At 45.6% G+C, this 115,343-nt stretch carries 92 protein-coding genes (2 of these 92 cut by a window edge); 52 read left to right on the forward strand and 40 right to left on the reverse strand.

The genetic code is table 11. The features are described from left to right. Positions 1–1,055, reverse strand: the 5' portion of a protein-coding gene (gene lldD / locus VEA_RS21100; protein WP_005383962.1) for an FMN-dependent L-lactate dehydrogenase LldD. It extends 85 nt beyond the left edge of the window; only the first 1,055 of its 1,140 coding nucleotides appear in the window; its start codon is at positions 1,053–1,055; its stop codon lies off the left edge, out of view. 315 nt (positions 1,056–1,370) lie between these two features. After that, a complete protein-coding gene (locus VEA_RS21105) occupies positions 1,371–3,062 on the reverse strand; it encodes an L-lactate permease (RefSeq protein WP_006741952.1) in 1,692 nt (563 codons plus the stop codon). Positions 3,063–3,224: 162 nt separating this feature from the next. Here VEA_RS21105 and VEA_RS21110 point away from each other — a divergent pair, with 162 nt between their 5' ends. Further along, on the forward strand, positions 3,225–4,124 hold the full coding sequence (locus VEA_RS21110; protein ID WP_005375112.1) for a LysR family transcriptional regulator: 900 nt from the start codon (positions 3,225–3,227) through the stop codon (positions 4,122–4,124). Between the two features lie 121 nt (positions 4,125–4,245). Beyond that, on the forward strand, positions 4,246–6,279 hold the full coding sequence (locus VEA_RS21115) for a prolyl oligopeptidase family serine peptidase (RefSeq protein WP_006741950.1): 2,034 nt from the start codon (positions 4,246–4,248) through the stop codon (positions 6,277–6,279). Between the two features lie 241 nt (positions 6,280–6,520). Here the strand turns inward: VEA_RS21115 and VEA_RS21120 are convergent, their stop codons facing one another. Together VEA_RS21120 and VEA_RS21125 are read right to left on the reverse strand one after the other, a co-directional pair. Further along, positions 6,521–8,152 carry an ABC transporter ATP-binding protein gene (locus VEA_RS21120; RefSeq protein ID WP_006741948.1) on the reverse strand — a complete coding sequence of 544 codons (1,632 nt, stop codon included), beginning with the start codon at positions 8,150–8,152 and terminating at the stop codon, positions 6,521–6,523. A gap of 85 nt (positions 8,153–8,237) precedes the next feature. Next, a complete protein-coding gene (locus tag VEA_RS21125; RefSeq protein WP_006741947.1) occupies positions 8,238–8,735 on the reverse strand; it encodes a hypothetical protein in 498 nt (165 codons plus the stop codon). 187 nt (positions 8,736–8,922) lie between these two features. Between VEA_RS21125 and VEA_RS21130 the strand changes: the two genes are divergently transcribed. From VEA_RS21130 to VEA_RS21140, 3 genes are all read left to right on the forward strand, one after another. Then, a complete protein-coding gene (locus tag VEA_RS21130) occupies positions 8,923–11,283 on the forward strand; it encodes a Lon protease family protein (protein WP_005394880.1) in 2,361 nt (786 codons plus the stop codon). A 294-nt stretch (positions 11,284–11,577) separates the two neighbouring features. After that, on the forward strand, positions 11,578–13,206 hold the full coding sequence (locus tag VEA_RS21135) for a methyl-accepting chemotaxis protein (RefSeq protein WP_005394881.1): 1,629 nt from the start codon (positions 11,578–11,580) through the stop codon (positions 13,204–13,206). A gap of 398 nt (positions 13,207–13,604) precedes the next feature. Continuing rightward, positions 13,605–14,564, forward strand: coding sequence for a porin (locus VEA_RS21140; protein ID WP_005394882.1), 960 nt, complete (start codon positions 13,605–13,607; stop codon positions 14,562–14,564). 122 nt (positions 14,565–14,686) lie between these two features. Here the strand turns inward: VEA_RS21140 and VEA_RS21145 are convergent, their stop codons facing one another. Further along, positions 14,687–15,433 (reverse strand): flagellar brake protein, encoded by a 747-nt coding sequence (locus VEA_RS21145; RefSeq protein ID WP_043884593.1) that lies wholly within the window; start codon positions 15,431–15,433, stop codon positions 14,687–14,689. Positions 15,434–15,560: 127 nt separating this feature from the next. On the opposite strand from VEA_RS21145, the gene VEA_RS21150 reads away from it, so the two are divergent. Together VEA_RS21150 and VEA_RS21155 are read left to right on the forward strand one after the other, a co-directional pair. Further along, positions 15,561–15,836 (forward strand): GNAT family N-acetyltransferase, encoded by a 276-nt coding sequence (locus tag VEA_RS21150; RefSeq protein ID WP_006741945.1) that lies wholly within the window; start codon positions 15,561–15,563, stop codon positions 15,834–15,836. Between the two features lie 2 nt (positions 15,837–15,838). Next, positions 15,839–16,813: a phosphotransferase gene (locus VEA_RS21155; protein WP_374041542.1), complete on the forward strand. Its 975-nt coding sequence runs from the start codon at positions 15,839–15,841 to the stop codon at positions 16,811–16,813. 43 nt (positions 16,814–16,856) lie between these two features. Here VEA_RS21155 and VEA_RS21160 read toward each other — a convergent pair whose 3' ends face one another. Next, positions 16,857–17,357: a GNAT family N-acetyltransferase gene (locus VEA_RS21160; protein WP_006741943.1), complete on the reverse strand. Its 501-nt coding sequence runs from the start codon at positions 17,355–17,357 to the stop codon at positions 16,857–16,859. Between the two features lie 395 nt (positions 17,358–17,752). Between VEA_RS21160 and napG the strand changes: the two genes are divergently transcribed. The 4 genes from napG to VEA_RS21180 all read left to right on the forward strand — a co-directional run bounded on the left by napG (position 17,753) and on the right by VEA_RS21180 (position 21,246). Next, complete coding sequence (gene napG / locus VEA_RS21165; RefSeq protein WP_006741942.1) at positions 17,753–18,523, forward strand: ferredoxin-type protein NapG; 771 nt, start codon at positions 17,753–17,755, stop codon at positions 18,521–18,523. Beyond that, positions 18,523–19,377, forward strand: coding sequence for a quinol dehydrogenase ferredoxin subunit NapH (gene napH, locus VEA_RS21170; RefSeq protein ID WP_006741941.1), 855 nt, complete (start codon positions 18,523–18,525; stop codon positions 19,375–19,377). The genes napG and napH overlap by 1 nt, the downstream gene beginning before the upstream one ends. A gap of 204 nt (positions 19,378–19,581) precedes the next feature. Next, positions 19,582–20,763: an MFS transporter gene (locus VEA_RS21175; RefSeq protein ID WP_005394895.1), complete on the forward strand. Its 1,182-nt coding sequence runs from the start codon at positions 19,582–19,584 to the stop codon at positions 20,761–20,763. Positions 20,764–20,934: 171 nt separating this feature from the next. Beyond that, entirely contained in the window at positions 20,935–21,246 is a 312-nt protein-coding gene (locus VEA_RS21180; protein ID WP_043884592.1) for a YrhK family protein, read from the forward strand. A gap of 124 nt (positions 21,247–21,370) precedes the next feature. Here the strand turns inward: VEA_RS21180 and VEA_RS21185 are convergent, their stop codons facing one another. From VEA_RS21185 to deoD, 9 genes are all read right to left on the reverse strand, one after another. Next, positions 21,371–22,210, reverse strand: coding sequence for an energy-coupling factor transporter transmembrane component T family protein (locus tag VEA_RS21185; RefSeq protein WP_005394899.1), 840 nt, complete (start codon positions 22,208–22,210; stop codon positions 21,371–21,373). Then, entirely contained in the window at positions 22,207–23,946 is a 1,740-nt protein-coding gene (locus VEA_RS21190; protein WP_006741940.1) for an ABC transporter ATP-binding protein, read from the reverse strand. The genes VEA_RS21185 and VEA_RS21190 overlap by 4 nt, the downstream gene beginning before the upstream one ends. Positions 23,947–23,952: 6 nt before the next feature. Then, on the reverse strand, positions 23,953–24,501 hold the full coding sequence (locus VEA_RS21195) for an ECF-type riboflavin transporter substrate-binding protein (RefSeq protein WP_006741939.1): 549 nt from the start codon (positions 24,499–24,501) through the stop codon (positions 23,953–23,955). Between the two features lie 337 nt (positions 24,502–24,838). Beyond that, entirely contained in the window at positions 24,839–25,969 is a 1,131-nt protein-coding gene (locus VEA_RS21200) for an HlyD family secretion protein (protein ID WP_006741937.1), read from the reverse strand. After that, entirely contained in the window at positions 25,969–26,349 is a 381-nt protein-coding gene (locus tag VEA_RS21205; RefSeq protein ID WP_006741936.1) for a DUF3302 domain-containing protein, read from the reverse strand. Before VEA_RS21205 ends, VEA_RS21200 begins: the two co-directional genes overlap by 1 nt. A gap of 243 nt (positions 26,350–26,592) precedes the next feature. After that, positions 26,593–28,176, reverse strand: coding sequence for a diguanylate cyclase (locus tag VEA_RS21210; RefSeq protein ID WP_006741935.1), 1,584 nt, complete (start codon positions 28,174–28,176; stop codon positions 26,593–26,595). Further along, entirely contained in the window at positions 28,160–29,644 is a 1,485-nt protein-coding gene (locus VEA_RS21215; protein WP_006741934.1) for a hypothetical protein, read from the reverse strand. The genes VEA_RS21210 and VEA_RS21215 overlap by 17 nt, the downstream gene beginning before the upstream one ends. A 160-nt stretch (positions 29,645–29,804) precedes the next feature. Continuing rightward, positions 29,805–31,274, reverse strand: a complete 1,470-nt coding sequence (locus tag VEA_RS21220) for a hypothetical protein (RefSeq protein WP_005394913.1) — start codon at positions 31,272–31,274, stop codon at positions 29,805–29,807. Between the two features lie 71 nt (positions 31,275–31,345). Then, positions 31,346–32,056: a purine-nucleoside phosphorylase gene (gene deoD, locus VEA_RS21225; protein WP_005394915.1), complete on the reverse strand. Its 711-nt coding sequence runs from the start codon at positions 32,054–32,056 to the stop codon at positions 31,346–31,348. Positions 32,057–32,453: 397 nt separating this feature from the next. Here deoD and VEA_RS21230 point away from each other — a divergent pair, with 397 nt between their 5' ends. From VEA_RS21230 to VEA_RS21245, 4 genes are read left to right on the forward strand one after another with little or no spacing between them, the layout of a single operon-like run. Beyond that, positions 32,454–33,404, forward strand: a complete 951-nt coding sequence (locus VEA_RS21230) for a YbgA family protein (protein WP_006741932.1) — start codon at positions 32,454–32,456, stop codon at positions 33,402–33,404. After that, entirely contained in the window at positions 33,394–34,197 is an 804-nt protein-coding gene (locus tag VEA_RS21235) for a MerR family transcriptional regulator (RefSeq protein ID WP_006741931.1), read from the forward strand. The genes VEA_RS21230 and VEA_RS21235 overlap by 11 nt, the downstream gene beginning before the upstream one ends. Before the next feature lie 19 nt (positions 34,198–34,216). Next, the gene (phrB, locus tag VEA_RS21240; protein WP_006741930.1) at positions 34,217–35,632 is read left to right on the forward strand and encodes a deoxyribodipyrimidine photo-lyase; all 1,416 of its coding nucleotides are present in this window, start codon (positions 34,217–34,219) and stop codon (positions 35,630–35,632) included. 6 nt (positions 35,633–35,638) lie between these two features. Next, a complete protein-coding gene (locus VEA_RS21245) occupies positions 35,639–36,565 on the forward strand; it encodes a L,D-transpeptidase family protein (protein ID WP_005394922.1) in 927 nt (308 codons plus the stop codon). A 26-nt stretch (positions 36,566–36,591) separates the two neighbouring features. Here the strand turns inward: VEA_RS21245 and VEA_RS21250 are convergent, their stop codons facing one another. Next, positions 36,592–36,846 carry an Lpp/OprI family alanine-zipper lipoprotein gene (locus VEA_RS21250; RefSeq protein WP_005375145.1) on the reverse strand — a complete coding sequence of 85 codons (255 nt, stop codon included), beginning with the start codon at positions 36,844–36,846 and terminating at the stop codon, positions 36,592–36,594. 552 nt (positions 36,847–37,398) lie between these two features. Here VEA_RS21250 and VEA_RS21255 point away from each other — a divergent pair. From VEA_RS21255 to VEA_RS21280, 6 genes are all read left to right on the forward strand, one after another. Then, positions 37,399–38,742, forward strand: coding sequence for a DEAD/DEAH box helicase (locus tag VEA_RS21255; protein WP_081441255.1), 1,344 nt, complete (start codon positions 37,399–37,401; stop codon positions 38,740–38,742). A 326-nt stretch (positions 38,743–39,068) separates the two neighbouring features. Next, positions 39,069–41,066, forward strand: a complete 1,998-nt coding sequence (locus tag VEA_RS21260) for a prolyl oligopeptidase family serine peptidase (protein WP_006741928.1) — start codon at positions 39,069–39,071, stop codon at positions 41,064–41,066. After that, positions 41,067–43,205: a TonB-dependent hemoglobin/transferrin/lactoferrin family receptor gene (locus VEA_RS21265; protein ID WP_006741927.1), complete on the forward strand. Its 2,139-nt coding sequence runs from the start codon at positions 41,067–41,069 to the stop codon at positions 43,203–43,205. Between the two features lie 12 nt (positions 43,206–43,217). After that, complete coding sequence (locus VEA_RS21270) at positions 43,218–45,467, forward strand: proprotein convertase P-domain-containing protein (protein ID WP_006741926.1); 2,250 nt, start codon at positions 43,218–43,220, stop codon at positions 45,465–45,467. 25 nt (positions 45,468–45,492) lie between these two features. Then, positions 45,493–46,926: an Lcl domain-containing protein gene (locus VEA_RS21275; RefSeq protein ID WP_006741925.1), complete on the forward strand. Its 1,434-nt coding sequence runs from the start codon at positions 45,493–45,495 to the stop codon at positions 46,924–46,926. Between the two features lies 1 nt (position 46,927). Beyond that, the gene (locus VEA_RS21280) at positions 46,928–47,500 is read left to right on the forward strand and encodes an Lcl C-terminal domain-containing protein (protein ID WP_006741924.1); all 573 of its coding nucleotides are present in this window, start codon (positions 46,928–46,930) and stop codon (positions 47,498–47,500) included. Between the two features lie 102 nt (positions 47,501–47,602). On the opposite strand, the gene VEA_RS21285 is transcribed toward VEA_RS21280, so the two are convergent. Further along, positions 47,603–49,246, reverse strand: coding sequence for a methyl-accepting chemotaxis protein (locus VEA_RS21285; protein ID WP_006741923.1), 1,644 nt, complete (start codon positions 49,244–49,246; stop codon positions 47,603–47,605). A 328-nt stretch (positions 49,247–49,574) separates the two neighbouring features. Between VEA_RS21285 and VEA_RS21290 the strand changes: the two genes are divergently transcribed. From VEA_RS21290 to VEA_RS21310, 5 genes are all read left to right on the forward strand, one after another. After that, positions 49,575–50,396 (forward strand): phosphate ABC transporter substrate-binding protein, encoded by an 822-nt coding sequence (locus VEA_RS21290; protein WP_006741922.1) that lies wholly within the window; start codon positions 49,575–49,577, stop codon positions 50,394–50,396. A 103-nt stretch (positions 50,397–50,499) separates the two neighbouring features. Then, a complete protein-coding gene (gene pstC / locus VEA_RS21295; protein WP_006741921.1) occupies positions 50,500–51,432 on the forward strand; it encodes a phosphate ABC transporter permease subunit PstC in 933 nt (310 codons plus the stop codon). 22 nt (positions 51,433–51,454) lie between these two features. Further along, the gene (gene pstA / locus VEA_RS21300; RefSeq protein ID WP_005397882.1) at positions 51,455–52,318 is read left to right on the forward strand and encodes a phosphate ABC transporter permease PstA; all 864 of its coding nucleotides are present in this window, start codon (positions 51,455–51,457) and stop codon (positions 52,316–52,318) included. Positions 52,319–52,378: 60 nt separating this feature from the next. After that, positions 52,379–53,128, forward strand: a complete 750-nt coding sequence (pstB, locus tag VEA_RS21305; protein ID WP_005397884.1) for a phosphate ABC transporter ATP-binding protein PstB — start codon at positions 52,379–52,381, stop codon at positions 53,126–53,128. Positions 53,129–53,456: 328 nt separating this feature from the next. Then, a complete protein-coding gene (locus tag VEA_RS21310) occupies positions 53,457–55,580 on the forward strand; it encodes a sensor domain-containing diguanylate cyclase (RefSeq protein ID WP_006741920.1) in 2,124 nt (707 codons plus the stop codon). A gap of 116 nt (positions 55,581–55,696) precedes the next feature. On the opposite strand, the gene VEA_RS21315 is transcribed toward VEA_RS21310, so the two are convergent. Genes VEA_RS21315 through VEA_RS21340 form a run of 6 tightly spaced genes read right to left on the reverse strand, consistent with a single transcriptional unit; the run spans position 55,697 to position 62,549 of the window. Continuing rightward, positions 55,697–57,343, reverse strand: a complete 1,647-nt coding sequence (locus tag VEA_RS21315) for a BatD family protein (protein ID WP_006741919.1) — start codon at positions 57,341–57,343, stop codon at positions 55,697–55,699. Between the two features lie 4 nt (positions 57,344–57,347). Further along, positions 57,348–59,147: a VWA domain-containing protein gene (locus VEA_RS21320; protein ID WP_006741918.1), complete on the reverse strand. Its 1,800-nt coding sequence runs from the start codon at positions 59,145–59,147 to the stop codon at positions 57,348–57,350. Beyond that, on the reverse strand, positions 59,140–60,144 hold the full coding sequence (locus VEA_RS21325) for a vWA domain-containing protein (RefSeq protein WP_006741917.1): 1,005 nt from the start codon (positions 60,142–60,144) through the stop codon (positions 59,140–59,142). The genes VEA_RS21320 and VEA_RS21325 overlap by 8 nt, the downstream gene beginning before the upstream one ends. Next, positions 60,137–60,613: a DUF4381 domain-containing protein gene (locus VEA_RS21330; protein WP_006741916.1), complete on the reverse strand. Its 477-nt coding sequence runs from the start codon at positions 60,611–60,613 to the stop codon at positions 60,137–60,139. The genes VEA_RS21325 and VEA_RS21330 overlap by 8 nt, the downstream gene beginning before the upstream one ends. A gap of 38 nt (positions 60,614–60,651) precedes the next feature. After that, on the reverse strand, positions 60,652–61,578 hold the full coding sequence (locus VEA_RS21335; RefSeq protein ID WP_006741915.1) for a DUF58 domain-containing protein: 927 nt from the start codon (positions 61,576–61,578) through the stop codon (positions 60,652–60,654). A 14-nt stretch (positions 61,579–61,592) separates the two neighbouring features. Next, positions 61,593–62,549, reverse strand: a complete 957-nt coding sequence (locus tag VEA_RS21340; protein ID WP_006741914.1) for an AAA family ATPase — start codon at positions 62,547–62,549, stop codon at positions 61,593–61,595. Positions 62,550–62,859: 310 nt separating this feature from the next. Between VEA_RS21340 and VEA_RS21345 the strand changes: the two genes are divergently transcribed. The 8 genes from VEA_RS21345 (at position 62,860) to VEA_RS21380 (ending at position 71,765) form a co-directional block, all read left to right on the forward strand. Next, on the forward strand, positions 62,860–64,776 hold the full coding sequence (locus VEA_RS21345) for a methyl-accepting chemotaxis protein (RefSeq protein ID WP_006741913.1): 1,917 nt from the start codon (positions 62,860–62,862) through the stop codon (positions 64,774–64,776). A 56-nt stretch (positions 64,777–64,832) separates the two neighbouring features. Then, positions 64,833–65,033: a restriction endonuclease subunit S domain-containing protein gene (locus tag VEA_RS21350; protein ID WP_005392406.1), complete on the forward strand. Its 201-nt coding sequence runs from the start codon at positions 64,833–64,835 to the stop codon at positions 65,031–65,033. Positions 65,034–65,281: 248 nt separating this feature from the next. Continuing rightward, complete coding sequence (locus tag VEA_RS21355; protein ID WP_006741912.1) at positions 65,282–65,950, forward strand: LuxR C-terminal-related transcriptional regulator; 669 nt, start codon at positions 65,282–65,284, stop codon at positions 65,948–65,950. Positions 65,951–66,178: 228 nt separating this feature from the next. Then, positions 66,179–66,835 (forward strand): LuxR C-terminal-related transcriptional regulator, encoded by a 657-nt coding sequence (locus VEA_RS21360; protein ID WP_080619247.1) that lies wholly within the window; start codon positions 66,179–66,181, stop codon positions 66,833–66,835. A 207-nt stretch (positions 66,836–67,042) separates the two neighbouring features. Next, on the forward strand, positions 67,043–67,633 hold the full coding sequence (locus tag VEA_RS21365; protein ID WP_005392412.1) for a calcium-binding protein: 591 nt from the start codon (positions 67,043–67,045) through the stop codon (positions 67,631–67,633). 153 nt (positions 67,634–67,786) lie between these two features. After that, on the forward strand, positions 67,787–69,505 hold the full coding sequence (locus VEA_RS21370) for a type I secretion system permease/ATPase (protein WP_006741911.1): 1,719 nt from the start codon (positions 67,787–67,789) through the stop codon (positions 69,503–69,505). Beyond that, positions 69,480–70,820 (forward strand): HlyD family type I secretion periplasmic adaptor subunit, encoded by a 1,341-nt coding sequence (locus tag VEA_RS21375; protein WP_005392416.1) that lies wholly within the window; start codon positions 69,480–69,482, stop codon positions 70,818–70,820. Before VEA_RS21370 ends, VEA_RS21375 begins: the two co-directional genes overlap by 26 nt. 96 nt (positions 70,821–70,916) lie before the next feature. Then, a complete protein-coding gene (locus VEA_RS21380; protein WP_006741910.1) occupies positions 70,917–71,765 on the forward strand; it encodes a mechanosensitive ion channel family protein in 849 nt (282 codons plus the stop codon). Positions 71,766–71,864: 99 nt separating this feature from the next. Here the strand turns inward: VEA_RS21380 and fhuB are convergent, their stop codons facing one another. From fhuB to VEA_RS21400, 4 genes are read right to left on the reverse strand one after another with little or no spacing between them, the layout of a single operon-like run. Then, a complete protein-coding gene (fhuB, locus tag VEA_RS21385; RefSeq protein WP_006741909.1) occupies positions 71,865–73,832 on the reverse strand; it encodes a Fe(3+)-hydroxamate ABC transporter permease FhuB in 1,968 nt (655 codons plus the stop codon). After that, positions 73,829–74,758 carry an iron-siderophore ABC transporter substrate-binding protein gene (locus VEA_RS21390; RefSeq protein ID WP_006741908.1) on the reverse strand — a complete coding sequence of 310 codons (930 nt, stop codon included), beginning with the start codon at positions 74,756–74,758 and terminating at the stop codon, positions 73,829–73,831. Before VEA_RS21390 ends, fhuB begins: the two co-directional genes overlap by 4 nt. Beyond that, positions 74,749–75,534: an ABC transporter ATP-binding protein gene (locus VEA_RS21395; protein WP_006741907.1), complete on the reverse strand. Its 786-nt coding sequence runs from the start codon at positions 75,532–75,534 to the stop codon at positions 74,749–74,751. Before VEA_RS21395 ends, VEA_RS21390 begins: the two co-directional genes overlap by 10 nt. Positions 75,535–75,586: 52 nt before the next feature. After that, positions 75,587–77,692 carry a TonB-dependent siderophore receptor gene (locus tag VEA_RS21400; protein ID WP_012842430.1) on the reverse strand — a complete coding sequence of 702 codons (2,106 nt, stop codon included), beginning with the start codon at positions 77,690–77,692 and terminating at the stop codon, positions 75,587–75,589. A gap of 145 nt (positions 77,693–77,837) precedes the next feature. Here VEA_RS21400 and VEA_RS21405 point away from each other — a divergent pair, with 145 nt between their 5' ends. The 6 genes from VEA_RS21405 (at position 77,838) to VEA_RS21430 (ending at position 85,002) form a co-directional block, all read left to right on the forward strand. Further along, the gene (locus tag VEA_RS21405; RefSeq protein ID WP_041853163.1) at positions 77,838–79,691 is read left to right on the forward strand and encodes an ABC transporter ATP-binding protein; all 1,854 of its coding nucleotides are present in this window, start codon (positions 77,838–77,840) and stop codon (positions 79,689–79,691) included. Between the two features lie 236 nt (positions 79,692–79,927). Further along, on the forward strand, positions 79,928–80,962 hold the full coding sequence (locus VEA_RS21410) for a sensor histidine kinase (RefSeq protein ID WP_006742245.1): 1,035 nt from the start codon (positions 79,928–79,930) through the stop codon (positions 80,960–80,962). Next, a complete protein-coding gene (locus VEA_RS21415) occupies positions 80,959–81,657 on the forward strand; it encodes a response regulator transcription factor (RefSeq protein ID WP_006742244.1) in 699 nt (232 codons plus the stop codon). The genes VEA_RS21410 and VEA_RS21415 overlap by 4 nt, the downstream gene beginning before the upstream one ends. Before the next feature lie 151 nt (positions 81,658–81,808). Further along, the gene (locus VEA_RS21420) at positions 81,809–82,462 is read left to right on the forward strand and encodes a potassium channel family protein (RefSeq protein WP_006742243.1); all 654 of its coding nucleotides are present in this window, start codon (positions 81,809–81,811) and stop codon (positions 82,460–82,462) included. Between the two features lies 1 nt (position 82,463). Continuing rightward, on the forward strand, positions 82,464–83,828 hold the full coding sequence (locus VEA_RS21425) for a TrkH family potassium uptake protein (RefSeq protein ID WP_006742242.1): 1,365 nt from the start codon (positions 82,464–82,466) through the stop codon (positions 83,826–83,828). Between the two features lie 247 nt (positions 83,829–84,075). Then, entirely contained in the window at positions 84,076–85,002 is a 927-nt protein-coding gene (locus VEA_RS21430) for a LysR substrate-binding domain-containing protein (RefSeq protein WP_006742241.1), read from the forward strand. 92 nt (positions 85,003–85,094) lie between these two features. Here VEA_RS21430 and VEA_RS21435 read toward each other — a convergent pair whose 3' ends face one another. Further along, the gene (locus VEA_RS21435; RefSeq protein ID WP_006742240.1) at positions 85,095–86,831 is read right to left on the reverse strand and encodes a BCCT family transporter; all 1,737 of its coding nucleotides are present in this window, start codon (positions 86,829–86,831) and stop codon (positions 85,095–85,097) included. A 319-nt stretch (positions 86,832–87,150) separates the two neighbouring features. Here VEA_RS21435 and VEA_RS21440 point away from each other — a divergent pair, with 319 nt between their 5' ends. From VEA_RS21440 to VEA_RS21465, 6 genes are all read left to right on the forward strand, one after another. Next, entirely contained in the window at positions 87,151–88,338 is a 1,188-nt protein-coding gene (locus VEA_RS21440) for an aromatic ring-hydroxylating oxygenase subunit alpha (protein ID WP_005392447.1), read from the forward strand. 1 nt (position 88,339) lies between these two features. Beyond that, a complete protein-coding gene (locus tag VEA_RS21445) occupies positions 88,340–89,776 on the forward strand; it encodes an aldehyde dehydrogenase family protein (protein ID WP_006742239.1) in 1,437 nt (478 codons plus the stop codon). 142 nt (positions 89,777–89,918) lie between these two features. Beyond that, on the forward strand, positions 89,919–91,352 hold the full coding sequence (locus VEA_RS21450; protein ID WP_006742238.1) for an FAD-dependent oxidoreductase: 1,434 nt from the start codon (positions 89,919–89,921) through the stop codon (positions 91,350–91,352). A 12-nt stretch (positions 91,353–91,364) separates the two neighbouring features. Further along, on the forward strand, positions 91,365–92,681 hold the full coding sequence (locus VEA_RS21455) for an NAD(P)/FAD-dependent oxidoreductase (RefSeq protein ID WP_006742237.1): 1,317 nt from the start codon (positions 91,365–91,367) through the stop codon (positions 92,679–92,681). Next, positions 92,678–93,028, forward strand: coding sequence for an ethanolamine utilization protein EutQ (locus VEA_RS21460; RefSeq protein WP_006742236.1), 351 nt, complete (start codon positions 92,678–92,680; stop codon positions 93,026–93,028). The genes VEA_RS21455 and VEA_RS21460 overlap by 4 nt, the downstream gene beginning before the upstream one ends. A gap of 402 nt (positions 93,029–93,430) precedes the next feature. Further along, on the forward strand, positions 93,431–95,476 hold the full coding sequence (locus VEA_RS21465; protein WP_006742235.1) for an EAL domain-containing protein: 2,046 nt from the start codon (positions 93,431–93,433) through the stop codon (positions 95,474–95,476). 67 nt (positions 95,477–95,543) lie between these two features. Here the strand turns inward: VEA_RS21465 and azu are convergent, their stop codons facing one another. The 3 genes from azu to norR form a co-directional block, all read right to left on the reverse strand. Further along, complete coding sequence (gene azu, locus VEA_RS21470) at positions 95,544–95,996, reverse strand: azurin (protein WP_005392455.1); 453 nt, start codon at positions 95,994–95,996, stop codon at positions 95,544–95,546. A 361-nt stretch (positions 95,997–96,357) separates the two neighbouring features. After that, positions 96,358–97,008, reverse strand: a complete 651-nt coding sequence (locus tag VEA_RS21475) for an HAD family hydrolase (protein ID WP_005392456.1) — start codon at positions 97,006–97,008, stop codon at positions 96,358–96,360. Positions 97,009–97,096: 88 nt separating this feature from the next. Next, positions 97,097–98,629, reverse strand: coding sequence for a nitric oxide reductase transcriptional regulator NorR (norR, locus tag VEA_RS21480; protein ID WP_006742234.1), 1,533 nt, complete (start codon positions 98,627–98,629; stop codon positions 97,097–97,099). Between the two features lie 190 nt (positions 98,630–98,819). On the opposite strand from norR, the gene norV reads away from it, so the two are divergent. From norV to VEA_RS21495, 3 genes are read left to right on the forward strand one after another with little or no spacing between them, the layout of a single operon-like run. Continuing rightward, positions 98,820–100,322 carry an anaerobic nitric oxide reductase flavorubredoxin gene (gene norV, locus VEA_RS21485; RefSeq protein ID WP_006742233.1) on the forward strand — a complete coding sequence of 501 codons (1,503 nt, stop codon included), beginning with the start codon at positions 98,820–98,822 and terminating at the stop codon, positions 100,320–100,322. Between the two features lie 9 nt (positions 100,323–100,331). Next, positions 100,332–101,480, forward strand: a complete 1,149-nt coding sequence (gene norW / locus VEA_RS21490; RefSeq protein ID WP_006742232.1) for an NADH:flavorubredoxin reductase NorW — start codon at positions 100,332–100,334, stop codon at positions 101,478–101,480. Between the two features lie 44 nt (positions 101,481–101,524). Then, positions 101,525–101,863 (forward strand): TehB family protein, encoded by a 339-nt coding sequence (locus tag VEA_RS21495; RefSeq protein WP_006742231.1) that lies wholly within the window; start codon positions 101,525–101,527, stop codon positions 101,861–101,863. Positions 101,864–101,992: 129 nt separating this feature from the next. On the opposite strand, the gene manA is transcribed toward VEA_RS21495, so the two are convergent. Together manA and VEA_RS21505 are read right to left on the reverse strand one after the other, a co-directional pair. Further along, positions 101,993–103,225: a mannose-6-phosphate isomerase, class I gene (gene manA / locus VEA_RS21500; protein WP_006742230.1), complete on the reverse strand. Its 1,233-nt coding sequence runs from the start codon at positions 103,223–103,225 to the stop codon at positions 101,993–101,995. Positions 103,226–103,301: 76 nt separating this feature from the next. Then, positions 103,302–105,209 (reverse strand): PTS fructose transporter subunit IIABC, encoded by a 1,908-nt coding sequence (locus VEA_RS21505; RefSeq protein WP_006742229.1) that lies wholly within the window; start codon positions 105,207–105,209, stop codon positions 103,302–103,304. Between the two features lie 385 nt (positions 105,210–105,594). On the opposite strand from VEA_RS21505, the gene VEA_RS21510 reads away from it, so the two are divergent. Continuing rightward, the gene (locus VEA_RS21510; protein ID WP_006742228.1) at positions 105,595–106,437 is read left to right on the forward strand and encodes a helix-turn-helix transcriptional regulator; all 843 of its coding nucleotides are present in this window, start codon (positions 105,595–105,597) and stop codon (positions 106,435–106,437) included. A 34-nt stretch (positions 106,438–106,471) separates the two neighbouring features. Here VEA_RS21510 and VEA_RS21515 read toward each other — a convergent pair whose 3' ends face one another. After that, positions 106,472–107,248, reverse strand: coding sequence for a PTS sugar transporter subunit IIA (locus tag VEA_RS21515; protein WP_005392466.1), 777 nt, complete (start codon positions 107,246–107,248; stop codon positions 106,472–106,474). 8 nt (positions 107,249–107,256) lie between these two features. Next, entirely contained in the window at positions 107,257–107,559 is a 303-nt protein-coding gene (locus tag VEA_RS21520) for a PTS fructose transporter subunit IIB (protein ID WP_006742227.1), read from the reverse strand. Positions 107,560–107,826: 267 nt separating this feature from the next. Between VEA_RS21520 and VEA_RS21525 the strand changes: the two genes are divergently transcribed. Then, positions 107,827–109,698, forward strand: a complete 1,872-nt coding sequence (locus VEA_RS21525; protein ID WP_006742226.1) for a fructose-specific PTS transporter subunit EIIC — start codon at positions 107,827–107,829, stop codon at positions 109,696–109,698. A 180-nt stretch (positions 109,699–109,878) separates the two neighbouring features. Beyond that, entirely contained in the window at positions 109,879–110,757 is an 879-nt protein-coding gene (locus tag VEA_RS21530) for an NAD(P)-dependent oxidoreductase (protein WP_006742225.1), read from the forward strand. A gap of 168 nt (positions 110,758–110,925) precedes the next feature. On the opposite strand, the gene katE2 is transcribed toward VEA_RS21530, so the two are convergent. The 5 genes from katE2 to yqfB all read right to left on the reverse strand — a co-directional run. After that, positions 110,926–112,365 (reverse strand): catalase KatE2, encoded by a 1,440-nt coding sequence (gene katE2, locus VEA_RS21535; protein ID WP_006742224.1) that lies wholly within the window; start codon positions 112,363–112,365, stop codon positions 110,926–110,928. Between the two features lie 289 nt (positions 112,366–112,654). Then, entirely contained in the window at positions 112,655–113,272 is a 618-nt protein-coding gene (locus VEA_RS21540) for a glutathione S-transferase family protein (RefSeq protein ID WP_006742223.1), read from the reverse strand. Positions 113,273–113,287: 15 nt separating this feature from the next. Then, positions 113,288–114,322 carry an NADP-dependent oxidoreductase gene (locus VEA_RS21545; RefSeq protein ID WP_006742222.1) on the reverse strand — a complete coding sequence of 345 codons (1,035 nt, stop codon included), beginning with the start codon at positions 114,320–114,322 and terminating at the stop codon, positions 113,288–113,290. A gap of 149 nt (positions 114,323–114,471) precedes the next feature. Beyond that, on the reverse strand, positions 114,472–115,071 hold the full coding sequence (locus VEA_RS21550; protein WP_006742221.1) for a TetR/AcrR family transcriptional regulator: 600 nt from the start codon (positions 115,069–115,071) through the stop codon (positions 114,472–114,474). 50 nt (positions 115,072–115,121) lie between these two features. Beyond that, on the reverse strand, positions 115,122–115,343 hold the 3' portion of the coding sequence (gene yqfB, locus VEA_RS21555; protein WP_005392475.1) for a N(4)-acetylcytidine aminohydrolase. It continues 99 nt past the right edge of the window; 222 of the gene's 321 nt are visible here — the last part of the coding sequence; the start codon falls outside the window, past its right edge; the stop codon is at positions 115,122–115,124.

Genomic DNA, 115,343 nt, shown 5'->3' on the forward strand with positions numbered 1-115,343 from the left:
TCGTACAGATCCAGTAGGTTTTCAACGCCTGCGCCGCCTTGTGCAGCCAATGCGTACACAAATGAACGACCAAGCAGTGTGCAGTCTGCGCCCAGCGCGAGCATACGAACCACATCAAGACCAGTACGGATACCTGAGTCAACAAAGATCTTAAGATCGCCTTTTACCGCATCTGCAATGCTTGGTAGTGCTTTAGCACTTGAAAGTACGCCATCTAACTGACGACCACCATGGTTAGATACCACAATGCCATCCGCGCCGAAACGTACCGCATCTTTCGCGTCTTCTTCGTCGAGGATGCCTTTGATGACCATAGGGCCATCCCAAAAGTCACGAATCCACTCAAGATCTTTCCAGGAGATAGACGGGTCGAAGTTTGCGCCTAACCAGCCGATGTAATCTTCTAGCTTTGTTGGTTCGCCACGATACGTTGAGATGTTACCTAAGTCGTGCGGCTTACCAAGTAGGCCCACATCCAGTGCCCAGCTTGGGTGGCGCATCGCCTGGAATACACGACGCATGGCTGCGTTAGGGCCGCTCATGCCTGAGTGCATGTCACGGTAACGCGCGCCAGGAACTGGCATATCAACGGTAAACACCAGCGTTGTTACGCCCGCAGCTTTTGCACGCTCAAGCACGTTCTTCATAAAGCCACGGTCTTTAAGCACGTAAAGCTGGAACCACATTGGACGTTCAATTGCAGGTGCGACTTCTTCAATCGGACAAACCGAAACAGTCGACATAGTAAACGGGATGCCCTTTTTCTCGGCTGCTTTTGCTGCTTGCACTTCGCCTCGGCGCGCGTACATACCAGTTAGACCAACAGGAGCTAGCGCGATTGGCATTGCCAGTTTCTCACCGAAGATCTCGGTTTCTAGGCTCAAATCTGTCATATCGCGTAGGACGCGTTGGCGAAGAGCGACATCACCTAAATCGTCAGTATTACGCTTCAGCGTGCGTTCGTCGTAAGAGCCGCCATCAATATAATGGAATAGAAACGGGGGAAGCTTGGCTTTCGCGGCAGCGCGGTAGTCAGTAGAAGCTGAGATAATCATAATGGTGTCCTAGCGGTTATTCTAAGCAAAGTTGTGGAGCAATTTGCTCTTTCGTTGAGCCTTCATCGCAAAGCAGTGAAGGCATCAAAATGAGTATAGTTACCTATGGTTCACTTACGTTTGAACTGGTGATGTTGGTAACTCATTTACATAATTGATTGAAAAATTTTGTTAAATAACTCAATCAGTTATACAAATTGGAAAGGATGACACAGCTGCCGGGGGGATTGATGTAGCAAGCTAAATCAACATGTCGGGGTAGTAGTGCTGACAGCTGTGTCAAATTAGGCAGGGCTACAAACCCTGCGTTTCGCGTTACTTCATCAAGACATCCGTCATTTGGAGGCCGTAAATCAACACCAAACCAATAATGCCCGTCATTACAATGTAGTAGAACGTAGGGATAATAGTCTTACGTAATGTTGCGCCTTCACGGCCAAGTAAGCCTACGGTGGCTGATGCGGCAACAACGTTGTGAATCGCAATCATGTTACCTGCGGCAGCACCAACGGCTTGAAGCGACACTACAATCACACTCGAAATAGACAGTGTTTGTGCGACTTCGAATTGGAACTGGCTGAACATCATGTTTGAAACCGTATTTGAGCCAGCGATGAAAGCACCCAGCGCACCAACAGTGGCACTCAGTGCTGGGAACGCAGAACCGACAAGGTCAGAGGCAAAGTTCGCTGTTGTGACCGGCATACTTGCTAGGTCAGCGCCGTTAATACCAGAGTTGATAAAGATACGAACCATCGGGATGGTAAATACCAAGACAAACCCCGCGCCAATCAGTGTTTTGCTTGACTCGCCAAACGCTTCACGCAATGGCTTTGCGCTGCCGCTTTGTAACATTGCGGCAAGCAGTGCGACAAACACCAGAATGCCACCAGGAAGGTACAACGGCTGAATTGCAGCGCTAACGCCAGTCTCACCAAGAATGTTGCTGAACGACAAACTTACGCTTTGTACAAAGCCTTTCAGTTCTGGGCTTACGCGGCTTGCGACGAGAATTACCGCCAGCATTACATATGGAACCCAAGCTTTTACGATGCTCATTGGCTTGCCTGGATTGTCGTTTAGATCGACTTTTAGCGAGCCCAGCCATTCAGCAGGCCATTTGTCTTCGCTTTCGAAATCCCACTTAGTCTTTGGTACTAAGAAGCCTTTTTTCGCTGCGGTAACAACAATAGAAAGACCAACCAAACCACCGATTAGTGAAGGGAATTCTGCACCCAAGAACACACCAGTTAACGCGTATGGCACAGTGAAAGAGACGCCTGCGAATAAAGCAAATGGTAGAATATCCAGACCTTCACTCCAGCTTCTGTTCTTGCCGAAGAAACGTGTTAACATCATCGCCATTAATACAGGGATCATCGTACCTACAACAGCGTGAATCACAGCAACGTGCGCGGTGATATCTTGCAGGTACATTTCCCATGTTGCGCCTTGTGCAGCCAAAGACTCACTGATGTTATGCGTGTCTAAACCTTTGTTTACACCCACGATGATTGGTGTACCCACCGCACCGAATGAAACAGGCGTTGACTGAATCATCATGCCCATTAGGACAGCGGCTAGCGCAGGGAAGCCGATTGCAACCAGTAGTGGTGCAGCAATTGCTGCCGGGGTACCAAACCCTGATGCGCCTTCAATGAATGAGCCAAAACACCAAGCAATGATGATGGCTTGCACACGGCGGTCAGCTGAAATATCGGTAAATCCATTACGGATAGTGGTGATCGCTCCAGTGTGTTTTAAAGTGTTGAGCAAGAAGATGGCACCAAACACGATCCATAGAACAGAGACAGTAATGCCTAGCCCTTGGAATACAGAAGCCAGTACGCGATTGGCTGACATATCCCAAAACATTAGGGCAATAGCGACGGTTAAACCGAACGCAACAGGCATGGCTTTTTTAGCAGGCCAGTTGAGACCAACCAATAAGATGGCGGCAACAACAATTGGCGAAAATGCCACTAGGGCAAGTAGGGTTTCACTCATTTGTACATCCTTCGTACGCTGACTTCTCGAACGGTGTCAATCCGCTGTAGAGGTGACTTTTTGTTGTAATGGTTTTGTTAATTTGGCGTGAATTTACTCCTTTATTTTTTGTTGATATAGGGAAATAATGAAAATAATTAATTCCAAAAGTGACATAATCGTATGAGAGCAGACGACCTAATCCTATTTTCTCAAGTAATCGAACTGGGCAGTTTTAGTAAGGTTGCAGAAGCAAATAACCTTACAAATTCGGTAGTTAGCAAAAGAATGGCAAGGTTGGAGGAAGAGATAGGGGCGCAGCTATTATATCGAACAACGCGTAAATTGACCTTAACCGAAGCAGGTAAGGTGTTACTCCACAGTGCTAAAAATGTGAAGCAGGCCACTCAGGAGGCTATGGACGCTGTTGCAGGCTTTGGAGAGAATGTGAGCGGTCACATAAAAATGTCCGTGCCTTGTATCTCTGGAGATTTGATACTTGCTGATGCCGTTGCGGAATTTTGTAACCTTCATCCGGGTCTGACCGTGGACATGTCATTGGATAACCGCTTTGTCGATTTGGTGGCTGATGGTTACGATTTAGTCATTCGAACTGGCTACCTAGCCGATTCCAGTTTGATCGCACGACATATTCTCGATTCCCAATGGGTGGTATGCGCGTCCCCTTCATATATCGCTAAAAATGGGAAGCCGATCGAGCCGATTGATCTCACCACGCACAATTGTCTGCAATACGCTTACCAAACCACAGGTGCAACAGACTGGGAGTTTAAAGGCGAAGATGGTAATTACATCGTCAAAGTATCGGGCTGCTTTTCTACTGATAACGCGACCGCATTACGTAAAGCCGCTCTGGGCGGCCATGGTATAGCTTACGTCCCGCGATGCTTGGTGTATCACGATATTCGCAATGGCCAACTGGTGGATATTTTTCCTGAACTAGTGGGTAAAAAGTTGGGTATCTATGCGGTGTACCCGTTTACTCGTCAACCACCGAATAAAGTGAAACTGCTTATTGAGCACATTCGTGATCGTTACTTAACGATATCTCATTATTTCTAGTTCCTTCATAGATTTAAAACAATGTCGTTGAAATCAATATTGGGTGCTCTAAGGTAATCACCGCAATAAAACGATATGAAAATAAACAACTTAATAAAAACAACGGAGTAACACGGACGTTATGCATTACCCAAAAACACGTAAAGATTCTGTCGTGGACACTTACTTTGGTCACGACATTGCCGACCCTTATCGCTGGTTAGAAAATGATCGCAGCGAAGAAACCGCACAATGGGTTTCGGGTCAAAACTCGGTAACATTCGATTTTCTTGGTCAGATCCCGTATCGCCAACAGATTCGTGACTTGGTCGCAAACAGTCAAAATTACGAGAAATACTCTCAGCCATTTTTGCGCGGTGATTATACTTACTTTTACAAAAACGACGGTTTGCAAAACCAAAGCGTGCTGTATCGCCGTAAAGGGGAGGGAGAAGCCGAAGTCTTCCTTGACCCAAATACGTTCTCTGAAGAGGGCACGACCTCTCTTGGCGAAGTCAGCTTCTCGAAAGATTATCGTTTGGTCGCGTATTCCATCTCGGAAGGGGGCAGTGACTGGCGCAAGATCTTTGTTATTGATGCGGAAACCAAAGAACAGTTAGAGTCTGAGATTGTGGATGCAAAGTTTACGTCGATTTCTTGGCTGGGCAGCAAAGGCTTCTATTACTCAAGTTACGATAAGCCGCAAGGCAGTGAGTTATCTGCGCGAACTGAACATCACAAGCTTTATTATCATGAACTTGGTACACCTCAGTCTGAAGATAAAGTGATTTTCGGTGAGTTGGATACGCAGGTTCATCGTTATGTGTCTGGTACCACGACGACGGACGATCGCTTCCTCATTATTTCTGGCGCAGAATCCACATCGGGTAATCGTCTGTTTTATATCGATTTACAGTCTGAGTCCCAAGCGATTGTGACGCTTCGTGATACAACGCAAGGCGACACCTACTTGATTGATAGTCAAGACGAAACCTTGCTGCTTTACACCAACCTAGATGCGCCGAATGGCAAAGTTGTCAGCTACAACACCCGAACAGCGCAATGGATGGATGTGATTGCTGAACAAGAACAGCCGTTAGAAATCAGCAAAGGTGGCGGTTATCTGTTTGCGACTTATATGGTGGATGTACTTTCTAAAGTGCAGCAGTTTAACTACCAAGGTGAATGGATTCGAGATGTTGAACTGCCGGGAGAGGGTACGGCTTATGGTCTAGCGGGTAAAAAAGAAGAAACCACGCTGTATTACACCTTTACTAACTACGTGACGCCACCGACGATCTTCTCATTTGATGTTGAGTCTGGTGAATCGACGTTGTTTCAAGAATCAAAAGCGCCATTCGATCGCAGTGAGTATGAGTCAAAACAGGTGTTCTACACCTCAAAAGATGGCACGCAAGTTCCGATGATCATCTCATACAAGAAGGGCATCGCACTTGATGGTAGTGCGCCAACCATGCTGTATGGTTATGGCGGTTTTAACATCAGCCTCACTCCGATGTTTTCTGGCAATGTAGCCAACTGGCTAGAGTTGGGTGGTATTTACGCTGTCGCCAACATGCGAGGCGGCGGTGAATACGGTAAAGCCTGGCACAACGCAGGCACTCAGCAGCAAAAGCAAAACGTGTTTGATGACTTTATTGCGGCGGCGGAATACCTGATTGAAAACGACTACACGAGCTCGGATCGCCTAGCGATTCGCGGTGGTTCAAATGGCGGCTTGTTGGTTGGTGCGTGTATGACGCAACGTCCTGAGTTATTTAAGGTGGCGCTGCCAGCTGTAGGTGTGCTTGATATGCTCCGTTACCACACGTTTACGTCTGGAGAAGGCTGGAAGTATGACTATGGCACGTCTGAACAAAGCGAAGCGATGTTCCAATACTTGCTTGGCTACTCTCCTGTTCACAATGTAAAAGAAAACGTGCAGTATCCTGCGACATTGGTGACAACTGCCGATCACGACGATCGTGTGGTTCCAGCACATTCGTACAAGTTTATTGCGGAGCTGCAAGACAAGCAGCAAGGCGCTAATCCAGTATTAATACGCATTGATGTCAATGCAGGTCATGGTGCAGGGATGCCGCTGAGTAAGCAAATTGACCTCACCACAGACGTGTATGCATTTACGTTATACAATATGGGTATTGAGTCGATTTAATGCCTTAGTTGCTCGAAGCTTCTGAGAATAAAAAATGCCGCGACACTGTCGCGGCATTTTTCATGGTTGGGGGAACTCAATTCATACTGTTTACCAGTATTTGAGCCAGGTTGACTAAGTCTGACTCTTGAACCAACCAGTCTCGGCGGCCAAACCGAAAGGCAGCTACGCCATTCTTAAGACAAGATGAAATCATCACCTTTTCTTAATCCTAGTTTATGAATATGAAACTGTGATGAACCTAAGCCGCATTGTGCTGATTTTCACTGTTTTCAAGATCAAATGAGGCATCTATCAGTTTTTTCGTGTAGTCATTTTTAGGGTTTTGGAAAATATTTTCGGCTGTACCTTGTTCCATGACCTCGCCTTTTTGCATGACAAGAACACGATCAGAAAGGGCTTTGACGACTGATAGATCGTGGCTAATAAACAAGTAGCCAATGTTATGCTTTTTCTGTAAATCTTTCAGGAGATCAATCACAGTCAGTTGAACCGAGCGGTCCAATGCAGAGGTCGGCTCATCAAGCAAAATAAACGAAGGTTCAAGGATCAGTGCTCGCGCGATAGCAATACGCTGACGCTGGCCTCCCGAAAACTCGTGCGGATAACGGTTGATGGACGCGGGATCTAAGCGAACCTCTCGAAGCACGTCGCGTGCTTTCTGCATACGTTCTTTTTTACTCAACATTGGCTGGTGGACAGTTAATCCTTCAGTGATGATCTCGCCGACAGTCATACGAGGAGAAAGCGAACCATAAGGGTCTTGGAACACCATCTGAACGTCTTTTTTCAGCTCAAAACGTTCTTTGTTTGTTAGCAAAGCCATGTCTTGGCCTTTGTATTCGATTTTACCTGTGGATGGCAGGAGGCCTATCAATGCGCGGCCGAGGGTAGACTTGCCTGAACCGGATTCCCCAACAATCCCGAGTGTTTCCCCTTGTTTGAGCTCAAGAGAAATGCCTTTTACCGCTTCGAAGTACTCATTTTTACTGGCAATAAAATGCGACTTTATCAAGAATTTGACTCGTATATCGTCAGCTTTTAATAGTTGTGTAGCATTCTCGCTAATAGGGTCCTTACTGCCTTTTGGAATAGAGTTGATCAGCATACGTGTGTATTCGTGCTTTGGGTCCTCGAAGAGCATTTGCGTTTCGCCTTCTTCGACGACTTCTCCTTTACACATCACAATGACACGGTCGGCAAAGTGTTTTACGACGCCTAAGTCATGAGTAATAAATAGGATTGCCATGCCCATCTGAGCCTGAATTTCTTTAATCAGGTGCAACACTTCTGCTTGAACCGTGACATCCAACGCCGTTGTTGGTTCGTCGGCGATCAAAATATCGGGCTCGTTAATCAGTGCCATCGCAATCATGATGCGTTGCAATTGACCGCCAGAAAACTCGTGCGGATATTTGCTGTACGCTTTCTCTGGCTCTGGCATGTGAACCAGTTCAAACAGCTCTAACACTCTCGCTTTGGCTTTCCGTCTATCCACTGGACGATGGCACATGATGGCCTCAGCGACTTGGATCCCCACCCGCATGTATGGATTCAATGAGGTCATCGGCTCCTGAAAAATCATACCGATACGATCACCGCGAATGTTTTGCATTTCACGCTCCGTTTTATCCAAGATGGAACTACCCTCAAACATGATGGATGAGTTCGTATGCAAAATAGCGTTGTCTGGCAATAGTTTCATCAGTGCATTGGTTGATACTGACTTGCCAGACCCAGACTCGCCAACGATGGAAAGCGTCTCGCCTGCTTTTAAATCGAAGCTAACATTCTTTACTGCATCGACGATCCCATCGTTTGTCGTAAAGCTGACCGATAGGTTATTCACCGAAAGAATGGTTTTAGAAGACATCACAGATCCTTGTGGTTGGTAAAGCAAATGATACTCAAGCAATGGACAGCACAAACCTAGCTGGCCTCAATGCTTGGGCTTTAGATTAATTATAAAGGTGAGAAGGCGAAGGCTTTGCCGAACTCATCGCTTGCAAATGCAAAAACTGCTCATGTGCGCGCGTCACATGGTCTAGCTCAATCATCCATTGAGCATTGCGTTGAGCAGAGCAAAATGCCGCCATATGAGCTAACAAGTCTTCACTTTGTTGACCAAGTAAATGACCCACACGCTCAATAAGTTCATGATTCTCTAGTTGCAAGAATTGGAACAGTGCGTACGTTTGATTGAGTGTTGAAAAAGCGTCGTGCTGCAATCCGAGTTTGTTGAGAATCTCCGATTGTGCGACGCACGCATCTCTAAGCCCAGTGATGAGACAGACAAACTGACAAGGTTTGGTTTGAGCATTTTCGAGCGCCGAATGAATGTGGTTGGGTAGATTGCTGAGTACATCGTCGTATAAACGATGCGCCTCGGGCCAGTGGCCTTGTTCCATCAATTGCTCTGCTTTCAAGTAGCGCATCCAGCATTGCTCAATATTCATGTCCATCTCCACAAGAGTTGATTTGTTTTGATATTAAATGAAATTGATTATCAATTGCAAGTGCGTATTGATATCACTTTTATGCTCATAAAATGTCCAATCAAACTAGGGTGGAAGGTAAATCACTTAAAATTAAGCAAATAATCTCTACACTCAAATGACGAAAATAAGAAAAAAGGAAGTGGATATGGCAATACTAAGATTGGAAGCTAAGCAGCTATATTCTGTAGCAGATCTAGAGAATATGCCATGTAAGTCGACCAAGGAGTTACCTCCAATTGATGAGATTGTGGGCCAAGAGCGCGCGCAAAAAGCGGTCGAGTTTGCGATGTCCATCAAAGAGAAAGGGTATAACATCTACGCCATTGGTCAGAATGGGCTAGGTAAACGCACCATGATCCTGCGCTATCTGAATCGTCACCAGCACGATGCAGCAGCCTTGTTTGATTGGTGTTACGTTGCGAACTTTGAAGATACCCGCACACCCAAGGTGTTGAAGTTGCCTTGTGGTATCGGGAATAAGTTACGTGTTGATATTGAAGCCTTAATGGGCAAACTACTGAATGCTTTACCCCTAGCGTTCGACAATGAGATGTACTTTAGCCGAGCTGAGCGATTAAAAAACCAATTAGCGGCGAAGCAACAAAACGAACTGGACCGCATTAGCCGAGAGGCAAAAGAGAAAGGCATTAGCTTGACGCTTACCACACAGGGCGATTATCAGTTTGTCGCCATGAATGGTGACGAGCTTCATACGGAAGAGTCTTTTGATGCACTAAGTAAGAAAGAGCAAGAGCAGTTCAGCGATGCCATTGATGAACTCGAAGTACGATTACGTTCGATGGTCCGTGAACTCACAGAGTGGGAAGAAACTTACAGCGACAAAATCAAAAAGCTTAATGATGAAGTGACGCTCGATGTGATTACTCACTTCATCAAAAAACTCAAAGTGGATTACGCGGAATATTCTGAAATCAAAACGTACTTAACTGAGTTGCAAAAAGATATTGTTGAAAACGCAGATATCTTCCTTGATCAAAGTGGTGAGCAAGGCGAAATTGCGACGGCGTCGTTGGATAAAAAATTACCACGTCGTTATAAAGTGAACGTCTTGGTAAGCCGCAACAGCAGTGACTTTCCTATCGTGGTTGAAGAAAACCCCAATTACCATTCGCTCTTCGGTTCGATTGAGACAGCCACTTTCAAGGGAACCGTGTTTACCGACTTTTCGCTGATTCGTGCGGGGAGTTTGCATAAGGCGAATGGCGGCGTTCTGTTAATGGATGCACAGAAAGTGCTTGAACAGCCTTACGTTTGGGATGGTTTGAAGCGCGCACTGCGTGCTCGTCAATTGAGCTTTACCTCCCTAGAAAAAGAAGTGACATTGACAGGGGCGGTATCACTCGATCCCGAGCCTATCCCGCTCGACATTAAAATCATTCTGTTTGGTGACTACCGAACTTATCAATTGCTGCAGCATTACGATCCAGAGTTCAGTGAGTTGTTCCGAGTGACAGCAGATTTTGAAGATGAGATGAAGCGAACGCCAGAGTCGGAACTGCACTATGCGCGCTTTATTTCTAGCGTCGTGAACGATAACAACATGCTGCACTGTGATAGAAAGTCCATGGGACGGATTATCGAATACAGTTCACGCTTGTCTGGTGATCAAACCAAGCTATCACTCCACTCTGCCAATATTGCGAATTTATTACGTGAGTCAAACTACGTTGCTCGTCAAGCCAACTCCAACATGATCCGTATCGGTCATGTGGAAGAGGCGCTCAAGAACCAAGAAATGCGAGTGAGCCGATTACGCGACAACGTGATGGAAACGTTTGTTAACGGTACAACCTTGATTCGCACTGAAGGGAAGGCTATCGGTCAAGTGAATGCCCTCTCGGTATTAAGTACCAGCGACTACATGTTTGGTGCGCCGAATCGCATCACCGCGACGACGTGTTACGGCGATGGGGATGTTATCGATATCGAACGCAGTGTGGATTTGGGCGGCAGTATTCACTCTAAAGGCGTGATGATTCTATCGGCCTACTTGTCTTCCGTGTTTGGTAAAACGGCGCGAGTACCATTAACCACAACGATTACGTTTGAGCAATCTTATGGTGGTGTCGACGGTGATAGTGCCAGCATGGCAGAGCTATGTGCTGTGGTGTCTGCTTTTTCAAAGCAACCAAACCGACAAGACATTGCGATTACAGGCTCAATGAATCAGTTTGGTGAAGCTCAGCCAATTGGTGGTGTGAACGAAAAAATTGAAGGCTTTTACGATGTGTGTGTGATTAAAGGTCGTCATGAAGGGCAGGGGGTCATTATCCCGCAATCAAATGTTCATAACTTGATGCTCCGTTCCGACATCGTGAAAGCAGTAGAAAAAGGTGAGTTTAATATTTGGGCGATTGATCATGTCACTGAAGCCATCGAGCTGTTCACGGGGAAAGTCGCCGGTGAGCCAACCGATGAAGGTTCTTATCCAATAGATACGATTTTTGGCCTTGCTCAAGCTAAGCTCAATTCGTTGAGAAAATAGCCTAAAACCGTCCTAAATGTGAATGTATCTCATCATAAGTGATCACAATTTATCATAACGACAATATCCCGACACTACTGTCGGGATATTGTCAATAACAGATTGAAAATGGGGACTTTTTGTACTAGACAAAAGTGTGATCGACCTCTAATATTCGCCACTTGTTTATTCGTCTGGGAACTTTCCCGTCGCAAGGAAGCATAGATATTCAAATAACCGAAATGCAGCTTCAGTATTGAGAGTTGCTTGAGTTCGTTTGGATATAGGCATCACGCATACAACTGAGGTCCAGTCATGCAGTTATCACTGAAAAATTTGTCAGTACGAACGCAAATTTTGGTTCCGGTATTATTTACCGCGATTGTTTTGTTTATTGCTTTGTGGATTACTAAAAACAATCTTCAAGCTGAGCAAGATGTTATTGCTTCCAACCAAGAGTCTTTGGTTTTCCATAAAGACACTTTGGCGCGTATTGACGATGAAATTTATCCACTTCGTATTACAGCGGTTTACGCTATCTACGACGCTTCCCGTCGTGAAAATTTTCTTAATGAATTGAAAGAAGGCTTAAAGCAGGTTGAAGCAGATTTAAGTGCGATTGAAGCTCGTAATCTGTTTCGTGAAGATGCGATTAAAGTTCGCCAAGCGATTGAAGCCTATGTTCGATATTCAGAGCGCTCAGTGGCTTTCTTTAACCAGTACGATCAAGGCTTGAAGTCGGACAGTGAGTACCGTGCATTCATTAAAGAGTACCGTAATGTTGGCCGAGAAATGGTTCAACAAATCAATACTCTGTCGAAGCATGTGAATGACCAAGCAGAGCAGTCGACCATAAGAAGCCATCAACAGAATGAGCGTGTACAAAACAACGCTATGTTGACAGTTCTTGCGGTATTTGCGTTCTCATTGGTCGGGGCGTGGATCTTATCAGGCATGATTGTTACGCCTATTCAAAAACTTCAAGAAGTGATGCGTCAGTTAGCAATGGGCAACTTGTCAGTTCGCGCAGATGTAGACGGTGATAACGAAATTGCGAAGCTGAGCAAAGATGTTAACCAAACAGCAGAACAGCTTTACAACACGGTCGACCAGCTAACTCGCATCAGTGAAGAGGTGGCATCGGCATCGACTGAGCTTGCCGCAGTAATGACGCAAGCAGAAGCGAATGCTCAGCTAGAGCTCGCTGAGATCGAACAAGTGGCATCGGCTGTTAATGAACTTGCCAGCACCGCAAACAACGTGAGCGATAACGCAACGTCTGCGGATTCGACAGCTCGCGAAGCTGATGGTCTTGCGCAATCAGGTCTGGCTATCTTCCAAGAGAGCGCAGAAGCAAGCGCACAGATGTCTCAGGCATTGAACGATGCAGCGCAAGTCGTACTGCGTTTAAAAGAGCAGTCGGTTCAGATCAACGACGTTATTGAAGTGATTCGCGGTGTCTCTGAGCAGACCAACTTACTCGCATTGAACGCTGCGATTGAAGCTGCGCGTGCTGGTGAGTCTGGTCGTGGTTTTGCGGTTGTTGCGGATGAAGTACGTATGCTCGCGGCACGGACTCAAGACTCGACTCAAGAGATCCAAACGATTATTGAAGAACTTCAAGCGCAGTCTGGGCTTGCGAATGACAGCATGCAAGTCAGCCTTGACATGCTCAGTCGTAACAACGAACTGACGCAACAAGCGAATGAGGCATTGGTTGGTATTACCGAGTCGGTAGCCAACATTAACGATTCAAACACGCAAGTGGCAACCGCAGCCGAAGAGCAGTCTCAAGTCACTCAAGACATCAACCGCAACGTGGTTAACATGTCTGAACTCGTTAACCAGAATGTGGCGGGTATTAGTCAAAGCGCAAGCGCGAGTACTGAGCTTTCATTACTTGCAGAGAAGCAGAAAGAGCAATTGAGCTTCTTTAAGCTTTAATTCGCTATTCGCCTAACAAAATGTATAAATCCCTGAGCTATTGCTTGGGGATTTTTTTGTTTGTGAGAAACTGATTTAAAATCAGGAAGTCTATCTAAAACAGTCATTTAGTGAAAATATTTTGCGAGCAAAATCACATATAATGAGATTGTTTTTACATTTTTTGCGTCAATTTTTTTTTGACGCGAACGATTTTTTTACCTCAACCGATAACTTGATGGTTGAGAGGTATTCATATCGTCATTTTACTTGGTGTTTTCTTCTATAAGTGCTGTTTATTCAACGCGTTGCGTGAAAAATAACAGCTGCTACTATGCCGCCAGTTTTCTCGTTGGTACAGAAAAGTCCTGTTTTTCTGGTGAGAAAATACATATAAAACAATGATATGGAAAATAACAATGAAATTAAAAACTTTAGCTGTAGCAGTGGCGCTAATGGCATCAGGATCTCAAGTTGTCGCTTCAGAACTATACAACCAAGATGGCACTTCTCTTGAGATGGGCGGCCGCGCTGAAGCGCGTCTTTCTATGATGGATGGTAAGGCAAAAGACCGTACTCGCATCCGTCTTAACTTCCTAGGCAAACAGGAAATCAATGAAAACCTATACGGTGTTGGTTTTTGGGAAGGTGAGTTCGAAACAAAAGAAGAAGGTGCCGTAGATAACAACAGTGATCTTGAAACTCGTTACGCTTACGCAGGCCTAGGCGGTAAATACGGTGAAGTAACTTACGGTAAAAACGACGGTGCATTATTCGTTCTTACTGACTTTACCGATATTATGGCTTACCACGGTAACACTGCAGCACTTAAGCTGCCTGTATCTGACCGTACAGATAACATGCTTTCTTACAAAGGCCAATTCGAGCAACTAGCTGTACGTGCTAGCTACCGCTTTGCTGATCGCACAACAGATGCAAAAGGTTTTACAGACAACGAGGAAGATGGCTTCTCTCTATCTGGTATCTACGCATTTGCTAATACTGGTATTGAACTAGGTGCTGGTTATGCAGACCAAAACGATAGTGATGAGTTCATGCTTGCTGCTGCATACTCTGTAGGTGATTTCTACTTCGCTGGTAACTACACAGGCGCAGACGTGGATGTTGCAGGTGAGTCTGCGGATTACAAAGGCTACGAACTAGCTGCATCATACACTATGGGTCAAACTGTATTTACTTCTACGTTCAACAAAGGTGAGCTAGAAGATGCTGATACTGTAGAAAACCTAGCTGTTGATGTTACTTACTACTTCAAGCCTAACTTCCGTGGCTACGCATCATACAACTTCGATCTAATGGATAACGAAGGCGCTGATGAAAAAGATGAGCTAGCGCTAGGTCTACGTTACGACTTCTAAGTCGAAACTGTTATCTAAGATACTGCCTTATTCTTAGTAAACAAAACCCCTTACTTTACAGTAAGGGGTTTCTTGTTTTCCGGGTATCAAAACTGGCCGCTACTTGGTGCTCATTATCAAAGCTACCTTTTTAGTGTGAGTTTAGTCCCATCAAATTTTAGGTGACTCAGGAGACTTTTAGCGTTGGTTTTACCAACCTCATCAAACTCCATTCCATAGCGAGCATGGTGTGTCGATTTTTGTAAGTTACAAATACGACCTCGCAATGGCGCGAGCATGTGGCTTTCACCGGGCATGGTTAGGTCCAATGAAACGCGATCACCAACCTGAAGTGGTCGGCTCATTGGTGATGTCACAAAGCGGCAGCCACTACGAGATAAATCTCTTATCTCGCATTCAGTTCGATAGGCTTCTAAACAAACGCGCGCTCTCAAATTCACTTCGTAACGTACTTCTTTACGAAGCTGAAAGACCTGCATGGTGTTAGGTAGACTTAGCACTAAAATTGGATACGGGTCGCCGAGTCGGTGCTGCAATTGCGCCCGAAATGGAATGACAGCACCTTCCCCTCGATGAGAGTACGCTTTTACATTGATCCAAAAGCCTTCTTGAAAATAGAATTTCAAGTCCTCATCGGAGATGTTCGGAACCTCTATCAATGCGGTATTATTTGAGTGACAGCCGACAAATGTGCTGGTTGTAATAAACTTGGTACCAACAGGTGTCGTGACGTTTAAACTTACTTCACTGCCATGTTCGACCATTGCCATTGCATCGGTGCTATTTAGTGTACTTGCCTGACGTTCGGGTGCCTTCTTGCTTTGCAGAGGTAGTTTGCCGTCTCTGGCAATAGGGCTCATATTTCTCATTATTATTGTCGTACCTGATTTGAGAAGGTAATGGCGTGAAGTGACAGAGCACTTCCGCATGGTGTTGATTCTATTCAGTGATATAGTTTGATTCAATCAATCCGTAACAAAAATTAGAGAGCAAGATATGCATAAAGTAACTCATGAAGTTGAAAACAACACATTTTGGGTTGATTTAGAACAAGGTTATAAAGCCAAGGTGGTTTATCAGCTTGAGAATAATGTCATGCACATCACATCAACCGTAGTTCCTGAAGCATTACGAGGTAAAGGGTACGGAAAAGTGATGATGGAAGCGGTATTGCCAGAAATTGAGGCACTCGGTTATCAAATCAAACCAGTCTGTCCATATGTCATTCATTATATGGAGAAAAACCAAGCGTGGTCACATCTGCTTGCATGATGATGAACGACAACCACCAACGTTACCAAAGCATTGGCCAGGAGCTAAAGCTCGGGAATTATCAAGCGGTAGAAGTCATACAGTCGCTATGGGGAGGCTATGGTGAGTTAGTCCGAGTTAATTATTCAACTTGTTCGGTGATCATTAAGCATGTAAAACTCCCTAAGCCTTCAGAGCATCCAAGAGGTTGGAATACTGACCGATCTCACCAAAGAAAGCTGCACTCTTATCAGGTGGAAGTGAATTGGTATACGGATTTTTCCAGAGAGGTGAGCACTCGCTGCCGAGTACCACAAGGTCTAAAAACGTTCCAATCGGAGAATGAATGGCTCATCGTGATGGAAGATCTCGCCGAGGCAGGCTTTCCAAAAGTCATCACCGATGCAAAGCTAGAACATCTACGAGCCTGCCTTGCTTGGTTGGCGAACTTTCATGCGCGCTACATCGGTGTTCGCTCGGATAAGCTGTGGCATAGCGGCACGTATTGGCACTTGGCAACCAGACCCGATGAGCTTGAGGTGCTGCAAGACACCGAGCTAAAAAATTATGCTCAATTGATAGATCAAACGCTTTCGCAAGCCAAGTTCAAGACTTTTGTACACGGTGATGCCAAATTGGCGAACTTCTGTTTTGATCGAGAAGAATCAAGCGTTGCTGCGGTCGACTTTCAATACGTCGGACAGGGCTGTGCGATGAAAGATGTAGCACTGTTCATGAGCAGCGCCGTCAAGCCAGAACGTTGTGCAGAGATGGAAGTTTGGGTCTTGGATACGTATTTTGCTCAGTTGCAACAGGCGTTAATGGTTTATCAGCCGAATCTTGACCCCAATGAAGTCGAGCGTGAATGGCGTCCTTTGTTTGCGGTTGCTTGGGCTGACTTTCAGCGCTTTGTGAAAGGCTGGAGTCCTGATCACTGGAAGATCAATCCCTACACAGAAGCATTGACTCGCAGAGCGCTGGCTCACTTACGAAAGTGAGTAGAAGTTTAAAAAGAAAAGCCTCCAACTAGGAGGCTTTAATTTACTTTTTACTTGGTCTGATACGTGCCATGTAATAGGTATTGATGAACTCGCCATCTCGGAAGGAGCCATCAATCGCTTCGCCCTCAATTTGAAATCCATGTTTTTTGTACAGCCCAATGGCGGCGTCATTATCGGCGTTGACTTCTATTTGAATTCTTCTCACGTTTAGCCAGTTATCCGCCAGTTCAGTGACCGTTTCAATCAACTTGCTACCAATACCGAGCCCGTGGAAACTATCATGCACTCCGATGCCAAATGATGCTGTGTGCATTGTTCTCGGACGCTGCGAGTGGTGAAAGCCAATGTTACCCACTACTTTACCATCGATTTCAGCGACGTAGCTGTAAACGCCAGCGGGCATATTTGACAATCGTTCTACCCACATTGCGAGCGAAGGTTTTGGGAGTTGCAGGGTTTCACGTTGTGCTTTTGGTTGTGAATAGATTTCTACGAGTGCCGCTGCGTCTTCAACGGTTGTTGGACGTACGATAATTTCCATGCTTCTCTCCTTCGTTTTTTAGTATTAATTTTCAATCTAACCACAGTTCCTTATTTTGGATAGTATTTTTTGAAGTTTGAGAGATAAACACCTTTTAAATTAGGTTCTTATAGCGATGTTTTTATAAATTTTAGTAGTCATTTATCTTTGAATTTAGCGAATAGATTGCAAAGGTGTTGAATTATTGTACTGAAAATGGCGTGCACGGCAGAGTATCGTGGTGAATTTCATGTTGGAGGAAATAAATGGAATTATTCAAACTGTGACGACGGCACTGTACATCAGTTGACTTGAATCAATTGAGGGTGGAGTTACCTCTTATGAGGTATGGGGAAGAGGTACGTTTAGCGCTATTTATGCTTAACTTGATAAAGGAGTTTCGTTGAGGAAATAGCATGAAATCCTCTCAGTCTAAAACATCGCAAAGTCGGCGTCGATTTTTGCGTGATACTGTCCGAACTGCGGCAGGCGTTGGCGCAGCGGCGTGTGTGTTGGGCTTACAATCGCTGCAAAGCCAAGCTCGAGAAACGAAAGGTGTGCCTATTCGCCCACCCGGTGCTTTGCCAGAAGGCGATTTCGAATCAGCCTGTATTCGATGTGGCTTGTGTGTTCAAGCATGCCCTTACGAAACATTGAAACTTGCGACATTACTTTCACCCGTCGCGACTGGCTCACCTTACTTTACTGCACGCGATATTCCCTGCGAAATGTGCGAAGACATTCCTTGTGTTGTCGCTTGTCCGAGTGGGGCGCTGGATCCGAAACTAACCGATATTGATGATGCTCGAATGGGTACAGCGGTTCTTATTGACCATGAAACTTGCCTTAACTGGCAAGGATTACGATGCGACGTTTGTTATCGCGTTTGTCCGCTGATTGATGAAGCCATCACGTTAGAGATGGTTCACAACGACCGAACCGGTTATCACGCCAAACTTATCCCAACAGTGAATTCCGAAGTGTGTACCGGATGCGGTAAGTGCGAACAAGCGTGCGTGTTGGATGTCGCTGCTATTAAAGTCGTCCCGACGGATTTGGCGAAAGGCAAAGTGGGCAGTCACTACAATTTTGGTTGGAAAGAGATCGACAAACCACTCGAAAATATCCTCCCTAGTGAGACGCCTGTGCCGGAAGGTGCGCTTGAATCGCTAAAAGGAGGTAAGTAATGGCAAAGAACTTAGCTCAAAATGCTGGCAAAGAAGCGGTTGAAAAGCTTGGCTGGTGGCGCGTGCATCGGTTTTTGATTTTACGCAGACTATGCCAGCTCACCATCATTGCGCTGTTTATGGCTGGGCCGACATTAGGGGCTCTAACTGGTAACCTCTCATCGAGTATGTTGTTCGACACCGTGCCTTTAAGTGACCCGTTGATAGTGCTTCAAGCTTTGGCGACAGGCCATGTTCCGGAGTTTAATGCGCTGTTAGGCGTAGTGATTGTCGTGGTGTTCTACGCGATTTTAGCGCCGCGCGCATTTTGTGCGTGGGTGTGCCCGTTAAATATCGTGACAGATTTGGCGGCTTGGCTGCGCAGAAAGCTCAACATTAAAGCGAGCTATCGTTGGTCTCCTACTATTCGTTATTGGCTGATCCCTGTTTTGATGTTGGGTAGTGCTCTGTCTGGCGCGATTCTTTGGACATGGTTAGATCCAGTGGCGGCATTGCATCGCGGATTGGTGTTTGGTATGGGCGCAGGTTGGGTGTTGATCGCACTGGTGTTCGTACTGGATTTACTCTTAGTTGAGCATGGGTGGTGTGGGCACTTATGTCCACTGGGTGCTACCTATGGTGTGATAGGCCGAAAAAGCCTGTTGCGCGTTACTGCTGTTCGCCGCGAAGATTGCACCAAATGCATGGATTGCTTTTACGTCTGCCCAGAACCTGAGGTGCTTCGACAACCATTGAAAGAGGGAGATCGTCGAGTTATGGATCAAAACTGCATTAGCTGTGGCCGCTGTTTGGATGTGTGTCCAGAACATGTGTTTGAATTTAAGAATCGTCTAACAGTAAAGAATATCGATTAAGTTACTGAGCTTCATCACTGGCGTTTTTACCTATTTCTCTCGATATTTCAACATCGCGCTTAACCAAGGAATTGAGTGCGATGTTTATTTTCATAACAATATCTCTACACCGTATCTGCTTGGCCAGGGTTGAAAATAATAATGATATTGCGAATTTGTTACATTTGAAGCTATGATGATGCCTTCATATTTAAAGGAAACATCATGACTACCTCATCGCAAGGCTGGAGAACGCCGCAAAATTTCCTCCTGTTAATTTCCATTATCGTGCCCATTGCTTTTTCTACCTGGATGGCGTTGTTGAACAACTTCGTTATCGAGAAAGCGAACTTTGATGGCGCTGATATCGGTTTACTTCAAAGTGTTAGAGAAGTACCTGGCTTTCTCGCTTTCACCGCGGTATTCGTTTTACTTTTTATCCGTGAACAACGCTTTATGCTCGTCTCTTTGGCGATGCTTACGCTTGGTACGGCATTAACTGGTTATTTTCCCACTTTATACGGTCTACTTTTTACCACCTTGTTAATGTCCACCGGTTTCCACTACTTTGAAACACTAAAGCAGTCTTTGTCTTTACAATGGCTATCGAAAGAAGAAGCCCCGGAAATGCTGGGTAAATTTATTTCTGTTGGGGCTTTGGCTTCTCTGTTTACCTACGGCGCCATTTGGGTTTCGCTCGAACAGCTCAAACTTGATTTTAAAACGGTCTATCTAATGGCAGGTGGTTTAGGTTTTGTGCTTATTTTGGTGATGGCATTTGCTTTCCCTCAATTTAAAACAAAAGTGCCTCAAAACAAGAAACTCATTCTGCGTAAACGTTACTGGTTGTACTACGCGCTCACGTTTATGAGTGGTGCTCGCCGTCAGATTTTCACTGTTTTCGCTGGCTTCTTGATGGTAGAGAAGTTTGGCTACTCTGCCGCAGACATTACCTTGCTGTTTTTGATCAACTATGTCTTTAACTTCTTGTTTGCGAAGCGAATCGGCCGCTTCATCGGCGTTGTTGGTGAGCGTAAAGCGCTGATGTTTGAGTACGTCGGTTTGATCTTCGTATTCGTCGGTTATGGTTTGGTGCAAACCGCGGAGTGGGCTGCTGCATTGTATGTTGTCGATCATTTGTTCTTCGCGCTAGCGCTTGCTATCAAAACCTACTTCCAAAAAATTGCCGATCCTGCCGATATGGCGTCGACCGCTGGGGTTGCGTTTACTATTAACCATATTGCGGCGGTTGTGATACCTGTTACGTTTGGTGTGATTTGGCTGGTTTCTCCTGCTAGTGTATTTTACATCGGTGCAGGTATGGCGGCTGTGAGCTTACTGCTGTCACTTAATATTCCAGCGAAGCCAGAAGAGGGCAATGAGACCCGATTATTAAAGTGGAGCTAAGTTGGTACTTACTATCTAACAATAGAAGATAATTACTGTTAATAGCTTTATTGACTTGGGTGCTTAGGCACCCTTTTCTTTATCCTCATGTTGTGTCTTCTATGGTTGTACATATCTATTGGGTCCGTTAGGGTTTTATACCTAAGTATGTTGAAATTACTCGGATACAACATGAGTCGAAACACTAAGGAGGGTTTTACAGTGCAGGTACATGGCAGGGAGTTGGATTTAGATCTAGGAAACCGTCACGTCGTTATTCAACGTCGCTATGAGGCGTTAGGTGCTGCCAACGATCTGCTCATAGCTATTTGGTTTTTAATTGGTAGTTTTTTCTTTTTGAATGATTCGTTGATTGAAAGCGGGACTTGGCTGTTCATCGTAGGCAGCGCACAGTTGATCATTAAGCCCCTGATAAAACTGATGAGTTTAGTTCATGTTGGTCGCTTAAATAAGCAACTTTCTGGAACATCAACGAGCCGCTGAGATTACACGCCTATTTTGAGCACCTGCAAGCAAGAGGCTAATGAGCGGGTTATCGAGGGGAAAGAGGGAAACATAACGTGGTCACAACACTAACCACGTTATGTTCAGCTTGAAGCTTTAGAATTTAAAACGGATACCAGAACAGTTGTGTGTCCATAACACGCTTGCTGATCGCAGCAATCACTATCACTGCAATCCCCGCCATGCAGATCATATCGGCTTTGGTCAGGGGTTTTAGGCTGTACCAGGTGCGAGATGAGTGACGGCCAAAACCACGTAGCGTCATCGCGTTTGAGATTTGGTCTGCTCTGTCCAAACTAGAGAAAATCAGAGGGCCAAGAATCTTCGCCACGTTCTTCATACGAGTGAACAACGGAGCCTTCTTACTCAGTTCTACTCCGCGTGCTTGTTGCGCGTGCATGATGTTAACAAAGTCCTTTTTCACTTCCGGCAAGTAGCGCAGCGTTAAGCTTACGGCATAGGCGATTTTGTAAGGCACACCCAAGCGGTTCAAGCTGGCTGAAAACTCCGTCGGGTGAGTGGTAAATACAAACACTAACGCGATTGGGAACATGCTGAAGTATTTCAACGTCACTGTTACTAGGTAAAACAACGTCTCTTGAGTGAGTGAGTAGTTACCGGGTAATGAGAGTAAAACCGTTGATGAGCCCATGAACTCAGTACCTTGTTGCGGTGCCAACGCGAACATAAACAGGGCATTGATCAGCAATACCGTGCCTGTACCGAGTAAAAGTGGTTTGTAGACATGAAATGGCACTTTGGTCATTTTCAATAAGCCCAAACCAAGCACGATCAACAGTGCAATGATTCGCAAGTCAAACGTGGTCAACACCACCGTTACCCAAGCAATGAAAAGCAAGAACTTAGTAATGCCATTCAACTTATGAAGTGGCGATTGGGTATCGATGTAGTTGATACCAAACTTCATCTTATTGTCTTTCATGCCACCGCTTTCTCTGGTTGGTTTACTTCGCTGCTTTTTTGTTGGCGGTGCGCTTTTTCTACATTGATAAAATGCAGCATAAAGCCATGGGTGTCTTCGATGCCAACTTTCGTAGCCAACTCAAACAGACTTGTTGTGGTGAGGTTCGCTTGTTCTAGTAGCTCTGGACTGCTGAATACCTGCGTCATTGGTGCATCCGCGACTAATTTACTGTCTGCAATCACGATAGAGCGCGTGGTGTATTCCAGCACTAAATGCATGTCGTGGGAGATGATCATCACGGTTACGCCCAACTCGCGATTGAGCTTTTCGATGAAACTCAGCATAGACGTGTAGTTCCGGTAGTCCTGACCTGCCGTCGGTTCATCAAGGATCAGAAGCTCTGGTTCCAAGACCAAAATTGACGCAATGGTCACGCGCTTTTTCTGGCCGTAGCTCAATGCTTCGATTGGCCAGTGACGGTATTTGCTCAAACCGCACAGCTCAAGGACTTCAAGTACTTTAGCTTCGATCTGTTTCTCTTCAATGCCACGATTACGGAGGCCGAAGGCCACTTCGTCAAAAATCATGTGATGGGAAATCATGTGATTCGGGTTTTGCATCACCACGCCCACTTTCTGGCTGCGCTCGAAGATGGTCAGTTCGTTAAGATCTTGACCATTCATGCTCATTGAGCCGCTATCCGCTTCAATAACGCCCATAATCAGTTTGGTGATGGTCGATTTACCCGAGCCATTTTTGCCAAGTACAGAGACAAACTCGCCACGCTTGATGTCAAAACTCACGTCTTCTAACGCGTTTTTCTCACCGTCGTAAGAATAGGTGAGGCCACGGACTTCAAGCAAAGTCTCGGCTGGCGTTTTAGGTGGTTGTGCTGTTGAACCATCAAACCATGCTTGTACTGCTGGTTTATATTGCTCCAACGGTAAGGTAGTTAAGCTAGAAGGTTTTGCATCGCCCTCAATCGCACAGCCTGCTTCTTTCAGAGCCGAAATATAAAGTGGTTCGCGGATGCCGTAATCTTCTAGCAGAGGCGACGCTAAAATTTCATCTGGCGTTGTATCGGCAATGATTTCGCCGCTTTCCATCAAGATAATACGGTCAACTGAGCGATGCAGAACGTCCTCAAGACGATGCTCAATGATTACGATGGTTTTGCCTGTTTCGCGGTGTAGCTCATCGATGTTCTCGATGGTTTTTTTACCCGTTTTAGGGTCAAGCGCAGCTAGTGGTTCATCAAACAAAAGAATATCGACGTCATCGACGAGAATGCCCGCCAAAGAAACACGCTGTTTCTGGCCGCCAGATAAATCGTGGGGAGAGCGATCTAACATCTGTTCCAAGTCGACCATTTTGGCCGTGGCTTTGACCAATGGGTACATGTCGATGTTAGAAGTTAGCTGGTTTTCCAGCGCAAATGCGATGTCTTCGCCAATGCTCAAGCCGACAAATTGGCTGTCCGTATCTTGCAGTACGGTGCCAACTTGCTCAGTGTATTGGTGCATGTCGAAAGGGGCGGTGTCTTGACCATTGATGGTCAGTGTTCCACTGGTTTCCCCTTTGATTGCGTGTGGGATCAGTCCGTTAAGACATTGCCCAAGGGTAGATTTACCACTACCACTTGGACCTATAATGACGATTTTCTCTCCTTTCTCTATCCTTAGATTGATATTTTTTAGCGTCGGTTTGTCCAGCGACTCATATCTAAAAGAGAAGTTAGAAAATTCGATTGTCATTCGACATTAAGCCTCTGTTAAGTTACGGCTTTGCTTGTTACGTTTAGCGACAGACTTAAGAATGAAGAAGCCAACAATAGCAATAAGAATAGTGTTACCGATCGCGATAATTGAAAGCTGGGTAAACACTTTAGTGAACGGTTCTGCGTATAAAATCGTGTCGAGGAATGCAGAGCAACCGTAACCAAATACGTTGCCTAATAGCGCAAGTACTACGAATAACACGAAGTCTTTCATATTGAAATCGCCTTTCTCTAAACGGTAGCGCGTTAGAGAAGGGAATAGACCGATAATCAAACCAACAATACCTGAACCAAGTACCCAAGTGAGCCATACGCCCCAACCTGCGAATAGGTCAGTGACCCAGTGGCCAATAAAACCAACCAAAAAGCCAACAAGTGGGCCAAATAGTACTGAGAACAATGCTAATACTGCCATGGCTGGTTTTAGCGTTGTGTTTGCAAACACAGGGATGCCAAACATAGGTAAGCCACCGATGCCGTAAAGAGCAGCACCAATTGCAATAACCACAACGGTTTTAGCAGAAAGATTCATAGATAACCTCAGTTCAATGGTCGATTTTAAAGAACGTTCATTTATATTGTTGGAAAGCATTGGTTATTTGATTGTGTAACATATATCCAAAACAACCAAGCTGCTTATTGTTTGCTCTATTTTTCTTCAGGAAATGTGTGATTTGATTCACGTATCCCTTTGACTGGCTTTGTTTTTTAGCAAGCATTAAAAATAAGGCGCGCATTATACAGAATATTGATAAAAGTGGGAATGCTATCTGTCTGGATGGCTAGAATGAAATCGGAGGCTGATTGTCAGCCCCCGATTACACTTTCTGATACTATTTTCATCGATAAATGAATGAGCTAGCTGTTCATTAATGGTCTAGGTACAAATAGTTCTGCCAGCTCTTCATGCGAATCAGCACTTTGCGCATCACTGACACGTGAGTAAAGCTGTCTGAGTAAACGGCGACTTCAACCGCGGTACCCATTGGTAGGTGGTATTCGCTCAAATCGTCCGTGATTTTCAGCTTCGCAAATACACGTCCGCTTGTGCGCAGGGCATCGGTACCAAGCAGAGCACCTCTGGCTTGAATTTGGCTTTCACCAATGGCTGGAATCACGTCGATGACTTCGCCACGGAATACCTTGCCCGGTATCGCACGGAACATAAACTCCGCTTCAAAGCCTGCCTTCAAACGTTGTAGCGAGTTTTGTCTGAACGCCGCCGTGTACGTAATGTCTTCGGTATGCACGAAGGTCATTGCTGGGGCAAGCGGCAATGGCACAGCCATCACACCAGGGCGCAAAGCCAATTGCGTAACGTAACCATCGGTTGGCGCACGAACGACGGTTTGCTCTAGGTTAAACTCTGCTTTACGCAGCTCTGCGAGAAGTTGCGCGACTTGGGTGTTTTCACCGCCGATTTCCGACTCTAATGCGATCTGTGCTTGCTCTTGCTGCAAAATGGCAACGTCTAGCATGGCTTCTGCCGCTTTGTACGCTTGGCGTCGAGTATCTAAATCTTGTTCCGTAAATGCGCCGCGATCAAAGCCCCTTTGATATCGGCTAAATTCTCTTTGTGCTTTATCTCTATCGGCTTGCGCTTTCAAAACCGCCGCTTCTGTTTCTCTCAAGTCAGACTCTAAACCCAACGCACCTTGGCTTGCTTCTTTCACTTTCGCTTCAAGGCGTGCGACTTCTGCTTCAAAAGGCACAGGATCGATTTTGAAAAGAATATCGCCGGTTTTGAGCGGTTGGTTCGCTTGAACGGGCACTTCCACAACGCGGCCACGTACACCAGAGACGATAGGCGTAGTTGGGAACACTTGGTTACCTAACTGAGTAAATGGGTGGTTGTAATTCATAAGAAGGACGAGTGTGCCCACCAACACTACGCCGCCAAGTACGGCTGTAGGTACGGTCCATTTGTTCAAAGGAATATTAAAGACTTTAAAAATGGCGATACAAAGGGCTGTATAAGTCAGAATCAGCAATAAATCCATTATTCGTCCTCTTTACTTTGTTCAGTCAAAGGCCTTTGCTGAATCTTTTGTTGTTTCAACATCGATACTTCGTTTTTGAGTTCGTTGACTTCGTCGATGAGCTCTTCAAGACGGTGATGAATGTCGTGAGTTTCTTGCTCAAGTTGTTTGAAGCCCCAGCCTCGCTCCTTGCGCCACAATGTTGCCCATATCCATAAAAATGGCCACAGTGCATGTAAAGTGAAAAGGCTAACCCAGCCTGCGTAATGAATTGCGTCTTGATGAGGGTGTTCGCGTTCTTTAGCAATTTCATACGGAATATCGTGAATAACGATAATCCCGTAGAAGATCACCAAAGCAACGAAGATGAGTAACCCAAGTGCAAAATAGTCTAGAAACATCTTACCTGCCTGTGCTTGTTACCTAATGGAAAATCTTACGTAAATGAACAGTTTAAGTATTTGTCTTAACTATCGTTCAATCAAGTTATTTTGTACTTGAATTATGTTTATGCGATATCCGTATCGATTGCTATTCGGGGACAATAAGAAGTGAAGGCGACTATATTCAAACTAAGTAGTAATAAAGGAAGGAATAGAGAATAAAAGCCACGGTTATGCCCCAAGTGAAGGTTGGGGCACGGTTTAAAGTTCGGTACAGACTTGGTTTCGGCCATTGGCTTTGGCGCGGTACAAGGCTTTGTCGGCGCGGTAGAAGGTTCGTTGGGTATTCTCTCCTTCTCGATGTAAGGTAATCCCGATCGATACGGTCAACCCCCGCTCGCCAAGAATATCGTCCCAACCATATTGATAAATGCGTTCGCGGTAATTCTCGGCATGCATTTCTGCCCGTTCTAGATTGCTATTCTCTAGAATGACAAGAAACTCTTCACCGCCAAAGCGAACGCAAGAAGCGCCTTTAAATTTGAAGTATCCTGCTAATTCTTGAGACACACGTTTAATCGCTTTGTCTCCAACAAGGTGACTGAGCTCGTCATTGATGGACTTAAAGTGGTCAATATCGATGACCATCAACGCAAATTCAGTATCGTGCAAAAGCAGGTCTTTGAGTTTGACTTCTAACCAACGTCGGTTGTGCAAAGAGGTCAGCGGGTCAGTAAAGACATCTTGCTGTAGTTGGGCGACCGTATTCTTATGTTGTTTGGTGGTTTCCTTGAGTTCTTTGTTTTCAAGTTCTGACAAAATGAGTTTGAGCTGTAGCTCAAAACGAGAAAGTCGACGTAATTGAGTGGAACCCAATTCACCAATTGGAATGTGTTTGACAAGGTCAGATTCAATGCGAAACGCTTTTTTTTCACAGTTTAATGCTTTCTGAAATAACCCTTGAGAAGCGTAAACTTGACTCATCGCGTTGTAAAAATGCTGAGCGACAAGAGGAGAAGAGTGCTTCTGAATTCGTTTACCGATAGAGTCCAACACTAAGTTGGCTAAAGAGATGTGTCCGACACCGTTTAGACAATATGCGGTCTCGATTTTGACCATTGTGGACAACCAGTACGTGGTAGCACTGCCCGTCGTATACTGAACATTCGAGATAGCAAGCAATGCGTTAGGGTAATCCTCTTGCAAACGATGCAGTTTGGCTCGGTAGAGATGAATTTGCGCAGCAAGGTTTTTATCACTGACGAGGATACTTAGCTCTTCACACTCACTCAATAATTCTTGTGCATCTGCGGTACGGTTCAAACTGATGTAACAAGCAAGCATGTAAAGCTTGTAGCGCAGACGTAGGGAGCGACTGCTAATGGCGTGATCGATCGCATCGATTTTTTGGTAATAACGCAAAGCACGATGGTGATCCCCATAGGCATCGCACAAATTGCCCATTCCAATAATAGCCAGTACGTACTCATCAATATAGCCATATTCGACGGCGATATTCGTTGCAGCAACATACTCGGTTAATGCTGCGTTGTAGTCACCTACTTCTACTAAACGATCACTCAAGCTTGCTTTTACAGACAGAATATCTTCTACATCGTCGGGTAAAACGAGCAACTCAAGGGCTTGTCGTAGTTCTTCGATGCTGTCGTTGAGCTGTTTAATTTCTCGTCGATACTCGGCACTAATGATATAGCAATGTGCTTTTTCTCGGTTCGTGGATGCAATATGTAACCCGATGTGCTCCCACAGCGTAATCGCTTCTTCACCAGAGACGGAAGAAGGATCGATGCCTGCGTCAGTAACCTTGCTAAGCAGTTGTTCCATGCTTCATTACCTCAATATAGCTTTCTTCGAGTTGCTCTAAAGTGAATGGGAAGGTCAGGATATCTTGCAAATACAGTATCGGTTTGGGACCTTTCAGCCCGCGACGTTTCCATGGATAGATGTCTAACATTGCCTGAACCGTACGATAGACATCTTCTGCTGCTTGACCTTTCTCTGCAATTAACATAGCTAGTCTGTCACTGGAAATTCGTGAGATGAGATCACTTGAGGTCGTCAATGCATGAACTAGCTCAGTACAAACATCTAGAAATTCGGGGTTTGCATGCTGAATCATAATGATCGCGTGGTTGGAGCGTTTGAGCTCTGTTTTAAACAGAACTAACTGTTCCCACCAGTAGGTCTCGGACACAACATTAGAAAACTGTTTTTCAGGGTCATACTCATGTTGAGAACGGATTCGATTAATCAGCTTACGCGCTCGTTGCTCTAGCTGGCGTTTGGAGCCGCGTGCTTTATCCATACTGACTCGATGAGTCTGTTCTTTGAGCATTTTAAGTGCATGTTTACGGTATTTTTTAAACGCGTTAAACGCTGATTCAAAATCACCTTGCTCTTCAGCGACTCGAGATTGCTGAAAGCAGATCTGACTTAGTAGCTCGCCGTTGTCAAAACTAAGCGCGGACTCTTCTGCTGCGAGTAGTAACTTTGCTGCACTATCCGTATTTTTGCGCAAGAGTTCGAGCCTTGCGCGGCTAATAAACGAGTGTGCCTTCATCCAAATGAGATCATGTTCAATAGCGAGTTTATGGGCCTTTTGTGTGGCTTCTTCTGCGGCATCAAGGCGTTCTAGCCCAAGTAGCGCTAGGCCTTTAAAGTCCCAGATCTCGGCTTGCCATGTGCTGTCATCATGATCTTTTAGTACTTCGGTTGCACCATCCAGCACAGTTAGCATTTCGACAAACTTATTCAGTAAGTAATAGTCCCAAGCCAACAGGATACGAGCTTTGCCTTCCAACCAAGCAATACGGACGTTGTTTGCCACTTTAACGGCCAACTCATGAGTGGAAGCGGCAAGTTGATGCTCATGTGTGATGCGCCATACGTTGCCAAGCCCAATTAGAGATTCGATTTGAATTTCAATATCATCAACGAGGGCAGATTGTTCGAGTGCATTAATCCAATATTGTTGGGCTGAGTAATACTTTGCTTGTCCCCAATATTGGAGAGCAAATAAATGAAGAATTTCGGGCAGGTGGTCGTCGGTTTCAAGTTGGGTTTGCTTGCTGTAGGCGTCTTTGACTAGCTTTAAGCCTTGTCGGTAATCCATTAGGCACCAACAGCACTGCGCCATTATCAGCAATGCTCTGATTTCACCATCCACAAATAAAATTTGCTCCGCGCGGATACGGTATTGCTGCGCAATACTGAAGGTGTGTTCAGGGGCCGTTTTTATTTGGCCTTTAAGCTTTTTGAGCTCATCTTCTAGCTGAATTTGGTTTTTATCCAACGTTCACATCCATGACTATCGAACTGGAATTCACACCTAATATTAAGTGGTTAGATGCATGTTTTATTACCAAAACGATGCGGATAACGCTTTGGTAAACGATTAGGTGCCGTAATGTATACTGTCACAGCCCCTAATTACTACATCTAAATGCCAATAGTTACGATAGGAGCTGTTTGATGGTCAACGGAGCATCAGTGACTTCTAGCCTTTGTGCGGCGGTAAGACCCTGCTTATCCTGATAGCACAAATTATGCCAAGCTCTGAATATATCTAAAAGAGGTAAAATTCCAGCAGGTCGTAATTTGCGACGTGGCTCGTTAATGAAGCTTTCGAAAAGGATCTGGAAGCGATTTTGATAGAACTGCACATGGCGAGTTGTTGCAACGTTAAACCATTTCTCGGGCTCATTTCTATCACCTGCAAGGTAGCAAATGCCTTTATGGCTTTCGTCTTGAGTGGAGATCGCCCAGCGATCTCGCCACCAGCTCATATAGGCGATATCGACCTTGCCAAAAGGTGTGCTCATGTCCCAATTTGCATCTTCTTCTACGTACATCAAGTCGACATTTTTCTCTTTAATTCGAGACAAACAAACGCTCAGTGCTGCCGAACGTAGCAGGGGATCTTGAGGCATATATAGAGATACACGTTTGTTGGGGCAACACATATCAAGTACATGCAAGTAATGAGCGTATGATGTGTAAGGCGGACGAACTAATGCACCTTTAGATGGGTAATGGAATACGGAAAGATTACCAAGAGGATCTTCCACGTTACCGCGAGCCAAAATGGTTTGGTATTTTTGGTCAATACGCTCACGCAGGAGGTTCGAAGGTTCCGCTGGCGGTTCACTTGCTTCCGCAGTGTACTCTTGGGAAACAAAACGAGAGACCTCGTCGTACGGGTTATGGTCTAGCGTGGCGATTGGCTCTTCATCAGCAGAATAGTTCACATGTTGACAAAGAATATAGCCTGAGTGGGCTTCACCAGAAACAATCCAGTAGACACCATTATTGCTGTTTGGCTGCAATGCAACATAGTTTGAGGCCAATTCATAGTGCGTTGCGTGGTTTACCCAACGAGCATCAATAGTGGCTAATTTACGGCGACAGCGACTCGCAATATGATCAACATGGTCGTAAAAGGTTTTCGGGTTGATACTGAGTTTTCGGCAGATCTCGCGTACAGAGTAACCAGTAAACAATAAGCCCATTAAATTCTCTTGGAATTGTAGCTTTTTGTTCGCGCCTGACCATTTATCAACAAAGGTACTTTGACACGCTTTACAACGGTAACGTTGACGATCACCACTGTAACCGAAAGCGTGGTAGAGGTGTTTATGTGTGTGGACGGATAGTCCAAAGTTCTCGCAATCATCATTGCGGCACGCAGGCAACCCGTCACTGTGGACGTGTCGCAGGCGATGAAGTTCGTTCACGACATCGCGATTGTTAAGTAAGGGGGGGAAAGCTCCACATTCACGGCATACCATCGCCGGACGTTTAGGGTTAGCATGTTGCAGAACGTAACGCTTTGCATCACTCAATCCAAAGTTGTCACACGCCAATGTTTTACAAAAGTTGAGTTGTAACCCATCTGCGTCTTTTGGCAGTTCGCCGTTAGACACAATCGCCCCCTCGGGATAATTCGGGCAGCCAGCAATAACTCTGGCTGCAAATTATTACTTACTACTTGTTCTTAGATGTTGATTGCGGTTTCTAGCGCAACTTTCATCATGTCGTTGAACGACTTTTGACGCTCTTCTGAGCTTAGTTTTTCGCCACGGATGATGTGGTCAGAAACCGTTAGGATCGTTAACGCCTTCGCACCTAGGTCTGCAGCAACACCGTAGATACCAGCCGCTTCCATGTCTACACCTAGGATGCCTAGTTTTTCCATCTTCTCGAAGATGTCAGCTTCTGGTGTGTAGAACAGGTCTGCAGAGAATACGTTACCAACTTTCACTGGTACTTGTTGAGCACGCGCTTGGTTTACCGCTTCTTCTAGAAGGCCGTAGTCAGCGATTGCAGCGAAGTCGTGGTTGTTGAAACGGATACGGTTTACTTTAGAGTCTGTAGAAGCACCCATACCGATAACAACGTCCATTAGGTTAACGTCGTCACGTACCGCACCACAGCTACCTACACGGATTACGTTTTTCACGCCGTATTCTGCGATTAGCTCGTGTACGTAGATACAGCAAGAAGGGATACCCATGCCGTGACCCATAACAGACACTTTTTTGCCTTTGTAAGTGCCAGTAAAGCCGAACATGTTACGAACGTCACAAACTTGCTTCACATCTTCAAGAAACGTTTCTGCGATGTATTTAGCACGTAAAGGGTCGCCTGGCATTAGAACCGTTTCAGCGAAATCACCTGGTTGTGCATTGATGTGTGGGGTTGCCATAAGTGCTCTCCAAAGTTTTGTTTTGATAAAACGCCTCTAGTATAGAACGCTATTACCAATTCTGTTGAACTTGTTCGTTTTCGTTGAAGCAATAATATCGGGACGTACAGTAGCCCCTTGAGAGCTTAGTCACAAAAACCACGCTTTTAGAAACCATGAACATCATTGATAACTAAATCTGTTGAAAGCAAAAGAGCAATCGATTCGCTTTTGAGCGATTTGTCGATTGCGCGCACAAAATGGACTCTGAGAACATCAAAAACTTTTGAGAAAGCGCTGATCGAAATGCTCTTGAGAAGAGTAAAACGATTAAATTGTACAATTTATTTTCTTGTACAATATGAAAAGCCTTGCTATAAGTTATACAACAAAACATTTTGTATAGGGATGCGTCATCATGGAATCTTCAATCAAAGTAGGTATCAGTTCTTGTGTTTTGGGTGAACGAGTTCGTTTTGACTCTGGTCATAAAGTCAGTAACTTTGTGACTAAAGAGCTCAGCCCATATTTTGACTTTGTTTCGGTATGCCCCGAAGTGGGTGTCGGAATGCCAGTGCCGCGACCAACAATTCGTTTGATTTCCGAAGAAGAGCGTGTAGCTCTAGTAGAAACTAAAAATCCAGAAAATGACCATACCGATAATATGCTTGCTTACTCTGCTAACAAAGTGGAGGAGCTACAAAGCGAGCAACTTTGTGGTTACATCGTCTGTGCCAAGTCTCCAACTTGCGGTATGGAGCGCGTCAAGGTTTATAGCAAAAATAACGCAGCGAAAGAAGGCGTCGGCTTGTACACACAAACGCTGATGAAAAAAATGCCTTGGTTGCCCGTCGAAGAGGATGGCCGACTCAACGATCCTGTATTAAAAGAAAACTTTATTACCCGAGTATTTTGCTTGAACGACTTTTATGACTCGATGGACGGAGAGCCAACTCGAGGCAAAGTTATCGATTTTCATTCGCGCTATAAGTTGACCTTGATGGCGCATCACCCTGAGTCATACCGCTCTCTTGGTCGTTTAGTTGCCGATGTCGCTAGCTATGAAATCGAAGAATTCTATCAAGAGTATCGCTTAGGTCTTATGAAGGCACTTGCGAATCGTGCTAGCCGAAAAAACAACACTAACGTACTAATGCATTTACAAGGGTATTTTAAGCGCGCTTTAACTAAAGACGAAAAAGAAGAATTAGCAACAGTAATTCATGACTACCGCACTGGTACATTGCCATTGTTAGCACCGTTGACATTGATTAAGCACTACTTAAACACTTACCCAGATGAGTATTTAGCAAAACAGAAGTTTTTAGAACCGTATCCGCAGGAGATGAGATTACGCTATGGTTTGTAGTTCAGAAGAAAAACTATACGCGATCCGAGACGTCGCAGAAATCACGGGTGTAAAGCCAGTTACGCTGAGAGCTTGGCAGAGAAGATACAATTTGATCCAGCCTCAGCGAACAGAAAAAGGGCACAGACTTTATCGACAGCAAGATCTCGATACGATTCGTGAAGTCCAGAGTTGGCTCGCGAAGGGGATTGCAATCGGTAAAGTAAAGGGACTTTTGGGAAAAAGTGCTGACGTAGAAGTCAACAATGAAGTTCGTACTCTCGAAGAAGTAGAAACCATGTTATCAGCACTTTCGAAACTGAATCGAGGCAAAGCGGAGAGCTTACTTGCTTCTGTTCTCAAAGAGTATCCATTGAATTTGGTTATTGAACAGTTTATTGACCCTGTATTTGACGCGCTGGAGATGGTCAAAGGATCGCTGAGATCGTTGCAGATGGGGTTATTTCAAACTTGTTTGATTACTCGTCTTGCCCTTGTTATCGACTCTGAAAACAAAGCCGCTTCCAAAGGGAAGTGCTTGCTTATCAGCTTTGAACAACATAGGGAAGCAGAGAGCTGGATTCAAGCGGCGAAGTTGTGTGAGCAAGGGTATCACACGACGTTGATCGACAAAGTTGATGATGTCTCTGGTTTACTGGAGCACGAAGTTGTTGATAGCTACTCGCTCATTTACCTGTTTTCCAATAAAGCGCTGGCAGCTAAGCAAGTGGAGTCCATCAAAATGCTTCAAACACGTTTTGGCGAACGTATTGGATGTTCTGAAGTGATTGAGAAACTGTACCTAACAGAGTAGACGAAACGAAGGAGACACCATGATCTTAGTATGGTTTCGACGTGATTTACGAACGTTAGACCACACCGCACTTAAAGCGGCGTTAGATTCAGGTCAGCCTGTTGTCGCTTGTTTTATCGCGACGCCAGAGCAGTGGCGAGAACACCACATGGCGCCGATGCAGGCGGATCTCATTGCTCGTCGTTTAGAGTATCTCAACGACGAGTTGGAAAGCCTGAATGTTCCTTTTTTATACAAAGAGGTGCCGTCGTTTTCTGATTGTACCGAAGTGATTAGTGAATGGGCGAAAACACTTGAAGCAACGTCTGTTATGGCGAATATTCACTATGAAGTGAATGAACGAGAGCTCGATGCACAAGTGAGTGAGGCGCTAGCTTCCCATGATATCGACTTTGAACTGTTCCACGACAAATGTGTGCACCCACCAACGACGGTTCTCAATAAGCAAGGTGAGTATTTTAAGGTATTTACACCATTCAAACGTGCTTGGTTGACGCAGTTTCAAATGCCAGCGGTAACAAAGCCTCAAGAACAAGCGCCGCTAAGCAGCAAACTATTGGAACAATTAGAGCCGATTCGATTTAGTTCAGACTTCACGTTTAGCTATCCCCGAGAGTCCAGCGAGGATTGGTTTGCTTCGACCAATGATGTTTTAAAGCAGCTTAGGGAATTTGCTCGTGAGCGCAGTGATGCTTACAAGGAAGAGCGAGATTTTCCGGCTATTGATGGCACCAGTCAACTGTCTCCCTATCTTGCGATTGGTGCATTGTCACCAAGGCAATGTATTGCTCGCTTGTATGCTGAAAACCAACAAAATGACCTAACAGAAGGAAAAGCAACTTGGTTGAGTGAGATCATTTGGCGTGAGTTTTATCAGCATCTGTTGGTTTTCGAACCAAAGCTCGTTAAAGGCAAAGGCTTTATCGACTGGGAGGATAAAATTCAGTGGTCTTATGATGAGCAGGCTTTTGAGCGATGGAAGGCTGGAGCGACAGGGTACCCGATCGTCGATGCAGCAATGCGTCAGCTCAACCAAACAGGCTGGATGCATAACAGGCTTCGTATGGTTGTCGCGAGCTTTCTCACCAAGGATTTACACATTGACTGGCGTTGGGGCGAAGCGTACTTCATGAGTAAGCTGGTGGACGGCGATTTCGCAGCAAACAATGGTGGTTGGCAGTGGTCTGCATCGACGGGTTGTGATGGGCAGCCGTACTTCCGTATTTTCAACCCGATAAGCCAAGGTGAGAAGTTTGATTCTGATGGCCAATTCGTGCGCCACTGGGTGCCTGAAATCAAAAGTGTGCCAAACAAATACATCCATAAACCTTGGACTTGGGAGGGATTTTCTTTACTGGAATATCACAAGCCGATGGTTGATCACAAGACAGAAAGAGAGATAACCTTACGGCTCTTTAAAAGTGCCAAGGAATAAAGTGAAATGCTTAGCAAAAAGCGATCAATGAGTTTCGCAAAACGTACGCTGTTATCTGTATCGTTATCTTTAGCGAGTGGTTTGTCATTCGCTAAAATGTACGAGCTACCAGAGGATGGCAGTCGTTTAATTGGTCGCCTTGAAAACCACGTCGTGCAAGAAGGCGAAACCATGGCAAATATTGCCAAGCACTACGATGTCGGGATGCTAGGTTTAATGGCGGCAAATAAAGGCGTGGATCCCTTCTTGCCAGAAGAGGGACACGTTCTTACTATTCCAACACAACTGATCCTCCCAGATGTACCCCACAAAGGCATTGTCATTAATTTAGCGGAGTTGCGCTTATACTACTTCCCGAAAGGAGAAGATATTGTGCATGTATTCCCCGTGGGAATCGGGCGAATTGGGCGAGACACCCCGGTGATGACAACGCGTATTAGCCAAAAACGTCCAAACCCTACGTGGACGCCGCCAGCCTCGATTCGTGCCGAGTACAAAGCGAAGGGCATTGACTTGCCAACCGTTGTACCTGCTGGTCCAGACAACCCACTTGGGATGTTTGCATTGCGTTTAGCCTACGGAAATGGCGAGTACCTTATTCACGGTACCAACAAAGATTTCGGCATCGGTATGCGAGTCAGCGCGGGTTGCATTCGTATGGACCCAAGCGACATTGAATGGTTGTTTGAAAAAGTTCGTAACGGTGAAGAAGTGAATATCATTAACCAACCAGTGAAAGTATCACTAGAGCCGGACAGAAGTGTATTTTTAGAGGCACATGAGCCATTGACTCGCAGCAATGGTGAGAAAGATCACCTACAGGTACCAAAAGAGTTAAAGTGGTGGCTGGATGAGTTCGGACTGAAAAATGTGAAGGCTAAAGCAGCGATTGCCGCACAGAATGGGGTTCCTGTCGAAATAACCGCGCCTTAACAGGCGTTAAGACGCGGTATCAAATCTTACTTAGTGTAAGACTGAGCGATGTTATCGATACGCTCGTTAGCACGCTCAGCTTCTTCTTGAGCAGCCATTGCTGCTGCACCTGATTTTTGAACGTCAGATTGAAGAGCTTGTACGTCTTGGCTTAGTTGGCTAACTTGGTTGCTTAGTTCGTCTAGTTTTGCTGCATTTGCTGTTGCTGCGTCATCAGAAGAAGCACAACCTGCTAGTAGAAGTACTGAAGTTGCTGCAGCTGCGATCAACGTTTTGTTCATATAAGAACTCCTTGCTTATAGTGAAAGTCTCGCTACCAACTATTATTTTATACAGTAGCGAGGTTAAATGTGGATACATTTTATCAGTACATGATGTAGCAAAAGTCAAAAAAACCCAAGAATTTCATGGAGTACCTGACGTCAACTTTTACCTGAGCTTAACAAAGGTGAGTGAATTATCATCTCCCTTATTCCCACAACAGTTCTCATAGCAGGTGTTTTTGCCACGTTCCTGATATCAATAATTTAGACGATATTGACACAAATGAAAGTTTCTCGGCGCAAATAACTGCCATTTACGCAGTTTTATTGGAGAACGAGAGGCGCACCTTGAGCTTGCTTTTCTCTAAATCTTAAGCAAAGCAGCTGACCAATAAAGCGAGGGTTTGTTCTTAATTGAGCCGCAAATGATGTTTTGTTTTCATCCGTGGGAATTAGTTTGTGTGATCTCTATCTATACTCCTATGATTTGCGGTATTATACCGAGCTTTATTTTTTTGCTGCGTTAGAGCGGAAACGACATTACAGAGCGCTCAGACGCTGACTGATTTATTGGAGAATACTTTGCAATTTAAAGATCTAGGCCTAGACAACCGATTGTTGAAGAACCTAAAACACTACGATTTTAAAAAACCAACTGACATTCAAAAGCAGGCTATTCCTGTTGCGATTGCAGGCAAGGATTTATTGGCATCTTCGAAAACGGGTTCGGGCAAGACTTTGGCGTTTGTATTACCAATGCTTCACAAGTCTTTAAAGACAAAATCGTTTTCTGCCAAAGACCCTCGCGCAGTTATTCTTGCTCCCACTCGTGAGCTAGCGAAACAAGTGTATGGTGAGCTTCGCTCTATGCTTGCTGGCCTATCTTATGAAGCTGCATTGATTTTGGGTGGTGAGAACTTTAATGATCAAGTGAAAGCACTGCGCCGTTACCCGAAATTCATCGTGGCGACACCAGGACGTCTGGCTGACCACTTAGAGCACCGCTCGCTTTACCTTGAAGGTTTGGAAACGCTGATCCTTGATGAAGCAGACCGTATGTTGGATTTAGGCTTTGCACCAGAGCTTCGTCGTATCCATAAAGCAGCTAAGCATCGTCGCCGTCAAACATTAATGTTCTCTGCAACGTTGGATCACGCAGACGTAAATGACATTGCGGCTGAAATGCTCAATTCTCCGAAACGTATTGCTATCGGTGTTTCTAACGAAGAACACAAAGATATCACGCAAAAATTCTACTTGTGTGATCATCTTGATCATAAAGAGGCGATTCTAGATCGCGTACTTTCAGAAGCAGAATATCGTCAAGTTATCATCTTCACGGCGACGCGCGATGATACTGAGCGCCTAACAGCGAAGCTAAACGAGAAGAAACTGAAGGCCGTTGCATTGAGTGGTAACTTGAACCAGACTCAACGCAATACGATCATGAGCCAGTTTGAGCGAGCGGTATTCAAGATCCTAGTGACAACAGATGTTGCTTCTCGTGGCTTGGATATTGCGACAGTGACACACGTCATTAACTTCGATATGCCAAAGCATACTGAAGAATATGTACACCGTGTTGGCCGTACGGGCCGTGCTGGTAACAAGGGTGATGCGATTTCTCTTGTTGGTCCAAAAGACTGGGATAGCTTTAAACGTGTAGAAGCTTACCTACAACAAGATCTTGAGTTTTCAGTATTCGAAGATCTGAAAGGTAAGTTCAAAGGCCTGAAGCCACCTAAGCCAGATTTCCGTAACAAGAAAGCGACAGCGAAGAAATCACGCCCTCAAGCGAAGAAGTCGGCTAAGAAACCTGTTAAACGTGACAAGAGTTTCTACAAAAACGTATCAGTGGGTGATGATGTGTTCATCCCGAAGAAAAAGCCAGCGGCACCAAACTCTGAAGAGTAAAAGTCGCTCCAGTTTTCAACTGATTTTAGTTTTTCAAAACCCGAGTGTTCGCACTCGGGTTTTTTTATGCTTATCTCCAGGCGAAATGATGTCTTTCTATACTAACGTGTTTGCTAGGCTTTTATATTTATCTGGTTTTATATAAACAGCATAGATCGCTAATTTAGAGAGATATTAAGTTTTATCACCTCGGTCCAAGCAAACGTTTTTCCTCACATACTAGATAAAAATTTCACATGATTATGAAAATGATAATTGATCTCATTTTTATTTAAGGGCAAAATACGCGCCATTGTATTAATCCTATAAATGAATTCGCTCTCTATATGAAATTTACTCATGTTTTTTTAGGGCTCATAATTACCTCTAGTTCTTGCTTTGCCGTTAATGACTTTAATTGGTTGCGAGATGACGCTCGTAAAGATGAGCGAGTTCTTACCTACCTAACAGAGCAGAACCGTAAGACTGAACAGCATCAAAAAAAATATCAGACGTTGACGCAAGATCTGCTCGCGCAGTGGGAAGCCATGGTGGCAGATAAAGGTGATAAACCATGGTCGATCGTAAATGGACGCGAATGGACGTTAACGCGTCGTGACAGTGGTTATGTGTTGCTATCACGTTCGAACCAGTATGCACAAGAGAACACAGTATTTGATTTCTCTGAACGTCAATCTGCATATCCGTATTATCAAGTAGGGCAGTGGCAAGTAAGCGGAGACACTTTGCTTTTCACTGAAGATATTGATGGCAGCGAGCAATATCGCGCCGTGGTTGTTGATTTACTCTCTGGCCAATCTACGGAGCTGGCAACGCACGTCGATAGCGGTGTATTGCTTTCACCTGATGGTAAGATGGCTTACCTCGTTTCGAAGGAAATGCGTACACAGCGACCTCATCAGATCCTACGCATCTCCACTGAATCTTCGGCTAAAACCGTTGTATGGCACGAATACAAATCAGATTGGTTACTTTCTTTCTACCGTGCGGCAGATAGCCGTTACGTGGTGCTGCAAAGCAACAACGAGTCAACCACAGAGCAGAAGCTTGTTGATCTAGAAACGGGCACCGTAAGCGATTCACTGAGAGTGCCGGAAGCGGGCGTGGAATATTACGCGGATGTGGCGAAAGGGCGCGTTTACGTCAACAGCAATCTTGAAGGTACATTTGCACTTTATCAAACCGATCTAGCACCTCTTAGCGCAACATGGCAACGCTTTACTACCCTTCGTGAACCGCTTGACCAGTTCTACCTTTATGATGCAGGAGTTGTGGCACTCAGTAAGCCGAACAACGTAGCGACATTGACGGTGTATTCATACCAAGGTCAGGAAAAAGTGATACTGCCATTGGAACAGGATGGCAATGTCGCTTGGTTGAGCACGTTGGGCGATTTTGAATCAAACAAGATTCGTATACGAAGCATGTCGATGACTACGCCTCCTCAGTGGGAAGAGTTCGATGTAAAAACGCTGACTAAAACCTTGTATTCTCAAGATGCTTACCAAGATTTTGATAGTCAACGTTATGTCTCCCAACGCATTTTTATCAAGCACGATGGTGTTTCTGTCCCGGTCTCTTTAGCGTATCGCAAAGACAAATTACACGCGCAATCACCTGTGATGATTTACGGCTATGGCGCATATGGTTTTACGATGAAACCGTACTTTATGCCTCAAGTCATAAGCTTGCTCGACCAAGGCGTGATTTACGCTATCGCCCATGTTCGCGGCGGTGGGTACTTTGGCGATGAGTGGCACGAGCAGGGCCGTGGTGTGCGCAAAGCCAATTCTATTGGTGATTTTGTCGCGGCCGCTAAGGCGATGCAAACGTTTGAACGCGGCAATAGAGAGATTTTTGCCATCGGTTCAAGTGCTGGTGGCACGTTGGTCGCGGGAGCGGTTAATCAAGACCCTAAATTGTTTTCAGGTGTCGTGCTTAAAGTACCTTTTGTTGATGTGGTAGCAAGTATGTCGGACACCTCACTTCCGCTGACCACACAGCAGTATGGCGAATGGGGTAACCCAACCAAATCTGAGCAACTGGCGCTAATGAAAGCGTACGATCCAATTCTCAACATTCATAAAGACGCTTACCCACCCATGCTGGTTCAAGTCGGTTTGATCGATCAGCGCGTGCCTTACTGGGAAGGTGCCAAGTATCTCGCCAAGGTTTCCGCGCTAAGTGAGCGCGACGGGCCGTACTTGTTGCAGACCGATTTTAATTCGGGCCACCAAATGGACCCACGACAAGCGCAAGAACAACAAGCAAAAGAATACGCCTTTCTTTTATCACTAATTAAAACATCTAAAGCGGAGCAGTAAATGAAGCTTACCCCAGTGTCAGCGGCAGTACTTTCGGTACTAGCTGCCAGCCAAGTGCACGCCAAATCTGACGTTTTCTCTATGGAAGAGGTCGTGGTGACGGCGAATCGGATTGAACAACCAATGTCTGAACTAGCAGGCAGCGTCGCAGTTGTCACTAGCGAAGAGATTGAACAAAAGGGCGAAACAGAGCTTTATGATGCGCTGCGTCATGAACCTGGGGTAAGTGTGTCGGGTGGCGCTGGGCGTCCACAAAACATCACGATTCGAGGCATGACGGGTAACCGCATTATGATCATTCGTGACGGCATTCGCTCAGCAGACGGTTTTGGTGCGAATGACAGCAATGACAAAGTGGGCCGCGATACGTTTGATCTTTCTAATTTGGAATCATTAGAAGTAGTGAAAGGGGCGAGCTCCTCAGTCTTAGGTTCTGGTGCTATCGGTGGCGCTGTGATTCTAAAATCCAAACAGCCGGGCGAGTTTTTAAAAGATCGTGACTTTTATGTTGATGCCACGGGCACGTACACGGGGATCAGCAATAAATACAAAGGCGCGAGCAATCTGGCATTTCGTTCTGGCGACACGGAAAGCTTAGTCAACGCGGCGTATTGGCAAGGTGAAGAGACGCGTAACTTCAGCCAAGATTTGTACAACCGCGATTTGGATGGTTACAGCGCGTCATACGCCATCAATCATTTCCTCAATGATGAAGTGATGGTCAAAGCGCGTGCCGAACTTTATCGGCAAGACCAACAACGCCTGGAAGGTTCGCCATCTATACAGAAGGATGGCAAATGGCATATCGAAGACTTCGCAGAAGATGAATCGACAAAAGAGTACAGCGCTTACATTGGTGCAGAGGTTACACCGATTAATCCAACTTGGTTCGAAGAGTTAGATACAAAGGTCTACTGGCGCCACACCGAAGTGGTGGAAGACACGAATCGTTTAATGAGACAAGTTGACCACAATGGTTTGACTGTTAGACGTCGCGAGCTAGAACACAAAACCTTCATTGACGAAACAATTGGCTTCCGTGGTGATTTCACCAATACGATTTATGCTGCAAATGCTGAGCACCAATTGGCTTACGGTATCGAACTTTCTACTGACTATTATGAACGCACAGATAGCGATTCCAAGATTGATTGGAACGGGGTAACGCCTTCGACCAAACAACCTTTCGCTCCTGCTCGCGCTTATAACATTGGTCTGTACGTTCGAGACATGGTGGAGCTGGATAAATGGACCATTACAGGCGGCCTGCGCTTTGATGCGCATCGTCTAACACCGGACGGTGAGGGTGAAGTGGGCGGTTTCCCATTAAAAGACATGGATAGCTCAGAGGTATCTCCAAGCCTATCGATTTCTCGTGAAGTGTTTGCCAATAACATCGCTTATGTATCTTATAACCACGGTTATCGTGCTCCGGAATACGACAAAGCGTATGGCTTCGTAAACCATGACTTTGTGCCGCTAACGCCGTTTGTCATTGCACCGAACATGGACCTAGAGGCTGAAACTTCGGACTCGTTTGAAATCGGTAACAAATTCGATAATGGCCGCGCGCAACTTTACGTTTCTGCGTTTTACAACAAGTTCCAGAACTTCATCGATGTTGTTACCACAGGGCAAGATAACTTCGGTAACTACATCAAGCAATACCAAAACTTACACGGCGTTGAAACCTACGGCGCGGAGCTTTCTGCCGCGTATGCTTTCACATCGTCTTGGAAGCTAAGTACCAAGCTTGGTTATGTTGACGGAAAGGATGCCGAAGGCGAGTACGTTCGTAGCATCACACCTTTCGAGGGCAATGTTGGGCTGAACTATCAGCAGCAAGACTTTAATGCGTTCGCGACGTGGAACTGGGCTGGTTCGATGGATCGTGTGCCGAGTTGCCAAACGTCACTTGGACAAAAGACCGAGTGCGCACAAACAGATTCATGGAACACGTTCGATTTGGGGGCAAGTTACCAAATCACCAAAGATTTTCGTTTGAGTGCGACCATCATCAACCTGTTCGACAAAGAATACATTCGCTACCAAGACATTGCTGGCATAGCAGATGAGAGCAAACGCTACTCAACGGAACCAGGTCGTTACTTTACGGTTAACGCGAAATACGTCTTTTAGTAGGAGCCCTGCATGAAACTCAAACTTTTAGCGCTTTCTCTTGCGTTGGCAGGCGTTCAAGTGACGAACGCTGCCGAGTGGGATTACCCTAGCGCGGCTATTACGGTCACGAACCAAGCCGAAGCGCTGCGCTACTTACAAGCCAATTACGCTAGCGCTGGCGAACTTAAGTTTCGCTATCAAACTCGTTCTCAGCTCGGAGATCATTACAACTTTGATGTGTGGGTCGATGGGCAGTATCAACCGCAACGCACCATTGTGCTGTCGACTAACCAAGACAGTCAAGTTGAGCGTATTTTCAAAAGCCTTGAAGATACGGTGATTCGTAATGGTGAGGCGATGCCAGCCGGAGAACTGGAACTGCCTGTTCGCTTGGAAGTGACCGAGCCGCCAGCATTGAGCTCTGGTGAGTTAGTAACGGTTCCCGTCTCACTCTTTGATCCTGATTTACGTACAATGCAACAACAAGCTGCGCCTGATTCTGCTTGGAATTCGTTAGAGGATTATCCGCAGCCACTTCAATATGTTGAGAAGCAGATTCAAGTTTTGCAGTCTGGTGGCAAGTTCTACCTAGCCAACGAGCGCGTTAAACAGGTGGATGCACTTGCATTACTGTCTTCACCTGCGGTAGGTGCGGAGCCTGTGCGTGATACAAGCAGTATTTTGCCGCCTGAGGGGGTTCAATCTTTTGCGGATGTAAAAGCGATGCAAAGCGCTCAACTTGGCGACAATGCCTTTTTGCAGTTGATGGCGTTTTACCATCTTGACAGCTCACTGCAGTACTTATCGAGCTTGAGCTATGACTTATTTGAAGAGCCGCTTCGTTTTGATGGACGTGGTTTAGCACTCGACAACTCTTCTTACTACATAGGTTCGCGTGCGCTGATGTTAGGTGTTGGCGGAGTATCTCCAGATGCTGCAGATGCAGATGTGATTTTGCACGAGCTAGGACACGGGATTCACTATCAAATCGTTCCCGACTGGGCGTATGGCCATACTGGCGCGATTGGAGAAGGTGTTGGTGATTACTGGGCGGGCAGCGCGAGCTACCGAACACAGTATTTAGACGCAGCTCGCCGTGGCCAAGAATTCGAGTTAGATACGGTGTTCAACTGGGACGGTATGTTCGGAACACGCAAAACAACTCGTAGCTTATGGAACCAAAGAGCGCGTTACTTCGAGAGCTCAGAGTATCCAGCGCACGTTAGTGTGGGCGGTGAACTCGGCGATGAGCTGTGGTCAACGCCACTGTTCCAAGCGCTTAAAGCATCGGTTGAACGATACGGTGATGACACCGATAGCGTGTTCCGCGAGTTTGACGCCATTGTTCTTGAAGGCATGTATGGCATTGGTCGTGGCGTGAAAATGCATGATCTGGCAGAGTCCACCGTGTTTGCCGCAAGCACTTTGTTCCCAAATAAAGACTATGCCCAGTTCCTGACGGACAGCTTCAACAAACATAACTTGCTTAAAGCGCCTTTTCGCGTTCGCTATGACGCTCGATACATCGCACAAGGTCAAGACGTGGGAGTGAGCCTGAGCCAAACTGGCCGCGAAGCGAGCATCAAAGGGCAATGGCAGCTAAATAACGCATCCGTTTTCGACTTTGATGAAACGCTTTCTGACTCGACCTCAATGAAGGTGGCGTTACCAAGCGGTCTGACATGCGGCACGCAATTCGATTCCTCTATTTCATTGGATTACCAATTTGCTAAAGGCTTAAAGACTCACCAGTGGAGTGAAAAGGTGATGCTGGTTAATGGCACGCCAGAGCTCGATATCCAGCCTCAACCTGTGAACTCCGCTTTGCCGGAGCAGGGTGACAGATTGTTCTCTCAGACGCTATCGGACAAGTCACGCACGATTGATGATTCGTTTGCGGTTTACCTGAACATCGAACATGACTCACTGCAGGATCTGCAAGTGACGCTTGTGTCTCCACAAGGTAAATCGGTTGTGCTACTTAGCCATCAATCAAGCAATACCAATGGATTTAAAGGTTACTTCACCGCTCAGTATGACGAGGAGTTACAAGCACTTGTCGGTCAACCGAGTTGGGGTACTTGGCGTCTCGAAGTATCTGACCGCGTGTCAGGGAACTCTGGGGTGTTGAAAGAGTGGGGTGTGAGTCACTTTGCTCAGTATCAGTGTAGTGCTGATACCACTAAAGAAAGCAGTGGTGGTTCAGGTGGCAGTGGTTCGCTTTGGACCTTGGTAGGACTTTTCCTGCTTTCAATGGTGAGAGTGATTCGTTCTCGTTAATTAAAATCTAAAGAAGACAAAATTTATGAAGTTTCAATATTCTTTCGTTGCTATGTCACTAGCCCTAGCTGGTTGTGGCGGTGGTTCTGGTGGTGACACGTCAACACCGACCTATAATGTAGCTGGCACCATCGTTTCTGCAGGTACACTTCTTGATACGCCAGTATGTATCGATTTAAACCAGAACTACGTTTGTGATACTACTGAACCGAGTGCTAAAACGGATAATGCTGGTAAGTTCTCCCTGACGTCAAGCGACAAGAACATTTTGACTAGCACGATTCTTGCTCAAGTTGATCAAAGCTCAAACCAAACGTTGCGTCTTGCGGCTCCAGGCCAAAACTTAGCCACGGGTAACACAGTAAATGGTGTAACAACATTGCTCGCAGGTCTTGTGGTTGACGGTAAAACCGTTGCTCAAGCTGAAGAGATTGTTAAAGCGCAACTGGCTAGTGTAGGCGTTTCGCTGAATGGTTCGGTGATGTCTAACGCAGAAGCCAGCGAGCTAGACAAGCTAGAGCAAAACACGGTTGCGCTATTAGCTGCGATGCAACCACAACAAATGACTAAAGGCGTAGCGCTGCTTGCTCAAAGTCTTAGCTTCCAAGGTAAATCGTTGGCCTCTGATCTTCTGTCTGAAGCGGAAGTGAGTGCATTTGCTGAAGAAATTGCAGCGGTTGTTGAACAAACAGCTGGTAGTAACGACACGGGCGCCGTTCTTCATTTTGCTGATGGCGCAGCAGACGTTGCTGAGGTTCAAGCTTCTTACCCTGGTCAAGATGCGGAATACGGCTTCGACAAAGAGGACAAGCAAACGTCGACAGGCGCGGGCTTTAAGTTCGTTAAGCTAGATTCACAAGGTGCTGCTTTAGCTGCAGATGCGACTGAGTGGGCTTGTACTATGGACGAGCGTACTGGTCTTGTTTGGGAAAACAAGAGTGCGGATGCGAGCTCGGTTCAATTTAAAGATCGTACATTCGTGTATGAGTCAGCAACATTCAAACCGTATTACGAAGATCTTGAAGTCGTTGGTTGTGTGGATGCTGCTGATGGCATCTGTTCAACAAGCCAATATGTTGAACATATAAACAAACAATCACTATGTGGCATTACTGATTGGCGCCTACCAACATACCAAGAGTTCTACGATGTTCTCGACTTAGGCGAGACAGAGAAAGATGCTGACGGCAATGTCTATGGTATGACGACAGCTTACTTCCCTCAACAGGGCAAGGGCAGCCCAGATGTTGAATCAGGTGCTATTTGGCTAAGTGATTTCACATTTAACAATTACTCTACTTATAACTACGAAGGTGCGCTTCAATTTGCAGTAGTTGCAACGAAAGGTGCTGACCGTGGTTACGTTAGCTTTGTTGAAATTTATTCAGACAAAGTGGAGCGTGACACAGGCACGTCATACCAATTCCCAATCCGTCTAGTAGCAGTTAAGGGCCAATAAGATGAAGAAACTAATCACCGCGCTATCTCTTGTGTTGGCTTCTCAAGTAGCCATGGCGGCACAAGAGTGTTCTACTGATTTTGGAAAAACAGCACCAAACTCTCGTTACACCTACTCCGATGCTGGGACGGTTACGGATTTAAAAACGGGCCTAACTTGGATGCGTTGCCCTGTTGGCTCAACGTGGAATGCGGCAAATGAAGCCTGTGATGGTGCTGCAACTAAGATGTCATGGCAGTTAGCGCTATCAACCGCTGAGCAAATCCGCAATGAATCAGGTAACCATGCTTTACATGACTTCGCTGGCAAAAAGAATTGGCGCTTACCAAACATTAAGGAGTTGGTCGCGTTGACAGAACGTGCTTGCCACAGCCCTGCGATGAACGGTACTGCATTCGCAAGTGGCTACACGCTAGAGGTGGGTGACTACGCAGGTTACATCTGGAGTAACACTCCGAACGGTGATGGCTCAAACGTCATGGTGTTTGATTCAGTGAATGGTGAGGTTTACAACTGGAGCCCACTAGAGCCAACGAACACTTTCTCTGTTCTGCTGGTCACCGACGAAGAATAATCAAACCGTTGGATTTTCTCTAATCCAGATATTAATAAGCTCCGCCAGTGCGGAGCTTTTTTCTTTTCTAACCTTTGAAACTTATCGTGTTGAGCAGAACCTTTAAACTTGGAACTGCTTAAGCTGATGCTTTTGGTTTTCTGCTAAGCCAGATAGCTCTTGCGCCGCCGCGGCTGATTGAGTGATACCAGTGACATTCTGACTCACCAATTCATAGATGGTGCTCAGATTGTTGTTGATGTCTGACGTTACTTGCTTTTGTTCTTCAGAAGCGGTTGCAACTTGGGTGTTGATCGCATTCAAATCTGAAATCGCACTGTTGATGTCACTTAGTGAACGACTTACTTCTGCGGCAAGCGATTGGTTGTCTTCAAGCATGGCTAGGCTCGAATGCATGCTTTCGTTTGCGTGACCAGACTGCTGCTGTAGCTCTTCAATGATGGTTTGGATCTCTTTGGTTGATTCTTGAGTTCTCGCTGCCAGCATACGTACTTCGTCAGCAACCACGGCAAAGCCTCGACCACTTTCACCCGCTCGTGCTGCTTCAATCGCCGCATTCAATGCAAGTAGGTTGGTTTGCTCAGAAATGCCTTCAATCACTTCGATCACGCGACCAATGTGTTCTGATTGATCTTTCAGCGATGTCACGACGGCTGCGGCTTCGTTGAGTTGTTCTGCCATTTTTTCGCTTGCGCGAGTGCTTTCCTCAAACATGCTCAGACTTTGTGAGGTAAGCATGCGTGCTTGATTTGATGCGCTATCGGCTTCTTGTGCATTGGTCGACACTTCAGCTGCAGTCGATTCTAGTTGGTTGATTGCCGAAGCCACTTGCTCAACTTCTTGCTTTTCTTGATCTGAGTTAACGCTGCTTTGAGTCATAACAGTCGCTAACTCGGTCGATGCTGATGCCACATCTTCACTAATTCGAACTAATGCACTCACGGTTTCACGCAGTTTGTCGATGGTTTGGTTTACATCCTGAGCCAGTTGCGACACTTCGTTTTTTCCGATGGCTTCGGCTTTAACCAATAGATTTCCCTTCGCGACTTCTTGCATGGTTCCTTGAAGGTTACGAATCGGTGCAACGATATAGCTGGCTAGTATCCAACTAATAAGCGAAGCGGCACTCAAGATAACTGCAAGCGTGACCGCGCTGTAAGTGAGCGTGGTTGAATGCTGTTCGCCATTCGCTTCCACTTCATCGGTGACGATTTGATTCAATTGCTTAGACAGGTTGTCGATGGCGTTGATCATTGCTTCGCCAGCCAATCGATATTCTGCCATCGCAGATTCGTACTTTTGATTGAAATCGGATGTGGTGTAACCAGAAGAGTGTTTGGTGGTGAGCAGAGGTGTCATAGTGACGCGCGTGAAATCAACATAGTGATCCATGGCTTTGCGCATGGCATTCACTTCGGTTTGAACTCCAGGGAGGCTATCGATGGAATTGAGAAAATCGCGGTTTTTGTTTTGTCTATCAGACAGTTCTTGGTTGAGAGATTGGACATCTTCGGCTCTAAATAGACTGTAAATGGCTTTGATGCGCATGGCGTAGGTGTTGTCTACGATGGCGCTGAGTTCCTCTTTATGAATGATCAGCTTGTTGGTGGAAGTGGAAACCTTATTGAATGCTTGGTCGAGCTTGCCGATTCCGACGCTCAATCCAATGACGAGTAATACAACGGTGAATAGAACAGGCAAAAAGACCTGAAGTTTAATAGAAAGCGTACTAAGAAATTGACGCATGATTGACCCTCTATCGGTTTGATTATTATCTTTTTTATAAATAAGCATCTCGATTTTAATTGCCACATTCGTCAAATCAATGACTTACTCATATCCAATTGTTATGAAATGTACCAAAATCGATGGAGTTATCATTTTGAACGCGCGGCAATTTATAAAAGCGCTAAGCTAAAAACAGTAGAGGGATCAGTCGCGGAATTAATATACAGAAATGACAACGTGTCATAGAGGGTTCAACTAAGTGAAACACAACTGTCATATTCAAATTCTAAAGTGAGCACCGTTCAAGTGAAACACAACGGCAATAAAGCCACTTAAGGAAATTGTGATGAAAAAGACAGTAATCGGTGCAATCGCACTTCTAGGCGCAATGGCAGTGACTCCTGTTTCTGCTAAAGAAACTATCTCTGCAGTGGGTTCTAGCAGCGTAACTCCACTGATGGAAGTTTTCTCTGAAACGTACATGAAGAAGAACCCTAACGTATTTATCGAAGTTCAAGGCCCTGGTTCTTCAGCTGGTGTTAAAGCAGCAAAAAATGGTTCAGCAGACCTTGGTATGTCTTCTCGTAATCTAAAAGACTCTGAAAAAGAATCAACACTAATCGAAGAAGTGGTTGCTCGTGATGGTATCGCAGTGGTTGTTAACCCACAAAACAAACTGCCTGGCCTAACAGCAGAGCAAGTGACTGCAATCTACAAAGGCGAAGTATCAAACTGGAAAGAAGTCGGTGGTGCAGACAAGCCAATCGTAGCAATTACTCGTGACACGGCTTCAGGTACTCGTGGCGCATTTGAAGACATCATGTCTCTTAAAATGAAGATTTCTGGTAAGAAGGTATCAGCTATCTCTCAACGTGCTCAAGTTGCAAACGGTAACGGCGCACTAAAAACAATGGTTGCATCTAACCCATACGCAATCGGCTACATTTCACTAGGTACGGTAGACAACACAGTTAACGCTCTAGCAATCGACGGCGTTGATGCAACGGTAGCTAACGTGAAAAACGGTTCTTACAAAGTAGCTCGTCCATTCCTTGTGCTTTACAAAGAAGGCAAGCCATCAGCTGAAACGCAAAAATTCCTAGACTGGATGCTAACTGAAGATGCGCAAAAGCTAGTTGACCAAAACGGTTACATCTCAGTTAACTAATTCTATCGGGACTCTTAAGTTTGCTCAGCCCACCATTTAGGGCTGAGCCTTTTCTATCCATAGTGTTCACCGGCAAAACGCCCAGAACCGTGAGATTTTTTAAATGACCATCGCAACAAATAGTGAAAAGCTTATGAATACTGACGCTAAAGCTATCAGCAAGCCCGGCCTGCGCGAGAAACGTCGCGTAGACTGGAAAGAGCGTATCTTCCACGGCTTGTTCCTAACCAGTGCCGTTATCGGCATCGTCTCATTAGCCGTTATTGCTTACTTTATTGTTCGAGAAAGTATCCCGGCATTCCAAGAAGCTGGTGTATCGGGCATCGTTCTTGGACAAAACTGGCTGCCGCCTGCACTTTACGGTGTTGCGACAATGATTGTTGCTTCTATTGTATCGACGGCAGGTGCGGTAATCGTCGGTGTGCCAATTGGTGTGCTGACGGCTATCTTCATTGCCGAAATCGCACCAAAGCGTCTTGCGGATATTATTCGTCCTGCAGTTGAGCTTTTGGCAGGTATCCCGTCTGTGGTTTATGGTTTCTTTGGTTTGGTCATCATCGTACCGCTGATTCAAAACATCTTTAATGTCCCTGCGGGTAACACGATTTTGGCAGGTATCATCGTGCTTGGTGTGATGATTCTACCGACCGTAATCACGGTATCTGAAACATCTATTCGAGCTGTGCCTCGCGCATACAAAGAAGGCTCTTTGGCACTTGGCGCTTCGAAAATCTACACAATCTTCAAATTGCTCGTTCCAGCGGCTCGTTCAGGCATCATGACGGGTGTGATTTTGGGTATTGGCCGTGCTCTAGGTGAGACAATGGCGATCATCATGGTGATGGGTAATGCACCTGCTATGCCAGAAGGCATCCTAGATTCGGCACGTACGCTAACCGCAAACATCGCGATTGAAATGTCTTACGCAAGTGGTATTCACGCCAACGCTCTTTACGCCACTGGTGTTGTACTTCTGGTCTTCATCATGTCGTTGAACGCTGTACTTCTTTACCTAAACCGAGAAAAAGCGAAGTAATCGCTCGTTAAAGGTGACTATTATGGATCGCGCAAAACTAAAACAAGCTCGCCAGTTCAAAGATAACGTCTTTAACGCTTTGGTTTGGATTTCGGCTGCACTAACGGTAGGCTTTTTGTTCTGGATTATCTGGTACATCCTATCAAATGGTCTACAACACGTAGATTGGAACTTCATTACTGATAACTACACACGTACTGGTGAAGAGCACGGTATCTTCCCGATGATCGTCTCGACCATCTACATGGTTATCGCATCCATCGCGGTAGCGGCGCCACTGGGTATCATGACGGCAATCTACTTAACCGAATACGCGAAAGTCGGTAGCCGATTGGTAAAAATTATCCGATTCTGTACTGAGTCGTTGGCGGGTATCCCGTCGATCATCTTCGGTCTATTCGGTATGACGTTCTTCGTGGCAATTCTTGGTCTGGGCTTCTCTATTCTGTCGGGGGCACTGACTCTAAGTATTCTTATTCTGCCAGTGATCATCCGTACTACGGAAGAAGCACTGATGGCAGTGCCTCAAACGTATCGTGAAGGCTCTTACGGCCTTGGCGCTTCAAAAATTTACACTATCTGGCGTTTGATTCTTCCGAGCGCAATGCCAGGTATCTTAACCTCGGTCATTCTAAGTATTGGTCGTGTCATTGGTGAGTCTGCTCCTGTATTTCTGACAGCAGGCATGGTTGCTCGTATTCCAGATTCTCTGTTGGACTCCGGTCGTACATTAACCGTTCACCTATACAAACTGACTACCGAACTGTTTACCGTTGAAGAATGGAATCAGGCTTACGGTACCGCAACAGTGCTTATCGTGGTTGTTCTTCTGATCAACATGGTAACGAAACTGATTGCTAGACGTTTTAACACCGCAACTTACTAACAACACTAATTAAGAACGCACGTTAAAAGACACGAATTCAAGATTTAAGAGATTAAGAAAATGAACAAATTTGATATTGAAAACCTAGACTTATTCTACGGTGAAAACCAAGCACTGAAATCGATCAACCTACCAATTCCAGTTCGCCAAGTAACGGCACTTATCGGCCCGTCAGGTTGTGGTAAATCAACGCTTCTACGTTGTTTGAACCGCATGAACGACCTAATAGAAGGCGTGAAAATTACGGGTAAATTGGCGATGGACGGCGAAGACATTTACGGCAACATTGATGTCGCGGATCTTCGCATCAAGGTTGGCATGGTGTTCCAGAAGCCAAACCCATTCCCGATGAGCATCTACGAAAACGTGGCTTACGGCCTACGTGCTCAAGGTATCAAAGACAAGAAACACATTGACGAAGTGGTAGAGCGTTCACTACGCGGCGCAGCACTTTGGGACGAAGTGAAAGATCGTCTGAAGTCACACGCATTTGGTCTATCGGGTGGTCAGCAACAGCGTCTTTGTATCGCACGTACGATCGCGATGGAACCGGATGTTATTCTGATGGATGAACCAACTTCGGCACTTGACCCAATTGCGACACATAAAATCGAAGAGTTGATGGAAGAGCTGAAGAAGAACTACACCATCGTTATCGTGACTCACTCAATGCAACAGGCGCGTCGTATCTCTGACCGTACTGCGTTCTTCCTAATGGGTGAACTGGTTGAGCATAACGATACTCAAGTGATCTTCAGTAACCCTCAAGATGACCGTACTCAAGGCTACGTAAATGGTGATTTCGGTTAATTCGCCATATTTACAAGCATAACTAAATAACTATAAGCGATGGTAACTTTGCCCCTCTTTTTGAGGGGCCTTTTTCTTTTCAAGCTGCGGATTTATAACACCAACCTATACCAATAATTCTTGCAAGGAAGCACAAATATCCCCCTTTTTTATAGAACATGTAACTTATGTGAAATACGGTTATAAAAGTGCTGAAGAGCTCTCGAATGTGAAACTAAGTCTGATAATTTTGCGAATGACTTAACAGCTCAAATTTGATTGTATTGATTGCATATGATGGCCTAAGTAGTTTTTTATCGAGAATAAAAAAGTAGATTAGGTTGGTAGGGTGAGTTTAAGAAGTTTTACAAGAAAAGTGTCTTCAACGAGGGATCATCGGTTATTAGCGGAGGCGATATTTGATCATTTAGAGAGTTTGTTCTCCCCTCAAGCCTTAGCCATTTTTGAAGATCCTTCAATCAATCCCCGTTATTCTGTGAGTTTCTCTCGCGGGGAGCTTTACCCAATCCAAAGCTATCCTGACAGCTTCTGGGAGTGGGCGAGTCAGTTTGACACTTCTGAAAGCATCATTCCTCTGGCGATCAATACTTGTAACTGGAATCACACCCAAGATTTAGGTGGAGATAGTTACATAATGATGCTCGATAACACGCCTATCAAACGCACCTACCTACTGATTCAATCTGTTCATGCTCGCACGGCACACAATATCTATGAAGAAAGCTATGATGCAATGCAGCTTGCAGCGGCGCGTTGGCAGTGCATTCGCGCCGAGAAAAATGCGTCGCAAGAGATGAGACACAGAGACATTCGTGAAGCGCAATATGTCGATGAAATTAACCAACGCGAGCGCTTTATCGAGAACATGAAGTTAGTTCAGCAAGTTGCTCTCGAGATCTCCAACCCTGATTCCTTAAAAGATTTGTATTACAAAGCCGTCGAAGCGCTACGTCAACGGTTGGGGTTTGATCGCTCCACACTGATGCTTTTGGACATGAAAAAGCGTAGTTTCAGTGGAACGTACGGCACGGATGAATCAGGCATCACCATTGATGAGTTTCACACGCAATACGATTTACACCAACTGAGCGAAGAATACATCGCTGCGCTGTCAAGCCTTGAGAGCAACCTAGTGATCGTGGAAGATGCGCCGATATACACAGCTGGTAAAGTGGTTGGGCAGGGGTGGAACGCGATGTTGATTCTACGTGATGGCAATGAGCCATTTGGTTGGTTCGCGCTTGATAACTTTATTCATCGCAAGCCAATAACAGCGTATCAAAAACAGATGTTGGACTCGTTTGGCTCCCTTTTCTCACAAATTTACATTCGAAAGCGCCAGGAGCAGAACGTGCGTATGTTGCATTCAAGCATGGTTGAGCTATCACGCTGTACAACCGTCAGTGATGTATGTAAATCGGCCGTCACTTTTGCCATCAAAAATCTTGGTATTGATCGGATGGCGGTGTTTTTGACCGATGAAAACTGCTCATACATGCAAGGTACTTGGGGGACTGACATTCAAGGCAATGTGGTGGATGAGTCTTATTTCTTTGGTGAGACACAAGACTTTTCGTTGATCAATTTAGCTCGCGCCGTACCTAGTGAAGTTGCATTTGAGGAATCCGTTCCTATTTATCATGACTGTAATATTGTCGGCTTTGGCTGGGCTGCGATGACGGTTTTGACTTCGAATAGCAGCGGGCCCATCGCCTTTATTGCCGTTGATAACTTATTGACGCGCGCGCCGCTGACTTCTCAGCTACGTGAAGTGATTCGTATGTTCGCTTCCAGTCTAGCGGAGGTTTTGCAGCGCACTCAAGCGCAAGAGGCGATTCGCGGATTAAACGAAAACCTGGAGTTAGAAGTACAGAACCGAACCAAAGAGTTGGAAGAAGCCAACCGACAGCTTGAGGTACTTTCTAAACTTGACCCTCTGACACGTCTTGGCAATCGCCGTATGTTAGAACATGTGATGCAGAAATATTGCGCGCTAGAGTGTGAGGAAGCGATGTCCTTTGGTCTTATCCTGATTGATATTGATCACTTTGGCTTGTTTAACAATCACTATGGCCATCTCGAAGGGGATATCGCACTAATGCGCGTGGGTCATATCTTGGATCATCATACCAAAGGTGAAGACGAGGTTTTCTGTCGCATTGGTGGAGAAGAGTTTGTGTTACTAATGATCGGCTCTGATCAAGAGGCGGTAAAGCAGAGAGCGGAACGTATTCGTCAATGCATTGAAGATGAAGGCATCAAACACCAACACAACCCAGAAGGGGAGTTGCTCACTGTGTCAGTCGGTTATTCTTGCTACAAAACGAAAGGCAAAGACTTTAATTTCGACCATCTTTACCAGTTGTCGGATAAGGCTCTCTATCAAGCGAAGAGCCATGGTCGAAATTGCGTAAGGCGATATGAGTACGAGCATCAAGCTTTTGTTGAATAAGTGATGCTCATAACATCAAAGTTACTGAGACAGTTTGGTTGATTTTTAGATAAAACTGCTAAAGTGTGTTTGGTCGCACAAGAAAAATGGCAGCTCTCGTGAGCTGCCATTTTGCTTTATAGTTTTTCTAGCTGGTGCTCGGTTTTCGTTACGTTTGCTTTGCTAAGGTTTTGAATTTTTGCCAGTAGCGAGTCTGGACGCCAAGGTTGTTGATTGGCACTAAAACGCGCTTGGTTCATAGCATCAAGTTCTTGTTTTACGGCTTGCGCATCACCAGGGCTTAATCTGTCTCGGTGAGTATTTAGATACTCGTTTACTGAGCGTTCAATTTTAGCAGCGTCCCCTTCATTGATGACTTTTTTCAACGCATCAACGCAAAGAGGTTGCTCGGTATTCGAAACCGTTTTACTCGCCGTCATAGGACGCTTCTTCCATGCCCAAATCGCGATTCCTAACGTCGCCACCCAAAGCCCAGCGAAAACAAAGGTCAGGGTTTTCCAGAGACTGCTCACTCCACCGTTTGGTTCGGGACTGATGGCTGACTCAGGTGGTGTTGGCAGAGGCGATTCCGGCAACGTGATAAGCCCGGTGTCACTTTGCTCTATTTCTAATTGTAGCTCTGGTAACGTCGCTTTTTTCGCTTCATCATTTTGGCTGTCCCACCAGTTCAAATGGTATCCCGGCAAGGTATATGACCCAGCCTCAGTGGGGATAATGACTTGCTTCACTGTCATGATAACGGTGCCATCTCTCGCGCTGTCGAATTGAGGCTGTTCTGGGTAGACCCGCAGCGAACTTGGATAATCAATACTTACTCGTGGAAGGTATTCGGCTTGTGTTCCGCGAGCTTTAATTTGAATGGTTCGAGTGAGTGAAGAGCCCTGTTTGACAGTGTTGAGCGCATTAACCGACAGTGGATTACCTTGATCGTCTTGCCAGCTCTGCGTCATTTCTAACGCTGAAGCTGGAAGCCATTCCCCTTCAAATTCGCTTGGAATTGGTTTTACCTCGATAGGCATTTGCTCAGCTTTGGTGTTGATTGGCATGATCTTGGTAGAGCCCGTCAAGCTGTCGCCATAAATGTAAGAGCCTGTCAGTCTAGGACCTATCAAGGTGTAAGTACCCGGCTGATTCGCCGTTAAGCGAAACGACTGTTCAATGACCGCTACTTCTAATCCATTTAAGATCTTTTGTCCCTGCTGTAAGCCACCAATCGCTTCAAGCTTCATGCCTTCAATCTGTGGAGGCACAATTTGTGGGTTATCAAGACGGCGGGTATCTGCTTTGATCAAAAGCTGCATACGTAATGTCGCAGATTGTTGAGGGTACAGCGTGCTGTTGTCGACACTGATATTAAAGCTAAATAGGTCATCGAGATTGGGTTCAGCTTGGCTTGCGGTGACACGAAGCTTTATTGGCTCCGTTCTCATACCATCTGCGGAAAAGCTCGGAATAGTCAGAACACCTTCTTTCATCGGCGCAATCGAGATACTCCACTCAGTACGTACAGATTTTCTTCCGTTAATGTTATTGCTGGAGCGCCCATAACGAGGTTGACCCAAGAAAAAGTCGTTCTCAAGTACATTAAAGTCAATTGCATCTGAGCTGAGCTCAGTATCTGCCATGATTCTGAGGTTGATCACTTCATTCTTAGCAACTTGTGTTTTATTGACGCTTGCTTGAAGCGTCTGTGCCATCACCGAGAAGCTGGATAATAGGCTGGCCACAAGAATAAAGATCAGTTGTACGCCTTTGTTCATCACGGGCTTACCACTCCTTTTGAGATTGTTGTGGAGGTTGTTTTTGTTGAGCTTGAAGCTGCATTTGTGCACGAATCAAAAAGCTTGGATCGCGAGCGCTTTCGACTGCTTCTAGACGACGGAATTCAGGATCATCCCGATGCGTGTTTTTTGGCTGCACTTGAGCCTGCATTGGTTCACCTTGTTCATGAGCCTGCTTTTCACCTCGTTTCGGTCGATGTTGCTCTGTTTTTTGCTTTTCTGTTTTATTTTCAGATTCTTGCTGATTTTGTGACTGTTGTCCTTGCTCTTCCCTTTCACCGTTTTGAGACTTTTGTTGCTGTTGCTGTTGCTGTTGCTGTTGCTGTTGCTGTTGCTGTTGCTGTTGCTGTTGCTGTTGCTGTTGCTGTTGCTGTTGCTGTTGCTGTTGCTGTTGCTGTTGCTGTTGCTGTTGCTGTTGCTGTTGCTGTTGCTGTTGCTGTTGCTGTTGCTGTTTCAGCTTCTGTTCCACAACCGACAAGTTTTTCTTTGCAGCTTCAAAGTTGGGCGTTTCTTCAAGCAGTTTTTTATAAAGCTCTGCTGCTTCTTCTAATTGACCATTTTGCGCCAGAGAGTTGGCAAGGTTATAGCGGCCGTTAGGAGAGGAGTCATGAGAAAATGCTTCGATAGCGGCTTCGTAGTCACCTTTTTGGTAACTGGCGGCTCCTTTCCAGCTTGGGTTTGTAAATAGGTTTTGCGCCTGTTCATACTCACCTTGCTTGTAGAGTTCCGCTCCTCGTTGGTCGGCATTTAAGAACGGATTTGCTTCGGCGTGTTGTGTCCAAGTCATCGGTATTATTGTTGCCACAAACATCCAAATCAGGCCGCGTCGGAACAGTAAAGCTGCAGGCAGAAGTAACAGCGGCAGCAACCAAAAGCCACCGTTTAAGCGAGAGTCAGTGCTCACTTCTTCACTCTTCTTGGCCGAAAGTTGACTGCCAACGTTGCTCGTAAAGGCCGAAATTCTCTCAACATCGCGATAGGTGTGCTGAATAGGAACAAAAATTCCACCTGTTTTCTTTGCTAGTATTTGTAAATTCTTCAGATTTGTTTTCGCTACGACAGTTGTGCCTTGTGCAGTCTTTAAAAGAGAACCATCGGGTAGGGCAATGGGAGCACCATTAGCGGTTCCTACTGCAAGAACAGAGATCCGAATGTTTTTACCTTCGACTAAATTCAACGCGCGAGACAGTTCTGACTCATCAAGGTCATCAGCTAACACGATGATGTCGCCTTGTTGCACACCTGCTTGAGAGAACTGGTTGAGCGCTAATTCAATTGCGGAAGGCAGGTTTGCCCCTTGAAAAGGCATTAGCTCTGGTGACAAATTCTCGATAATGCCGGCAAGCGTACTGGAATCAGTCGTCAGTGGACTTAAGTTATAGGCATCGCCAGCGTAAGCAATAAGACCTGTAGCCCCTTCTTTCCATTTAGGAAGTAAGTCCAGCGCCTTATAACGTGTTTGCGCGAGTCGATTAGGCTTGATGTCCGTAGCGAACATCGAGCGAGACATATCAAGCACTAAAATGCGGTTTTGGTTTAACTCAAAGCTTGGGCGAGCGTTGGATTGCCAGCTTGGTCCCGCTAGCGCAATGCAGGCAAGCGCCCAAGCTACGCCCCAGAGAATAAAATAGTGTTTGGACTGCGTGTTTTGTCCGAGCACTTTAGCTAGGTGAGGGGCAATCAGTGTCGATTTTTTTGCTCTAAATTTGTGATTGAGCAAGAGCGCAATAGGGATTGCGATAAGCCCCAAAAGCCAAGAAGGGTTAAGGAAAATAAACTCAGCCATGTTTTCTCCTCAGTAGGAATAACAATACCGACAGTACGAATGCAGCGCTTAATGGGTATGGGAACCATTCTGACTGCGGACGCCAAGTTTGCGTGTCGCTTGACACGGGCTCGAGCTGGTTGATCGTGTCGTAGATCTTTTCGAGCTGATCAGTATCTCGCGCCCGAAAATATTGTCCACCAGTCATCTCTGCCACTTTAGTTAGTGTTTGCTCATCCAAGTCGGCTGCGGTGTTAACCTTGCGAGTCATGAAAAACTCTTTCACCATCATTTCACCAGCACCTACGCCTACGGTGTAAATGGTCGCATTGTATTTTTTTGCGATTTCCGCTGCTTCGAGCGGTTCGAGCACACCGGCTGTGTTGCTGCCGTCACTAAGCAAAATCATGACTCGTTGCGGAGCATCACTGTCTACAAAAGTTTTCGTGCCTAGACCAATGCCATCACCAATGGCGGTTCGTTGACCAACCAAGCCGATGACGGTTTGATTAATCTGCTGCATGACGGTTTTACGGTCTGCAGTGAGTGGCGTTTGCAAATACGCGTGATCGCCAAACAAAACAACCCCGAGACGGTCACCTTTTCTTTTTGCCACGAAATCCGATAGAACTTTTTTGACAGCGGTGAGGCGGTCTATGTATTCGCCGTTGAGCTCCATGTCTTCTTGTTGCATCGAGCCAGATAGGTCGACGACTAACATCAAGTCCCGATATTTGGGTTGGAACTCAACTGGATCACCAAACCAAACTGGACGCGCACAAGCAATGATAAGAAGAACCCAGATCGCCATTGATAGTGATTTTTGCAGGGCTTGCCTAGGCTTGCTGCCATTCTCATTAGTTGGTAAGTACGCCAATTTGATCTCGGCTTGTTGAGATTCTTGTGGCAGGAGCTTGTATACCAGCCAGGGGACAGGCAGCAAAAATAGTGCCCACCACCAGACAAATTCAATGTTTAGCCATTGGGCAAGATCGGTTATGAGTGTTTGCTCAGTCACGGTTATTTGCCTTTTTCTTTGGTGGCAAAGCGTGAGTTATCCAAAAGACACAATCATCGACCAAGCTTTGATGATTTTCTTGAGAGGATTTCTGATACAGCGCTTCTTGCCACTGATATTGTTTGTCTACGAATCGAGTTTCTTTGGTATGGCTATCGAGAAATTCATACCAAGCGATTCCAGTTAATGGCGCGATTTCTTCACGCGGAAAGTAACTCAATGCCGCCTGACGCAATATTTCTAGAGCAGAGGAAGGGGTATGAGGTGTGACAGATTGAGTTAAAAGTTTTAAGGCTGCCTTTTGCGCGCGTAGGCGTTTTTTACGCCACTTCGTATAAAGATAAATGCTGAAAACGAAAAGTACGGTGGCCGCAAGCACTGCCCACCATCCCCAAGCGAGCGGAAACCAATCCGGAGCGTTTGGTAAAATCAGAGGTTCAAGGTCTAGGCTTTGGTTGTTTGTTGTCATTATTATTACTGCTTAATAAATGCTGCTTGTACAGTTTGTTAGCTTAATTGTGAAATCAAGGGCCAACCACTTGATAGCGTGTTAAATGGAATCGCCATCGAATGGCATTGCTGTTTAATGGTTTCTTGGTGTTGAGTAAAGTGTGTTTCGAGTTCCTTTCTTTGGCCCTTGGAGCCAAAGTTGAACCATTGACTACGTTGTCCATCCGAGGCTTTTACTTGACCTCTAAAGTTTGTTTCACCTCTTTCTAAAGGATCATAAAACTGAATAGCCCTCACACTGTTGTGCTGTTTTAGTCGACGTAACTGCGTCAACTCTGCTGCGCTTATGTGGGCAAAGTCGCTGAGCATAATCAGTTCGCTGCCCTTAGGTGTCAGTGTATGAAGTGTTTCTAACACCTGAGTATACTGCAGTGTACGAGCCTCGTTGTTGGCAGTACGAGCCACCTGCGCGTTATGTGTATCGACGATAGCATTAAGAATCCGCAGCCCCTGTTTTTGTAGAGAGGAAGGGCGAAACTCAAAACATTGATGTCCATCGTCAATCACCGCACCGATGCGATCCTTTTTAGCCAAAGTGAGCCAAATCAACACGCTGGCAAAGTGAGCCAATTGAACCGACTTAAGCATATACTTTGACCCAAAATGCAGGCTAGAACTCAGGTCAAGGTAAAGAATCACAGCTTGCTCTTTGTCTTCTGCAAATAACTTTGTGTGCGCTTTCCCTGTACGAGCAGTTACCCGCCAATCAATACTGCGGATATCATCGCCAGGTTGGTATTGGCGTACTTCCATAAAATCCATGCCTCGCCCTTTTTGGCGGCTGGTATGGTTACCGCTCATTTGCGACCAGATACTTTGTGCTGGTGGCAACCAACGTACAGATTGAGTGCGGTATTGCAGCAGCTCTTCAAGGGTTAATGTCACCCCATTCGCATGAGGTGGCAATGGATGCGTTGTGGACATATCACTCCCTCGTCTTATGCACTGCCAACGAGGTTTAGCAGCTTATCAATGACTTGGTTTGCCGTAATGCCTTCCGCTTGAGCGTGGTAACTCAGTAATAAACGGTGGCGCAAAACCGGATAAGCCATGATTTGAACATCTTCTGGGGACACAAAATCACGACCTGCAAGCCAAGCGTGCGCACGGGCACAACGATCCAGAGCGATGGTGGCACGTGGACTAACGCCCATTGACAACCACTTATCCAGCTCAGTGTCATATTCGCTGGCTCGACGTGTTGCCATAACTAAACGGACGATGTACTGCTCTATCGTTTCGGCCATATGAATATCCAACACTTCTTTACGCGCAGTGAATATATCTTGTTGGCTTAACATTGGGCGCTCGACGGTAGTTTCGCCTTTTGCTTCACCGCGGTTAATACGCAAGATAGATAGCTCATGCTCCGCATCTGGGTATTCCACTTCTAAATGTAATAAAAAGCGATCTAGCTGTGCTTCAGGTAGTGGATAAGTCCCTTCTTGTTCAATCGGGTTTTGAGTCGCCATGACCAAAAACAACTCTGGCAACGGGTAAGTATGGCGACCTGCTGTGACTTGTTTCTCTGCCATTGCTTCAAGCATCGCCGCTTGTACTTTGGCCGGTGCACGGTTTATCTCATCCGCAAGGATAAGAGAATTGAAGATAGGACCAGATTGGAAAGTGAACTCTCCGGTTTCGGGGCGGAAGATATCGGTGCCGGTTAAATCGGCTGGCAGCAAGTCAGGGGTAAACTGAATTCGGTGGAAGTCGCCTTCAACACAATCTGAGAGTGATTTTACTGCACGGGTTTTTGCCAGCCCAGGAGGGCCCTCAACCAAAATATGTCCATCTGCCAAAAGGGCAACAAGCAGTTGTTTGACTAGATCTTGCTGACCAATGATCTGCGACTCTAGGTATTGCTGAAGAGTTTCGAAGTTAGATTTATGCATGCTTTGGACTCTCGATATCCATTTGATTTTTGTGTTGAGTATTGGTCATTTTCCAGATGGAAAAAGTTCCAATGCGCTTTCGCAATTTATCTTTTCAATATTGGGACTCTGCAGAGAATTGCAAGTACTTGCTATCACTGAAAGTTCTTATCTGACAGAGCGTTACATTTATTTTTCATAATATAGTGAGAAATGCCTCTAGTTTTGTATATGTGAGCCGATAAAGTTTCTGTGATGTGCGTGTCATGAGATATGCACCAGATTCCCCTTATGGGGCCAATAACAAGTGATTCTTTTAAAAGGTCCGAATATGTTGAAACTTCATTCCTTGAGCATCAAACAGAAGGTTGTACTTGGTATTACGTTTGCTGTTTTAGCATCAACAATAATCGTTGGTGTTATGGCTCAGCGTCATGCAAGAGATGTGTTGAGCCACCGTCTTATTGATATCGAACTACCTGCGATGCTGCAGCAAATCAATACAGAAATTGACCGCGAAGTTGTAGAGATGCAACAAGCCGCAAAACAGCTCGCAACAAACGAGTTTATTGTCGAAGCCCTATCTAATACAGACCGCGACCCGTCGGTAGAAGTTCAGTTAGTTCAGCAGCTCAATAACGTTAAATCCCAGTACGGACTTAATGATGCGTCGGTAGCCAATCGTCAAACGGCATATTACTGGAATCAAAACGGGTTCTTGCGTCAGCTTAATCGAACTCAAGATGCTTGGTTCTTTGGCTTTACGTCTTCTGGTCAAGAAACGTCAGTGAGCGTTTTCCAAGAGGCAAACGGCGAAGTAAAAATGTTTGCCAACTACCAAGACTTAAATGGTACATCAATGTCAGGTCTTTCAAAGTCGATGGACGACATGGTTGCGCTGCTCAATGGGTTTAAAATTGAAGATACGGGTTATGTGTTCCTCACTAACGAACAGGGTGAGATTCAAATACATCGTCAACAAGGTAAAAACCAAACTTCTATCACCAAGCTATTTGGTAATGATGCGAGTGCACTGCTGAATAAAAACAGCTTCAATTTGATTAATGTGGAATTTGAAGGGCAGGACACGTTTGTTTCCAGTTTGTATGTTCCTTCAATGAATTGGTTTGTCATTGGTGTAGTTCCTGTCGATGAAGTCTTCGCGGACCTAAATGCTACTGCGCAAAAAATGCTGTTTACGACCATCATTGTCGCCGTTGTATTCATTCTGATGGGCATATGGTTGGCAAATAGTATTACTAAACCAATTCGACTGATTGCTGATCGTTTTACCGATCTTGGGCAAGGTGAAGGCGACTTGGCGCAGCGCATTGAAATTCAGGGTAATGATGAAATTGCTCAGCTTTCAAAAGGCTTCAACGGATTTATTGAGAAGATCCACGCCACAATGAAAGAAGTTGCTTTAACCAGTGGCTCATTAAGTCAAGCGGCAGAAAGTGTTTCGACGAAAGCAACATCCACACATGACAACAGCCAAGAGCAGCGTGATCAAACCATTCAAGTTGTTGCGGCGATTAACCAGATGGGTGCGACCATCAGCGAAATTGCATCGAACGCGGCTACTGCTGCCGATACGGCAAATCAGGCTTCTGATAATACTCAAACGGGTCGTGAAGTGGTTATGAAAGCCAAAGAGGTGATTAGCCGCCTAGCTGATGACGTAGAAACGACCAATATTGTCGTCACGCAGCTGGCATCGACAACTAAAGATATTGGCTCGATTCTGGGCGTAATTCGTGACATATCAGAACAAACCAACTTGCTTGCGTTGAACGCCGCGATTGAGGCTGCACGTGCTGGAGAGCAAGGTCGTGGTTTTGCAGTGGTTGCTGACGAGGTCAGAAACTTAGCGTCACGCACGGCTGATTCAACAGAAGAGATCCAACGGATGATCAACCAACTTCAAAGTGACGCACAAGACGCAGTAAGTGCGATGGAAGCGGGTAAAGCGGTCACTATTGAAGGGGTTGCTTCAACCGATGAAGCCGTGGAAGTGTTAGTCAATATTTCTGAGCGAATTACAGACATCTCTGATCGTAATACGCAAGTTGCGACGGCGACGGAAGAGCAATCCACTGTGGTGCATACCATTAACCAAAACATTGAAGAAATCAACGCGATCAATGAAATGACAACGGCAACGGCAGAAGAGCTGGCGGATGCAAGTCGTGATCTTCAAGCGCTCTCTTCACGTCTGGACAAGATGGTTGGTAGCTTCAAGCTATAGAGTTGGATAGAATAGCCGAAGTTTAAAAGTTCACTAACTAAATTTAGGTAAGTACTATGAATGACTTCGAAAAAGAACTAGAGCAGATTTCTCAGGAAGCCGCTCAGGAGCCAGAAGTAAAACTGCCGTCGCTAGAAGAGCAAAAAGCGATCGTCGCTGAGCTAAAAAAGCTGGAAGCAGAAGGTAAGTTGACGCCAGAAGTGCTAGAGCAACACTTTGGTAAATTTAACCAAAAAAACTCTGTTCCAGTTCACTAAGCTAGGGTGAGGTTTCGGCTCTAACGGGCGCGACAAAATCACCAACTCAAATACAAAAAAGGGAGTGTATGCTCCCTTTTTTAATGCCTGAAAAATGCTAATACCTCTTACAGACTTGCCACTTAAAAATTATTGACACTTCAATGAGTTATTAATTAGTACTAGTTATTTTCATACTTGACAATACTACTGCTCTATCTAAATCTATTGCGTATTTCAATAAAAGCGACCAAGGGAATGCGATCAGGATGGAGCAACAAAAAACAAGAAATGTCATTTTAATCACGGAGGGCAGTCTGCAGTCATCTCTGCTGAAAGATGTATTGGAGACCAAACTCGGTATTAGTGTTGCTCTAATCATACCAGACTCTCTTATTCAAGGAGCGTTAGATTCGCCTTTAGCGTCAGCCATTATTGTTGATTGCAGCGTGATCACTGATGAAATATTTCGGCGTTATTCGGAATTTAAAGAGTCGCAACAGAAAGATACGCTCGAAATCTTAATTAATTGTGATCAATCCATTTCGACTGAAGATCTTTTTGCTTGGCGTACTCTAGCAGGTATTTTTTATACCTCTGATGATATAAAAACGCTGCAAGTTGGGATTGATAAGGTACTTAAGGGGGATATGTGGTTCAGCCGTAAGTTTTCTCAGCAATACATTACTCACCTTCGTCGCCACTGCAAACCGATAAATAAGAACGTTCCCGCTATTTTGACCAAACGAGAGAAACAAATAATTACCTTTCTCTCTATGGGGGCTTCCAATCAACAAATTGCCGAACAACTATTTGTGAGCGAGAATACGGTAAAGACTCATTTACACAATATTTTCAAGAAGATTGAAGTAAAAAATAGAGTCCAAGCACTTATTTGGGCGAAAGAAAATATTTCGGATAACTCGTTAACAGTGTAATGTCCTTGAAATATTGCGTTATTTAATTTAGTGAATTCTTAATCATTACTGTGACCTAAATGTGTTAAAAGTGTTTCTTTTATGAGAAACACTTTTTTTGATTCTCTTTTTAATAACTTTGGAATTTAAAAAAGTAGCAAATAACTTTACTCTGTGGACTAACACTTACATATCACACTAAGTGCGGACGATTAACGACTAATTTAAGAATGTTAAGTCACTGAAAGTATGAGAAACATTATGGAACAGTATATGGAAAAGCCTGAAGTCCTAATGCTCACTCAACAAAGTTTACAGAGTGAAAACTTTAAGGAAATGCTTTCTAAAAATATAGAAACTAAAATAACGATCATAGATACTAAAAACCCTAGTTATCACGAACTCATTCCGGAACGCTACTTTTTGCTTGTTGATTTTTCAGTTGAGATTCCATCCGAAACTTTAGTTTATTTAAAAGATAGTAATAAAGTACTAGGAACCATAATGCTTAATTTAGGTTATGACTTAGACACAGAAGAACTCGCCTCATGGCCGCATGTAAAGGGTATATTCGGTCCGGGAGACTCTATGGACAAGGTGTGTCAGGGGTTAAAAGCAATAATAAAAGGAGATAATTGGCTGTCTCGAAGATTACTGGATCAGCTGGTTAATTATTATCGAGGAAAAGAAGCGAATAGCATTATTGAGCCTGCTATCGAGGTAGAGCTTACTCGGCGTGAAATTCAAGTTTTAAAAATGTTGAAAGAAGGAGGCTCAAATATGGAAATTGCTGATTCTTTATTTATCAGTGAGCATACTATTAAATCACATCTATACAATATTTTTAGAAAGTTAGAAGTAAAGAACCGTACGCAAGCAACAAGTTGGGCTAGGCGAAATCTGTAGTACTAGTATTAACTTACTGTAATAAAAAGAAAATACTCTATAAAGTACTAAGTTTTATATTTATTATTAAAATGTCAGTCTGAAATATCATCCCATATTCAAACTTATTCCTATTCGGTTGACTATTAGACTTCTCATGTCTGTTACAAATCTACTCAGACATAGAATAAAAGGTCTATTCAATTATTAAGACAAGAGGGAATAAAAATGAGCACAAGTGACAATGACACGTATCTAGGCGATGCAGGTGTAAATAACCAATTTGCTGATTTCGATGGCGGCGATGACTTGTTTATTGGTTTTGGTGGTAATGATTCGTTTGTTGGCGGTGGCGGTAACGATTATGTGATCGGCGGCGACGGTGATGATCGCCTAACTGGTGGTGCTGGTGATGACATCCTAAGGGCTGGTACAGGAAACGATTACCTCGGCGGTGGTACAGGTAATGATTTGCTTTTGGGTTTGTTGGGTGACAACAAACTAAATGGCGGCGTCGGTGAAGATATTCTTGTAGCTGGTTCTGGTGATAATGTTCTAGTTGGCGGCAGCAATGGCGATAAGTTTGTGTTCACGGATAAGTTTGGTGGCCATGGCGAAGCAAAAGTTGTGGATTTCACCATTGGTGAAGATTCTTTGCACATTATTAGCGACTCGGTCACAGACTTCGGTGATTTAAGCTTTAGCTATGATGCTGTAGGTAATGCCGTGTTTACCGATGGTGCTGATCTAACCGTGAAACTCATTGGCGTTACCGAAACTGACATCAATACTTACGGTGCGGATTTATTTGCAATCTAAATGACTTAAATCACTCAGAATGGGATTTAGTTTGTGTGGCTCTGTCACGCTGAGGTGAACTAACTCGGTCATTCTAGAGTGTATTTGAGGCTGTCTTAAGTTAGGTGCTAGCTTATGCTAGCGCCTACATTTTCAATCTAAACGGAAATAGTCGTGCAAAAAACGGTTTTCAAAGAAGTGAGACAAAAACTATGCACGCTTGCGGGCTTGCTAATCGCTTTTAGCCTTTTTATCAACTTACTAGTCCTCTCGATACCCTTGTACATGCTTCAAGTGTACAACCGAGTGATATCCTCCTATTCAACCGATACTCTACTTTTGCTCACTATTATCGTGATTGTCGCGTTACTAACCATGTCGATTATTGATATCGCTCGCGCGCAAATGAGTAAATCATTTGGTTATTGGATGGACACCAAACTGTCCACTTTTATGCTTAAGCGCAGCATTCAATACCAATCGCACACAGGGAAGAGTTACACCTCGCAAACGCTGCGAGACATTCAGAACATCAAAAGCTTTTTGAGCAGCCAAGCACCCTATCCACTATTGGATGCGCCTTGGACACCGCTGTTTATTTTGTTTGTATATTTATTACACCCAGTATTGGGTCACATCGCGTTACTCGGGTCTATCGTATTGTTTAGTCTCGGGCTACTCAATGAGCTAATGACGCGTAAAACCATGCAAGAGAGTGAAGTTAGGGCGATCTCTCATATCAACAACGCCGAGCTAGCCACGCAAAATGCCAATTCAATTCTTGCGATGGGGATGATGAACGCGTTTTTAGAGAAATGGCAGTCGCGCGTGAATGAAGTCAATATGCTCGAAGAGCGAGTGGCGGGTAAGTCCATTTACATGGCTAACTTTTCTAAGTTTGTACGTGGTTCACTACAGATCTTTTTGTTGGGAGGCGGAGCATGGTTAGTGATCCAACATGAGATTACTGCGGGAGCGATGATCGCGAGTTCCATTTTAATGAGTCGGGCGCTCTCGCCGATGGAGCAGGCGATTGGAACATGGCGAAGTGCTATGTCTGCTAAAGGCGCGTATAAACGACTAAAAGAAATCGACGCAATCGTACGCCAAGATGAATCGAATATGCCACTGCCAAAGCCAAAAGGACACTATGAACTTACTGGACTTGCTTATCGCCATCCTGGCACAACAGAGCCTGTACTCTCATCGATCAACTTATCTATTCCTCCCGGAGTCGCTGTCGGAGTTATTGGCCCTTCTGGTACTGGTAAATCGACGTTTGCTCGGTTGTTATTAGGTACGATCAAGCCACTAGCGGGTAAGGTTACGCTTGATGGTATGGAAGTGTCTACTTGGGCATCGGAAGACCGCGGCGCCCATTTTGGTTATCTCGCTCAAGAAGTAGAGTTGTTTCCTGGCACAATTCGGGAGAACATCGCGCGCTTCAAAGAGGAAGACCCCGCTAAAGTCATCAAGGCGGCGCAACTAGCAGGATGTCATGAATTAATACTCAAGAAAAATAAAGGTTATGATTTCGTTATTGGCGAAAATGGCCGTGGTTTATCTGGAGGAGAAAGGCAGAGAATCGCACTTGCTAGAGCCGTTTATGGCGATCCACCTATTGTGATTTTCGATGAAGCTAATGCCAACCTTGATGGTGAAGGAGAGGCTGCATATCAACGTTTGATTGCCCATTTAAAGGCGCAAGGCTCAACGATTATCGTCATTGCCCATAATCCGAGTACATTACGACAAATGGATAGATTGCTGTATTTGGCTGAAGGTCGAGTCAAATTATACGGTGCTAAAGATGAAGTATTAAAACGCTTGATGGGCGAAGAAAGAACAGATATTCCAAGGGTAAGAAATGAGCAATCAACTGCCAGCCGTTAATCAGCATCCGTCTGAAACCGTTTATCGTTTTAGTCCGCAAGCGAAACTAAGCTTTCGAAAGCCAATTTTACTTGGTGTGGTGACGCTAAGTATTTTTCTTGGTGGCCTAGGCTACTGGGCTGCGACAGCGAAATTAGAGAGTGCTGCAATTGCTTATGGCGATTTGTCTGTTCTCACTAAGCGACAAGAAATTCAACATCTAGAAGGCGGCATTATTGAAAAGCTGTACGTGCAGGAGGGAGACTTGGTTGAAAAAGGTCAATTATTAATTCAACTCTCTAAGCGACAAGCTATGGCGAAGTTGGATTCATTAAGTGGTCAGTTTATTCATACTCTAGCGAAGGAAAACCGTCTAAGTGCTGAGCTAGATGAATTGCCAACGATCGTATGGTCTGATGATCTTGAAAGTATTCCTCGCGTCGATATCGTCCAAGAAGCTCAACTGGTTCAAAACAAGATCTTTGAAGCGAGAAAGCGATTCTTTGATAGTAAGCTGAGCATCATTGAGCAGAGTATTTCTGGGGCAAATTTGGAGCTGGAAAACCTCCAGCAAACCAAAGTAATTGAGAGAGAAAGACTCAATTTTATCGCCGAAGAAATAGACAGTAACCAAGCTCTAGTTCAAAAAGGCTTTTCGGGTAAATCCACCTTACTTCAACTCAAACGTCTTGCGGCGGAAGTGCGGAGTACCTTAAGTCAGTTAGACAGACAATCACTCACAGTAAGCAAAAGGTTGGATGAAAACCAAGCGCAAATTGAAGAGTTGAAGCTTGAAAGACTGAATGAGATTGTCGAGGAGCTACGAAACACCAAAAAGGAAATCGTCGCCATCCGTGAAGAGTATCGCTCAGCCCAAGATATTGTAGCGAGAACAACCATCAATGCACCTATTGCAGGCCGTGTGGTCAACATGCAGGTGTTTACCGAAAAAGGTGTGATTGGTTCGGGTGAAACGCTATTAGAGTTGGTTCCTCAAGACGATAAGTTGTTAGTCGAGGCTCGCGTGAATCCTCAGGATATCGATTTAGTTAACCCAGGTCAGCAGGCGCATGTTCGTCTGACCGCTCTGAATGCTAGAACGTTGGCACCATTAGACGGCACGGTGTTAACGATTTCTGCGGATAAGCTTTCACAAGAAAACCAAGAGGATTTTTACCTCGCTAGAATTGCAATTTCGCAAGAAGATGTAGCCAAACACCGCTTAACTTCAGGAATGAACGCGGAAGTGCTTATTTTATCTGAACCGCGAACGCCTTTAAGTTATTTAATAAAGCCAATCACTGAAAGCATGAATCGCGCCTTTAGAGAGGAGTAATCTCAAAAGTACTTGAGTGAACACGGACAACTGACAAAATAATTTGTTATGGTTACCCGTTACTAGGCCGTATTTTAATTCTAAGGGAGCCGTGGAATGGAGAAAGTGCAGTCGGTCGTCGATTTTCTTCTCACTCATAAACTGATTTTTACCGCACTGATCTTTGTGATTATGTGGTTAATTCGTCGTACCATTTTATCGATGATTCGTGGTGACCATGCCTTTCTTTCTGAAGATCAGCGCAGCTGGATGTCCAGAACTAAGAACGGCACCTTTGCCGTTACATTACTGATTTTATTTATTTTATGGCAATCAGAAATAAACGAGTTTGCTCTAAGTGTCACGGCGATAGCGGTTGCCATTGTTGTGGCATCCAAAGAGATAATTTTGTGTTTTACAGGCTCGATTCAAAGAGCAAGCTCACGTTCTTTTCGTGTCGGTGACTGGATTGAGGTCGGTAAACTGTGCGGCGAAGTGATCGAGCACAATATGATGGCGACGGTGATTCAAGAGATCGACCTGCACCATGGGCAATATCACTACACCGGAAAAACCGCGACCTTACCCAATAGTATGTTTTTTACTTACCCAGTAAAGAACCTCAATTTTATGAAGCGCTACGTCTACCACAATTTCTCTATCGTGGTGAAAGACTTCGTTAATTTGTATCCTCTGTTACCAATCTTGACCGACAAGATTGAAGAGCATTGTAGCTACTTCAGTGATGTTGCACATCGCTACAATGCGATGATTGAAAAACACGCTGGGGTCGATCTTCCCGGTGCAGAGCCACATATGCATATTTCTAGCAATATCAATGGTGAGCAGATTTTGCATGTTATGATTTTCTGCCCGACCGATAAAGCTAACCACTTGGAGCATTTGATTCGTAAAGACTTTATGGAACTTTATGAGCAGCGCTTTCCTGTGGTGAGTGAAAAATAGAGAAGTGTCGTACGCCAGTTAAAACAAACCCCGCTATCAAACATAGCGGGGTTTGTTTTTCTAACGGTATTTCCAGCTCTAACTATATTCCCTGAATACTTAGCTGAATTTACTTTTCAGCATTAAAAACAGAAAGTAAGTACTGCCTAAAATAGCGACCAATGTGCCAGCTGCGACCTGACTTGGATAAATAGCGATTTGTCCCAGCCAATCTGCCCACAACATTAGGGTTGCACCAACTAAGGCTCCGACACTTAGTTGCTCTTTCACTTTTCTTGCTCCTAACATCATCGCCATATGGGGAGCGACCAAGCCAACAAAAGATATCGGACCAACTGTAGCGGTAGAAAAGGCGCATAATAAAGCAACGATGGTGAGCATTAGCGTATTGGCTACGGTGGGGTTAAGTCCTCGTGCATTTGAGAATTGTCGTCCGATGGAAATTAATGTTAGCCAGCGAGAAATCGCGAATACAGCGGTAAGCAGAACTATTATGGCCAAACATAGCATCAGTGCGGTGCCGGCTGTGACTCGATAAATTGAACCAGTTAGCCACAATAAAATTTTGTAACTGTCACCAGAACCTTGAGCTAGCGAAAATTGAACGAGGGCTTCTAATAGTGCCGTTAGTGCGATGCCGGACAACACGAAGTTAGATGGATTAAAATGGCTTCGTTTACCGATAATCAGCAATAACATCAAGACGGACATACTTCCGAAAAAAGCGATGCCCCAGTTGAATGCGGAGAGAAGTGACCCAGCGATGACTCCGGTCGTAATAATGGCAAACGTGGCTCCGGAAGACACACCGAGAATATCGGGACTTGCCAGAGGGTTGTAAACAATGCGTTGCAAAATGATTCCGGCAACGGATAGAGCAATACCGACAGAAAGTGCGGTTAACATTCGCGGCCAGCGCAATTGCCATTGGAACTCACCTGGCACAGACCATTGAATTCCGTTTATACCATGGGTAACGAATGAGTAAGCTAGAATCCCAACCAGACTGAATAGCGCAATGCTGCATACCGCGCGTTTAGAAAGCGCCGTTTTTCCTTGGCTCATTGAAAGGTTAAGTTGATCGGTTGCCGTCAGCTTTTTACGAGTAAACCAAATTAAAGCGGGAGCGCCAATAGCAGCAGCCGCTACGCCGCTAGGAATGGTTTCCTCTAACCATAAGCTTAGCGAGATGGCGGCAGAGTCGGTGATGATTAATAGCATTGCGCCCAGTAGCATGCTGCTGATCAATTCGTCGCGCGGCGTTCTTGCCCCCATTGCTCTGGCTATATTGGGGGTCAATAATCCGATGAAACTGATGATCCCAACGGCGGTGATTGAGGCAGATACCAGCCAAATACCCATCACCATTAACGTGCCAAAAGCAGGTAATACCGCTAAGCCTCGGGCTGCTGCGCCTTCTTGCCCTAGTTTCATTAGAGTCAGAATACGTGGTGCGACGATCAAAATTACGATTGCGATAGCGCAGCGAGGCAATAACCACTCAAACCAATCCCAGCTGTATTGAGAAAGGTCTCCTGCTCCCCACATAAAAATATTCTGTGCAAACTGAGCGTTTAAAATAATAATGGCTGTGGCGATAGAACCGAGCAAGATATTGATCACCATCCCCGAAACGACCAACGGCAAACCTGTCATATTACGCACACCGGCAATTGATACGATCAGGCCAAACGCCACTAAAGCCCCCGCCATTGCGGCTAATGCAGAGTAATCGGCTACCCAATCGACGAACCAAATATTTACCACAACTAATGCAAGCCAAGCGCCAGAAGAGGTGCCAAGAGTCAACGGCGAGGTGAGGTTGTTCTGCGTTAATTGCTGCATTAAGCTGCCGGTGAGACCAAGCATGGCACCAACAAGCAGGGTAATACTTAACCTAGGAAGCTGAGCTTGCGTAAAAAATACGTCACGAAATTCGCTCGCTACCTCTGGTTTTGTTAATAATTGCCACTGTTCGAAGAGTGATAAATTAGTGTCAATTTGTAGACTAAAGACGCTAAGTAACGTAATCAGCGCCAGATAACCAATATAATGTTTCGTTCTCATTGCTTTGGTGCCAACTCTATTAGACTGTCGGTAATCGCTTCAGCGGTGTATTGCAAAGACATGGCACCGCCATACGCCCACACTGCTCTGACTGAATTTACCCGCTGCTTCTTTACAAACGGCATCGCTTGCCAAAGTGGTGAATCTTTCAGTTTGCGTTCTTCTGGGAAAGGTTGTACGTAGAGAACGTAGCTGTTTTGAAGGTTTTGAAGTCGATTAATCCGATCTTGCTTTACGCCCCACGCGCGTGGAGCCTCTTTAATTGGAGTCTGTAATCCCAGCTTTCTGACCACGTAGTCTGTGGTGGAATTTTCGGTTGCAAGAAACACCGTATTCGGCGTTGAAAAACGCATCACCAGAACACTGAGTGGCTCAGAGTAATAGTGGCGAATTCGCTGGCGCATTTGCTCAAATGATGTGTCTAATTGTGCCAGTTTCTGTTCAGCAAGTGCCTCTTTATTGAATAGCTTGCCAAGCGTACGAAAGTGGCTAATAGCAGTCTCGGCCGCAGCCTCATTTTCAGAAAAATTAGGTAAATAGATAACCGGAGCAATTTGTTTGAGTAACGGAATCAAGTCTTGCTGTGGAGACGCAGCAAGGATGACATCTGGCTTCAAGCTGGCGATTTTTTCTAAGTTGGGCTCGGCTCGGGTTCCAATATCTTCAATTGACTCTGGTGCAGTTGGATTGACGACCCATTGGCGGTAGCCTGGTAAATTTGGGGCTGCGATTGGTTCTACGTTTAGCGCCAAAACTTGTTCTAAGATGTCCCAGTTTAAGGCAACAACGCGTTGTGGCGCTTGCTCAAAACTATGCTCACCATATTCATCGATAATGGTGATTTTTGCATATGCGTTGGTCATAAAAAATGCCGATAGGAAGGCAGATTGCATAACCAAAGTAAGTAAACGAGCCACTATGCGCATACAACAGCCACCTTTTGGCTCGCCAATGTGTTGGCTGGCGTTGGATGATCAATGAGCTTAATTGGTGATTCGTAAAGTGCAGACAAACGCGCTTCATCTAACAACATGTCGGCGTTGCCTTCAAAGGCAATTTGACCTTTTTTGAGCGCGACAATGTGCGTTGCGTAGCGCAGTGCTAAGTTCAAATCGTGCAGGATCACGATAATGCCTACGTTCTCGGTTCTATTTAGCTCTGCAAGTAGCGCCATCAGTTGAAATTGATGGTGAACATCGAGCGCGGAGGTCGGCTCATCTAGGATCAAAATTGGCGATTGTTGAGCCAACAGCATAGACACCCAAGCTCGTTGGCGCTCACCACCCGATAAATCGTCCGCTAATGCTTGAGCAAACGGAGCTACGCCAGTGCGAGCCATGGCTTCAGCGATGATCTGTTTGTCTTCAGGTTTCCAGCGACCAAGTGCGCCACGCCACGGAAAGCGACCTAAGCGCACTAGCTCTTCTACTGTTAAACCAGCCGAGGAGGGCAGCTTTTGTGGCAAATAGGCTATCTGCTTTGCCAGCTCTTTGGTTTTGAGTGATGAAAGGGAAGTGTCGTTTAATGCTACCGTGCCTTTATCTGGTGACATTTGACCAGAAAGCAGGTTCACCAGTGTCGATTTGCCTGAACCGTTATGGCCCAAAACGACAGTTAGTTCATTCGTTGGGATGTTTAGTTGGTCGATGCCGAGGATCTGACGTCCACCTCGAACGATCTCAATATTAGACAGTTGAAACATGGATGGCTCTCAGGAGAAAACTCCCCTCAAGAGAGGGGAGTAGGAAGTTCAATTACCAGCGGTAGTTTGCGTTTAGCATGACAGAGCGAGACTGGCCGTAGTAACACCAGTAATCGCAACCTGAAACAAACTCTTTATCCAGAATGTTGTTCACGTTTAGCTGTGCTTGCCACTGTGAAGTGATGTCGTAAGTAATTGACGCATCCCAAAGAGTCACTGAAGGAACAGTTAGGTTCGAGCTCTTAGGGTTATCTTTTGATTCACCTACGTAGCGCACACCAGTACCGATATTGAGGCCTGGAATCAGGCTGTAGGCGCTGTAGTCTACCCATGCTGAAGCTTGGTGTTCAGGAATAAGTGCGGCTTGTTTTTTACCTTGGCCAAAACTCTCATCTGTTTTCGCTTTAGTGTAGGTGTAGCTTGCCATCAGTTTTAGATCGTCGGTTAGCTGCGCCGTGCTTTCTAGCTCAATACCTTGAGATGTCACTTCACCTGTTTGTGTCGCAATCCATGTTGATGGGTTGGTCACCAACGCGTTCTTTTGCGTGATGTCGAACCATGCAAGGTTGATAAAGCCATCCATAAAGCTTGGCTCATACTTCACACCCACTTCTACTTGCTCGCCTTCCAGCGGTTTGTATAGCTCATTGGTTGCCGCATCAATGGTGCTGATCACTTCAAACGACTGAGAGTAGTTTGCGTAAGGTGACAGGCCATTGTTTGCAAGGTACATCACACCCGCACTTAGAGAGAGCTGACCATCATCACGAGATTCACTTTGATCAACGGTAGCGCCTTTGCCAGAGTTTTCTGTTTTCACCCAGTCGTAACGAGCACCCACGTTACCAATCCACTGTTCATGCAGTTTCAATTGGTATTGCGAATAGAGACTTGCTTGAGATTTCTCAATCTCACGTTTCACGTTGTTGGCAGGATCAAGAGGGGTGAAGTTGCCGTAAACTGGGTTCCACGGGTTGATGGTGCCAAACGCGTAGTTGTCCTGCTCGTCGCCATCGGTTTTGTGGAATTGCAGATCCATACCGACAAGCACCGTGTGCTCTGCGTTGTCTGTCATCCAGTTGCCGACAGCGTTATTGTCGAATGTGATGCTCTGGTTTTTGCCGTCACGGAATACGATGCCTTGCGCTAATTCTTCTTTTGCAGGATCGTTGTTTGAGAATGCGTAAGAGCTGCGCAAGTACAACTCATTGGAGCCGTAGTTGAGGTTTTGAGAGAATGACCACGTGTCATTGATGTCGTGCTCTAGCAAGTAACCTAGAGAGAACTGCGTGCGTTCGTATTTATCGTAGTTTGGCTGACCAAGGTTAGTCGAAGGATCGATTTTGCCAAAGTTAGAACCAATCAAAGTTCCTGCTGCTGGGAAGAATGGGTTGGTTGGCACACCGTCATCACGAAGGTAAGTAGCCAAAACGGTCAGCATTGTACGGTCAGAAATGTCGAACTCGACACTTGGCGCTAGATAAAAACGCTCGTTGTTAGTGCCGTCCAGTTCGCCATCTTGGCTTGTCATCAGGCCAACCAAACGGTAGCGGATTGTGCCAGCGTCGTTTGCTTCATCAGCAATGTCAAAACCTACAGACTGGTGTTGGTTGTTGCCTACTTCGACTTTTACTTCGCCTTGAGGCGTAAACGTTGGTTTTTTCTGTACAGCATTCACGATACCGCCTGGTGCCGATTCACCAAACAGAATAGCTGATGGGCCTTTAACCACTTCCACACTTTCTAGGCCGTAAGGTTCGACCAACCATGTGTAGTAACCATCGCGGAATAGGCGGTTGCCGTTTAGGTAAGTCGCTGCATCAAATCCACGAACTTTGAACCAATCAGTGTCGTTGTCTGCGCCATAAGGCTGAGCGGTTACGCCAGATGTGTAGCGTAATGCTTCGTCCAACTTTTGCGGTGCACGAACGCGAAGCTCGTCTTCAGAGATAATAGAAACGCTGCGCGGCGTTTCTGCCGCAGGGGTTTCTACTTTAAGTGCTTGCGCGGTGACCGTAATGGTCTCCATTGCAATAATGTCATCTTGTACAACGTCTTCTTGAGCTTGTGCTGTGAATGCAACCACTGCTGCTGTTGGTGCCAAAGCACAGACCAACGCGTTACGGATCGCGATGGTTAGTGAGTTATTCTTTGTCATAAATATATTCCCGACAATTATGATTAACGCTAAGCTTAATTGTAATTATTATCATTTGAACTTTTGTTTCGGTATTTTACTGACTTTTGTATCAAAAGATAGTAAAACGTTCGCAAATTCATTCGCGGTACTTAAAGTCGTTGTTATGTTCAATTGGTTTGAAAAACTGACCCAACCCTTTCCCCAGATGGAAACCGAAAAGCCACCGAAGACACTTTTTGGCTTCTGTCGCTTTTACACTCGTGGCTTTGAAGCCCCTTTACTTGTCATGGCTGTGTTCAGTGCGCTTATTGCCATTACTGAGGTGACGCTGTTGCGTTATATGGGTGAGCTCGTCGATATTCTCTCTAATCAGGATCGCGCAACATTCTGGCAAGATCAGGGTGATCGCATGCTAATGATGCTGTTCTTAGTGGCGGTTGTGATGCCAGCTCTCGGTTTTGTCCACTCAATGGTGATGCACCAAACGTTATTGGGTAACTACCCGATGTCTATCCGTTGGTTGATTCATCGTTACTTGCTAAAACAAGCGGTTGGATTTTTCCAACGTGACTTTGCAGGCCGAGTTGCGACCAAAGTGATGCAAAGTGCGTTAGCGGTACGAGAAACGGTCATGAAGTTGGTGGATGTACTGGTTTATATCAGCGTTTATTTTCTTTCGATGCTTTGGATGATGGGCGAGGCCGATGGTTTGCTGATGTTGCCTATTGTGATTTGGATAGGAATGTACGCGGTTATCCAGTTCTACTTTATCCCTAAAATGAAACAAGTAGCGACAGAGCAAGCGGATGCTCGCTCTGTAATGACTGGACGCATTGTCGATTCTTACACCAACATTTCTACCGTAAAACTATTCGCTCATTCACAGCGAGAGTTGGAATACGCAGAAAGCAGCATGAAGCAATTTTTGGTGACGGTTTACCGCCAAATGCGCATGGTGACTTGTTTGCTGTTTAGTGTCGATGCCATCAACTATTTACTGCTGATGTCTATCAGTGCCATTTCGGTTTATCTATGGCTAGATCACGCTGTAACAATTGGTGCTATTGCGATTGCCATTAGTATTGCGTTGCGCGTACAAGGAATGTCGAAGTGGATCATGTGGGAAGTTAGTGCACTGTTTGAAAACATCGGTACGGTAGTGGACGGTATTAATACGATTTCAAACGACGTCGAAGTAAAAGACATACCAAATGCCAAGCCTCTGCAAATCTCTCAAGGTGAGATCTGCTTTGATCACGTAGGTTTTAACTACAGTGATGAGAAGGCAGTATTTGAGAACTTGAATCTGACTATCAAACCGGGCGAAAAAGTCGGCATTGTCGGTCGCTCTGGGGCAGGTAAATCCACGTTGGTCAACTTGTTGCTGCGCTTTTACGACGTAAATAGCGGTAAGATTTGTATTGATGGACAGGACATTTCGCAAGTCGAACAAGAGTCGCTTCGCCAACACATCGGTATGATCACGCAAGACACCTCTTTGCTGCATCGTTCAATTAAAGAGAACATTCTTTACGGTGATCCAGATGCTTCAATGGATGCCGTTATCGCAGCTGCTGAGAAAGCACATGCCCATGATTTCATTCAATCTCTACGAGACGAGCAAGGTAACGTTGGCTATGACGTTGAAGTGGGTGAACGCGGTGTGAAGCTGTCTGGTGGTCAGCGTCAACGTGTGGCGATTGCTCGCGTGCTGCTGAAAAACGCGCCAATTTTGATCATGGATGAAGCAACGTCTGCACTTGATTCAGAAGTAGAATCGGCAATTCAAGAAAACCTTGAAGTTCTGATGGAAGGAAAAACTGTGATTGCGATTGCTCACCGTTTATCAACGATTGCCGCGATGGATCGTTTGATTGTGATGGATGACGGCAAAATCATTGAGCAAGGCTCGCATTACGAGCTGCTGCAATTGGGTGGTGTTTACGCTCAGTTGTGGAAGCATCAAACCGGCGGCTTTTTGTCTGAGCAAGGTGATGCTCAACTGCAAGTCATCTAATATGACGCTACACGAAAGAGGAGCAAATGCTCCTCTTTTTTATGTCTGCCGTTTATACCGAGTTAGTAGGCGTCAATGGGTGACGTTTACTTGTGATTATTCATTAAGTTAGGCCAACTTAATGATGGTTATGTCTATAACTCACTGTCGTTCTTGCATTTTTTACGCTTTTTTTACGCGAACTCCGAATGGGCTTTTGCTAAAGTTTCTGCATCGAATTTTGGTTGATGTACTTTATGTTTGCTCATTGGCGAGATAACACATTTCTCTTTTCTGCCATCGTGATTGTTGGCGCGGTTGTGGCCTCATGGCTGTTGGACCAATTGTTTGGCTCTACCGCTGCGGTCCTGCTGATTTTGCAGTTAGCAGTTGTGGTGGTGGCGTTTCAATACAACTCGCGATTCGCTTATGCGGCGGCGGTGATCGAAGCGTTGAGCTTCAACTTCTTTTTCACGACGCCTCGTTACTCTTTGCAGATGCTTCGTCCGGAAGACATTTTTAATCTAGTCGTGTTTATGGTGGTGGCATTTATCACCAGCACTTTTGCAGATCTTTATCGTCGCCAGCAGGGCGAGTTAAAACAAACCAAGCTGCAAAACAGCATCCTGCTATCGGTGTCCCATGACCTACGCACGCCGCTGGCAACCATTATTGGAACATTGACCACACTCAACGAGTACATGCCCAAGCTCAATGACTTAGAGCGTAAAGAATTGCTCGACAGTGCGACTTCAGAAAGCCACCGCTTGCATCAATATATCGAGAACCTCTTACAGGCGACTAAGCTCCAGCACGGTACATTAAAAATTACCAAAAAAGACGAGTCGATTGCAGATATTGTTCGGGATGCGGTTTCTCGTTTGCCGAATTACACCGAGAAAGTGTCCATGAATATAGATGATTCCGTTGGTCATTTGTCAGTAAGTCGTTCGCTCATCGAACAAGCGATTTTTAATGTGTTGGATAATGCCATGCGATTTTCACCAGAGAATGAATCTGTTGAGGTTTCACTTTCTAAGCAGGGTTCGTCGTGCGTGATTGATGTTCGGGACATGGGGATTGGCATCAAAGCTGAAGATGCGGAAAAAATATTCAACCTTTTCTATTCCGGCGTGAACAACAAATCGGCCGATTCAGGAACCGGAATGGGACTCGCGGTTGCCAAAGGCATCATCACCGCACACCAAGGAGAGATTCAATCTATGCCAGTATCAGAAGGGACGCTGATCCGCATTCGACTTCCACTCAATCAAGGAGCAGAGCAGGCGTGAGTTACAAAGTTTTAGTCGTGGACGATGAGCCTCGCATTCATACCTTTATTCGAATTTCGCTGTCTGCTGAAGGGTTTGATTACATTGGCGCGAGTACCATTGCAGAAGCCAAAGCGTGTTTCGAAGCGCATTCGCCGCACGTCATTCTGCTAGATTTAGGCTTGCCCGACGGCGATGGGACGGAGTTTCTCACTACGCTCCGTCAGACCTATAAAACGCCAGTGCTAGTGCTGACAGCTCGCGATCAAGAAGAGGAAAAAATCCGCCTTTTAGAAGCGGGCGCGAATGATTACTTGAGCAAGCCTTTCGGCGTAAAAGAGCTCATCGCGCGCATCAAAGTGCTGGTTCGAGATTTGGTGGATGAGCAAACCGTCGCTGATGAGCTGGTGGCTGGCCGAGTCAAAATCATCAAAAGTACTCACCAATTTTGGTTGGATCAGAGGGAAATTCCACTCACCAAGAAAGAGTTTTCTTTCATTGAACAGTTGATTCTCAAGCCGGGAAAACTCATTGAGCAAACTCATTTGCTATCGGTAATTTGGGGAAAAAGTCATGTCGAAGATACTCACTACTTACGCGTGTTAGTGAGTCAACTACGCAAAAAACTGAACGATAGTGCTGACGAACAGCGACTATTAAAAACCGAGCCGGGGCTGGGTTATCGTTTAGTGCTTGAGACGTCCAAGCACCACTAAATTCCAAATTTAATCAACGTTAATGCCAAGGTTTAGTGCTGGTTATCGGCACTCGAACAGGTTTCGTGTTGCCTATTTTCCGCGACGGAAAATCAGTCTAGCCCTTAACGCATTAGCATTTTCTATACATAAAACACAGTTAGGTATTGATATGGCTCACTTTACAGTAATTGGTTTAGGGCGATTTGGCGTTGCCGCCAGCTTAGAACTTATTCATCTTGGACACACCGTAACGGGGGTGGATAGCGACCCGAAAATCGTCGAAAAATACGTCGAAGAGTTAACGCAAGCGGTCATATGTGACGCAACAGACGAAGGTGCACTCAGAGAGTTAGCGTTAGCGAACAGTGATGTGCTGTTGGTGGCGATTGGCGAAGACATGCAAGCCAGTTTGTTGTGTACTCTGGCGCTGAAAAATCTGGGTGTGAAATCCATTTGGGTCAAAGCGAGCACTAAAGCGCACCACACCATCGTGTCTAAGCTTGGTGTGCAACGCATTATTCATCCGGAAGAGGAGATGGGCGTAAGAGTCGCGCAGGCACTCAACTATCCGATGGTGAACAACTATTTAGAAATAGGGCATGGTTTGTATGTGGTGGAAATCCACGTTAAATCCAATCTGCACGATACGCCGCTTTCTAAGTTGATCAGCCGAGGCAGTTACAACATTCAGCCGATCTTGGTGAAGCGCGAAGAAGCCGTCTACACCAATATCAATGATGAGTTTGTGCTTAATGAGTTCGACACGTTGTTGCTTTGCGGTAGTCGCGCTGAGCTAAAGTACGTCGCTCCAAGGTTGGTGTAACATGGTTTTGTGGCATCCCTCTATTATCCCGATCGAGCGAAAACCCAAAGCGGGCAAAAAACTATTGGGTGCACCGCCGTTGATACTTAGCCTCAGCTTTGCGTGCTTGATCATTCTCGGCACTGTCTTACTCAAACTGCCGATTGCCACCACAGAGCCCATCACTTGGATTCAAAGCCTGTTTACTGCGACATCGGCCATTACGGTGACGGGATTAGTTGTGGTGGACACGGGCACGGCGTTTACGCCTTTTGGGCAAGTGGTTATTGCTTTCCTGATTCAATGTGGTGGCCTAGGTTTGATGACGTTTGCCATCGTGACTTTGCTGGCTCTGGGCGGAAAAATTGGCTTTTTGGAGCGAGCCGTCGCGAGAGAGGCGTTCAACCAAACTGACTCATCGACACTCATTGCCACCGCTAAATCTGTATTGATGTTCGCTCTGCTCGTTGAACTTATTGGTTTCACTATTTTGAGCGTTTATTGGAGTGAAGAGCTGGGCTGGAAAACCAGTTTGTTCCATGGTTTCTTCTACACCATCAGTGCGTTTAACAATGCAGGTTTTGCGTTGAGTGCCGATAGCTTAATGCCTTACGTGGACGACCCGGTCGTTAACTTCACCATTACCAGTTTGTTCATTATTGGTGGTTTAGGCTTCTCGGTTTGGATTGACTTAAAACGCAATCGCCGTTGGCACCGACTCACCGTTTACAGTCGAATGATGATCTTAGGCACGATGATCATTAATGTGGTGGCACTTATCGCCATTTACCTGATTGAATATGATAACCCCAACACGCTTGCCCCTTTGAGCGAAGCAGGGAAATGGTGGGCATCGTGGTTTCAAGCGGTGACGCCAAGAACGGCGGGGTTCAATACTTTAGCTATCGATCAGTTGGAAGATGCTACAACGGCGATCATTCTAGTGTTGATGTTTATTGGCGGTGGATCATTGAGCACGGCAAGTGGCATTAAAGTTGTGACATTTATGGTGTTGGTCTTGGCAACTTACAGCTATTTGCGTCGCGATGAAGCAACCTATGCCTTTCAACGCGAGATTCCCAAAGAGACCATCAGCAAGGCATTGGCGCTGACTCTGATCTCGGTGGGGGTGACTTGGTTTGCCATATTCACGCTGTTACTGACCGAGAGAGCGTCTATGTTAGACATTATCTTCGAAGCAGTCTCGGCGCTAGGTACGGTTGGGTTATCGCGAGGCTTAACGGGCAGTTTGTCCGAACCGGGTGAGTTAGTGATCATTTTCATGATGTTTATGGGACGATTAGGGCCCCTTACTTTGGCGTACTTCTTAGCCAGTCCAAGAAAGAAAAAAGCGCGTTACGCGAGTACTAAACTGGCAATAGGGTAAATGGGCTAACTCGAAGAAAGTGAGCAAAAGGCTGGGCAAAAGAGGAGTAACTGCTCCTCTTTTTGTGCTCGTTGTAGCCACGAAACTGTATACGGCAGTCTCTCTCACAACAATTTATGATTCATCTCTATTTTTTATCATTTATAAATTGTCGTTTTTGAGGTGTTGTCCAGAATGGCATTATCCACGTGCAACATAAGATTGCCGGGAATAAAAATAATTACAATACTGCCTTACTGGAAGATACATGAAAATCAAACCCCTCCCACCTTTAAATAGCCTCGTTGCGTTTGAAGCGTCGGCGCGGCACTTGAGTTTTACGTTAGCCGCTGACGAGCTAAACGTGACCCAAGGTGCCATCAGTCGCCAAATTAGACAATTAGAAGAATACTTGGGCAAGGCTATGTTCACGCGAGCCAATCGAAGCATTAACTTAACGCCTACAGGTCTTCAATATTATCAAGCTGTCAGCCAATCTTTGCTCGATATTGCTCAAATCACGGGTGAAGTGAAGAAATGGCAGGGCGAACAAAAGATCACGGTTGCGACGACAAATGCAATGGCAGCCTTGTGGTTGTTGCCTAAGGTTGCTCAATTTCAAAATGAACATGATGACATCGATATAAGGATATTGGCCTCAGATAATGTGTTGGACTTACGCCGATTAGATTGCGATATCGCCTTGTTTTATTGTCGCACTCCACCTGCGGAAATGGATGTGACAACGCTATTTTCGGAAGAAGTATTCCCTGTGTGTAGCCCGCTTTATTTAGAGAAAATCGGCCAGCCTAGTGAGCCAGAAGAAATCTTCAATAAAACGTTACTCTATCTGGAAGAGTCTCAAAGAGATTGGGTGAATTGGGAGCAGTGGTTTGCGAGTGTGGGGTTGCCAAATATTTCGCCTCGTAATCGCATGAACATCAATAACTATCCAATGCTGTTACAAGCGGCAATTAATGGTCAGGGCATCGCGTTAGCCTGGGGCTCATTAGTGGACGACTATTTACAAAGCGGCGCTTTGGTTAGGCCAGTCGAGCATGTTCTTTCAACACATTCCAATTTTTCTATGCTTGAACCTAAAAATAGAGGTTTAATCCCAGCAAGCGTCAAACGTTTTAGAGAATGGCTTTTGCATCAGTTGCCAGATGAAGTAGGTGATCGAGGCTTAGCTTAAATCAATAAGCAGAGAAAATAACAGAGTTTGGTAATGTTAAAAAAGCGGGAATATCAGTTCCCGCTTTTTTAATTGATTGATGAAACGACGCACTAACTTAGTACTGGTCCCTGATTAAGTGTGGAATCATCTTTTAGTGAGGATGTTGAAGCGATAGGCTCGGAAACCACTGTTTTGCTTTCAACAAGCGGTTCAACAGGACCATCAAGTTTCTCTTGCTCTGGGTGAACATGCTCAGGCAGCATTGCCCATGGCTTAGGTTCGCGTCGAATACTATGGAACAGCGTTAAGCTCATCACCGCGATAAAAATGGCGATAGGGAAACCGGCAATAATGGAGGCCGTTTGCATTGCTTTTAACCCTCCTGCGTATAGAAGTACTCCCGCAATGGCAGCGATCATGATCCCCCATAGTACCCGTATAGACGTAGGAGGCTCACTGTGTCCAGCGGCATCGAGGGTACATAGAACTAAGGTACCTGAGTCAGCGGAGGTAATGAAATAAGTACCGAGTAATAAACACGCAAGTACGCTAAGTAGTTTACCAAACATACCTGTATCTAGATTGTCGAATAGCGTAAACAAAGCGCGTGTCGTATCAGCTTTAGTCGCTTCAAGAATCGGGCCGCCAGAAAAATCCGCAGGTGGTGTTTGTTTGGCTTCTTGTGCCGCAGTGACTTGCTCTTGATGAGCAACACGAGCGTCTTGCTCTACCTTCAACGCTGCACCACCAAATACTGAAATCCATAAAAACGTGATTAGCGTAGGTACGATTAATGCGCCACCGATAAGTTCACGTATTGTGCGTCCTTTAGAGATACGAGCTACAAACATGCCAACGAAAGGTGCCCAAGTCATCCACCAAGGCCAGTAATAAGCCGTCCACCAGTTTTGCCAGCCAGAGTCATTCTGTGCATCGCTCCATAAGCTCATACCGACAATGTTTTGTGCATAAAGCCCCGTGCTTTCAAGTAGCGTATTTAAGATATAGCGAGTTGGGCCAATATAAAGTACGACCAGCACGAGTGCGAGTGAAAGCAGCATGTTCCATTCTGATAAACGGCGAATACCTTTCCCTACACCAGATAGCACCGACGCAACCGCACAAGTACAAAGGGAAACGATAATAAAGAGTTGAATCCCCAAACTAATGTCTAGACCAAAGGCTTGATTCAAACCAGAGTTTATTTGGATAACTCCCATCCCCAAGGTTTGAGAGATACCGAAAGCAGTCACCGCGACTGTTAGGATATCAACCGTGTGCCCGATAGGCCCATAAATACGATCGCCAATCAAAGGGTACAAGATAGAGCGTAGGGTAAAAGGCAGATCTTTACGGTAGGAAAAGTAAGCTAATGCGAGTGCAACAATGATAAAGACAGACCAAGGATGTAGACCCCAGTGAAAGAATGTCAGTTTCATTGATGTTGTTGCGGCTTCATTGGTCAGGCCTTGAGTAAATGGGTTGTCAGCGTAATGCCACATCGGTTCGGCGACCGACCAGAAAATTAAGCCTATCCCCATGCCTCCGGAAAAAAGCATGGATACCCAAGACAAATAACTAAACTCTGGTTTTTCGTTATCTTTACTCAAACGAATATGCCCATATCGACTAACCATAAGGTAAAGAAGAAAACCGACAACGAGTGAAACAAGTCCGATGTAAAACCACTTCATATTCTGCAGCAAAATGCCGGAAATCGTTTCGAAGTATTGACCCGCTTGGTTGGCGAGAATGGCGCAGAAAAGTACAAAACCGATAACGACGATCTTTGATGCGATAGTCACAGTCGGATTGAGTCCTTTCAATATCCCAGATGTTGCTCTCATAGGCATCCCTCACAGTGCTTTTGTTTTAGCGTTATTGTTTGTTGCGTTATTGTTAATTTTTGAAAGAGAGTAGAGAGAGGGCTTTTGTGTTTCAACTGATTAATACTCATCGGTTAATGAGTATTAATCATGACAAGAAGAACCTTTTTAATTAAAAGGTTATTTTGTTGTTTGAGATCAATGCATGAATGACAAAAACTCATCCAAACCCGGCGAAAAAGTCGTTTGTTTGTTGCTGGGTTGTTAATCAAAATCATCTCCACTAACACAACACGATGTTGTACGCACTGGATGCAACTCGACTCTCGGAGATAAGAATATGAGCAATGTCAACCAAACCATTATTCCTGTTGAACTTGTTGATAATGTACTGAACCCAATCAGTGAAGCAACAGGAATGCCGAATCAGGCCTACACCAGCGAAGAGTATTTTACTTTTGAGCGTGATCAGGTGTTTGGTAACACTTGGGTATGCATTGGTTTTGCATCAGACCTGCTTAAAAATGGCTATGTGATGCCACTTGATTTCATGAATCTTCCACTACTCATGATGAGAAATCGTCAAGGTGAAGTCCAAGTCTTCCACAACGTATGTAGTCATCGTGGTATGAAGCTGGTGCATGAGGCAGGCGAAGTTCAAGGCATGATTCGCTGTCCTTACCATTCATGGACGTACGATCTTGACGGCAATCTAAAAGGCACACCACACATCGGTGGTATCGCAAAACACAAAGATGATCGATTTAAGTGTGAAAAACACGGCCTTAAGCCACTTCGTTCAGCCGTTTGGATGGACATGGTATTCGTTAACTTATCGGGCAATGCAGAAAGCTTTGAAGATCATATCGCGCCGCTAGAGCAACGTTGGCAGCAGTTCTTAGGTGAAGATGGGTTAGGTCTTCTTCGCCGCGTGAACATGGGTGGCAACTTAGAGATCGAAGTGAAAAGTAACTGGAAGCTTGCCGTAGAAAACTACTGTGAGGCTTACCACTTACCTTGGGTGCATCCGAGTTTGAACAGTTATTCTCGCCTAGAGGATCACTACAACATCATGTTTGCAGAGCGCTTTGCTGGTCAAGGTAGTCTCGCGTACAACCTTTCAGATACAGCAGGAACACACTTACCTAAATTTCCAAGCTGGCCAGAAGATAAACTGCGTCATGCAGAATACGTTGCACTCTTTCCAAACGTGTTGCTTGGTATTCAAGCCGATCATGCCTTTGCAATGATGATTGAACCAATCACTGCGAATAAGAGTGTTGAGCACCTACGTGTTTTCTATGTGGGTGATGAAGCAACGAAAGATGAGTTTGCTGCGTGTCGTACTGCTACCGTTGAGTCGTGGCGAGTCGTGTTCGGCGAAGATATTGGAGCGGTCGAGGGTATGCAGGAAGGTCGTTACTCACCTGGCTTTAGTGGTGGCGTGTTCTCACCAGAAATGGATGTTCCGACGCATTTCTTCCAAACCTGGTTGGCAAAGCAAGTGAAAGCGGCATTGGAGCAGTAAGATGATGCATTACCTTAATTATATTGATGGTGAGTGGTGCGATTCAGAGCAAGCGCTGACCGTCATGAATCCTGGCACTGCCGAAGCGTATGCGACGATTGCAGAAGCCACTATCACCGATGCAGATCGCGCAATGGCAGCGGCACGTCGAGTAGTCAATCAAGGCCTTCTTTCGGACGTTCGTCCAGCCGTCAGAACCGAGTGGATGTTAAAAGCCGCCGCAGCTATTCGTGAAATGGTTGATGAAGGTGGGTTAGTTGCCTGTCGTGAAAATGGGAAATCTTTGCAAGATGCCAAAGATGAGTTTTTAGAGTCGGCACGTTACTTCGAATACTACGCTGGCATGGCCGACAAGCTGGAAGGCACGTCAATTCCGTTGGGTAAAGACTATGTCGACTTCACTCAATATGTGCCGTTTGGCGTGTCAGTGCAGATTGTGCCGTGGAATTTCCCTGTCTCTATTTGTGCACGTTCATTGGCACCTGCATTAGCCGCAGGTAACGCAGTGGTGATCAAATCGCCAGAGATTTCTCCACTTGCCATGACGTTGTTGATTAAAGCGATTGAAAAAGCGGGCTTCCCAAAAGGCACGATTAACTTGCTATGTGGCAAAGGCTCAGTCGTTGGCAGTCATTTGGTGCAGCACCAAGAGGTCGATCAAATTGTCTTTACGGGTTCCGTTCCAACTGGCCAACGCATCCTGCAAGATTCAGCGCAACGCGCTACTCCATCGGTGATGGAGCTGGGTGGTAAATCGGCTGCTATCGCGCTGAAAGACGCGAGCCTCGAAACACTTTTGAAAAGCGTTCAGGTCGGTATTTTCTTTAACGCTGGTCAAGTGTGTTCGGCAATGTCTCGTTTGCTGATTCAAAAAGAGCGTTATGAAGAAGTAAAAGCGGCGGTTGTGGAAATGGCAAAAAGCCTAACCATTGGTCAAGGCGAAAGCCAGCCGGACATCACACCGTTGGTATCGGCTGATCAACAAGCACGCGTGCTTGAAATGATAGAACAAGCAAAAGCCGACGGCGCGAATATCCTAACGGGTGGCTACGCACCTGATTTATCGGGTTACTTTGTGGCACCAACGGTGATTGAAGCCTCACCAGATATGCGTATTGCTCAAGAAGAAGTGTTTGGCCCTGTACTGGTAATTACACCGTTTGAAACTGAACACGAAGCGATCGATATCGCGAATGGCACTGATTTTGGCCTGGTTGCTGGTGTCTTTGGTGAAAGCCTAAACCAAACATTGCGTGTGGCACAGCAACTGCGTGGTGGACAAGTGTTCATCAATGAATGGTTTGCTGGTGGCATCGAAACACCATTCGGTGGCGTGGGCTTGTCCGGGTTTGGGCGAGAAAAAGGACAAGAAGCGATTTATAGCTATGTCCAGACACGCAATATTGCCATTCGTTTGCAGCAAGACAGCAACGTATAGCTACCGTGTAACTTGATTTTCATCACCTCGCACCGGCTTGGATTTCAGACCACAAGCTAGGGCGAGGTTGATGGAATCGCTACAAATCTGACAGCGGTTTGTAAACACGGAAATTCTGAACAAGGTAGTTGGAGTAAAAGTGATGAGAAAGTGGCTCTGTATTATTTGCGGCTTAATCTATGATGAAGCACAAGGTTGGCCATCCGATGGCATTGCACCAGGAACAGCATGGGAAGATGTGCCGGATGATTGGTTATGCCCCGACTGTTTAGTGGGTAAGGCCGATTTTGAAATGATCGAAATCACCGACGATGCGCCAGTAGAAGAGGTCGCGGCAGTGTCTTCGGTGTCGGTAGGATCGTCTGTTCAGCCAAATGCGGCTCAGCCACTTCCATCTGAAGTCACTCAGCCTATATTTTCAGCTGACCCTATCGTTATCATCGGTAGTGGCCACAGTGGTTACCAGTTGGCAGCGGCACTTAGAGCGCAATCTGAAACGGTTCCGATCACTGTCTTTACCGCTGATGATGGCGCACTGTACAGCAAGCCTGCCTTGTCTAATGCACTGGTCATGAATAAAGACGGCGACGCGCTACAAAGTGAAAGCGCGTTGGAGTGGGAAAGCCGTCTCAATATCCGCGTTTACCCGCATACCCGCGTTGAACATATCGATCGTGCCAATTCAACGCTACATACCTCCATCGGTAAATACGCCTACAGTCGCTTGGTACTGGCAACAGGTGCATCACCGATTGAAATCCCAATTGAGGGTGATCGCTCTTGTGTTATGAGTGTGAACGACTTAGTTGATTACCGGCGTTTCAGAGCGGAGCTGCAAGACAAAAAGCGCATCGCAATCCTAGGTGATGGCTTAATTGGCTGTGAGTTCGCGAATGACCTGATCGAAAGCGGTTATGAAGTAACAGTTATCGGGTTAGGTCAATGGCCAATGGAGCGTTTGATCCCGCAACAGTTGGGTGAATCATTACAAAGTGCACTTGCCGATCGAGGCGTGCAATGGGCTCTACAAGACAGTATCGCCAGAATCGAGCCAAGGTCCGAATCAAGCGCGGTTTTGCATCTAAACAGTGGCAAGCAGATTGAAGCAGACCTAGTGCTAAGCGCGGTTGGGCTCAAGCCAAATGTATCGCTGGCTGAGCAAGCAGGGCTAGAAGTGGGCCGCGGCATTAAAGTGAATCAATTCGGCCAGACGAGTGATGAGAACATTTACTCGCTAGGTGATTGTGTTGAAACTGAGCAAGGTTGGCAGCCGTATATTGCGCCGATTAATCAAATGACTCCTTCCGTAGCGAAAAGCTTGCTAGGCGATGTCGCGTCAATCTCGTTAACGCCAACTCCTGTGATTGTAAAAACGCCGATTCTTCCACTCACTATTTTCCCGGTTGCCCCGAACGAACTGGGACAATGGTATATCGAGAGTCAGGCAGATGAATTGACCGCTGCGTTTTATTCTCCTGAGGGAACGATGCTTGGCTTTGCGTTGCTAGGAAGAAAAGTACAGTCATTACGTGGTCCTTGGCTAGATCAGTTGTCATTGAAACTGTCAGCAGCGTAACGGAGAAAGAAGATGATTCATTTACCCAATGATGATGCAACATGTGGTTGGTACCATGCGTTGCCAAGTATTGCAGAAAAACCAGCGTTAAAAGGTAAACAAACTGCTGACTATGCCGTGCTAGGTGCCGGTTTCGCTGGACTAGCTATGGCAAGACGTTTAGCTGAGCTTCAGCCTAACGCACGAATTATACTGATTGATGCGCAACGTATCGGCCAAGGGGCGTCAGGGAGAAATTCGGGCTTTGTGATCGATTTGCCTCATAAGTTTTCACTTGAGCATCCCGATCCTGAGCACAAACAAAAGTTATTATCGCTCAACCGTTCTGCGATTGCTCAGCTAGACACTTTAGTGTCGAAGCACAGTATTTCTTGTCAATGGTCAGCAAAGGGCAAATATCAAGGAGCCGTAGGGGCGCGCGGTGAAGCGTATCTCGATCACTTTGAGCACCTAATGAAAGACCTTGGCGAACCATACTTCCATGTTAATGGCAGTGAGCTGGCGAAAGTCTTAGGGACAAATTACTACAGCCGCGCAATTTACACGCCAGGTGGTTATTTAATGCAACCTGCTGCTCTGGTGCGTGGGCTAGGGGAAAGCCTTCCAGAGAATGTCGAGGTGTTAGAAAGCTCGCCAATCCGCAAACTCAGTAAAGAAAACGGTTACTGGGTATTACATGGAGATAGTGGTTCTGTTGAAACCACTGAACTGTTACTTGGCACCAGCATTTTTACTCGTGAGTTTGGTTACCTTAAAAACAGATTACTGCCAGTGATGACGTTTGCAAGCTGGACGCGTCCATTGACCGACGCAGAAATGCAACGATACGGAGGTGAGCTGAATTGGGGTTTAACTCCAGCAGATCATGCGGGAACGACGTTACGTATGACCGCCGATCGACGTATTTTGATCCGAAATACTTACAAACACGTGCCGAAATATGGCTCAAGCATGAACGATAAAGTCAGAGAGCAAATCCGAGACGATCATCGTCAAGTCTTTTTGGCGCGTTACCCCGAGCTGGCCGACGTACCATTTACTCACACATGGGGTGGGGTATATGCCATCTCTCGTAACTTTACTAACTTTTTTGGTCAATTAGATGAAGGTGTTTATGCCAGCGCTTGTGACAATGGTGTTGGTGCTGCGTGGGGAACCATTTCTGGAACGCTGTTAGCTGACTATGTCGTTGGTGCGACATCTAAATCATTGGATGACATACAGCAAGTGACAGGAATGCCTTGTTTGAATCCGCCAGAGCCTTTTTTAGGCATGGGAGTAAAAACGCGTATCCAATTAGCAAAATGGCAAAGCCGGAGTGAATTATGAAGCAAGTCAAACTCGTTGATAGTAAAAACCTAGATTTTAATGTTCGTGGTGATACGCCGGGAATGGCGTACGTAGCCCGAGCGTTAAGCCCGGAAATTTCACCAAACATTGGCGTAGGTTTTGCTAAATGGGAAGGCGCTCAAGTGGCTTGGACGGTGCTTTATGATGAGGTTATTTTTGTGATTGAAGGCTGTTTCGAGTTGACCGCAAACGGTGAAACACATCTTGTTCACCCAGGTCAAATGCTGTGGATCCCGGAAGGAACCGAGCTGGTTTATGGTGGGCATGCCCTGTTCGGCTATGTGGTTCATCCAGGAAACTGGAAAGAGCTACACGGGATTAAATGATTTGTTTTACAGACGAGACAACGACTTGAAGTTCTACTCGTGCTAAATCAAAAATCGTTCACAGTGTATGTGAGCCAAATCAACTCGCTCGTTAAGGGCGTGTCACCGAAGCCTCCTTCTTGAAGTCATTTGGGTATATACATCAGTTTTAACGATAGCCATATCGAGATGCTTGGTATGGCTTTTATCGTTAAGGATAATAATCTCATTGGATCAAGGGGTATATAATCGTTAAATTGCACTTGCGACATCTTTGCGCTGTGACTGGCAATTCAAACTATTGTTTTAGCCAATAGAAACACTAAAAATTATCCACCAAATAATACGTTACTGAGTCTGGCCGTTGCATTTACGGCTGCCTATTTCGCAGCCGATGATTATTACTTAATATAAGAACTCACCATGCACACTCGTCGTGAACGCGTATTTGACCCCTTTCATCGTCTAACGGTATTTACAGATAAATGGCGACTTGGATCTAAATCTTATCTTACTGATCTCGCATCTATTGCCTTATTGCTGTTACCGCTGACGCTATCTAACGCACTTGCCATCTTTCTTGGTCACGCTTCTAGAATCCTAGGGGTGTCAGAGGTTTCTCAGTTATTGTTCCATCTTTCTGATATTTTAATCAACTTATATCCCACAGCGTTTTGCATTGTGGCTGGTTACTATTTATCGCATAAAGTGAACGTGTCGAGCGCGATTATCATCATTTATTCGTTGGTCATGTTCTATTTAATTTCAATAGAGAATGACAGCCTTTCTAGTAATTACATGTTGCCGAATAACCCGTTATTAGCACTCTTTAGTGCAACGGTGTCATACGTTTATTGTAAAAGTTTCCGAATTGAGCTGCTTGATCCTCAAGCAATGGACTTCTCTTCTCGTCTTTTTAAAGATGTCTTACATTTTTTCGTATTCGTTTTATTTGCGGTTAGCTTATCTCATGTCACCGCGGCGGTGATGGATGCTTTTACTACAACAGTGGCTGGACTTAACTTTGATCCGCTGACGTTCACAGGAGGATTATTTTATCAATCCATCTTGAGCTTATTAGGGGCGGCGGGCATTAATGGTCACAACATGTTGTTTGCTATCAAGCAGCAAATATACGCTGCGACCGAAGCCAACATGGCTGCTTGGCAAACAGGCGAAGCGTCGCTTAACGTCATTAGCCAAGGTTTTTACGACGCATTTTTATCCATGGGCGGGTCAGGGAATAGCATTAGTTTACTCCTGTGTCTGTTATTGTTCGCTAAAGAGCGCAATCATATTTTACTGGCGTTAGCGGCAGCACCATTGGTGATGTTCAACATCAATGAAGTGCTGCTATTTGGGTTGCCTATCATCTTTAATCCTATTCTGGTCGTCCCATTTGTATTAGTGCCGCTGGTAAGTTTTATCATCACCTACTGCGCAATTGCTTCCGGCTTAATTGCGCCTGTTGAAAATATTGTGAACTGGATGACACCGCCTCTGTTGAGTGGTTATGTTGCAATGGGGCATCAGGTCCAGGGGGCGATACTTCAACTGGTGGTGATTGCGATTGGTGTACTAATTTATCGACCTTTTTATCTAGCCTATGCAGGCAAATATGTGGGGCAGCTTGGTGTAAGTAATACTTACAATGGTTTAGAACAATCCCTATTTAAATCACTACTCAGTAGTGTGAAAGATGCGAACACATCGAGTATCAGCAAGTCATCCGCGCAGAAGCGTTTAACTTCCATTCTTCGTGAAGGCGAGTTGGTGATGTTTTATCAAAAGCAGCATTCAACAAAGGATGCGGAACAGTATTCTTACGAAGCGCTTATTCGATATAAAGATGAAGATGGAAACTTACTTTCACCAACGTTTATTGAAGATTTTCACCGGTTAGATGCTATGCCACTGCTCGATAAACTAGTTCTCGAAAAGGTGTTGTCGGATATGAAGGAAATGGGATTATCTGAGCAGCGAAGAGTGGCCATTAATGTTTCTGTTGCTACCATTCAACAAGTGGATTTTGCTCTGCATTTACAAGGCCGGTTGGTCTATTTTGGAATCCCGGCTGAATGGCTTGAAATTGAAATTACTGAAGAAGCCGTATTAGACAATGAAGTTTCTTTAACTAACACCATGAAAGCTCTACAGAGTATGGGAGTTCGTATCACAATGGATGATTTTGGTACGGGCTACGCATCGTTTCCTCATTTGTTCAAGTATCCATTTAACAAGATTAAGCTAGACAGATCGCTGCTATTGGACGCTAACGATCATCGTGGACGGCAACTGTATCGATTGGTTGCTAAGTTAGGACATATTGCAAATTGCGAGGTCGTAGCGGAAGGGGTGGAAACGCAGTCTGACTATGACTTTGTGCGGTCAAGTGGGGTTGATAAAGTTCAAGGATTTTACTTAGCAAGGCCTGTACCTTTGGATGAGATTATCCATCGACGTCCTTAACTAACGTGCAATAAAAAGGGAAGCGATGGCTTCCCTATAGTGAGTCTTGTTTTGACTTAGTTAGCTCTTATTTGAACTCAAATTTACCCTGCATGATCGCCCAGTGACCAGGGAACGAGCAGAAGAATGAGTAGTCGCCGCCAGCTTTCATTTTTTCAGTGCTGAAAGTAATGCTGGTGCTTTCACCGCCGCCAATCACTTTTGTGTGAGCGTATACACGGTCGTCATTTGGCTTCACGTAATTGTTTTCTGCACCTGCTGCCATGCCGTCCGTACCTACTGCTTGTAGATTAGCGGTATCTGCGATAACGACGTTGTGACCCATTGATTGTGCAGGCATTTTACCTGTGTGGTTTAGCGTCAGTTTTACTTCTTTACAAGTGGCTGGAACGCTCAGTGTTTTAGTAGAAAACTGCATCATATCGTTAGCATCTAGGGACACTTCACACTCGGCACTGGCTTGGGCACCAAAGCTCATTCCTACTAATGCGAAGGTTGCTGCTAATAAACGTAAAGACATATAACACTCTCCATTTTATATTTTGGGCTGACTTGGATTAATCTCATCCAATAGTTCTCATTATCAGCCAATTTTCACTCGAAAAACGTGCTTCAAGCGGTATATTGACGTTTTGTTGCAAAGTTGTACTGGTTAGTTCCACTATTTGATCACTCATAGGCCCTATTTCATGCGATGGCGTGAGGTAAATCAAAAAAGAAAGGAACACGCCCCGTACAGAGATAAGGTCTATCTTATTAAGCTTTGGAGCAGTATCTTGGCATTTATTAGAAGTAGATTAGAGAAGGTGAGAGGAGAGGCTCAAGTATAAAAAAGCTCAGCCAAATTGCTGAGCTTTAACAGTTAGAGCGGCAGTTGACGTTTAGCGATTTTGCTTCAACGCATCTAACGCTTCATGTAATGACGGCACGATGGAATGACCAAATTGTTTTACCTCTTCGCAAGGTTCAACTAAATCCGGAATCTGATAAGTAACCATATTCGCTGCCACGGCTGCACGAACACCGTTATTGGAATCTTCAAAGGCCAAACATTGGCTTGGTTCTACATCCAGACGATTCGCTGCCAGCAAATAGATTTCTGGATCGGGTTTACCGTGGTTTACCTCGCAGCCTGTGGTGAGGTTGTCGAAGTACTTACTCAAACCCGCTAATTCCAGTTTGATTTTCGCTACCTCCTTTGCCGTAGAAGTTGCTACTGCGATTGGTAAGCCTTGTGCTTTCAGCCATTCTAGCAGCTCAACAACACCATTTTTCACTGGGATGGCTTGGTGTTTGACGACAGCATTGTAACGAGTACGCCATTCATGATGCAGGCGGTCTAGGTTCTCACCGTAGGCTTTGCGGAAAATTGCTTCAATACCTGCCGCATTGCGACCAATGATCGACAGGTAAACATCTTCATAAAACGGAAGGTTTTGGACTTCACATGCTTCTTGGAAAATACGCATACAGACGCGCTCAGTATCAAGGAGCAAACCATCCATATCAAAAATAGCAGCTTGGTAGTTCATTACATTACAGACTTTTCGATTGTGATGGTGCATTTTGACATAAGCGAGATAGATTTTCTTGCGGAATTCAAACCGTCCGTATCCTTTTTTACTTTATACCTAACCGTTTGGCTAAGCGGTGTAAATTACCATTATCGAGTTCTAACTGACGTGCTGTTGCAGCCCAGTTTCCTTGATTCTGCTCTAGTGCTTTTATAATCATGGCTTTTTGGAAGGTGTCAGTGGCTTGCTTTAAACCAGCGTCTGACAGTTCAAATGAAGAGCTAGGTATACCTGACTCTTCAGTGGTGGGCTGATTGTTCGACGCTTTGATATCGAAATCTTGTTCCACCAATTCGATATCCAGCGATTGAGTTCTAGCTTTGGCAAGCACGCCCGCTCGTTTGATGACGTGTTCCAGTTCACGCACGTTGCCCGGCCAAGAGTAATCTTTAAGTGCTTGAACTAGAGTGGGAGAGAGTCGAACACTGTTCAGCCCCAACTTGCTGCGTAGTTGCTCTGCAAAGAAACCAGCCAGTAGCACGACATCGTCTTCACGTTCACGAAGTGGGGGAACATGAAGAGGGAATACACTCAAACGGTGGTACAAATCTGCTCTGAAACGGCCAGCTTTTACTTCTTCATGCAGAACACGGTTCGTTGCCGCCACAATGCGTGTATTGACTCGAATATGGCGGTCATCACCCACACGTTGGATGTCGCCGTATTGGAGAGCTCGAAGTAACTTAGCTTGCAGTTCTAACGACAGTTCGCCAACTTCATCCAAAAACAGTGTGCCACCATCTGCTTGTTCGAACTTACCCTTGCGATTACTGATAGCACCAGTAAAAGCACCTTTGATATGACCAAAAAGCTCACTCTCTGCGACAGACTCAGGTAATGCGGCACAGTTTAAGTACACCAAGGTATTATTGGCTCGGTGAGAGCGATGATGAATTGCGTTTGCGACGAGCTCTTTACCAACCCCTGTTTCACCCATTATCAACACTGATAGCTCGGTATCTGCCACCGCATCGATTTGCTCTTGAAGTGCTTTCATCCCAGCAGATTTGCCAATGATTTCGTTGCTTAGCGTACGTTTCTCAGTGTAAGACCCACGTGGCAAGCTTGCTTGTGTTTCTAACTGCTCCAGTAGTAGAGCTGTGTGCAAGCCCCCCGCGGCTAACGCACTTACAAAGCGTAGTTCTTGATTGAGTAAACCATCGAACTGATTCGGGTCGAAGGCATCAATAGTGATCGCGCCAATCAATTGATCGTCGATCAGCAAAGGGAGACCAATACATGAATGGACGTGCAGCTTGTCGTCGTGGTTCGGAATTAACCCGTCATAGGGATCGGGTAAGTCGCTATTCGATGGAAACCGTACGATATCGCCAGCGCGTGCAATGGCTTCCAATCTCGGGTGTTGGTTTATAGAAAAACGGCGTCCCAATACTTCCTTTGCTAAGCCATTGATAGCCAGCGGCTTAAAGTGCTGATCTTCATACAAAAGAAGAGCAGAAGCATCACATTTTAATATCTCGCGAATCGTTGTTAATAAGGTATCAAATCGAGCTTGCCGAGTGAGCGCTGAATTTAGGTCTTGCGTGATGTATAGCCATTGCGCGATTAAAGAAGTCATAGCCAATACCAATTGTGTCAATATGACTATTGTAGTGTCTTAATGACAATTTTCAACTGTGTCTTAATGACAGTTGTTAAAGTTGTGTTTTAATTAAATTATTGAAATATATAGCAATTAAAAGTTGGCATGCCCAGTGCAATACAAGAAGAAATTATTTTTGTTTATCCCGTCATTCAAGGTAGTAATTATGACAATTCACGTAAAAAACAATATCCACTGGGTAGGTCAACGCGATTGGGAAGTTCAAGACTTCCACGGTACAGAATACAAAATGACAAAAGGTACCAGCTACAACAGTTATCTAATTCGTGAAGAAAAAACGGTGCTGATCGATACGGTCGAGCATCGATTCAGCCAGCAATTTATCCAGAACCTAGAAATGGAAATCGATCTTAAGACGATCGATTTTATCGTCGTGAACCATGCAGAAGAAGATCACTCAGGCGCATTGTCTGCATTGATGGAGAAGATTCCGAACACGCCAATTTACTGTACAGAAGCGGCGACTGATTCGATTGTGGGTCATCACCATCATCCCGAGTGGAACTTTAAAACGGTAAAAACGGGTGACAGCATCGATATTGGTAACGGTAAACAATTGGTATTTGTAGAAGCGCCGATGTTGCACTGGCCAGACAGTATGATGACATACCTAACGGGCGATGCGGTGCTATTCAGTAATGACGCATTTGGTCAGCACTACTGCGATGAGCGTTTGTTCAACGATGAGGTGGACCAAAATGAGTTGATGGAACAGTGTCTGCGTTACTACTCAAACATCCTAACGCCATTCAGCAGCTTGGTAACCGCTAAAATCAAAGAAGTGTTGAGCTTTAATTTGCCTGTCGACATGATTGCAACTTCACACGGTATTGTATGGCGCGATAACCCAGTTCAAATCATCGAGCAATATTTGGAATGGGCGGATAACTACCAAGAAGATCGTATTACCATCTTCTACGATTCTATGTCGAACAATACCCGAATGATGGCAGATGCCATTGCGCAGGGCATTCACGATGTTGACCCTAGCGTGGCGGTCAAAGTCTTCAATGTCTCTAAACATGACAAAAATGAAATCCTCGCCAATGTGTTCCGCTCAAAAGGCATATTGGTTGGTTCATCTACCATGAATAACGTCATGATGCCGAAGATCGCAGGCATGCTAGAAGAAATTACCGGTCTGCGCTTTAAAGCGAAAAAAGCCGCTGCCTTTGGTAGCTACGGTTGGAATGGTGGTGCGGTAGATCGTATCCACGCACGGTTGACCGATGCGGGTTTTGAAACTGCAGTCAGCCTGAAAACCAAATGGCGACCAGATGGTAAAGCGATGCGTGAGTGTCGTGAACATGGCAAGAGCATCGCGAAATTGTGGGCGAAACATCCACTAACAAGTCCTGTTGCGGCTCCGATGATGGCTGCGTCTGCACCGCAAGTTCAATCACAGCCCGTTGTACAAGTAGAAACGCAAGCCGTGGTCGAAAGGGAGCTTATTAATCCAAGCTCAGAGGCACATCCATCAGATTGCCAATGCATGATTTGCACCGTTTGTAACTGGGTGTATGACCCTGCTCAGGGGGAGCCTAATCAAGGAATTAAACCGGGTACCACGTGGTCAGACGTTCCGGACTACTTCCTTTGCCCTGAGTGTCACTTGGGTAAAGATGTATTTGTTGAGTTCAAGGGGTAAGGAGCTGTGATGCAAGCACCAATTGTAATCATAGGCAGTGGCTTTGCTGCCTATCAACTGGTTAAAACTGTGCGTCGAATGGATGCACAGGTGCCAATTCAAGTATTCACCGCTGATGACGGTGCGGAGTATAACAAGCCCGATTTGAGCCATGTGTTCAGTAGAAAACAGACCGCGAGGGATCTGGTAGTAACAACGGGAGAAGCGTTTGCCCAAGAGCACCATATCGAGTTATTAACCCACACTAAAATTGAGAGTGTGGATACGCAAGCCCAACAAGTGGTAGCAGATGGACAAGTTTATGCGTACTCCAAACTGGTTTTTGCAACGGGCGCGAAAGCTTTTGTTCCTCCAATGCGAGGTGATGCTTCTGGCGATGTCCTAACGCTCAATTCGTTACAAGAGTATCAGCTCGCAGAAGAGAGAGTCAGTCAAGCAAAGCGCGTAATGGTTATCGGTGGTGGTTTGATTGGCGTTGAGATTGCAATGGATATTGCGAGCAGCGGTAAAGCCGTTACGGTGGTTGAATCAAACCAACGCTTGCTTGCCAATCTTATTCCTGAGTTTGTGGCGTTGCCTCTGGAAAGCCAACTTAAGCAGCAAGGCATTCAATTGGCGTTGGGAAATGGGGTTGTTGAGGTGAATCGTAACGCCGATTCGTTGGTAGCGACTTTGAACAGCGGTGAAGTGATCGATACTGATGTAGTGATTTCTGCCGCGGGCTTACGTTCAAACACTCAATTAGCGAATGCTTGTGGGTTAGAGGTTGGGAAAGGCATTGCTGTCGACGCTAAGCTGCAGACTTCTACGAACAATGTATTCGCTCTGGGCGATTGCGCCGAGATACAAGGGCGCATGCTTCCATACCTTCAGCCAATCGTGTTGAGCGCTAATGTTTTAGGTAAGCAGTTGCTTGGGCAGGAAGCGCAATTGAAGTTGCCGCCAATGATGGTAAAAGTCAAAACGCCGAGTTACCCAATTCAGCTTGCCGGGGACTTCAGTGCTGTCGCGAATTGGAATGTGCAGATTTCTCAATCTGGCATCGTGGCAAAAGCTGAAAATGAACAAAGCATATTGACTGGGTTTGTTGTGACGGGCGAGCAAGTGGCTCAGGCTTTTCCGTTACTGCGTGAACTGTCTCAAGTCGCGCAATCGTAACTCGCTTCAAGCAGCACAATTTTATATTCAAAGAGGGTATAACCATGTCACATCTTCGTATTCCGAAAGACTGGACGGTTCAACGTTCGACGCCATTTTTTACCAAAGGCAGTGTGCCTCCAGCTCTTCTAACTCATCACAACACAGCCGAAGGCGTGTTTGGGCAGTTATGCGTAATGGAGGGGCAAGTCACCTACTATGGTTTTGCTGATGAATTCGCGACAGAGCCTGAAATGGTCGTCGTGATCAACGCAGGTCAGTTCGCGACAAGCCCGCCACAGTATTGGCATCGTATTGAAATGAGCGATGATGCACAGTTCAATATTAACTTTTGGTCGAATAAAGATAAAAGTGGACAAGCGATGTTCCACGCTAAGCAGTAAACCTTTCTAGACAATTTGATTATTGCGTGAATTTATCGGGAAAAGCGCATATTAAGTAAAAGAGCAGAGACGTTTCTCTGCTCTTTTTTGCTTATTGGCAGTAACGACATGCAAACTTAATCAGCGATATTAACTATAAGCCCGCGCCACACGACCTTTGCAATTCAAGGTATATTGTTTGGCGTAAGCTGGGATGAAAACAGACTGGCCTTTGTCTACTGCGCACGTCTCACCATTTGCGTGTGTAATCACGAGCGGGGAATCTAGCGGCAACAGGATTTCTGCGGTTCTTACATCAAGCGTTCGTTGGTTGGCTTGTTTTACAATCGCGAATTTGAAATCGTCGACGGGAATTGGGTATTCCAACATGTCATCGTTTTCGATTGGTTCAAGCAGTAGTGTATCGAATGGTTTTTCTTCGAAGCGTGTGCATGCAACGAGTTCTTTTATATCCATATACTTCGGCGTTAAACCGGCACGTAGCACGTTGTCTGAGTTCGCCATGATCTCAAGCCCCGTACCTTTCAAGTACGCGTGTGGCGTTTCTGCATCCAAGAACATCGCTTCGCCTGGTTTCAGCGTGATGACGTTGAGTAGCAAGGGTGCAAACAAACCAATGTCACCCGGGTATTGCGTTTCTAACTCCAAGATCAGGTTGAACAGAGGGAAGTCGGTGATGCGAGCTTGTGCCAATAGCACCGTCAACGCCATCTCTTTCTGTTCGCCTTCTAGTGACAGTAGACCGGAGAAGAAGGTCGCTAAGCCCGTTGGCGTTTGGTTTGCGATAAGGTCATCCACCAAGCCTTGCAGCTCAGGAATCGCCAGCTCAGAGAAGAAGCTGATGATTTCACTTGTTGGGCGGAAGCCATTCATCGCTTGGTATTCGGTTAGCGCGTAAACCAATTCTGGTTTGTGGTTTGGATCTTTGTAGTTACGGTTTGCAGCGGTTAGGGGAATGCCTTGTTTTTCTTCCAGTGCAAAACCCAGTTCTGCTTGTTGCTTGTTTGGGTGCACCTGAATCGACAGCGCTTTCTCAGCGGCAAGCACTTTAAACAGGTATGGAAGTTCACCAAAACGGTTTGCGACTTCTTCACTCAGAAAAGCATTCATGTCTAGAGCAATCAGTGAAGAGAGTTTGGTCTCCTCGTCGTTTACCATCACCACTGAGCAACCGTTTGGATGCGCGCCCATCCATACTTCTGCTTGTGGTTCGCCCGTTGGGTTTTCAATGCCAAACAGTTGGTTAACAGAAGTAGTACTGCCCCAAGCGTAGTTTTGAATCACGTTGTTCATCAGGAAAAACGTCGGATGCTTAGCTTGAGTTTGAATCGTTTGTGTATCGGACATCGTTAAATCAGACATAGAGTGTCACCATGAGAGAAAATCATGGCTTGGGCGACATTGCCCAAGCCATAGGAGCCATTTGGGGGAGGGGGGATTAAGCGGCTGCTTGCATCATTTTTGCTTTACGCACTTTTTTCAACGTTACACACGTTACTGCGGTAACCGTTGCGCCAGCTGCCATACAAATCAGAGCAAGGACTGGGTGGTTCATCGCGCCAAGCAGAGCGACCACGGGACCACCGTGAGCAACGCTGTTGGTGATGCCGAATGAGAACGCCATTACTGCCGCCACCATTGATCCAAGTACGTTTGCAGGAATCACTGACATTGGATCTTGCGCTGCGAACGGAATCGCACCCTCAGAGATACCCACCAGACCCATTGCACCTGCTGCTTTACCCGCTTCAGTTTCTGATTCTTCGAACAGGTCGAACTTACGACCAAGTGCTGTTGCCAGTGCCATACCTAGAGGTGCAACTGGGATTGCACATGCCATCGCACCCATAAATTGAGTTTGACCGCTCGCAATCATGCCCACAGAGAATAGGAATGCGACCTTGTTGAATGGACCACCCATATCGAAGCCAGCCATACCACCAAGTACGATACCCAGTAGAACGACGTTACCTGTACTCATGCTAGTTAGTAGCGCAGTCAGACCGTCCATTAGGCTTGCGATTGGCGCGCCGATAACGAAGATGAATAGACCTGCGATGAATAGCGAACCTGTGATTGGTGCGATCATGATTGGCACCAAAGGTTGGATGAATTTGTGGTAGTTAATCGACGTAATCCACTTCACGAAGTAACCCACAAGCAGACCTGCGATGATGGCACCGATAAAGCCTGTACCAGCGTCTGCGCCGTAGAAAGAACCGTTGTTTGCAATCCAACCACCGATCAAGCCAGGAGCTAGAGCTGGGCGGTCAGCAATCGCGTAAGCAATGTAACCGGCAAGGATTGGGATCATCAGCGTAAAGGCAACCACACCGACATTGAGGATTTGGTTCCACATGCTGCCTTCAGGAATCGCCATGCCCGCTTCACTTGGCTGACCACCGACGGCAAGAGCAAGGGCAATCAACAGACCACCCGTTACGACGAATGGGATCATGTGTGATACGCCGTTCATCAAGTAGCGATATAAGTCAGAACGAGCTTGAGAAGCTTTGTCGGCAACCGATGCTTGCGTATTGCCATTGGACTCAGCTTGGTACGTCGGTGCGTTTAACGCTTCATTAATCAGTCCTTGAGCATCGCGGATTGGGGCTTTTACGTTGGTTTTAACCACGCGTTTGCCCGCGAAGCGGTTCATGTCAACTTGCTTGTCACATGCCACGATGATTGCATCTGCACGCTCGATTTCTTCTGCGGTTGGGCTGTTTTTCACACCGATTGAACCGTTCGTTTCAACCTTGATTTCGTAACCCATCGCCGCAGCACCTTTCTCCAGTGCTTCTGCTGCTAAGTAGGTGTGCGCAACGCCCGCAGGACAACCAGTCACACCAATGATGAAGCCTTGGTTTGCTGGTGCGTCTGTCACTGGTTGCGGTTCTTCTTTAGCAAGAAGGAGTGCCAGTGCGTCGTGGCTGTTTGTTGCGCCTAAGAACGCATCGATGAAACCATCTTCAATCAGTTTTGAAGACAGTTCTGCAAGTACTTCGATATGGTGGTTATCGCCACCGTCTGGAGAAGCTATCATGAAGAACAGTTTTGAAGGCAAGCCGTCTTCCGCGCCGTATTCGATACCTGATTTGCTTACGCCGATCACAACCGCTGGTTCAATCACAGCTGCGCTTTTCGCGTGTGGAATTGCCACGCCATCTTCAAATCCAGTATTTCCTAATTCTTCACGTGCTTTTATATCTGCAAGAAATTGTGTTTGGTCAGAAATACGACCTTGGGCATGAAGAACGGCAACCAGTTCTTTAAATACGTCTTCTTTTGAAGACGCTTTAAGATCAAGATTAATTAAGTCTTCATTTATTAGTTTGGTGATCATTGTCGAACCCCTATAAATATAATTTTTATTTCAGGGGTATTTTTAAATTACTGATAAAAAGACTGTAGTGAAGAAAAAATGCATTTACTGGAGGATTGTAACCGACTAACTATAGTGTGATTTAGATCGTTCACTGGACAAATCTAGCTGCATATCTGTGACATGATGGATAAGAAGCTAAACGATAAGTGAAATGTGGCCTCGCTCCCACTTGAAAAGGGATTGAGTGTTGTTGATAGAGTTTTTGTTACTGGAAATTTGATACGTTAACTGGATTTTTGTAACATTAAAATGGAAGTGTGATTTTGCTCAATAGCACAAAAGTCCAGTCCGGTGTATATCTATAGTAAATAGCATCATTGATGCATATATAGAGTGTGAGACAATGATTTTTCATGATTTAATTTCAGCGGTATTAAATGAAAGAGAGCCATTTCATAATATTTGGTTTGCAGGAGATTTTCATACGCCGCCTGAATTTAGCTATCAAGTTAATTTCCCTCGCCTAGAGTTAGTTCTGGATGGGGAATATATTAATGAAATGGAAAGTCATGATCGAAAAGTAACGCACATCGTTGCTAAAAAAGGCGATGCGATATTTATTCCACCTAACTGTTGGAATAAACCAGACTGGGATACCGATTGTTCAGTGTTAAGTATTTTGTTTGGGCGTCGACAACTTGGGTTGAGTTTGGTGAGCAAACGCAAAGGTGAGGCAAACTTTTACGATATTCAAAAGCATAGCATTCAAACGCGCTCAGGATTTGCGATAGATAACATCTTAGAAGCGTTGAGCTCACTGGCTCGTGAGAATACTAAAAAACCAATGGATGAGCTTTTACTGCAAGCATTGCTGCAATACGCGAAGACGATGTTGGATGCACCAGTCGAGCAGCAGTCACATAGCCGTGTGCAAGATCTCTATCAAGGGATCTGCATCTACATTCAAGAGAACTTCCATCGCCCAATCACGCGTGACAGCATTGCGTCGAGATTCAGTATTTCCTCGAACCATTTGTCGCGCTTGTTCCGTCAGCAGGGGCACATGACCTTGGCAGACTACATTACTTGGGTGCGCGTGGATCGCGCGAAGTTTATGCTCAAGAAATACAACTTCAAACTCAATGACGTGTCAGTGCGCTGTGGATTTAAAGACGTGAACTATTTCTGCCGAGTATTTAAGAACCGTACAGGCAGAACGCCGACGGAATATCGTGGTTCGATTTAAGCCTTCAGTCAGAATGCGTAAATCATAGAGAAGTTTAGGCGAGCAGCCTCGACATGGCGTACATCAGCAGCGCTTGTAAGTCGACGCTGCTTTTTGTTAGTAGTAGGCGTTCCGCCATTTGATCGGTAAGCAGATTTCGTGTGAGGTTAGTGGCCGCAATGATCTGTTCTCGGGTCGGCTTTTCTGGCATCACCAGTGCAATAGCCAGATGAACATCACCCATCTTCGAAGCCCAATCCATCGACTTTTCATTCGCAATAACAGCAATAGAAATATGGTCAACACCTGAAAACATCACATGCGGTAGAGCGATCCCCGGAGTCACGCAAGTTGATGAACGTTCTTCACGTTTAATAAAAGCAAGAATCAGTTCGTCGGGATGAATGGGGTGGATGAGCTGAGCTAGTCCTTTAAGGCATTCAAACTTGGTGAGCTCGGTATGCGCTTTGGCGTACTGCCATTTGATTTCACAAGGTGGGCAAATTTGCGGTAAACGCTCGGCCAGTTGGCTAGAAAACTCATAGTTGATATGAGATCCCACCACCGTAAAGTGTTCAGCAATCATGTCTTTGATGACGAAGCAGGCCAGCTCTGCGTCAATGCCAATCGCAGTGATTTGACACAAATCACCTTGTTGTAGACCAGCTTGCAAAATCGCCACGGACTTGGTGAGTTCCGCAACACGATTTTGCGTTACATTAATGATATGTAAGGTACTTTTGAACTTCTTTGCCACTCGATTGAGTGGCTGAGCAAGGTGCGCACTGGCATTTGCATTATCGACGAAAAAGGTGATTTGGTATTCGTTCATCTGCAAATTTAGTCGCGGCAGTGGACGAGGAATACTTTGTCGACGTTAAGCAAAACCTCTTCAATGGGGATTTGAATTTGGCGCGTCCCTTCGAATCGGCCTGGTTGTTCTATCTCAATATCCGACACGATCAAAACCCGATCCGCTTGAGCGATATCGTGAGGAGTGAGCTGATTTTCTATCCCCATCGCACCTTGCGTTTCTACTTTAATTTGCACGTTATGTTTTGGCGCAGCTTTCATTAGTGCATCTGCCGCCATATAAGTATGAGCGATGCCTGTAGGGCATGCTGTCACCGCTACGATTTTCATGTTCTATCCATTTTATTTTTTGTGGATATTAGCACAGCCACCGCAGATTGAATTGATTTGAGCTGGATTAACGCAAGAGCTCTATCACAGTTTGAATCTCATGTTACATTAATCCAGTTAATGCACTTTTAGTCCTATATATCAAAGGGTAGGCACTGGTTAATCTATGCCCAAATAAAATGAGTAGGAACGCATACGAGCCAGGGGATCCTGTATCTCAAACTCACTTGGGTATATATTCGAGCGTGAATATTGGAAGGTAAAACAATGGACATCACAAACCTAATTGAGCTAGAAACGATATGCTTAGATCTAAAAGCTCAAACCAAAGATGAAGCGCTCAAAGAGCTGGTTGAGATGCTAGAAGCCGCCGGCAAGCTCAATAGTCAAAGCCAGTTCTTGGCAGATATCTGGAAACGAGAAGAGATCGGTAACACAGGATTTGATGATGGTATTGCGATCCCTCATGCCAAAAGTGATGCTGTAGCGCAACCAGCTGTCGCAGTCGGGATCAGCCGTAATGGGATTGATTATGGCGCCGAAGATGGCGAGCTGTCCGATGTGTTTTTCATGCTGGCGTCCCCAGATGGTGATGATCATCATCACATTGAAGTATTGGCACAAATTTCCACCAAAATTATCGAAGACGGCTTTGTTGAAAAGCTCAAGTTGGCTCAATCGCGAGAAGAAGCGCTTGAGATGCTGACTGATATTCAAACCCAATCCAATGAATTTCTCCCAACTTCTTTAGAATTTGCATCAGAACCCCTGAGCCCTTGGGCGCAAAAACTTGGTCGCATTAAAGAGCACCTGCTGTTTGGCACATCCCACATGATCCCGTTTATCGTTGCGGGCGGTGTGCTGTTGTCGTTGTCGGTGATGATCTCTGGTCACGGTGGTGTACCACAAGAGGGCATTCTGGCCGATATTGCCCAAATGGGGATTGCTGGCCTGACATTGTTTACTGCCGTGCTTGGCGGTTACATTGCTTATTCCATTGCCGACAAGCCGGGCCTTGCACCGGGTATGATTGGATCTTGGATTGCGGTCAGTCATTACAATACGGGTTTTTTAGGTGCGATTGTGGTCGGCTTTTTTGCTGGCTTTGTCGTTTGGCTATTAAAGAAAATTCAGCTATCAGACAGCATGAGTTCGCTTGGCTCGATTTTTATTTATCCGCTAGTGGGGACGTTTGTTACTTGTGGCGCGGTGATGTGGGTGATAGGTGCTCCGATTGCCAGCGCAATGACCACCATGAACGAGGTGCTGACGGGCATGGCGGGCTCAGGCAAAGTAATGCTCGGAACTGTGCTTGGGGCAATGACCGCGTTTGATATGGGCGGCCCAATCAACAAAGTGGCGACGTTGTTTGCTCAAACCCAAGTGAACACGCAGCCATGGTTGATGGGCGGGGTCGGTATTGCGATTTGTACGCCGCCATTGGGTATGGCACTAGCCACGTTTTTGGCGCCGAGTAAATTCAAGCGAGATGAACGCGAAGCGGGGAAAGCCGCAGGTATTATGGGGATGATCGGTATTAGCGAAGGTGCGATTCCTTTTGCCGCTGGCGACCCTGCACGAGTATTACCCGCTATTGTGGCGGGGGGCATCGTCGGTAACGTGATTGGCTTTATGTTCCACGTAATGAACCATGCACCGTGGGGCGGTTGGATTGTTCTCCCTGTTGTGGATGGAAAAATTGGTTACATCATCGGCACGATTGCGGGCTCTGTTACCACGGCGTTGATCGTGATTGCACTAAAGAAAACCGCAACCGAAGATGAAAGCTACACAGGTCATTCTCAAGTATATGGTTCCGTTCAAGGCGAAGGTGAGGCGGATGTTTTGGCGGTTACATCTTGTCCATCAGGTGTGGCACATACGTTCTTAGCGGCTAAGTCATTGGAAAAAGCGGCTTGTGCACTCGGCATTAAGATTAAAGTCGAAACCCAAGGCGCGAATGGCGTCATCAACCGAATTACCGAGAAAGACATCGAGAAAGCGAAGTTTGTGATTTTTGCTCACGATGTGGCGATTAAAGAACCGGAACGTTTTCGAAAAATCCAAGTCTTGGATGTCAGTACCAAGGATGCCATGTTGAACGCCACGGCTTTGTTGCAAGCTCGTAGAGTGTCTTAACATTTAACTTCTGAGAAATGTCTCCTCGATGACCCTGATGAATGCTTTTGGTATTTACTCCAACATCGCGGTTCGCTTTTATTTGTGCCGCGAGTGAAGGATAAATTACGAGTAATGTTTTCAATTCTTTAGTAGCATGTTACAAAACATTTCAGTCAGGTGAACTAAGGGAAGCGTGCAATGGAAAAACAACGAGTAGCATTTATTGGTTTGGGTGTTATGGGTTACCCAATGGCGGGCTATTTGAGCAAAGCGGGATATGAAACCAAAGTATACAACCGCACCAAAGCCAAAGCTGATAAATGGGCTGCAGAATACAACGGCATTGCGTGTGAGACACCGCGAGAAGCGGCAGAAGGTTGCGATATCGTATTTACTTGTGTCGGTAATGACGATGACGTGCGCAGCGTTGTATACGGTGAAGAAGGCATTCTAGTCGGTCTAAAAGCAGGCGCGGTACTGGTTGATCACACCACGACTTCCGCTGATTTAGCCGTTGAATTGGCCGATGCTTGTACCAAATATGGCAATCACTTCATTGATGCTCCGGTATCTGGTGGTCAAGCAGGCGCAGAAAATGGCGTACTAACCATCATGTGTGGTGGCGAGCAGAACATTTTTGATCGTGTTTCTCCAGCGATGGACGTATATGCAAAGCAAATGACGCTTCTGGGTGAAAATGGCCAAGGTCAACGTTGTAAAATGGTAAACCAAATCTGTATTGGTGGTGTGCTTCAAGGCTTGAGCGAAGCGTTGTTACTCGCGCAGAAATCCGGTTTGGATATTGAACAAGTAGTTGAAACACTCAAGCACGGTGCTGCAGGGTCATGGCAAATGGAAAACCGCGCCAAGACGATGGCGGAAGATAAGTTTGATTTTGGATTCGCGATTGATTGGATGCGCAAAGACTTAGGCTTCTGTCTGCAAGAAGCAGAGCGAGTGGGTCTAGAGCTCCCACTGACTAAGAAAGTGGATGAGCAATACGCTGACCTTCAGCGTGATGGTTTAGGCCGCATGGATACGTCTGTTCTGATTAAAGCCGTTGCTAAGAATCAGTAGTAGATAAACAGTTCTTTGGTATCAAAGAGCTTGAAGAAATTTAAGTTGATCATGATCGTTCCCCTTGAACATTAGTGTGTGATTAACGAACTTGAATTAGGAGGTGCTTTGTGGGGCACCTCCTTTTTTATGTCTTCTTATCACAGCATTTGCTGGTGCAGTGTCCGTTTACTTGTTTAAGCCTAGCGCAATCTCAAGGCCTTTGCCGTAAGCTTCGTCCGCTTGGTAGGCGTGGTTAACGTGACGTTCTTTGATGAAGTCTGGCACACCATCCATTGCACGAGCGGTGTTGTCGAATAGAGTTTGACGCTGTTCTTCGCTCATAAGACGGAATAGGTTACCCGCTTGGCTGAAGTAGTCTTCGTCTACACGGTGATCGTAATGATCAGCATTGCCGTTGATGCGTAGAGGTGGCTCAGAGTAATCTGGTTGCTCTGCCCATTCTTGTTTGTAGTTTGGCTCGTAACCTAGTGTGGAACCAAAGTTGCCATCAACGCGCATTGCGCCATCGCGGTGGTAGCTGTGTACCGGACAACGAGGCGTGTTAACTGGAATTTGGTGATGGTTTACACCTAGGCGGTAACGCTGCGCGTCTCCGTATGCAAACAGACGGCCTTGCAGCATTTTGTCTGGTGAGAAGCCAATTCCAGGAACGATAGCTGCCGGGTTAAACGCGGATTGCTCAACTTCCGCATAGAAATTTTCTGGGTTACGGTTCAGTTCAAACTCGCCTACTGGGATCAATGGATAATCTTTTTGTGACCATACTTTTGTTAGATCGAACGGGTTAAAGTTCACTTCATCCGCTTCTAGCTCAGGCATGATCTGCACGTACATCTTCCATTTAGGGAAGTCTTGACGCTCAATCGCTTCGTAAAGGTCACGGTGATGGCTTTCGCGGTCTTTACCTACGATCGCTTCTGCTTCTTGGTCAGTCAGGTTTTTGATGCCTTGCTGAGTTTTAAAGTGGAATTTCACCCAGTAACGTTCGTTTTCTGCGTTGATAAAGCTGAATGTGTGGCTACCGAAGCCGTGCATATGACGGTAAGACGCTGGAATACCACGATCACTCATAACGATCGTAACTTGGTGGAATGCTTCTGGTAGTGATGTCCAAAAATCCCAGTTGTTTGTCGAGCTGCGCATGTTGGTGCGTGGATCGCGTTTCACCGCGTGGTTTAGATCCGGAAATTTTAGTGGATCACGCAGGAAGAACACTGGCGTGTTGTTACCAACCAAGTCCCAGTTGCCTTCTTCGGTGTAAAACTTTAGCGCGAAACCACGGATGTCGCGCTCTGCATCTGCGGCACCGCGCTCACCTGCAACGGTTGTAAAGCGGGCAAATAGCTCGGTCTTTTTACCAATCTCCGAGAAGATCTTCGCGCGCGTGTATTTGGTGATATCGTGAGTCACAGTAAAAGTGCCGTAAGCGCCTGAGCCTTTGGCGTGCATACGACGCTCAGGAATCACTTCACGATCAAAGTGTGCCAGTTTTTCAAGGAACCAAACGTCTTGCAGTAGTTGGGGACCACGAGGACCTGCAGTCATCACATTTTGATTATGGGCGACAGGACAGCCTGCGGCGGTGGTTAATTTCTTATTTGTCATTTTTCTTCCCCTCCAGGGATCAATACCTTAGCAACTGAAGAGAAGATTATTACGGAAAAGCTGGAAGCAAAAACTGATACTGCTTATCAATTCAATAGGTGGGAACGATGATGAAAAGTAACTTAGAATCAGATTCTTAGCTGATTTTTATGATTGGTTTATTAACGTATTGGCGAAAAGGGTAAAAAGAGCACGCAGGCATTTGCATGAATTGCGCTTTGTTGACAAGGCTAACGTCGGAAATCGCCCCTTTGATATCGCTTTATTGAACATCAAAGGGGCGGAATGATTAGGAGTACTTCACTTCAATTTGCTCAGCTTTTTCAAACGCTGGATGCGTTGCGAGTTGTTTTCCATAACGCTCAATATTCGGGAAGTGACCAGCCAAACCGAACTTATGCACGAGCTCGACAATAAATGACATCATGATGTCTGCGCCAGTTAAACGTTCTTCTACTAGGTAAGTTTTGCCTTCTAGCGATTGCTCGAAATAACCCAGAACGTTCATCGCTTCTTTGTCAGCATAGCCTGATAGAAATTGAGTTTCGTTTGGCTCTTTGCTAATAAAGATTTTTAACAACATTGGTAAGATTGCTGAACTTTCAGCAAAGTGCATCCATTGCAGGTACTCAGTGTGCGCCTTCGTCCCACGCTCAGGAGCCAACGCACCATCACTGTACTTCTCAATCAAATATTCGGTCATCGCGCCTGATTCAATGATGAACTCGCCATCATCTTCAAGCAGGGGCGATTTACCGAGCGGATGAACGCTCTTTAGCTCAGGCGGTGCCATGAAGGTCACTTTGTCACGAACATAAGGCACGATTTCGTAATCCACATTTAGCTCTTCAAGTAACCAAATGATGCGCTTTGAGCGAGACTGATTGAGATGGTGAAGTTTAATCATTTATTTATCCCTTCCTTATAATGGGTCGTTAATCTGTACTACAAGCTTGCCGAAGTTCTTACCTTCCAACAGACCGATAAATGCTTCTGGTGCATTCTCCAGTCCTTGTACTAGATGTTCACGGTATTGGATCTTTCCTTCAGCCAACCATTGATTAATATCTTGCGCAAATTCACCGTAACGATGTCCGTAGTCATCAAAAATGATGAAGCCTTGCACCTTGATCCGTTTAGTCAGCAGCTTACCCATTAATAATGGAAGATGGTCGGTACCTTCAGGCAGTTCTGTTGCGTTGTATTGAGATATCAAACCACAAAGTGGGATACGTGCGCTGGTATTCAGAAGTGGCATTACAGCTTCGAATACTTTGCCACCTACGTTTTCGAAGTAAACATCGATACCTTGATCACAGGCGTTTTTCAACTGTTCTGCAAAGTCGTCAGCTTTGTGATCGATACATTCATCGAAGCCAAGGACTTCTTTGGCGTAACGGCACTTTTCTTCTCCGCCTGCAATACCAACAACACGGCAACCTTTGATTTTGCCAATTTGACCAACGGTCGCGCCCACAGGGCCCGTCGCGGCTGCTACCACAATGGTTTCACCTGGTTTTGGCTGACCGATATCGAGCAAGCCCATATACGCGGTAAAGCCTGGCATGCCAGCAACACCTAGAGCGTATGATGGGTTTTGTGGTTCTTTGCCAAGTTTAATCACCATCTCACCAGTTGAGATGGCGTAGTCTTGCCAGCCAACAGTGTATGCAAGAACCCATTCACCCGCTTCATAATCTGGGTGGTTCGATGCTTCTACCTGACACACTGTGCCAGCGATCATTACGTCATCAACCGCAACAGGATCGGCGTATGACTCGGCATCGCTCATGCGACCGCGCATGTATGGGTCGAGAGATAAGTAAACGGTTCTCAGTAGCATCTCACCATCTTGAGGAGTCGGTTTCGCCACTTCTTCTAGACGAAAGTTTTCTTTTGTTGGTGCACCGTGGGGACGTGACGCGAGTACGATTCTGCGATTTGTTGCGTTAGTCATATTTATCTCACTTATTGATTAGACCGGTCGTCTAGTTTTGATTTCAAAATATCCCGCTCATAGAGCGGGAAGGTGTATTGTGCAATCACAGGAGTTATTACCAACTGTGAAACACATGTAGGGTGTTCATCTTACTTTTACGCTACCTACTATGGGCAAGTTCGCGTGTTTTGCAGTAGATGTTGAGTATAGGTCAGACTTTGCGTTAATGCTGCCTGATCTTGATACAGTTTGTTCAGCAAGCTTGCGCCGTTCCAAAGGTAGTATATCTGCCTTGCCAATAAAGCACTGTCACCATTTGGGATAGAGCCATCTTGAATGCCTACGTCAATGCAATCCGCCATTGCTTGAATGGTTTTGTCTGCACCTTGGCGTAACGCTAGACGCATGGACTCTGAGAGATCGGAGACTTCCGCACTTAACTTGACCAACAAACATTTGTTCGCATTACATACGTCGTCTTCTACTTTGACCATTTCTTCAAAGTAGCTCATCAGGCGTTGGTAGCCATTCAGATCGGTATTGGTAAAGCGTGCGTTTAAACGCTCAAAATACTTAGTAAAGTAGTCTTGAATCATCGCTTCACCAAATTGTTCTTTGGATTTGAAGTAATGATAAAACGAGCCTTTCGGCACCGCGGCCTTTTTTAAAAGCTCTGAAAGGCCAACACTCGTAAACCCTCGGTTTACGATTAACTCGTATCCGACGTCGAGAATATGTTGGCGTGTGTCGTTCGTCTTTGCGTTCATGAAGCGTACTATAGAATGAATTAGACCAGTCGTCTAGTGTTTGTTGTGGGTTATTTGATTAGCTCGTACTCAATCACAAATAGCGTGTCGGTGTTTGGGTAGATTTCTCGAATTAACTGCTTGAGTTTTGGCAGTTCGATGGCTTCTTGTTCAGCATGAAACTCATTGATATCTTCAAAGTTGAGTGGTTCTACAGAGCGTATTTTGATGTTGCAGACTTTACGATCCGTCTCTAGCGTAAAAACTTCGACCTCTGTATTTGGAACGTAGTG

The organism is Vibrio antiquarius (genome assembly GCF_000024825.1).
GTDB classification, from domain to species: Bacteria; Pseudomonadota; Gammaproteobacteria; order Enterobacterales; family Vibrionaceae; genus Vibrio; species Vibrio diabolicus.

Bases quoted from the DNA above. Each gene is read 5' to 3' on its own strand.
- VEA_RS21475 (WP_005392456.1), bottom strand. From the start codon at position 97,008: ATGAACTACCAAGCTGCTATTTTTGATATGGATGGTTTGCTCCTTGAT.
- VEA_RS21465 (WP_006742235.1), top strand. From the start codon at position 93,431: ATGCACACTCGTCGTGAACGCGTATTTGACCCCTTTCATCGTCTAACG.
- VEA_RS21135 (WP_005394881.1), top strand. From the start codon at position 11,578: ATGCAGTTATCACTGAAAAATTTGTCAGTACGAACGCAAATTTTGGTT.
- VEA_RS21510 (WP_006742228.1), top strand. From the start codon at position 105,595: ATGATTTTTCATGATTTAATTTCAGCGGTATTAAATGAAAGAGAGCCA.
- VEA_RS21455 (WP_006742237.1), top strand. From the start codon at position 91,365: ATGATTCATTTACCCAATGATGATGCAACATGTGGTTGGTACCATGCG.
- VEA_RS21495 (WP_006742231.1), top strand. From the start codon at position 101,525: ATGTCACATCTTCGTATTCCGAAAGACTGGACGGTTCAACGTTCGACG.
- VEA_RS21525 (WP_006742226.1), top strand. From the start codon at position 107,827: ATGGACATCACAAACCTAATTGAGCTAGAAACGATATGCTTAGATCTA.
- VEA_RS21420 (WP_006742243.1), top strand. From the start codon at position 81,809: ATGGCTCACTTTACAGTAATTGGTTTAGGGCGATTTGGCGTTGCCGCC.
- VEA_RS21345 (WP_006741913.1), top strand. From the start codon at position 62,860: ATGTTGAAACTTCATTCCTTGAGCATCAAACAGAAGGTTGTACTTGGT.
- VEA_RS21155 (WP_374041542.1), top strand. From the start codon at position 15,839: ATGAACGACAACCACCAACGTTACCAAAGCATTGGCCAGGAGCTAAAG.
- VEA_RS21390 (WP_006741908.1), bottom strand. From the start codon at position 74,758: ATGCGCATAGTGGCTCGTTTACTTACTTTGGTTATGCAATCTGCCTTC.
- deoD (WP_005394915.1), bottom strand. From the start codon at position 32,056: ATGGCAACCCCACACATCAATGCACAACCAGGTGATTTCGCTGAAACG.
- VEA_RS21115 (WP_006741950.1), top strand. From the start codon at position 4,246: ATGCATTACCCAAAAACACGTAAAGATTCTGTCGTGGACACTTACTTT.
- pstC (WP_006741921.1), top strand. From the start codon at position 50,500: ATGACCATCGCAACAAATAGTGAAAAGCTTATGAATACTGACGCTAAA.
- VEA_RS21150 (WP_006741945.1), top strand. From the start codon at position 15,561: ATGCATAAAGTAACTCATGAAGTTGAAAACAACACATTTTGGGTTGAT.
- VEA_RS21450 (WP_006742238.1), top strand. From the start codon at position 89,919: ATGAGAAAGTGGCTCTGTATTATTTGCGGCTTAATCTATGATGAAGCA.
- VEA_RS21265 (WP_006741927.1), top strand. From the start codon at position 41,067: ATGAAGCTTACCCCAGTGTCAGCGGCAGTACTTTCGGTACTAGCTGCC.
- VEA_RS21375 (WP_005392416.1), top strand. From the start codon at position 69,480: ATGAGCAATCAACTGCCAGCCGTTAATCAGCATCCGTCTGAAACCGTT.
- VEA_RS21505 (WP_006742229.1), bottom strand. From the start codon at position 105,209: ATGATCACCAAACTAATAAATGAAGACTTAATTAATCTTGATCTTAAA.
- VEA_RS21260 (WP_006741928.1), top strand. From the start codon at position 39,069: ATGAAATTTACTCATGTTTTTTTAGGGCTCATAATTACCTCTAGTTCT.
- katE2 (WP_006742224.1), bottom strand. From the start codon at position 112,365: ATGACAAATAAGAAATTAACCACCGCCGCAGGCTGTCCTGTCGCCCAT.
- VEA_RS21210 (WP_006741935.1), bottom strand. From the start codon at position 28,176: ATGGAACAACTGCTTAGCAAGGTTACTGACGCAGGCATCGATCCTTCT.
- VEA_RS21440 (WP_005392447.1), top strand. From the start codon at position 87,151: ATGAGCAATGTCAACCAAACCATTATTCCTGTTGAACTTGTTGATAAT.
- VEA_RS21125 (WP_006741947.1), bottom strand. From the start codon at position 8,735: ATGAATATTGAGCAATGCTGGATGCGCTACTTGAAAGCAGAGCAATTG.
- VEA_RS21540 (WP_006742223.1), bottom strand. From the start codon at position 113,272: ATGATTAAACTTCACCATCTCAATCAGTCTCGCTCAAAGCGCATCATT.
- VEA_RS21435 (WP_006742240.1), bottom strand. From the start codon at position 86,831: ATGAGAGCAACATCTGGGATATTGAAAGGACTCAATCCGACTGTGACT.
- VEA_RS21140 (WP_005394882.1), top strand. From the start codon at position 13,605: ATGAAATTAAAAACTTTAGCTGTAGCAGTGGCGCTAATGGCATCAGGA.
- VEA_RS21270 (WP_006741926.1), top strand. From the start codon at position 43,218: ATGAAACTCAAACTTTTAGCGCTTTCTCTTGCGTTGGCAGGCGTTCAA.
- VEA_RS21280 (WP_006741924.1), top strand. From the start codon at position 46,928: ATGAAGAAACTAATCACCGCGCTATCTCTTGTGTTGGCTTCTCAAGTA.
- VEA_RS21235 (WP_006741931.1), top strand. From the start codon at position 33,394: ATGGTTTGTAGTTCAGAAGAAAAACTATACGCGATCCGAGACGTCGCA.
- VEA_RS21355 (WP_006741912.1), top strand. From the start codon at position 65,282: ATGGAGCAACAAAAAACAAGAAATGTCATTTTAATCACGGAGGGCAGT.
- VEA_RS21405 (WP_041853163.1), top strand. From the start codon at position 77,838: ATGTTCAATTGGTTTGAAAAACTGACCCAACCCTTTCCCCAGATGGAA.
- VEA_RS21395 (WP_006741907.1), bottom strand. From the start codon at position 75,534: ATGTTTCAACTGTCTAATATTGAGATCGTTCGAGGTGGACGTCAGATC.
- VEA_RS21120 (WP_006741948.1), bottom strand. From the start codon at position 8,152: ATGTCTTCTAAAACCATTCTTTCGGTGAATAACCTATCGGTCAGCTTT.
- VEA_RS21550 (WP_006742221.1), bottom strand. From the start codon at position 115,071: ATGAACGCAAAGACGAACGACACACGCCAACATATTCTCGACGTCGGA.
- pstB (WP_005397884.1), top strand. From the start codon at position 52,379: ATGAACAAATTTGATATTGAAAACCTAGACTTATTCTACGGTGAAAAC.
- norV (WP_006742233.1), top strand. From the start codon at position 98,820: ATGACAATTCACGTAAAAAACAATATCCACTGGGTAGGTCAACGCGAT.
- VEA_RS21425 (WP_006742242.1), top strand. From the start codon at position 82,464: ATGGTTTTGTGGCATCCCTCTATTATCCCGATCGAGCGAAAACCCAAA.
- VEA_RS21180 (WP_043884592.1), top strand. From the start codon at position 20,935: ATGAGTCGAAACACTAAGGAGGGTTTTACAGTGCAGGTACATGGCAGG.
- pstA (WP_005397882.1), top strand. From the start codon at position 51,455: ATGGATCGCGCAAAACTAAAACAAGCTCGCCAGTTCAAAGATAACGTC.
- azu (WP_005392455.1), bottom strand. From the start codon at position 95,996: ATGTCTTTACGTTTATTAGCAGCAACCTTCGCATTAGTAGGAATGAGC.
- VEA_RS21445 (WP_006742239.1), top strand. From the start codon at position 88,340: ATGATGCATTACCTTAATTATATTGATGGTGAGTGGTGCGATTCAGAG.
- VEA_RS21400 (WP_012842430.1), bottom strand. From the start codon at position 77,692: ATGACAAAGAATAACTCACTAACCATCGCGATCCGTAACGCGTTGGTC.
- VEA_RS21175 (WP_005394895.1), top strand. From the start codon at position 19,582: ATGACTACCTCATCGCAAGGCTGGAGAACGCCGCAAAATTTCCTCCTG.
- VEA_RS21350 (WP_005392406.1), top strand. From the start codon at position 64,833: ATGAATGACTTCGAAAAAGAACTAGAGCAGATTTCTCAGGAAGCCGCT.
- napH (WP_006741941.1), top strand. From the start codon at position 18,523: ATGGCAAAGAACTTAGCTCAAAATGCTGGCAAAGAAGCGGTTGAAAAG.
- VEA_RS21205 (WP_006741936.1), bottom strand. From the start codon at position 26,349: ATGTTTCTAGACTATTTTGCACTTGGGTTACTCATCTTCGTTGCTTTG.
- VEA_RS21430 (WP_006742241.1), top strand. From the start codon at position 84,076: ATGAAAATCAAACCCCTCCCACCTTTAAATAGCCTCGTTGCGTTTGAA.
- VEA_RS21250 (WP_005375145.1), bottom strand. From the start codon at position 36,846: ATGAACAAAACGTTGATCGCAGCTGCAGCAACTTCAGTACTTCTACTA.
- VEA_RS21410 (WP_006742245.1), top strand. From the start codon at position 79,928: ATGTTTGCTCATTGGCGAGATAACACATTTCTCTTTTCTGCCATCGTG.
- VEA_RS21110 (WP_005375112.1), top strand. From the start codon at position 3,225: ATGAGAGCAGACGACCTAATCCTATTTTCTCAAGTAATCGAACTGGGC.
- phrB (WP_006741930.1), top strand. From the start codon at position 34,217: ATGATCTTAGTATGGTTTCGACGTGATTTACGAACGTTAGACCACACC.
- manA (WP_006742230.1), bottom strand. From the start codon at position 103,225: ATGTCTGATTTAACGATGTCCGATACACAAACGATTCAAACTCAAGCT.
- VEA_RS21290 (WP_006741922.1), top strand. From the start codon at position 49,575: ATGAAAAAGACAGTAATCGGTGCAATCGCACTTCTAGGCGCAATGGCA.
- VEA_RS21145 (WP_043884593.1), bottom strand. From the start codon at position 15,433: ATGAGAAATATGAGCCCTATTGCCAGAGACGGCAAACTACCTCTGCAA.
- norW (WP_006742232.1), top strand. From the start codon at position 100,332: ATGCAAGCACCAATTGTAATCATAGGCAGTGGCTTTGCTGCCTATCAA.
- VEA_RS21320 (WP_006741918.1), bottom strand. From the start codon at position 59,147: ATGGCTGAGTTTATTTTCCTTAACCCTTCTTGGCTTTTGGGGCTTATC.
- VEA_RS21190 (WP_006741940.1), bottom strand. From the start codon at position 23,946: ATGACAATCGAATTTTCTAACTTCTCTTTTAGATATGAGTCGCTGGAC.
- VEA_RS21515 (WP_005392466.1), bottom strand. From the start codon at position 107,248: ATGAACGAATACCAAATCACCTTTTTCGTCGATAATGCAAATGCCAGT.
- VEA_RS21330 (WP_006741916.1), bottom strand. From the start codon at position 60,613: ATGACAACAAACAACCAAAGCCTAGACCTTGAACCTCTGATTTTACCA.
- fhuB (WP_006741909.1), bottom strand. From the start codon at position 73,832: ATGAGAACGAAACATTATATTGGTTATCTGGCGCTGATTACGTTACTT.
- norR (WP_006742234.1), bottom strand. From the start codon at position 98,629: ATGACTTCTTTAATCGCGCAATGGCTATACATCACGCAAGACCTAAAT.
- VEA_RS21360 (WP_080619247.1), top strand. From the start codon at position 66,179: ATGAGAAACATTATGGAACAGTATATGGAAAAGCCTGAAGTCCTAATG.
- VEA_RS21285 (WP_006741923.1), bottom strand. From the start codon at position 49,246: ATGCGTCAATTTCTTAGTACGCTTTCTATTAAACTTCAGGTCTTTTTG.
- VEA_RS21230 (WP_006741932.1), top strand. From the start codon at position 32,454: ATGGAATCTTCAATCAAAGTAGGTATCAGTTCTTGTGTTTTGGGTGAA.
- VEA_RS21460 (WP_006742236.1), top strand. From the start codon at position 92,678: ATGAAGCAAGTCAAACTCGTTGATAGTAAAAACCTAGATTTTAATGTT.
- VEA_RS21160 (WP_006741943.1), bottom strand. From the start codon at position 17,357: ATGGAAATTATCGTACGTCCAACAACCGTTGAAGACGCAGCGGCACTC.
- VEA_RS21130 (WP_005394880.1), top strand. From the start codon at position 8,923: ATGGCAATACTAAGATTGGAAGCTAAGCAGCTATATTCTGTAGCAGAT.
- VEA_RS21545 (WP_006742222.1), bottom strand. From the start codon at position 114,322: ATGACTAACGCAACAAATCGCAGAATCGTACTCGCGTCACGTCCCCAC.
- VEA_RS21340 (WP_006741914.1), bottom strand. From the start codon at position 62,549: ATGCATAAATCTAACTTCGAAACTCTTCAGCAATACCTAGAGTCGCAG.
- VEA_RS21380 (WP_006741910.1), top strand. From the start codon at position 70,917: ATGGAGAAAGTGCAGTCGGTCGTCGATTTTCTTCTCACTCATAAACTG.
- VEA_RS21200 (WP_006741937.1), bottom strand. From the start codon at position 25,969: ATGGATTTATTGCTGATTCTGACTTATACAGCCCTTTGTATCGCCATT.
- VEA_RS21530 (WP_006742225.1), top strand. From the start codon at position 109,879: ATGGAAAAACAACGAGTAGCATTTATTGGTTTGGGTGTTATGGGTTAC.
- VEA_RS21185 (WP_005394899.1), bottom strand. From the start codon at position 22,210: ATGAAAGACAATAAGATGAAGTTTGGTATCAACTACATCGATACCCAA.
- VEA_RS21245 (WP_005394922.1), top strand. From the start codon at position 35,639: ATGCTTAGCAAAAAGCGATCAATGAGTTTCGCAAAACGTACGCTGTTA.
- VEA_RS21365 (WP_005392412.1), top strand. From the start codon at position 67,043: ATGAGCACAAGTGACAATGACACGTATCTAGGCGATGCAGGTGTAAAT.
- VEA_RS21520 (WP_006742227.1), bottom strand. From the start codon at position 107,559: ATGAAAATCGTAGCGGTGACAGCATGCCCTACAGGCATCGCTCATACT.
- napG (WP_006741942.1), top strand. From the start codon at position 17,753: ATGAAATCCTCTCAGTCTAAAACATCGCAAAGTCGGCGTCGATTTTTG.
- VEA_RS21275 (WP_006741925.1), top strand. From the start codon at position 45,493: ATGAAGTTTCAATATTCTTTCGTTGCTATGTCACTAGCCCTAGCTGGT.
- VEA_RS21335 (WP_006741915.1), bottom strand. From the start codon at position 61,578: ATGTCCACAACGCATCCATTGCCACCTCATGCGAATGGGGTGACATTA.
- VEA_RS21195 (WP_006741939.1), bottom strand. From the start codon at position 24,501: ATGAATCTTTCTGCTAAAACCGTTGTGGTTATTGCAATTGGTGCTGCT.
- VEA_RS21105 (WP_006741952.1), bottom strand. From the start codon at position 3,062: ATGAGTGAAACCCTACTTGCCCTAGTGGCATTTTCGCCAATTGTTGTT.